Raw genomic sequence first — 114,161 nt, 5'->3', positions numbered from 1 at the left:
ACTCATCCAGAGCGTATGGACGCTCTTGGCCAGGCCGGAAAGCTTCGCCTTCTCCGCCGCCCCGAAGTGCTGCTCTTCGTCGACAACGACCAGGCTCAGCTTGGCGAATTTCACGTCCTTCGCTGCGATCGCCTGCGTGCCGACCACGATCTTCATCTTTCCGCTTCGCAGGGCTTCCTTGGTCTGCTTCATCTCCGCAGCCGACGTCGCGCGCGACAGGCTTCCGACTTCGATGCCGAGCGGGGCAAACCGCTTGCGGAACGTCACGACGTGCTGTCTCGCCAGAACGGTCGTCGGCACGACGACGGCAACCTGCTTGCCTGACAGGGCAACAGCCGCCGCCGCGCGCAAGGCAACCTCGGTCTTGCCAAACCCGACGTCGCCGCAGACGACCCGGTCCATCGGATGACCCGAGGCAAGATCATCCAGCACGTCCCGGATTGCCTTCGCCTGGTCGACGGTCGTGAAATACGGAAAGCGCGCGACGAACCGCTCGTATGCGGGTCCGGGCGCGACCAGCCTGGGAGCGCGCCGTCGGCGGCGTTGCGCGATGTGCTTGGCAAGCGCCTTGGCGGCAAGTTGAATTTCCTGCTCCGCCCTGGTCCGCCGCGCCCACCACGTGCTGCCGTCCGCCTTGTCCAATGTCAGCCTGCCGCGCTCCGCCGCATACGGCCAGATCAGCGCAAGGTCGGCGGGCGGAACGAGCACGGCGTCATCCCCGGCAAATGCCAGGCGGATCATCTCGCGCGATGATCCCTTCCCCATGTCGTAGGTCTGCAAACCATCGAGCACGGCCAACCCGCGTGGCAGATGAACGACGACCGCGCCGCGCTCCGGCACGTCGGGATGATCGAAGGCCGCACTCGAGGCTCTGGCCATCGGCTGCGGATGATGCGCCCGGCTGCCGAGCACGTCGGTCGCCGTGACGACCACAAGCGGCTTGCGGCCCGCACCGATGAAGCCGGTGTCGAAGTCAGCCAGCAGCGCCGCTTCGCCGCCCCGCCCCTTCGCCGCCTCGCTCCAGTCGGTGACGCGCTCCGCCTTGATCCCGCTCATGCGCTCGATCGCGCGCAGGTCGTCCTCCACCGCCGCAACAAACAGCAGCCGCGATCCGGCGCGCTGCGTGTCGGCGACAAATGCGCGGAGCGCTTTTCGCGACGAGGCGACCTTCGAGAAATCAGGCGTCGGGATGAACGCCGCCTTGCGAGGCAGCGCACTCATGGATTTGTTCAGCCGCTTCCAGTCGGCGGGCACAAAATACTCGCGGTCCGCCTCTCTGCGGCCGGCCGCCTCCTTGATCGTGCTCAGCCAGCTATCGGCGTGACCTGAAACTCCCGCGTCCGCGATCCAGCGCGCGCGCTGACAATAATCCGGCAGCGCCGCCCGCTGGGCCCGCCTGCCTCCCAACGCGATCCGTTCCGACATCGGATCGATGAGCAATTCCTGGGTATCGAAGACGACGTCGTGCTCGTTGGGATCGACGCCAGCGATCCTGCGGATCACGCCACCGGAATGCTCGATCCTGTACGGCCCAAGGGAACCGGCAGGAAACACTTCGAACGTCATTCCGTGGAACAGCACGCTTCCGGGATAATCCGCCTCTTCGTCGAGATCGTATCCCAGCGCTTCCAGACGATCCTTGAGATCCTGCTCGGAATAGCGCGCATCGACTTTCAGGCTGATGCTGAGGCGGCTCCAACTCGCGGGCAGCGGCAGCCGTTCCATGATCGCCTCGGCCGTCGACACCAGGAAGACCGGCTTCCTGCTCTTCGCAAGACGCCGCAACACCGAACTCCGCCGGCCGGCGATCTCGCGCGACGGCTCCAGCCCGTCGAACGGCAAGGTATTCAGCCGCGGGAACACCAGCACCTCGAGCGAAGGATCGAGCGAATGCAGCACGCTGCCCAGCCGCTCCGCCCGGTTCTCGCTCTCCGCAAGAAAGACGATGCCGTCGCGCCCGGACTTCTTCCATTGCTCGAGAAGATGCAGCGCCAGCATGCCGAGTGGCGAGGAAGATGAGATCCCGGAACGCGTCGATCCCTTGCTGTTCTTCTTCGCGCCAGCAGCCGCGCGGGCCTTCTTGGTCTTCACCACGTCAAATCCATCGCTATTGCGCAAGCTCGATCGCCCCGAGACAAGCATCTCCGGTCGATCGCGGGCCGCCGGCGCCCCCCGACGCACGCGGCCAGCGCCCTCATTACAGCCTCGCAATCGCGTTGGATAGCCGCGGGTTCAAGATCAATTGCGGCATCGGCGAATGTCTCGCTCCGCACCGCCATCCTTATTGTAATCCAGCTTTCACATCAGATCGCGCCACCCGGGCATCCGAGAATTCACCCACCCGAAAAATCACCGCAAGCCAGCTGCGCATCGCGCCGGCTCGAATTGTCTTAGGGGTATGAGCCACATCGGCGCTCGCGCCACTGCAGTTTTGTGGCGTCTCCCGGTGTGATTGTCTCGTCCGCAATGCGATGCCTGAATGTGCGCAGCACCGGGCGTTCGCGCCGGGCGATCCGGCAGAACTTGCGTTTGCGGTACACGCGATGCGCCGACGCCACGTCGCGCAACGCGAGAGCGCTCGATAAACTGCGACGATTCATGTGACCCTAACCTGCAAAAATATTTCGCAGGTCAACACAGCGGAGGGCTGCTCGCTCAAGCGATATTGGGCAACTACCGCTCTTGCGCCAAAAGCCCAGGCATCGCCTCGCAAGCTTGTGGATCGGCGGCGGTATTGGCTGGAGACGGAGATGACCTGCTCGAGAATTGCAGACTCCACCCCAATTCAATGTCGAGCTCGGCCTCGTCCTTGCCGATCTCGATGCGGCGCCCCTGTCTTGGGAAGCACTGCCGTGCGCCCAGTTGGGCGCGGATGCTCACGATCTGCCCGCTCGGCTGGCCGGGGAAAAAATAGTACCCGTCCTGATCGGTCGCGGTCGAGGTGACGCGTCCGGACTCTGCCGCCGCTCGAACTTGCACTCCCGGCGCGGGCATCCGGCCGTCGAGCGTGACGCGGCCCGCGACCAACTTGGATCCGTCCGAAGCTTGACCGTTCCCGGACGGCCGCAGAGCCCTGAAATTTTGCACATCGAGCGTCGTGCCGGCAGGCGCGTTCATCAACGATACCCTCACCTCCTTGACCCTTCCAAGCGGGAGGCCGGGCCGACGCCAGTCGGCGCCCTCGTCGATGAATTTGGACCAGGCCAACTGCGTCATATCGAGCGTATGCGACACCCACTCGTCGAGCTTCTTCAAACGCGGAACAGACCACGTGCTGGACGGCACACGCCGATCCGGCGCCTGATCTTCCAGAATGGAAACCGTGCCGCCGTCCTGCATCAGCAGTTCGATCTTGAAACGAGATCCAAGGCAGCTCTCGCCATCGTTGCTTGAACAGCGCTTGCGAACAGCAAGCTGTAGGTGGCTCGTGTTCCAGAGGTCGAGCCTCCAGGGTTTGATCACGACGCCTGCGTCGCCGAACTTGTCGGTTGCAAGACTGACGTAGGAATTGGCTGCCGATGCGTCGGTGAAATGTCCTGATATGACTTCGACACTTGCGCGGTCATTCAAGGATACCCGGCCGATCATCGGAGTCGGCACCTGATCGTCGACCAATGTGATCGACGTCCTGCCGGTTTCATCCGGCGGGTTGCGGGTAAATGATTGCGTCTCCTTGTCGCCGATCCTCACCGACGCATGTTCGACATCCGGAACATACACCGTGAGGCCGTGAAGGTCGCGCGTACCGGCGCGCATATCGGGCCAGGTTGTTTGCGTGACCGGATCTGTCCATGGCGTGATCGAGATCGCGGATTTGTCGATTGCGAGATGGGAGGCGATGTTGGAATGCATCACCTGGTACCGAACCCACGTGTTCGCCGGAGGTGACCAGATGCGTCGGCCGATATCGATCGAGCCGTCGAAGTCATAGACGTAGTTCGCAAACCGTCGCATCCATTTCCGAACGGCCGGCGTCACCGGCTCCTCCGGCGAGGCTACAAAGACCGCAGTTCCGCTCTCGGAGCCGAAATGGGTGTAAATCAGGCCCTTCACTTTCCTGCCGCGGTTGATCGACTGTAGGTGAGACGCAATCAGCATTGCGAGGGCGTTACCTTGGGACACGTTACAGCTCGGTCCGCAATAGAGCTCCTTCCTTTCGTCCTCGGGAATATCCGCGAGCAAGGTTCGCGCCGACGCTTCAAACTTGTCTTCGCTGTCGGTGTCGAGTGGTGGCGGCAGCGCACGAGGCAAATTGTAGAGCTGCTGGTAGGTCGATGAGAGCGGCAGGAGCCCGTGCTGGACTTCAGGTCCGTCAGGAACCGCGAATATGTCCTTCCCATCGGCAGGAAAATAGGACCAGACCGCGAGCACACCAAGCTTTCTCAAAAGGTCGGAATGGTAGGCATGGCTCTGCTTCTCGTCTGCAAGCGCGGCATGCGTATCGACGAGGGCGGGGTTGTCAAACGCAACAAACTTCGAAACCTGTCCTGGAACGCCGAAGTCCTGAACAAGCGTGTTGCCGCCATGGGACGTCAGTATCGCGGGTCGAATATTCCATGCTTCCAGCCAGGGGATTTCGGACAGAACCGTGTGCCGGCTGAAGTGATCGCGTTCCACTCGGGTGAGAGAAGCGAAACACCCGGTCGCGCAGGAAGGCGCGATAAACTCAATCCGGTCGATCGACATCGGATCGACAGGTCGGGTTACGCTGTTGGACTGCAGCGGGACGATCACCTCGACGATCCAGCCGAGCGATCCGACTTCAAATTGAATGTCTTGTCCGCGAGCGATATCTCCCGGACCAAAGATGGTCGATCCGCCTTTACTATCGTGCAGCATGATTGAAAGGTCGGCGGGCGGAGCCGCGGAGAAGTAGAATCTCACGTTGCGGCTTGGCTGAGGGGGCAGACCGGCAGAAAATGCTGCCATATTCAGGCTCGATCGTGCCGCCGACAGGGAAAGCGGTGGCTGGATCTCCGCTCTAAAAGGGAATGGACCGTCCTCCTGCCAGCTGTGAAAATGGTCGATGTTTCCGCGATGCCATTCGCGCAGAAGCAGGGCAAAGCTGGGTTCGGTGCCAATGCCCGAGGCGGATCGATTCAACTGTCCCGGACCAACAAAAAACGCCGAGATTCCCTCGCTACCTTGCGGCCAGAGCGAATCCGATATCGTCAAACCGAGTTCTTCATTGAAGAAGCGGTGAATGGCAGCGCCGTGCCAGGGACGAAGCGCGTCGGTGTCTGCGGCGAAGCTGACGATATGCGAGAACGGGTACGGCAACACGCGAACCGGAGCATCCGGTTTCCCGCCGTCGGCAACCGCTGGTGCCGGGCCGAGCGCGCAGCATCCGAGCGCTGCAATCAGGCGCAGGACAATCAAATAGGCGCCCGGCTTTTTCATCTCGACGTATCGGAAAGGATTTTGGCCAATGGCGCCGTCAGCTCCTGGGCAAGCCATTGATGTCCGAGTTTCGAGTAATGTCCGTCGTATTGAAACGTTAGCAGCCTTGGCACTTCGCCGTATTTCTCGGAGAAGTTGGGGTTTACGCAGGTGTATCCGTTCTTGGCGCAGTACTCTGTTACATTTCTGACAAAGCCCTTTGCGCCCGCGGCAACTTTGGTGCCGTCGGCCAAGGTCAGCGTGATCTCACAATTGTTCCGGCACTGCGCCTGATCGATCCCGGTATGAAATATAAAATTCTGACCAGGGTGGTGCTTCTCGATATAGGAGACAATGTCGGTCCAGTATTGGAATGCCTCCTTGCCGGGTTGCGGCATGACGTCGAAAGGCACTGTCAGCGCCGTGCCGAATGGAATTCCTTTGACATATTCCGGCAGCGTCGCCTTGACGGTGAATACCGAGAAAACCGGTGAAGCGGTCCGGAAGGTCAATGCACCACTTGCATCGTGGAAGAAATTCGGAAGCGCGCTGTTCTCCGGATCGAATCCCAATCCGTCGCGCAGCATCGTTGGACTGACCTGCGAGACCAGTCCCGCAAGCATCGATACCAAAGTGCCCTGAACTCCGAACTTCGAAGTGTAGTCCCGAATTCTTGGATAGTTCGTACCGATGTCGCCATTGTCGGTTGCGGCGGAGATAACCTCGACGCATCTATGCATAGCTATGCCCAGACTTTCCTCGAGAAGAATATTGATCTTTTCGAAGGGGCGGACCTGAAGGGCGACCATGTCGCTGCCACCCGTACTGGCAAGGCGGATGCAGTTATCGGGATTGTCGAAAAAGCGGTCCCGGTCGACGTAACCCTGGTTGTTCACGAATGTGGTCGAATCGTACTCCTGGACCGTGCCGGCGCCTGGCCAGTATTGGCGGCTATGCGGTTCGTAGAACGCGGCGTACGGAGACGGCTTGCGGGCGCCTATGAATTTCGCGCGGGCTGAATCAGGGGCATGGCCGTCCTCGTTGACGTAGATCGGACGCACGTCGATGACGAGATCATCGCGATCATACGACGGAACGAACCATCGACCGATTGTTGCGGAATGCTCGAACTCTTCGCGTCTTAGGCGAAGGGATACCGGCTTCGTCGGATCTACCGCGGTGAACGCGAAGCTACCGTCCGCCGCGAGCACGGCCTTTCTCGTGGCGCCGGATTCCTCCAGCAATTCGATCGACGTGTTCGGCGCAATAGCGCCTCCGACCACCTTGCCCGCCAGGGCGACGCCGTTGCTGGTTGGCGGCGGAGCCGGCCGGACGAGAGCGAGCGTCTGAAAACGCATGGTCGTTCCGGCCGCACCATCGACCTTCACGAACCATTGCGAGATCGCTTTCGTCTGACCGTTTCTCAGGTTCAGGAGGACGTTGGGAGGTAGCGGGACGGTCACCTGGCTCCCGGCAAGCTTTATGTCTCCGACCACCTGCGCGTTGTTGGCACGCGTGACGATGTCGTCGGGAACAACCGGCGGAAGCAGACCTGCCGGCTCCGGGCTCTTGGCGGGCAGATCCAGTGCCCAAGCGAGAGATTGTCCGTCATTGAGAATAAATCCGACTGTCAGCTTACCTGTCGTCGGAGGGGCCGCGAACTTGATCTGTAAATGGGTGGCATCCCTTGCCGGAGTGAAGTCGGGTGACCAGATCAGCCACGCCTGTCCATGGGTGATCTCGAAATCCGCTTCGGTGACGCTGATTGGGCCAGAGCGCCTTTCGCGAAAGTTGCCGCCGTAAATCTCGAAGAGCCCGTTCTTGCGATAGGGCCCCACGGCATCAAGCATCGCAAAAACCGGTGCGCCGCGCCCGCGATACTCACTCGCATCCGGCGCCTGGTCGACGAGCGTGCCTCCGGCGCCCGCCAGCAACGACTCCAGCGTCGCGACGCGCGCCGACAACTGGTGAAGCTCAATCTCCGCCTTCTTGTCGAAGGCCGATGGCGTTGGAGCAGGTGGAGGCGGCGGCGGAGGAGGAATTTCCGGCTTGGGCAGAGTGCGTTCAGCCAACATGCGATCAATCCGCTGATTGATGTATCGGCGCGTCTTCTCGACCGTTGCCGCTATGCCGCCGCATATTGCGACGACCAGGATGACACCAGCAACCGTCCTTCTAAGTTTCGAACTCGTCATGTTGAGCAGGCGATCTCACAAGGTAAAGAGCTGAAGCACTATGGGCTAAAAGAGAGCTTATCTTCGGTTAGCACGACCTCGTCGCCCTTTTTCTCGAAGGCAATGGTGCCAAACCGCTTCATGCCGTCGAATTTGGCGCGGTTGTACTCATCCATGCTTTCGACCGAAATCAAATAGACCACGACTTTCGGGCTCGAGCTGAACTCGGGTTGCGCGAGGTAATCCTTGGCGTAGCGGGCGGCCGTGGCCCTGATGAGATCCGAAGCCTGCGCGCCCGATTTTTGCAGATCGGCGAGGTTCGGCTTCAAATCCAACACGAGAATGAGGTAGGTGTCTTTGGCAGCCGCCACCCGATGCCCTTGCTCTACCACAAGTGGCGCGGCGGCAGCGAAGGCAGAGGAAATTCCTGCCAACGACAATGTCCCCAGGAGAACGGCCTGGCGCAGCAGACCAAATGCGCTTGGCAAGCGGCTTTTCATGTTCCGGCCCTTGACTTTGGGGCTATCTGGCTGAGCTTTCCGTCTCCGTCAAGCTATCAATTGGCTGACGGCTTCGCGCTGTTCTGCCGTCGCGGAGAATTATCCCAGTTCACGGCCTTGCATGGACAAGCCCGGCTATGTCAGAAGGGCGGTATTTTCAACCAAAGGGTGGTCAAGTGACTGGTTCCACGGACATCGTGCGGCGGTCGAGAATCGGAGAGATCGATATTGCTGCGTACCCCTACCTTTCAGCGCTGGTCGAGCGACAGATCGCCGCGTGGCCCCAGCACGAGGCGACCTTGGCGACCAGTCTCGGCAACAGGTCGCTCGAGGTCATGCGCGACACCGAAGCATCGTCGCAACTCGTCACCAAGATTGCGCTCCATCACTTCGCGACCATCGACAAGATTTGCCACGACTACCGGTACTTCTGCCAGAACATGATCCTGGAAGCCGAATTGTTCTTCCGGCGCAACGGACGCTATGAGCGCTCCAAATTCAGTGAGGCCGTTCGCGACGTCTATTCGAAGCCCGACGTCATGGAAAAATACATGAACGGGCTGCTGCTGTCGGGCGTGTTCTGGCACAACCACGCCTGCGCGCTGACCTTCTATCGCAGCCAGTACCTGCCGATGCTCCCGGAAGGGTATCGTCATCTCGAGGTCGGGCCCGGTCATGGCGCGCTTCTCTACCTGACGGCAACAGATCCCCGATCCGGCTCGATCGTGGGGTGGGACGTCAGCGAAGGCGCCATCGCGGCCACGCGGCGCACGCTGGAAGTGATCGGCGTCAGCGATGAAATCGAGTTGGTCCGCCAGGACATGTTCGACGCACCCGATCAACGCGACACCTTCGACAGCATCGTCGTGAGCGAGCTGCTCGAGCATCTCGAGGACCCGCTCAAGGCACTGCGATCCCTGATCCGCTATCTGAAGCCCGGCGGACGGATTCTCGTGAACATGCCTGCCAACAGCCCTGCTCCCGATCATCTCTACCTCATCGACAAGCCGCAGGAGATGATCGACCTCATGACGTCGGCGGGCTTCGAGATCGAGAAGAGCGAGCTGTTCCCGATGACGGGCTATCGCCTCGAGCGGTGCCTGAAGGACCGCCTGACGATCAACTGCGTGGCTGTTGGACGGCGGCCCCGCTAGGGACTCGTTGCGTCGAGAAGGGATGCCATGCTTTTCCAATCAGCGGCCGCCGTCGTTAGCGGGCCTTCCCTGAACAGCTTCGAGTTTCTGTACATATCGGCGGCCGCCATTATCATCTGCTGCTCCGTCAATCTGCAGATGGCGTGCAGTGTCGCCCTGCTGCTGCTGAGCTTCGCATTCTTCGTCAGCTTCGGCTTCGATCCGGCGTCGATCATCGTCCTGGCGGCCTTCCTTGCCGTTTCATACGGGATCGGCCTGTTTCGCAAACAACGCGGCGCGCGCTTTACCATGGAAGCGCAGCTGCTCGTCGTAGCGTTGCTCTGGATCTTCCTGTTTCTCGCGCGAGACCCCCGACTGTTGGGAGGGGCCAACCCGTTCCATTACATGCCGGTCCACATCATCGGCATTTCCTACATGGTGTTCCGTTGCGTGAGCTACCTGATGGAAGTGGAATTCATCGAAAGGCCGAGCTTCCTTCGATTCTGCACCTACGTCCTGTTCTTTCCCGCATTGCTGGCCGGCCCGATCGAACGTTATCGGAGCTTCGAGCAGCAGCTGGCCTCTCCTGTCTTCGATTCCAAGGCAGTCATCCCTGCCCTTCATCGCATCGCCAACGGGATGATCAAGAAGTTCGTCATCGCCGACAATCTATCGGCGTTCGGCATCTTTTCATTCGACAATGCCACGCAAATGTCGGGGCCGATGTTGTGGGTGGGGGCCCTGGCTCAGCTCGGCCTGATCTATCTCGATTTTAGCGGCTACTGCGACATCGTGATCGGCACAGCCTCGCTGATGGGCTTCCGGTTGATTGAAAACTTCAATCGGCCGTTCGATTCAACGACGATCCAGGAGTTCTGGAATCGGTGGCATATCTCGCTCAGCACGCTGGTGAGAGACTACGTCTTCACGCCGCTCAACTTCATTGTCATCAAGAAGGCGCCACGCAGCATTCAGTTTGCCCTGATATCGGCCGTGTACTTCCTCTCGATGATCCTGATCGCCCTTTGGCATGGGGTAACGTGGGGCTTTCTGGCCTTCGGCACGGTGCACGGCGGAGCCCTGGTTGCGAGCCAGCTCGTCCGCAAATATGTCGGCGTCAAGAAGGGGCCGGTCGCCACCGGGCCTTCGATCTATCTCCGCCGCTTTCTCGTCTACGCATTCGTTTCGACAACGCTGATCCTTTGGCTCAAGTCCTACTCGGAGTGGGGCGCGATCTACGGCAAGATGCTGGGGCTGTATCCATGACATTGGGACGCGACGACATTCTCAAGATCGTGTGGCTGGCCGCGAAGATTGCCATCATCGTGCTGCTGTCGAACACCGGCCAAGCCCTGTTCGTTTACCAGAATTTCTGAACGCTGATGGCCGAGACTCCAAAAACAAAGGGATCCCGGGGCCGCGACGTCCTCTCCCGGTTGGGAGTGACGGTTGTCGCGCTGATCGCGATACTGGCCTGCCTGGATGTTGTCCTGCGAGTGGCCGCTCCAGCCAGCGGCATCTTTCGGGCAACGATCGACGTCCAGTCACCGACAGCTCTTTACGCCAAGCTCGAAGAGTTTCGAAAGTTCGACGGACTGAAGGTTGCCGTCCTGGGCGACTCCTTGATCTTCGGCCGCGCCATGCGGGACAAGGGCGATGCTGCCTGGCAGGCGCATACCTTGTCGAACCAGTTGCAGAATTGGCTTGCCGAAAAGCATCCCGGTCAAAAAATACTCGTCGCCAACTTCGGCATGAACGGAACGCTTCCGACCGATCTTGAGAACCTTGTGCGCATAGTGCTGCCCTCGAAGCCGGATGCCATCGTGTTCGATCTGAGCCTGCGGTCTTTCTCCCGGGATTTCGATCGGGAAGGTGAAACCAGAACCCGTCTCTGGTTGGACACCCTCTCCGTGGATGCCAACGGTACCTATTCCACCGGCAAGGATGGCGGAATCACGCGATGGAGCCACGACGCACTCGCCAACTGGTGGTTTCTGTACCGGTCTCGCGATTATCTCCAAGCCCTGTGGTTCGACGGCAGTCCCTTCAACTTCCTGGTGGGCCTGCGAGATGCCGCGGACAAATGGCTGCAAGGCTCGACCGGGGCCACGAGCGATGACCTTGGCGATGTCGTGCTGCTGATGCGGGCACGAGCGCGGTACGAGAAGATCGATCTGGCCCCGGACAACCCGCAACGACAAGCCCTGGATCGGATCCTGCGCCGCGTGTCGGAGGCAAAGCAGCCCACGCTGATCTTCTACGCGACGGAGAATCCCAAAGTATTGCCCGACCTGCTTCCGAAGCAAAAGTTTGCCGAGTTGCAGGCTCAACTCGTGCAAATCATCTCACCGCAGCCTCCGGAGCGCGTTTACGTCGGGCCGCTCGCTACCCTTCCAGCGTCCGAATTCGTCGATCACGTCCATCTCGATAAGGCCGGCTACGCCCAACTGAGCGCGGAACTGGGCCCGCGCCTGGACGCCATGATCGGAAGACGATGAGGGAGCCTTGTGAATGGCGGAGCCATCTGCTAGTTCTCGCGCCGAAAAGGCGTATTTTACGGGGCTTGCTCGGCAATTTCGACGCCGCCGTCTCACCCAAATCATGGGATGATTGTGATGACTGACGAGGAAATCTATTCCCGCCTCACGCCGATTTTCCGGGACGTCTTCGACGACGACACGCTGACGCCGCATCCGGAAATGACTGCGGCAGAAGTGCCGGCGTGGGACAGCCTCAGCAATATTCGGCTGGTCGTCGCTGTCGAGGTGGAGTTCAAGATCCAGTTCTCGACTGGCGAGGTTGCTGCCCTGAAGAACGTCGGCGAGTTCGTCAACGTCATTCGTCAAAGAGCTGCGCGTTGAGCGAACAGCCACGAGTGCTGCTGTGGAACGAGCTTAAGGAAGGCATGACCGTCTCGCTTCCGTTCCGGATCGGTCAGAGCGAGATGGATACCTTCCGAAAGCTGTCGGGAGATTCGAGCCGCATTCATATCGATTCCGAATTCGCACGAAGCCGCGGATTCGCAGGGCCCGTGGTGTACGGCGCGCTCACAGTCGCCAGACTTTCGTATCTCGTCGGAATGCACTTGCCGGGCGACCTCGGGCTGGCGACGAGCTGGCGGATCGACTTCAACAAGCCGCTCTACATCGACGAGGAAGCGACCTTTAACGGCGAGCTCACTCATGTGTCGCAATCCACTCATACCGTCAGCCTGAAGTTTCGGGTGTACGCGGGTGAGAAATTGATCGCCAGCGGCACCGCCGGATCCAAACTTCTAGATGAATGATTCCATCCTGGGGTCGACGCCATGACGTTTCAGATTCAAGAACTGCCCTGGTTAGAGGCGCCGCCGGCGGACTTCAAGGCGCTATGCAGCGCGCTTGACGCAACCGATGAGCCGAACGGCGCCGAGATCGCCGCACTTGCCGCCAAGAACCTCAACACGGACCAGCTCACGCGCCTTTCGAAGAGCATCGAACGCGCACGAACCAAGAAGAAGGCGATTTCGCCGCTTCGCGAATTTCATCTTGGATTGCTCGGCAACGGTACAACGTGCCTGTTCACCCCTGCGCTTGCCGCAGGTGCAGCGCGGCATGGCGTGCTGCTCCGCGTCACCCAGGCTGACTACGATCAGGTTGCGCAGGAAGCGCTCGATCCATCCTCCGCGATCAACTCCTGCAAGCCCGACGCCGTTCTGCTGGCGCTCGATTTCCACGGCTTGCCCCTCGACAACGGCGGCAGCGGCGCGTCGAACCAGTCCGCCCTCGACTACGTGGGCATGATACGCGAAGGTCTCGAGCGCGGCGCCGGTGTGCCGGTGATTTTCCAGACCGTTGCCTGCCCTCCGCAACCACTGTTTGGAAGCATGGACGCGCAAGTATCCATGTCGATGCGCCGCCAGATCCAGGATTTCAACGACGGGCTTCGCGAGCTCGCCGCGAAGCGCGGTGACTACATCCTCGACGTCGCCGCCCTGGCGGAATCGATCGGCACCCAGAACTGGCACAATCCCGTTCAATGGAATCTCTACAAGCTGCCATTCGCGCAGACGATGGTGCCGGTCTACGTTGAATATGTCGGACGGCTGCTCGGCGCCATCCGCGGCAACGCCCGCAAATGCCTCGTGCTCGATCTCGACAACACGCTCTGGGGCGGCACGATCGGCGACGACGGACTGGAAGGGATCGTTCTCGGTCAGGGCGACGGGGTCGGCGAGGCCTTCACCGAAATCCAGCGAACGGCGCTTCAGCTGCGCGATCGCGGCGTCATCCTGGCGGTATCCTCGAAGAATACGGATGAAGTCGCGCGACAGCCGTTCCGGGAGCATCCCGAGATGTCGCTGAAGCTGGAGCATATTGCGGTCTTTCAGGCCAACTGGAGCGACAAGGCCACCAACATCGAAGCCATTGCCAAGACGCTGAACATCGGGCTGGATTCCATGGTGCTGCTCGACGACAACCCCGCCGAGCGGAGCCAGGTCCGAAAGGCGCTGCCGATGGTGGCGGTGCCCGAGCTGCCCACCGATCCTTCGCTCTATGCGCGCACGCTCCTGAACGCGGGCTATTTCGAAGCCGTGACGTTTTCCGAAGAGGATCGTCAGCGCGGCGACCTCTATCAGGCAAATGCCCAGCGCGCGGAGCTGTCGGCGAAGTCCCGCGACATGGAAGAATTCCTGGCGTCGCTCGGCATGACGATCGAATTCCACGCGTTCGATGCCGTCAATCTGGGGCGGATCGCGCAACTCATCAACAAGACCAATCAGTTCAATCTGACGACGCGGCGCTACACGCATTCCGAAGTCGAGATCATGTCGCGTTCGCCCGATTGCCTGACCTTCCAGATCAGGCTTCGCGACCGCTTTGGTGACAACGGGGTCATCGGCGTCGTGATCGCGCGAAAGAAGGACACGACCTACGACATCGACACCTGGTTGATGAGCTGCCGGGTCCTCGGGCGACGGGTTGAGGAAGCCATCATTGCCGAGCTCGTCCGCCATTGCCGTTTGAATGGCGTCGACACGCTGGAGGGAAGCTACCTGCCCACCGCCAAGAACGGGTTGGTGCGCGACCTGTACAAGAAGCTCGGATTTGCGCCGGCCGGCGGCACGGATGACCACCGCATCTGGAAGCTGGACATCACCGAATACGACGTCCCCTCCTTGCCGTTCGAGGTTATTCGCGACAACGCCGCGAATGCCTGAGATCCGGTGTTCGTACGCCGCGCCGCTGACCCCGGAGCGGTAGCCACGGCAGCCCGATCGCGCGCCGGCTGGCCGCGCCTCACTCTCCGTGCCGAAGACAGTCAACGAAGAAGACTGTCTCGGCTGGCAGGCGCGATCGAATCGGCCTCCCCGGGATCGCTCGCCAAAACGGGAACTTGCAGCGGCGGGCGAACCACTTCCAAGGCTTTCGCCCCGGACGCCCGTCGACATGGCGAAGACTGACGCCAACCTGCGGAAGCCGACCAATTCTGGCCTATACATGTGATTTTTCAGATACTTAACTGATGTCGCGCGAATGGCTGGGGCGGGAGGGATCGAACCTCCGAATGGCGGAATCAAAATCCGCTGCCTTACCGCTTGGCTACGCCCCAACGCGCCGATCGAAGGCCACGCCGGTCTATAGGGTGAGTCCGGCCTTTTCAACAGGGCGGCGTGCGAAAAGGCACGAAAGCCGCAGGTTGATACCGGCACCCTTATTATAAGGGCGACGCTGCGGTGGCCGAAACGGACCGGGCGATGTCCGCTCGGACAGTTGAGAGGCCGCTTGTTTCATGGGAAGACAATTTCCAAACGCCTCGTCGGGAGTAACGCCATGACCTACCGTGCGCCGATCAACGATATGCTGCTGTCGCTCAACCATGGTGCGGGGCTCGCTGCCGCCGTGGCGGCCGGCCACTACGGCGATTTCGATGCCGACATCACCGCTGCGGTGCTGGAAGAAGCCGGCAAGTTCGCCTCCGATGTGCTGGCGCCACTGAACAAGGTCGGCGACGAGCACGGCATCAAGCTCGACAACGGCAAGGTGACGACCGCACCCGGCTGGCCCGACGCCTATCAGCGCTGGACCGCAGCGGGATGGAACGCGGTGTCCGGGCCGGAAGCGTTCGGCGGCCAGGGCCTGCCGCTCGCGATCAACGCCGCCTGCACCGAGATCTGGAGCGCATCGAACGTCGCCTTCGGCCTCTGCCCCTTGCTGACGCTGTCCGCGATCGAGGCGCTCGATGCGCATGGCAGCGAGGAGTTGAAGAAAATCTATCTCGAGAAGCTCGTCACCGGCGAATGGACCGGCACCATGCAGCTCACCGAGCCGAACGCCGGCTCCGACGTCGGCGCGCTGCGCACCCGCGCCGAACGCGCGGGTGACGGCACCTACCGCATCAAGGGCACCAAGATCTTCATCACCTATGGCGAGCACGACATGACCGACAACATCGTGCACTTCGTGCTCGCACGATTGCCCGATGCGCCCGCCGGCACCAAGGGAATCTCGCTGTTCCTGGTTCCGAAATTCATGGTCAATGCCGACGGCTCGCTCGGCGAGCGCAACGACATCCATGCGAGCGGCGTCGAGCACAAGCTCGGCATGCACGCTTCGCCGACCTGCACCATGACCATGGGCGACAAGGGCGGCGCGATCGGCTTTCTGATCGGCGAGGAAAACGCGGGCATGCGCTGCATGTTCACGATGATGAACCAGGCCCGCCTCGGCGTCGGCCTCGAAGGCGTCGGCATTGCCGACCGCGCCTATCAGCAGGCGCTGGCCTATGCGCAGGAACGCCGCCAAGGAAAAGCGCTGGGGCACAAGGGCGACGGGATGGATCCGATCATCGTGCATCCCGACGTCAAGCGCATGCTGATGCAGATGCGCAGCATGACGGCAGCGGCGCGCACGATCTGCTACGCCACCGCGGTCGCGCTCGACGTCTCGGTGCGCGCCAAGGACGCCAAGGTCCGTGCCGACGCCGCAGCACGCGGCGCATTGCTGACCCCGATCGCCAAGGCGTTCTCCACCGACATCGGCAACGAGGTCGCCTATCTCGGCGTGCAGGTCCATGGCGGCATGGGCTTCATCGAGGAGACCGGCGCCGCGCAGCATTACCGCGATGCCCGCATCACCTCGATCTATGAAGGCACCAACGGCATCCAGTCGATCGACCTCGTCACCCGCAAGCTCGGCGCCAATGGCGGCGCTTCGGTGTGGGCGCTGCTCGACGAGCTCGCCGCCACCATCAAGCAGGTCGAGACCTCCAACGATCCGGCATTCGGCACCACCGGCGCCAAGCTCCGCGACGCCCATGCCGCGCTGGAGCGCACGAGCAAATGGCTGCTCGAGCGGCTGGCCTCCGCGCCGAACGAGGCGCTGGCCGGCGCGACGCCCTATTTGCGGCTGTTCGGCGCCACGCTCGGCGGCTGCATGCTTGCCGGCGAGGCGCTGGCCGCGAAGGCCAACGGCGAAGCCGAGCCGCAGCGCTACGTCGCATTGGCGCGCTTCTTCGCCGAGAACATCTCGGTGCAGGCGCCATCGCTGGAAAAGACCGTGACGGAGAGCGCCGAGGCGGTGACCGGCGCGGACGCAGTGCTGGCGGGGTAGGCCTCGCAATCTCGCCCGGGGCACAGGCGGAACTCATCGTTGTCGTCCTGGCGAAAGTCAGCACCTTGCGCTGCCGGTGGAGCATACTTTCGCGTTCGAGTGACCCGATTTAATCCGAGCTCTCGTTCCGCCTCTCTTGAGCGGAGGGCGCAGGGAAGCCGGATGCCGATCAACGATCCCAGCGAGACGAGCGAAACTCCCTGGGACCGTCCAGCAAATCACGCTTGCGGGCAGACTGATCGATCCTGCTGGCCGAATGATCGGTCATTGCGCTGATGGCCGCGCCGGCCCGATTCTGCGCACGCTGCCGTCGCTTTTCGTCCCTCGATCGAACATGCCGATCCTGGTCTCGCCGACGGCAGACTTCATCGGAGAGACGTTCCTGGAGGCATCCGTTGCCTCGATAAGGTCGCTGCTTCATCTTGCGCGCTCCCTCCAACCGGATTGCGGTACGGACTAACGCTCCGGCGAGCCGCTTGTTCGCGGTGGCGATTGCCCGGGTGCAGAGAATTTCGGCGTCAATACTTTGGGCTTCCTCGGCGGAGCCGCAATCAATCCCTCGCGGATCGCCTGCTTGCGGGCAAGCTTGCGCGCTCGCCGCACGGCCTCCGCCTTCTCTCGAATCCGTTTTTCCGAAGGCTTTTCGAACGATCGGCGGCGCTTCATCTCCCTGAAGACGCCCTCACGCTGCAGCCTCTTCTTCAGAACGCGCAGCGCCTGGTCGATATTGTTGTCCCTGACAAGAACCTGCAATGGATCACCTCTCGCGGCGCTGAGCCCTTTCAGTTCTGATTGAATCAGAACCGAAGCTCTAGCTTCTCGTTTGACGCGTTTTCTTCACGCGAACCGGTACCCACTTCGCTCGAAAACGCTCTCGGTACATTGAACGGACAAATACGAAAGCCCGCTCTATCGGTGACAGAGCGGGCCGCACTGCCATTCCAGTACATCCGTGAAACGGCAGCCGATCAACAACATGACGAACGCTCAGCCGCAGTGCTGCAAGCACGCGTTCTCACCTTCATCCGACGATGTCTTTGGAAAAGGGTCCGCACGGACCGATCTACAAGGCCCAAGGCCAGTCGATCCGACACAAGTATACACTTATCTCAGCTATGCAAGGCGCAATTGGTAGTTCCGGGATTTATCTCTCGCGGTTCAAGCGTTTGAGATCGTAGCCGGGAGACGAGAGCGGTTCACCCGAGCGAGTGCGTGAGCGGTTCCGTGAATCGATATCATTGTTGAATAGCAAATTCGGACCTCCTGACGCAGAGTGCGGCGCTGCCGGGTGAATTCAGCGCGCCGACACTGGAGAGCCTGGGCAGCTCCCATCGCAAAGAGGGAGCCGCAATTGGCAACCCGCTATTATCTCGACATCCGCAACGGCGAGGAGCTCTATGCCGACAGGCAGGGTATCGAGCTGCGCGACGAGGAGACTGCCGCCCACGAAGCGATGCAGTCATTACTCAGCATGGCGAAAGACAACCCGCCGTTGGACAAACACAGTCTGCTGGTGTTCGAGGTCCGCACGAACGAGGGGCCGCTGTTTCAGGTCAGCCTCAATCGGGGCATAACGCGGCATTAGGTGCGTCGGCAGCCCGCCGGTCTTCTCGCGAACCGGCCTCCACTTCGCGCGAAAACGCTCTAGTGATCGGACAGGCTGCCGACGATCGATGCGCGGCGGGACAGTTCGATCCAGTTGCCGTCTGGATCGAGGATCATGGAAATCCGCGCGACCTCGCCGAGCGTCACCGGCGCGAGGCCCTCGCGCACGCCCTTGGCGCGCAGCTCCGCATGCACGGCGTCGATATCGGCGACCTGCAGCGTAATGTAGCGCCAGCCCCGCGCGCCCCGAACCGGATCGACGGTCGCGGCCCGATCTTCCCTGAGCAGGATCAGGCTGTCGCCGAGGCGAAACGCCGGACCGCCCGACCAGGATTGCTCGGCGAAGCCGAGAATGTCGCCGTAGAACCTGCGGTGCGCGGCGAGATCGCGCACGGCCATGGCAACGGCAATCTGGGTGATGCCGTCATGTCCGGGCGGCACCAGGTAAACGCTGTTGCCGTCGGGATCGGCCATGTGCTGCGGCGCTGCAACGCCGTCGCGCGCAACGATCAGTTCGCGATAGCCGCTCGGTGCCGCATCCGGCAGCGGCTCGACATGATGGTTGAGCTTGATCACCGAACCATGTGCGTCGTGCCGGTATTGCTTCTGCCCGCGCCGGATCGGCAACACGTGGTCGAAGCGAACGGCGGCATCCTGCTGCCAGAACCGCAGCATCGGTTCGAGATTATTGGTGGATAGGCCGACGTCGATCACGTTCTTCGCGAGTTGCATGTCCGGTCTCCCCAGCCGCCGCACGCGCTCGCTGGGCCGGCTCAGCCGGGAAAGCGATCGCCGAACATCGGCAGTCCGCTGCGCGACTGTCCGCGCGTCGCCTCGTCCTGGATGACGTCCCAATGCTCGGCGAGCACGTCACCCTCGATGCGCACGATGTCGGCGACGACCCATGCCGCCGGCAGACCATGACCGCTGAACCGGCCATGCAGAATGACGAAATCGCCGCTCGCCGCGCCGACATGGTTCTCATAGCGCAGCGTCGCGGGCAAGCCCTTGACGAGATCGAACAGCCCGTCCCGGCCGGGCGCAATATGCGCGCTGTGCTGGATGTAGCGCGGCGACCAGAGCCGCTCGGCAGCGGCGTAATCGCGCTTGTTGAACAGGGTATCGAACGCATCCAGCACGAACTGGACGCGGCGATCCTGGTTCGACGCGTTCATGGCTTCGCTCCCTTGACGCTATCAGGGCTACTTGATCAGGTTACTTGCGGACCAACGGGATCTGCAGATTGGTCGGCCTGTTTTGCTCGATGTCGAAACCGCGGCCGTCGACATTGCGGGCGCCCCAGAACAGCAGGTCGCCCCTAAGATAGACCAGGTCGTATTCCATGAAGTTCGTCCCTTCCTTGAGACCGAACGGAAGGAACGACTTGCCGAAGATGCTCTGCGGCGCATCAACCGCCCACGGCGCGTAGCCGGCAGCAGCGACCTTGTTGAGCACATCGACAAAGCCCTGCGCCAGCGGCGTGACCTCGTAGGCCTCGTCGGCGACGAAGTCGACCTTCTGCGCCCCCGGTGCGATCGGATGCGCGCCCTGCCACTGCATGTGTCCGACGATCCTGATCCGCGCCAGCGGCACCTTGCCGTATGGATCGGCCGAGTTGACCACCACGAGCTCGAACCGGTCGGAGGACTGATAGGTGAAAGCGCGCTTGAGATAGAACGGCTTGATCGAGCCATCCGGATTCTTGCTCGGCCGGATCTCGAGCGCGATGCTTTCCCAGTTTCCGGCGAGTGCCTGCTTGATCGTTGCGACGTCCTGTTCCATGGCGCTTGCCCTCGTTTGATTGCCCAGTGATTGCGCGGCGGCGCCGCCGGGCGCTGTCAGCACCAGCAGCGGCAACAGCAATGCTCTGAGGCTCATCCGCATGCGCAAGCTCCGGCCTGGCTTCGCGCGGCTCCTCTGCCTGTGAGGCAGGGCCCGCATTGGGAATACGCTTCGCTATAGAGGGCGCTGGCCGGCTTGAAAAAGACTTTGTAAGCTGGCCCCATGCTTGCGAGACATGCCTGCGAGAGATGGCAACGCGATGGGCAGGCCGTGATCGGGAGACTGCGATGGAGCTTCGGCATCTGCGCTATTTCGTTGCCGTGGCCGATGCCGGCAGCCTGACGGTCGCCGCCGAGCAGAAGCTCCACACCTCACAGCCTTCGCTCAGCCGGCAGATCCGCGATCTCGAGGAGGAGGTCGGCGTGCAACTTTTGAATCGCGGCGCGCAGGGCATCGAGCTGACCGCCGCCGGCAAGGCATTCCTCGACCATGCCCGCATGGCGCTACTGCAGGCCGAAGCCGCCAAGGAAGCGGCGCTGCGCGCAGCCCAGCCGCCGAAGCCTGTCTTCTCGCTCGGCTTCCTGTCGGGCGCCGAAATCGATCTGCTGCCCGAGGTGAGCCGCCTGTTGCGCGAGGAGTTTCCCGGCATCGACATCCGCCTGTCGAGCGAATACTCGCCTCTGCTCGCCAAAGCCCTGATGCGGCGCAAGCTCGATGCGGCCTTCATGCGCGCGGACGAGAACATGGAGGATCTGGCGTACAAGCGCTTGCGCACCGACCCGCTGGTGTTCGTGTTTCCGAGCAGCCATCGGCTGGCGGCGCAGTCAGCCGTCGCACCGGAAGACATCGCAGAAGAGACCTTCTATCTGCCGTCCAAATCCGCGCCGGCGGTGCGCCGGGTCGTGCTCGACTATTTCAACCGCGCCGGCATCGATCCAAGGCCGGAGCACGAGGTGCACAACGTCGTGCACGCGATATCGATGATCACCTCGACGCATGGTGTGATGCTGCTGCCGGCCTACACGGCGCGCTATCTGCCCGACAGCATCACCACCCGCCCGGTGCAGGGAGAGCCGCCGACGCTCGATCTCGTGCTCGCCTATCACAAGGCCAACAAATCCCCGATCCTGAAGCTGTTGCTATCGCGGGTCGGCCGCCTGGCCGGAGCGCCGGCCTGATCCCTTCAATCCAGTGAGGACCAATATGCAAGCAGGCCTCGTTCAGACCTTTCGCGCCTTTGCCTACAACAATGCCTGGGCCAATCATCGCCTGCTCACGGCATGCGCCGGGCTCAGCCAGGCAGAGTTCGCCGCCGCGCGGACCGGATTCTTCCCGAGCCTGCAGGCGACGCTGAACCACATCCATGTCATCGATCTCTTCTATATCGACGCGCTCGAAGGGGGCTGGCTCGGGCCGAAGGCGTGGGCCGATGAAGTGCCCTACCCGTCGGTCGCGGCGCTGCAAGCTGCGCAACGCGCGATCGACCAGCGCCTGATCGTTCACTGCGATGCGCTTACGCCTGAACGGCTCGATGAAGTGGTCAAGGTCAACCGCGACACTTCCGTGCAGACCGAGCGGCGCGACCGCCTTCTGATGCATCTGTTTCAGCACCAGATCCATCATCGCGGCCAGGCCCACGCGATGCTCTCCGAAACCACCGTCAAGCCGCCGCAGCTCGACGAATTCTTCGCCGCCGGCGAGGCGCCGCTGCGGGAAACCGAGTTCAAGGACCTCGGCTGGCGCGAAGCCACCGTCTGGGGCGGCTAGAGCTTCGTTCCGATCGAATCGAAACGAAGCTCCAGATTCTTGTTTTGACGCGTTCCTTTACGCGAGCCGGTATCCACTTCGCTCGAAAACGCTTTGAGCGCCAGGTTCCGCACGCGATCGGGCGTCGCGGACCGGTTCCCGATCCGGAACAGCCTTGAATCCCGGCGCCTCCGCGCTCACCTGTCGATGAAACGTGGGGAACTCCAGACATGCCTTTCGCCAATCATCGGGGCCAGCGCATCCATTATACCGTTGAAGGATCCGGGCCACTGATCGTGCTCCAGCACGGCCTGCTGCTCGACGCCGCCAGCTGGAAGCAGTGCGGCGTGGTCGACGCGCTCACCGATCGCTTCCGCGTCGTCTGCGTCGATTCGCTCGGACATGGTTTGAGCGACAAGCCTGCCGATCCCGAGTTCTACGATCAGGAACAACGTGCCGGCGATATCGTCGCCGTGATCGATGATCTCGGCCACGAGCGCGCACACGTGGTTGGACATTCGATGGGCGGCTGGGTGGCGGTCGGCGTCGCCCGGTTCTTCCCCACCCGGCTGGCGTCGCTGGCAATCGGCGGCTGGGACTTTGTTACCGGGCTGCCGCGCGGCAACGCCGGCCCGCTGACGTATGGCGCCTTCATGACGTTTGCACGCCGCACCGCGCCGCAGCTCACGGGATGGGTGACGTCCGACCTCGAAGGCGGCGTGCGCGCCTGCTTCGATGCGCTCGGCCAGATCGATGGCGCCAGGGACGCCGTGCTCTCCTCACGCGTGCCCGTGCTGCTCTGGAACGGACAGGGCGACGGACCGCATGCGCCGATGCAGCGCTTTGCCGCGGAGAACGGCCTTGATGCTATGTCGGTCCCCGGCGATCATCTCGGCGCGCTGTTCCAGCATGGCGCCGCGGTCGGCCGGGGCATCGGCTCGTTCGTCGGGCGCGGCTGAGCGGAGCACGATGAAGGGATACGTGCGACGGCCGCGGTTCGGCTTGCGCGGCCGGCACCCCGGAAATCGCGAATTCCGGTTAACTGCATTGCGCCGTTCTCATACTCGCCCACGGGGAAAAGCAGAGCAGAACACGCTGGAGCCCTTGGGGCTTGCACGGGATCATGTAGGATAGCGGTCACGACCTCAGCCGGCGACGCTGCCGGCCGACACTCGGACCGCTTTACCTGGGACTGCTTGATGAGCGCGCATGTCATAGTCACGGACGAAGCCGCCACACGCGTGATCCGGCTGCGCAGGCCCGAGAAGAAGAACGCGATCACCCAGGAGATGTTTCGCGCGATCAGCGATGCGATCGACAAGGCGCAGAACAATCCGAAGATCCGCTGCCTGATCATCACCGGCGGCTCCGGCGTGTTCACCGCGGGCAACGACATCGAGGACCTGCTCGCGCAGGGCACCTCGACCGGCGAGACGCCGCCCGCCTCCGATCTGGTCAAGTTCCTGTATTCACTAGCCCACAATGTGAAGCCGATCATCGCTGCCGTCGACGGCGTCGCGATGGGCATCGGCACCACGATGCTGTTTCACTGCGACTATGTGCTGGCGAGCAAGACCGCGCTGTTCTCGACGCCGTTCTCCAATTTCGGCCTGGTGCCGGAAGGCGCCTCCAGCCTGCTGATGCCGCGCACGATGGGCCATCAGCGCGCCTTTGCGATGCTGGTGATGGGCCGCACCATGTCGGCCGACGACGCCCGCGTCGCCGGTTTCGTCAACACCGTGGTGGCGCCGGGGCATGCCGAGGTCGAGGCGCACAAGGTGGCGCGCGAGATCTGCGCACTGCCGGCCGAGGCGGTGGCGATCTCGCGCCGCCTGATCCGGCTGCCGCCCGAGGACGTCACCCGCCGCATCGAGCAGGAGAACCATCTGTTCAGCGAGCGGATGCGCTCCAACGAGGCGGTCAGCGCCTTCAAGGCCTTCGTCGCGCGCACCAAGGATTGAAACGAAGCGTCGCAAAATTGTAGTGGCGTCGCGCCATGATCGTGTGTTCCATGATCGTGCACGCCATGGACAGGTCATGAGACACCATCGCCTTACGCCCCTCGCCGCGCTCTGCGCACTCGGACTGGCCACGGCAAGCCCCTGCCTGGCGCAGACCGCAGCGCCGGTGAACCTGCGGATTCTCGCGATCAACGATTTCCACGGCTATCTGCGGCCGCCGCCGGGCGGCATCCGCATCACCGATCCCGCTGACGCGACCAAAAAGATCATGGTGCCCGCCGGCGGCGCCGAGCGGGTGGCGACCGTCGTCAAGCAGCTGCGTGAAGGCCATAAGAACAATATCTTCGTCGCGGCCGGCGACCTGATCGGTGCGAGCCCGTTCTTGTCGGCGATGTTTCACGACGAGCCGACCATCGAGTCGCTGTCGATGATGGGGCTTGCGATCTCGTCGGTCGGCAATCACGAATTCGACGAGGGCAAGGACGAGCTGCTGCGGATGCAGAATGGCGGCTGCCACCCGGTCGACAAGTGCCAGGGGCCGCATCCCTTCCTGGGGGCCAAATTCCGCTATCTCGCCGCCTCCACGATCGACAAGGCCACCGGCAAACCGGTGTTTCCGCCCTACGAGATCAAGGAGTTCGACGGCATTCCGGTGGCCTTCATCGGGCTGACCCTGAAGAACACGCCGAACCTGGTGTCGCCGGCCGGCGTCGCCAGCCTCGAATTCCGCGATGAGGCCGAGACCGTCAATGCGTTGGTCCCCGAGCTGAAGGCGAAAGGCGTCGAGGCGATCGTGGTCCTGATCCACGAGGGCGGCTTTCCAACCGGCGACTATAATGAATGCCCCGGCATCTCCGGGCCGATCGTCGACATCGTCAAGAAATTCGACAAGGCGGTCGACGTCGTGATCTCCGGCCACACCCACCAGGCCTATGTCTGCGAGATTGACGGACGGCTCGTCACATCAGGCGACAAATACGGCACGCTGGTCACCGCGATCGACCTTCAGCTCGATCCGAACAGCCACGACGTGATCAGCGCCAAGGCCGACAACACCATCGTGAAGATCGGCGGCACAGCCAAGGACCCGGAGCAGAGCGCGCTGCTGGAATCCTACGACCGGCTGGCCGCGCCGATCGCCAACCGCGCGGCCGGCTCGGTCACGGAAACGCTGTCGCGCACGCCTGCCGAGACCGGCGAAAGCGTGCTCGGCGATATCGTCGCCGACGCGCAGCTGCGCGCGACGAGCTCCGAGCCGAATGGCGGCGCGGTGATCGCCTTCACCAATCCCGGCGGCGTGCGCACCGACATCGTCAGGCGCGAGGACGGCGCCATCACCTATGCCGACATCTTCGCCAGCCAGCCGTTCCGCAACCAGCTGGTGACGATGACGCTGACCGGCAAGCAGCTCAAGGACGTGCTGGAGCAGCAATGGGCCGACCCGAAACGGCCGCGTGCGCTACAGGTCTCGAAAGGCTTTGCCTATGCGTGGGATGCGAGCAAGGGCGACGGCGCGCGCATCATCGCCGCGCGGATGTCGCTCGACGGCAAGCCGATCGACCCGGCCGCGAGCTATCGCGTCACCGTGAACAATTATCTCGCCGAGGGCGGCGACGGCTTCACGGTGTTCAAGGAAGGCACGGCGCAGCAATTCGGCATCTACGACGTCGATGCCCTCTATGCCTACTTCAAGGCCAACAGCCCGGTCGGCCCGGCGGCCGGCAAGCGGATCGAGCGGATCAATTGAAGTGCGGACATGGAACATCAGTGGGGCCGAGACAGGCCTTTCCGGCGAGCCGGTAACGGCCTAAATTAGACGCTCCTCGCACGCGCCCCAATGCGCCGGGAATTTGCATGACACTGCTTCTGACGCACACCGCCTGCCTCGATCACCTGACGCCACCCGGACACCCCGAACGCCCCGACCGGCTGCGCGCGGTTGCCGAGGTGCTCGGCGAGGACCGCTTCAAGGCGCTGGTGCGCGACCTCGCGCCGGAAGGCGACCTCGACAGCGTGCTGCTCTGTCATGGCGAGCACTATGTCGGCGAGCTGCGCCACATCGCGCCGACCTCTGGCATGATCTATATCGACGGCGACACCTCGATGTCGCCGGGCACCTGGGAAGCCGTGATGCGCGGCGTCGGCGGCGCAGTGGCGGCGACGGATGCGGTGATGGAGGGCAAGCACCAGAACGCCTTCGTCGCGGTGCGCCCGCCCGGGCATCACGCCGAGAAGTCGACGCCGATGGGCTTCTGCTTCTTCGACAATGTCGCGATCGCCGCGCGCCACGCGCAGCGCAAATACGGCATCAAGCGCGCTGCGATCATCGATTTCGATGTCCATCACGGCAACGGCACGCAGGATATCTTCTGGGCCGATCCGACCGTGATGTACTGCTCGACGCATCAGATGCCGCTATTCCCCGGCACTGGCGCTGCCGGCGAGCGCGGCGAGCACGACACCGTCGTCAACGCGCCGCTTTCGCCCGGCGACGGCGGCGCCAAATTCCGCTCCGCCTTCGAGAACCTCATCCTGCCGCAGCTCGAGAAGTTCTCCCCCGAACTCGTCGTGATCTCGGCGGGCTTCGACGCGCATCACCGCGATCCGCTGGCCTCGATCAACCTGACCGGCGAGGATTTCGGCTGGGTCACGCGCAGGCTGATGGACCTCGCCGACAAGAGCGCCGGCGGCCGCGTCGTCTCCGTGCTGGAGGGTGGCTACGACCTCGAGGGCCTGAAAGAGTCGGTGGCATCTCACGTCACCGCATTGATGGGCAGGTAAATCCCCGCCACAATACCCCCGCAAAAATTCGATTGATTCTGCGCCGGGGCAAGCATGGCCTGCGACGGCTCATGTTTGGACGACGAGATCCGATCACGGTCTGATCGGCGCACTGGGAACACATAATGGCCGAAAATACTCAAGCCGACGTCAAGAAGCTCTCCTTTGAACGCGCGATCGAGGAACTCGAATCGATCGTCAAGCGGCTCGAGGACGGCAAGGTCCCGCTTGAGGAATCGGTCGCGATCTATGAGCGCGGCGAGGCGCTGAAGCGGCGCTGCGAGGAATTGCTGCGCCAGGCCGAAGCCCGCGTCGACAAGATCACCACCGACGCCTCGGGCCAGCCGACCGGCACCGAGCCACTCGACGTGCAGTAGCGGCAAGAGGCGCCGATACGCCGCGATCATGCGACAGGATGTCCGCCTCGGCGGGCGATTGTTGCTGCGCATTTCCGTTGAACGACGACGCAGCGGGGCGACCGCGGCAATCGGGTGGGCTACGAATCAGGCCAATCCGGACCATTGGGGCTGCCGCTAAAATAGCCAAAATGGAACCCGATCCTAGCCCAAGCATTGAAAAGTCTAGACTTTTCGGGACGGCGCATAGGAACCCTGCGCGCCCTATCGGGTTGGCTTTGGCTGCGGCTTTGGTGTAATGCTTCCAGTTCTATGGGCATTTGAGGGTGTCGGGCGGCCCGAATTTTTCGGGCGGCATGCATCTCAAATGGTTCGACAAAACTGAACCGGGACGGGTGAAGAGCGACCAAGGTGATGCATATCACGTGGTCCAATCCGGAGTGAATCTAGGCTTACAACCAGGCAGGGCCTGCCGGGACGGCACCCAGTGTCTGGCATTCGCTGCGCGGTGAGCGCGCCAACCCATCTCGCGTCGGGCCGTTCGTTCCGACAGACAAAAATTGGAAATTCGCTGTGACCACATTTAGTAAAACGCCGCTTCTTGACACTATTCACACGCCGGATGACCTACGCAAGCTGAAGGTCGAGCAGGTGCGGCAGGTTGCCGACGAGCTCCGCCAGGAAACCATCGACGCCGTGTCGGTGACCGGCGGCCATTTCGGCGCCGGCCTCGGCGTGGTCGAACTGACCACCGCCATCCACTACATCTTCGACACCCCGCGCGACCGCCTGATCTGGGACGTCGGCCACCAGGCCTATCCGCACAAAATCCTGACCGGGCGCCGCGACCGCATCCGCACCCTGCGCACCGCCGGCGGCCTCTCCGGCTTCACCAAGCGTACCGAGAGCGACTACGATCCGTTCGGCGCTGCGCACTCCTCGACCTCGATTTCGGCCGGCCTCGGCATGGCCGTGGCGCGCGACCTCGCCGGCGGCAAGAACAACGTTATCGCCGTGATCGGTGACGGCGCGATGTCGGCTGGCATGGCCTATGAGGCCATGAACAACGCCGGCGCGATGAACTCGCGCCTGATCGTGATCCTCAACGATAACGACATGTCGATCGCACCGCCGGTCGGCGCGATGAGCGCCTATCTGTCACGCCTCTACTCCGGCAAGACCTACCGCTCGCTGCGCGAGGCGGCCAAGCAGATCAACAAGCGCCTGCCGAAGATCCTCGCCAACCGCGCCAACCGCGTCGAGGAATATTCCCGCGGCTTCATGATGGACGGCGGCACGCTGTTCGAGGAGCTCGGCTTCTATTATGTCGGCCCGATCGACGGCCACAATCTCGACCATCTGCTGCCGGTGCTGAAGAACGTCCGCGACATGGAGACCGGGCCGATCCTGGTTCACGTCGTGACCCAGAAGGGCAAGGGCTACGGCCCGGCCGAGGCTTCCGCCGACAAGTACCACGCCGTGGTCAAGTTCGACGTCGCGACCGGCACCCAGGCCAAGGCCAAGCCGAACGCGCCGGCCTACCAGAACGTGTTCGGCCAGAGCCTCGTCAAGGAAGCCCAGAAGGACGACAAGATCGTCGCCATCACCGCGGCGATGCCGTCGGGCACCGGCGTCGACATCTTCAACAAGGCGTTCCCGGACCGCACCTTCGACGTCGGCATCGCCGAGCAGCATGCGGTGACGTTCGCCGCCGGCCTCGCCACCGAGGGCTACAAGCCGTTCTGCGCGATCTATTCGACCTTCCTGCAGCGCGGCTATGACCAGGTGGTCCATGACGTCGCGATCCAGAGCCTGCCGGTCCGCTTCGCGATCGACCGCGCCGGCCTGGTCGGCGCCGACGGCGCGACGCATGCCGGTTCGTTCGACAACGCCTATCTCGGCTGCCTGCCGAACTTCGTGATCATGGCGGCCTCCGACGAGGCGGAAATGGTTCACATGGTGGCAACCCAGGTTGCGATCAACGATCGTCCGAGCGCACTGCGCTATCCGCGCGGCGAGGGCCGCGGCGTCGAGATGCCGGAAGTCGGCATTCCCCTGGAGATCGGCAAGGGCCGCATCGTCCGCGAGGGCAAGCAGGTCGCGCTGCTGTCGTTCGGCACCCGCCTCGCCGAGTGCGAGAAGGCCGCCGATGAGCTCGCTGCCCACGGCCTCTCCGCCACGATTGCCGACGCGCGCTTCATGAAGCCGCTCGACGAAGGGATGATCATGAAGCTCGCCCGCGACCACGAGATCCTGATCACCATCGAGGAAGGCTCGATCGGCGGCTTCGGCTCGCATGTCATGCAGTACCTGTCCGACAACGCCATGCTGGACAGCGGCATGCTCAAGTTCCGCTCGATGATCCTGCCCGACGTGTTCCTCGACCATGACTCGCCGGCGGCGATGTATGCCCGCGCGGGTCTCGACGCCAAGAGCATCGTTGCCAAGGTCTTCGAGACCCTCGGCAAGGACTACAAGACCGAGACCGTCAAGCTCGCCTAGAGCCCTTATCCGTTCCGATTGAATCGGAACGGAGCTCTGGATTTTTGTTTTGACGCGTTTTCATCACGCGAAGCCGATACCCACTTCGCTTGAAAACGCGCTCATTGCTCGGGCGGCGCCCCTGGTGCCGGCAAGTCCATGAAAATCTATCTGGCAGGTCCTGACGTGTTCCTGCCGGATGCCGTGGAGATCGGCCGCCGCAAGGCGGAGGTTTGCGCCTATCACGGGCTGACCGGGCTGTATCCGCTCGACAACAGCATCAATCCCACGGTCGCCGGCGCCTCGCTCACCATCTTCAAAAGCAACGAGGCGATGATGGAGTCGGCCGACGCCGTCATCGCCAATTTGACGCCGTTTCGCGGACCCAGTGCCGACGCAGGCACCGTCTACGAACTCGGCTACATGGCAGGACGCGGCAAGCTGTGCCTCGCCTATTCGAACGATCCCACGTCCTACGCCAATCGCGTGGCGCGGCTGCAGCAGGTGGTGCCGGCATCCGACGGACGCCTGATCGACGCGGAGGGGCTGACGGTGGAAGAGTTTGGCTTGCCGGACAATCTGATGATGATGCACGCGCTCGATCTGCACGGCAGTCCGCTGGTGACGCCGAAGGAGCCTGCGGCCGACCTCTGGCACGATCTCACCTCCTTCGAGACCTGCGTGCGGCTCGCCGCCGCGCAGCGCCGGCAGGGCGCCAAATGACCAAGCAAGTGACCAAGCCGGGCGACAACGACAACGGCGTATCCGCCAGCAAGCGCATCGACGTGCTGCTGGTCGAGCGCGGCCTGTTCGAAAGCCGGGCGCGGGCGCGCGCCGCGATCGACGCCGGCCTCGTCACCGCCGACGGCAAACAGGTTGCGAAGGCATCCGAGATCGTGGCGCTCGGCGCCGAACTCACGGCCGAACCGGCGCACCCCTATGTCTCGCGCGGCGGCGTCAAGCTCGCCGGTGCGCTCGAGCATTATCCGATCGACGTCGAGGGCCACGTCTGCCTCGATGTCGGCGCCTCGACCGGCGGCTTCACCGAAGTGCTGCTCGCCAATGGCGCGAGCCTCGTCTTCGCCATCGATGTCGGCCACGGCCAGCTGCATCCCTCGCTACAGGGGCATCCGAAGATCGTCTCGATGGAAGAGACCGACATCAGGAATTTCGAGGGCAAGCGGCTGCCGGCGCGGCCCGATGTCGTCGTGATCGACGTCAGCTTCATCTCGCTGAAACTGGTGCTGCCGGTGGCGCTGTCGCTGGCGGCGGCGCCGATGCATCTCTTGGCGCTGATCAAGCCGCAGTTCGAGGCGGCGCGCAAACACGCCAAGCGCGGCGTCATCCGCAATGCGATGGTGCACCAGGAGATCTGCGACGATATCGCCGCCTTTGCCGCTTCGCTCGGCTGCACCGACATTCAGGTGTTCCCGTCATCGATCACCGGCGGCGACGGCAACATCGAATTCTTCCTCGGCGCACGCCGTGGCTGAACTTCTCACCATCGACCATGTCGGCCATCGCGGCGACGGCGTCGCGATCGACGGCGCGCAGTCGGTCTTCGTGCCGACCACGCTGGCCGGCGAGACGGTCGAGGTCGACGACGTCCCGGGCAATCATCCCGACCGGCGGCGGCTGGTGCGGGTGACGCAGGCAAGCCCCGAGCGGATCGCGCCGTTCTGCCCGCATTTCGGCGTCTGCGGCGGCTGCGCGATCCAGCACTGGAATGATACGGGCTATCACGCCTGGAAGCGCAACATCGTGATCGAGACGATGGCGCAGGCGAAGGTCGCGGCCGACGTCGCACCGCTGCTCGACGCCCATGGCGCGGGCCGCCGCCGCATCACGCTGCACGGACGCATGGGGACCCATGAGGTGCTCAAGGTCGGCTTCGCTGCGGCCGGTTCGCATGACATCATCCCGGTCGACCGCTGTCCGATCCTCGATCCGGCGCTCGACGGCGCGCTCGAGGCGGCCTGGGCAACGGCCGAGCCATTGATCTCGATCGGCAAGCCGCTCGACATCCAGGTGACCGCGACGCTCAACGGTCTCGACATCGACGTGCGCGGTTCCGGCGCGCTGCCGACCAGCCTAATCACCACGCTGTCGCGGGTCGCGGAGAAACACCGGCTGGCGCGGCTGACACGGCACGGCGAACTGGTGCTGCAACGCGGCTCTCCCGAGGTCGCGATCGGAAAGGTGAAGGTCGTGCTGCCGCCGGGCTCGTTCCTGCAGGCGACCGCCAAGGGCGAGGAGACGCTGGCTGCGCTGGTTCGCGAGCATTGTGGGCGCGCCAAGCACATCGCCGATCTGTTTTGCGGTGTCGGTCCGTTTGCGCTCCGCCTCGCCGAGAAGGCGCGGGTCACGGGCTTCGACAGCGACGCCGGCGCGGTCGCGGCACTGCAGAAGGCTGCGCAATTGACGCCGGGGTTGAAGCCGCTCAAGGCCGAGGCGCGCGACCTGTTCCGCCGCCCGCTGATGCCGCAGGAATTGCGCGACTACGACGCCGTCGTGTTCGATCCGCCCCGCCAAGGCGCGCAGGCGCTGGTCACCCAGCTTGCCGCGAGCAAGGTGCCGGTGGTCGTCGCGGTGTCCTGCAACACTGCAACGTTTGCGCGCGACGCAAAAATCCTGATCGATGGCGGCTACAAGATATCAGCCGTCACCCCGGTCGATCAGTTCCGCCACACCCCACATGTCGAGCTGGTGGCGCGCTTCGCTCGCTGAGACTTCGCTGCGACTATCGCAGCAGGCGGCGGTCTCGCTATAGTCCGCATCTTATGTCCCATGATCCGCTGCTCGCACGTATCATTCCCGTCCTTGCCGGCGTGCCGGGCGTCGCCGCCATCGTGCTCGGTGGCTCGCGGGCGCGCGGCACGGCGCATGAAGCCTCCGACACCGATCTCGGCCTCTACTTTCGGGATGGCGCCGCGCTGGACATCGATCGGCTGCGCGACGCGGTGGCCGGCCTTGTCGACAACCCCACTGCTGCCCACGTGACGCCGGTCGGCGAATGGGGACGGTGGATCGTCGGCGGAGCCTGGCTTGCGATCGGCGGCCGCAAGGTCGACCTGCTCTACCGCAGCATCGATGAGGTCGCTGACGTCATCGATGCCTGCCGGAACGGGGAGATCAGCATGCACTACCAGCCGGGCCATCCGCACGGCTTCTGCTCGGCGATCTGGATGGGCGAGATTGCGCTGTGCCGCGCCCTGCATGATCCCGATGGCTTCGTCGCGGCGCTGAAGGCAAAGACCTCGCCCTACCCGCCGGCCTTGCGCGACGCGCTGGTCCGGCGCTTTCAATGGGAAATCCTGTTCGCGATCGAGAATGCCGAGCTTGCGCTGCCGCGCGGCGACAGCACGCATATCGCCGGCTGCGCCTATCGCGCGCTGGCCTGTATCGCGCAGGTGCTGTTTGCACTGAATGGGCAGTATCTGATCAACGAAAAGGGCGCGCTGGCGCAGGCTGAGAATTTTCAGGTAACGGTTCGCGACCTCGTCGGGCGCGTCGCTGGGGTGTGGCGGCAGATTGGTGCCGCCGACCACACGGCCGCGATGCAGACGTTGCGGGTGCTGGAGAACGAAGTTCGGGAGATTGTAGGGCGGGTTAGCGAAGCGTAACCCGCCGCGCCTCCGCGGAACGAATGCTGGGTTACGCTTCGCTAACCCACCCTACGAGGCTGCTACCGCCCCCAGCGATCCTGCCAGATCTTCTCGCCGATCGTGCAACTGACCCGCGGCTCCTTCTCGGCGGTCCGCACGACCGGGCGGTCGGGGGTGCGGCCGGCGACCTCGAGCAGCAGCTTGGTGCGGATCGCTTCCTTGAACTTCTCGCGATCCTTGATCGACACCACGAAGGAGCCGGGCCCGCCGATCACGCAGTCCTCGTAGTAGAAGTCGAGATTTTCGATATCCATCGTCGAATAGGACGGCTCCTTCACCATGATCGGCAGGCCGTTGATGACGATGCCCTTGTCGAGCGCCGCATCACGCGCAGGTGTGATCGGCATGCCGTTGTTGTTGGGGCCGTCGCCGGAGATATCGATCACGCGGCGCAGGCCGCGATGTGGATTCTCGTCGAACATCGGGATCGCGAAATAGATCGCGCCCGAGATCGAGGTGCGAGAGGCGCGGCGCACCGGCGTCTTCATGATCTCGGCGGAGACCGCGTCGGCGGATTCAGGGCCGTCGATCAACCGCCAGGGAATGATGACCTTCTGGTCGTTGGAGGCGGCCCATTCGAAATAGGTGATCGAGATCTTGCCGTTCGGGCCGGCCTTCAGCGCCTGCAGGAATTCCTTGGAAACGATCGCCTGCGCATAGCCCTCGCGCTGGATCGCGAGTTCGTCCATGTCCATCGAATAGGAGACGTCGACCGCGATGATCAATTCGATGTCGACGCTCGGCGTGGATTCCTTTTCGGCCAGCCGGCCTGTCTGTGTTCCAGGGCCTGGCGCGGCAACACCGGCCACGTCGCCGCTGGCCAACATGCCCGCGACAAGCACCGCTCCGATCGAGACATACCAGCGCATTGCGGCCCTCCCGTCGTGTCCTGTCATGGTGACACGCAAATCAGGCGGCGAAAAGCGCAGATATCATCTGTCCTTCACATTCGAGTTAGAGGCCTGCAAGTTAGAGGCCTGCAAGTTAGAGGCCCGCAAGCTAGACATCACCTGCCACGAATGCGGCACCGCGCGCCGTGCCGTTGCCGCAATGACGCCGTGCAAATCGAACGGTTCCAACACGCACGGGAAGACGGTATTCTTACGGTGCAATCGCGAGGGAGTGCGATGCCCGATAGCGTCGTCAAGCCGAAAACCAGGACGAAGACCAAGGTCGAGCGGCCACGCCTGCACAAGGTGATCCTGGTCAACGACGACTACACGCCGCGCGAATTCGTCGTCACCGTGCTGAAGGGTGAATTCCGCATGACCGACGACCAGGCCTACAAGGTGATGCTGACCGCGCACCAGCGCGGCGTCTGCGTGGTCGCGGTGTTCACCAGGGATGTCGCCGAGACCAAGGCGACGCGCGCCACCGACGCCGGCCGCGCCAAAGGCTATCCGCTGCTGTTCACCACCGAGCCGGAAGAATAGCAAGCATCACCGCTGCACTGGCTCGGCCCGCTGGCTCAGCGCAATGTCGGCGACGACCGCCCCCATCACCAACGCGCCGCCGATCAGGGCGCGCAGCGACGGCACCTCGGCAAACGCCAGCCACACCCAGAACGGCATCAGCGGCGTCTCGAGGGTGGCGATCAGCGAGGCCTGCGCGGACGGCAGCAACCTCGAGCCGACCGTGAACAGGGTGAGGCCGAGACCGACCTGGCATACGCCGAACATCGCGAGCACGCCGAGATCGGCACCGGTGACCGCGCCGATGCCGAGCCCCAACGGCAAACTCACGCCGCTGCCGAGAAAGTTCGAGAGCGCCGCGGCGGCGATCATCGGTGTCCCCTTGTGCCGCCGGATCACCACCGTCATCAACGAAATCGCCAGCACCATCACGCCGGCAAGGCCGATGCCCCTGTAGTCCGTGATGGCAGCGGCACCACTGACGGTGATGGCGACGCCCGCGAGTGCGACAAGGCTCGCCAGCAATGTGCCGGGCCGAGCCCGCTCGCCGAGCCAAAGCCGGGCGATCGCGGCCGCCGCAAACGGCTGCATCGCGATGAGAATGGCGACATTGGCGACGCTGGTCAGTTGCAGCGCCGGAATGAACGTCACCATGCCGAAGGTCGAGAGGCCGGCCACCAGCCATCCGCTCAATGGCATCACGACGAGATCGCGCGCGCCGCGCCAGCCCTGCGTGGCGACCAGGAACAGCGCGATCGCGCCGCCCCCGAACAGCCCGCGCCAGAACAGGATGGTCCAGGAATCGAAGTGCAGCAGCCGGGTGAAGAACGGCGCAGTGCTCCAGGCCACGGCAGCCGCCACGACCAGCGCGACCCCGGTGCGATGCTGCGCGTGGGTGTCAGTCACGTACGCTGCCCTTAGCCGGCAGCAGCGACCGGCGCCTCGTCGAACAGGCCGTAGACCCGCTCGGCCTTGGCAAATCCTGCGATCGGAAACTCGCCGAGATCGCTCCAGCCGCCATCGTGAATGCCGGCGAAGCGCTCGGAGGCCACGACGGTGCGGCCGAGGCGCCCTGCGATCTTCTCGAGCCGCGCGGCGAGATTGACCGCAGGGCCGATGCAGGTGAAGTCGAGCCGGTTGCCGCCGCCGATATTGCCGTAGAGCACGCGCCCGAGATGTAGCGCGACGCCGAAGCGGAAACGCTCGACGGCGTCGCCATTGGGGAATTGCAGCGCCTCGACCCCGGCGCGGGATGCGCGCGCCGCCTCCAGCACCCGCGAGCAGACCTGCACCTCGTCGCCGAGATACTCGTCGACCGGAAACACCGCGAGCAGGCCATCGCCCATGAATTTGAGCACCTCGCCGCCATTGTCGCGGATCGCGGTGACCTGGCAATCGAAATAGAGGTTGAGGATCTCGACAACCGTCTCGGACGGCAAGCGGTCCGACAGCGCGGTGAAGCCGCGCAGGTCGGACAGCCAGATCGCCGCATCCATCGTATCGGCATGGCCGCGCCGGATCTGTCCGCCCATGATGCGCTCGCCGGCGCGGTTGCCGACGTAGGTGTCGAGCAGCAGCGACGCGGTACGGCGCAGGGTGACGATCTCGATGTAGCGCGACAGCGGGATCGTGATCGAGCGGATCGCATCGAGCTGCTCGTCGGTGAAGCCGCCCGGCTGCCTGGTGGTCCAACTCGAGGCGTTGGGGGGGCCGGCGGTGTTGATCAGCGGCACCGCGATATAGTCGGTGACGCCCTCGGCCTGCAGATCCACGACGACCGGAAAGCGGGTGCTGGCGGGGTCGTCGAGCCGCGCGCGCACTTCAACGCCCTGCTTGAAGACGATCGACAGCGGGCTAACGGCATATTCCGGGGAGTCCTCGATGTTGTGACCGACGGTGCCGGTCTCGACCTCGGAGCCTGGCTTCCAGAAGAAATGGCGGCCGTAGATCTCGGGATGCAGCGTGCGCACGAAGACGCCGACGCGCCACAGCGGCAGCCCGGCTCGCACCAGACGTTCGCAGCATTCCGCCATCATCTGCGCCGGTGTCGGCGCCGACCGCGCGCCGCCGATCATCCATGCGATGATGTCCCGAAGCTCCGACGCGTTCATGGCATTCCCCAGGTGAGCACCCGATCCGGTGGCCACCACTATATAGGGGATCAGCGCCCGGTCTGCCCGCGGTCGCGCAGAAAATGATCGGCCAGCACGCAGGCCATCATGGCCTCGCCCACCGGCACCGCGCGGATGCCGACGCAGGGGTCGTGGCGGCCCTTGGTCAGGATGTCGGTATCGGCGCCCTTTCGGTCCACGGTCCGGCGCGTGGTCAGGATCGAGGACGTCGGCTTGACCGCAAAGCGCACCACCACCGGCTGGCCGGTCGAGATGCCGCCGAGCACGCCGCCGGCATGGTTGGACAGGAAACGCGTTCCGTTATTGCCGGTCCGCATCTCGTCGGCGTTCTCCTCGCCCGTAAGCTCGGCGGCACCGAAGCCGGCGCCGATCTCGACGCCCTTGACGGCGTTGATGCTCATCATCGCCGAGGCCAGATCGCTATCGAGTTTCGCGTAGATCGGCGCGCCGAGGCCAGCCGGCACGCCCTCGGCGACGACCTCGATGACGGCGCCGATCGAGGAGCCGCTCTTCCTGATGCCGTCGAGATAGCTTTCGAAGAACGCCGCCTTGTCCTTGTCGGGACAGAAGAACGGGTTGTTGGCGATCTCGTCCCAGTCCCATTTTTCGCGGTCGATCTTGTGCGGCCCCATCTGGACCAGCGCGCCGCGCACCTTCACTTCGGGCAGGACCTTGCGTGCGATTGCACCGGCCGCGACGCGGGTCGCGGTCTCGCGCGCGGAGGAGCGTCCGCCGCCGCGATAGTCGCGCAGGCCGTACTTCGCCTCATAGGTAAAGTCGGCATGGCCGGGGCGGAACTTGTCCTTGATCTCCGAATAGTCCTTCGAGCGCTGGTCGGTGTTCTCGATCAACAGCGCAATCGGCGTGCCGGTCGTGACCTGCACGCCGCTTTCCGGATGCGCCATCACGCCGGACAGGATCTTCACTGCATCCGGCTCCTGGCGCTGGGTCGTGAAGCGCGACTGGCCCGGCCTGCGGCGGTCGAGGTCGTGCTGGATCTCCTCCACTGTCAGAGGGATCATCGGCGGACAGCCGTCCACCACGCAGCCGATCGCGACCCCATGGCTTTCGCCGAAGGTCGTGACGCGGAACATATGGCCAAAAGTATTGAAGGACATGGCGTGTCGTAACGCGCAGGGTCGGCAGCGTCAAACGGGTTTCATGATCCCCGGAACGTGGCTGGCCAGGCGCCCTTAACTATACTTCCGCAGGCCCGCCGCGCTGAACACGTAGACCGCGCCCTGCTCGATTGTAAGGTCAGCGGCCGACGCCGGGGTCTCGAAGCCGAGCGCCACCATCAACGCCCGCGCGGTGCCGCCATGGGCGACGGCGACGGTGTCCGAGGTCACCGAGCCGTACCACTCGGTCATCCGCGCCTGCACGTCGACATAGCTCTCGCCACCCTCCGGCGCGACCTGCCACTTCTCGGCCAGGCGGCGGGCATAGACGGCGGGGTCGGCGGCCTGCGCCTGCGCCAACGTCGAGCCTTCCCACGTCCCGTAGGCGATCTCGCGCAGCCGCGCGTCGAGGGCGTAGTCGCCCGGCGGCAGGCCAAGCTCGGTGCGCACCAGCTCCATGGTCGCGCGCGCCCGGAGCAGCGGGCTTGCGACGAACGGCAGCGTCGTCTTGTCACGGCCGTCGCACGCCAGGAGATCGGCGAGGATGCGGCCGGCATTTGCCGCCTGGGCGCGGCCGCGCTCGTTGAGAGCAATATCCTGCACGCCCTGAAGCCGGCCTTCGGCGTTCCATGAGGTCTCGCCGTGGCGGATGTAGTAGATCGTTGGCACCGGCATTCGCTTCAAATTTTTCTGGCCCGGAGGTACACCAGCACTTTGGCTGGCGACAAGCCCAAATCGGGCGCAGCCGAGGCGCTATGCGCGCAGGTCGGCGCAACCGGAATAGCGACGCCGTTAGGGTGTTATGTTTGATAAGGCGGCTATCGCCGCGACCATCGAAGACTGGGATGCATGACCGCGTTTCGTCAAAGTGTCGAAGCCATGATTCCAGCGCTCCGCCGCTATGCGCGCGCGCTGGTGCGTGACTCGGATATCGCCGATGATTTGGTGCAGGACACGCTGGTGCGCGCGCTGCGCTCGGAGCGGCTGTTTCTCGGCGGTGACGTCAGGAGCTGGCTCTACACGATCCTGACCAATCTGAACAAGAACCGAAGGCGCTCGCTGGCGCGGCGGCCGGCCTTCATGCCGCTGCTCGACAACAATGCCGACGCCAGCGGCACCGAGGCCGAGGGACGCGACATCGAGCGCGCGCTGTCGACGCTGGTCGAGGAGCAGCGTTCGGTGCTGCTGCTCGTGATGCTGGAGGGCATGAGCTACCGGGAGGTCGCCGACATCCAGGGCGTACCGATCGGCACGGTGATGTCCCGCCTCGCCCGCGCGCGCGCCCATGTACGGGCCTCGATCGAGGGCCAGCGCCCGGCGCTCCGGCGGGTGAAATGATAATGTGCGCGATGGCAGGTGTTATGCATGAACGTTTTTCGAACAAGATTTGGCAGAGACGATTGATATGACCGACCCGAACATCCCCGTCACCGAAGACGAGCTGCACGCTTACGTCGACAACGAGCTGCCGGCCGAACGCCGTGGCGATGTCGAGGCGTGGCTCGCCACGCATCCCGACGACGCGGCGCGGGTGCAGTCATGGCGCGCGATGGCCGAGACGCTGCATGCGCGCTACGACACGGTGCTGGACGAGGCGGTGCCAAAGCGGCTCGAGCTCGAGCGGCTGGTGCGCCAGCCGCGGCGCTGGGTCTATGGCGCGGTGGCGGCGACGCTGATGGCCTTCATCGCCGGCGGCGGCGTCGGCTGGATCGCGCGCGGCGCCTCGGCGACGCCGTCGACTTTCCAGAGCTTCACGCTCGATGCGCTGGATGCGCACCGGCTCTACGTGGTCGAGGTCCGTCATCCCGTCGAGGTGCCCGGCAGCGAGCGCGACCATCTGCAGCAATGGCTGACCAAGCGCTGCGGCTGGGACGTCCGCGCGCCCGACCTCACCGGGCTGAAGCTGGTCGGCGGCCGCCTGCTGCCGGGGCCGAGCGGGCCGGCGTCGTTTCTGATGTATGAGAGCACGTCCGGCGAGCGCTTCACGGTCTACACCGCCAAGGCGAAAACCGAGGCGACCCAGATGCGCTATGCCGTGCAAGGCAGCGACGGCGCGCTGTTCTGGGCCGATCGCGGCGTCGCCTATGTCGTGAGCGGCGGCACCGACCGGACGCGCCTGACCCAGGTCGCGCAAGCCGTCTACGATCAGATGGAGAAGAACGGCGGCTGACCTCCCGTAGATTTACGGAAAATCAGCCGCCGACATTGTGCCGTTTCGAGTAAGTGAATCCAGCCTCACTCAGCGTCCCAATTCCGACATTGAAAATTTCGATTCGCGTCATGGACGCGTCTCATTGTCGTACCGGATGCTCACGCGAAGATGATCTGCGCCCGATCCGCCGATCGGCGCACGCGGCCTCGATTGGGGTTTTGTGTACCGCGCTGGTCCCCCTCTCGAGGCCGCACTCATTTTCCGCAATCCGATCTGCACGCCGCAGATTTGGACGTCGGACGGCCGGTCATCCTTTGACGCCCTCGCAATGCCCGCGTCTACCCCGATAGAGTCCGGGGTAGTGGCAGTTTCGCGTCTTTAGCGTCTTTTGGGGCGCGCTCCCGGCGGTCAGCCGAGATCGCTGCGCGGATTGTAGGGATTTCGCTCCCGCCACGTCTGCATCAATGCCTCAAGCTCGGCATCGTTCCCGTCGGGAAGGATGATACGGGTCGTGACGTAGAGGTCGCCGACAGCCCCCGCCTTCGCCAGCCCCTTGCCCTTGAGGCGGAAGGTACGGCCGCTGGAGGTGTTCTTCGGGATCGACAGTTCGACAGCGCTGCCGAGCGTCGGCACGCGGACCTTACCGCCCAGCACCGCTTCGTAAAGGGTCACAGGCAGATCGATCCGGAGGTCGTTGCCGTCGACCTTGAAGAACGGATGCGGCGCGATCGAGATCGTGATCAGGAGGTCGCCGGGCGGATGGCCCTGCGCGGTGTCGCCCTGCCCCTTCAGCCGGATCTGCTGGCCTGCGGTGACGCCAGGCGGAATCTTGACGTTGAGCTCACGGCCGGTCGGCAGGCGCACGCGCTTGTCGCCGCCCCCGGCCGATTCCTCCAGCGACACCGTCATGGCGACCGAAAGATCGAGGTCGACGCCGACCCCGCCGCCTTCAAATTCAAACGGACTGGCCCGTCCCCCGCGCGCACCAGCGCCGCCACGCGCGGCGTTGCCGAACATGCTGTTGAGGATGTCCTCGAAGCTGCCGCCGCCCATGCCGCCACCGGGACCGGGGCCGCCGCGGAAGCTGTACTCGAAGCCGCCGGGACCTGTACGGCCGCCGGCGCCGCCGCCGGGGAAGCCCTGGAAGCGGGGCTTGCCGTCCGCATCGATCTCGCCGCGGTCGAACTGCTTGCGCTTGTCTTCGTCGCCGACGATCTCGTTGGCCGTGTTGATCTCCGCAAAGCGGGCAGCCGCCTTCGGGTCGTTGTTGTTATTGTCAGGGTGATGCTTCTTGGCGAGCTTGCGATAGGCGCTCTTGATCGTCGCAGCGCTGGCGCTCCGCTGCACCCCCAAGACCTCATAGGGGTCGCGCATCCGTCACGTCTCCTTCACGGGAAAATCAGCTTCGGCCGGGAACCCATCCGGGCCCGCTTTGCCTTCATGTGGGGGCTCAGTGGCATTTTTGCAACTAGCTTGGTGCAGGCATCAGCCGGAACTTTCAGGACTTGCTCTCAGGACTTGTTCCAAGGCTTCAGGCTATGGATTTGCCACCGGCCTTGTCCAGCCCTGCAGGCGGCGCCCTGCAGCCAGGTCTCGGTGGCTCCATTGACATAGCTGGCGAGGAAATCCCGGCACGTCTTGCCGTCCTCGCCGGCATAGGCCTGGGCCAACGGCGTCACCGAGCCGCGCGCACCGGTCTGGGGATTTTCCCAGGGCTGGCTTGAATCCTTGTCGCCCTTGGTCAGCACATCTGAGGCGGCGTTGCGGGCAAAGGCGAGATCGCCGTCGGTCGGCATCACCGCGCTGACCTGGGTCGGGTTGATCGAGCCCGTCACATCCTTGTCGTCCATCTTGGCGAAAGCATCGGTGCGCGACAGGCTGCAGCCGCTTGCGCCGACGCCGATCAGGATCAAGGTCACCACCGCGCCCGCGGGGTGGATCGCCGATAGGCCAACGCGCCCCCATGCCCTATATAGGGCTAGAAACGCGCTCTCGGACGCGGGCGAATGCAAATCGGGACTCCTGACATGACCGACACGACCTCCATCAAACACCCGACACCGTTAACATCGGGTGATTTCACCGCAGCGGAGGAGCCGTTCGCCCTGTTCGGCGAATGGTTTGCGGAAGCGGTCAAGTCCGAGCCGAACGATCCGAACGCGATGGCGCTCGCAACCGTCGATGCCGACGGGCTGCCCGACGTGCGGATGGTGCTGATGAAGGGCTTCGACGCCGACGGCTTCGTGTTCTACAGCCACATCGCCAGCGCCAAGGGCCGCGAATTGGCGGCAAATCCCAAGGCCGCTTTACTGTTCCATTGGAAATCGCTGCGCCGCCAGGTGCGCATCCGCGGGGCGGTGACGCCGGTGACCGACGCCGAGGCCGACGCCTATTTCGCCACGCGGCCGAAGCAGGCGCAGATCGGCGCCTGGGCCAGCAAGCAATCGCAGCCGCTGGAGAGCCGCTTCGCCTTCGAGCAGGCGATCGCCAAGGCCGGCGCGAAATACGTCATCGGCGAGGTGCCGCGTCCCCCGGGCTGGAGCGGCTGGCGGATCACGCCGCAGCGCTTCGAGTTCTGGCACGACCGCCCGTTCCGCCTGCACGACCGCATCGAATTCCGTCGCGATGCCGGCAGCGCATGGTCGAAGGTGCGGCTCTATCCATGATGACGACAGCTTAAAAGACGCCAACCTGAAAGACACCATGTCCCCTCCTTCCAACGCGCCGCGCCGTACCCTGCTCCTGACCGGTGCCAGCCGCGGCATCGGTCACGCCACCGCGATCCGGTTTGCTTCCGCCGGCTGGCGCGTCATCACCTGCTCGCGGCATGCATTTCCGGAAGTCTGCCCCTGGGGCGCCGGACCGGAAGATCACATCGAGGTCGATTTCGGCGATCATGACGACACGGTTCGCGCGATCAGCGAGATCCGCAAACGGCTGGTGAACGACGAGTTGCACGCGCTGGTCAACAATGCCGCGATCTCGCCGAAGGGGGCGAGCGGCGCGCGGCTCGGGACCATGGACACCGATATCGAGACATGGCTGCACGTGTTCCGCGTCAACTTCTTCGCGCCCATCATGCTGGCCCGCGGACTGATCGACGAGCTCAGGCACGCCAAAGGCGCAGTGGTGAACGTCACCTCGATCGCGGGCTCGCGCGTGCATCCGTTCGCCGGCGTTGCCTACGCGACCTCGAAAGCCGCGCTGGCATCATTGACGCGGGAAATGGCATCCGACTTCGGCCGCGTCGGTGTCCGCGTCAATTCGATCGCACCGGGCGAGATCGATACTTCGATCCTGTCGCCGGGCACCGAGAAGATCGTTGATCAACAAATCCCGATGCATCGCCTCGGCACTCCGGACGAGGTCGCCAAGATCATCTATGTGCTGTGCACCGAGACCAGCTCCTATGTGAACGGCGCCGAGATCCACATCAACGGTGGCCAGCACGTCTGAGCTTTGGCTTGGATGGGAATTGGGGGGCGAGAGGTTCGAGGCGATCCCGGCCGCCGCCGCGGCCGTACTCCAAGGATTGCTTCGATTGCAGGCGTAACGACGCAGACGAGGCTTCTGCCTCCAAAAGGCCTCAGCCTCTAGTCGGCGTAGAACCGGCGAGACTTCTTCTCAAACGGCTGCAGCGCGATGTCGTTCAACGCGCTGGAGCATTCGTCTTCGTCCTCGCCATCCAACATCGCAGCGCCACAGTAGCGGCAAAGTCTCGGCGAGATCGCCTGCACCTTGCCTGCTGCGCGGTCCTGTTGATAGCGCGCAAAGTCGATGACGTTACGCCGTGGCGTTATGATCTTCTCAACCATTGCTGTCCTCCGGCTTCGAGGCGGGCGTTATCGCAGACAAGTTTCGCCCAAACGTTCAGCGCAACACTCAAATTTTAGGAGAGCAAATAAGGCAGAAAACGCGTCCCAAAACGCGACGTGTGGAACCGGTTTACAGCCACTTCTTCCACTTGAAGATCCAGTACGGCACGATCGCCGCGATCAGCATCAGCACCAGCGCGTACGGATAGCCGTGCACCCATTCGAGTTCCGGCATGAGCTTGAAATTCATGCCGTAGATCGAGGCAATCAGCGTCGGCGGCATCAGGACCACCGCCATCACCGAGAACAGCTTGATGATGTTGTTCTGTTCCAGATTGACCACACCGAGCATGGCGTCGAGCACGAAGGTGATCTTGCTGGAGAGATAGGAAGCGTGGTCGGTCAGTGAGGCCACGTCACGCTGCATGGTCTTGAGCTGCTCACGCATGTCCTTGGACCATTTCACGCCTTCCACGATCGCCGAAAGGAACGTGACGAGGCGGCCGATCGAGACCAGGCTTTCGCGGACCTTCGAGGTCAGGTCGCCCTTTCGGCCGATCGCGATCAGGATCTGCGAATATTGCTTGGCGTGGCCGTGGCGCTCGCTCTCCGGCTCGAAGATGTCGTGGGAGACCTGGTCGATGTCGGCCCCGCAGCGCTCCAGGAGGTCGGCGCAGCGGTCGATCACCGCATCCAGCAGTTCCATCAGCACCTGCTCGCCGGTGATGCCGGGCGCACAGGAGCGCGCCAGCTTGTTCTCGACCAGTGCAAACGGTTTCGGCAGGTCGTAACGCACCGTGACCAGCCGATGGCTGGTCAGGATGAAGGTGACGGCCGTGGTGCGCGGCATGTCGGTGTCGGATTGGCACATCAGTGTCGCGGTCATGTAGCGCGCGCTGTTCTCGATATAGAGCCGGCTGGAGATCTCGATCTCCTGCATGTCTTCCCGGGTCGGAACCGCGATCCCCGCGAGCTTCTCGACGGCCCGGTCCTCCTCAACGGTCGGGTTCACCAGGTCGACCCAGACCGCGCTCTCCGGGAGCGCGTCGAGGTCGGTCGCGGCGGCCTTCTTGAGGGACAGATCGGAGGGAACGAACACCGACAGCATTACGAACTCCGAGAAACAGGGCTGGAAACAGGGCGGGCAAGACCCGTCGACTTAGCGCGATTCTGGATGGCGCTTCATGACCGGGACATTAACCGGACATCCACCTTTGTGGCGGCCAGGCGGCGGTGAATGTGACGTTGAAGCGGCTTCGATTGGACAACCGTTGCCTGTTTGCACAAAAACTGGCCCCACACCAGATGACTTGCGGCAAAAAAGCCACAGGCGACGTCCCGCGATGCGGGAAAGGCATCTAAACTCTGGGAATAATGGCACGTCTCGGCAATAATGCTCGTCATGGAATCGTGGCGTTTTGGGCGCAATCGTGGCGCTTTGAGACGCGGATTTTCGATTGGAATGTAATCATGTCGTCGTTCAAAGTTACCTTTGGGATCCTGGCCGCGGGCCTCATGTTGTCGGGCTGCATGCAGGCCACGACCTATGAGGCAACCAACACCGCCGCCTTCAAGCCGCATGACAAGGAACTGCTGGCCAAGACCACCTACGTCAAGACACCGGTGGCCGAGCCGTTCCGCCGCGCCATCGTCGAGTATCACCGCAAGGAAGCCCCCGGCTCCATCGTGGTCGATTCCGACAACCATTACCTCTACTACGTGATGAACGACGGCAAGGCGATCCGCTACGGTATCACCGTCGGCGAAGAAGCGATGGCCTGGTCCGGCATTGCCAAGGTCGGCAGCATGACCGAATGGCCGGCCTGGCATCCCACCCCCGGCGAAATCTCGCGCCTCGGCGTTCCGACCTTCGTGGCCCCCGGCCCGGACAATCCGATGGGCTCGCGCGCGATGTATCTCTACTCGGGCGGCAAGGACACGCTGTTCCGCATCCACGGCACCAACCAGCCGGAATACATCGGGTCGTCGATCTCCTCGGGCTGCATCCGCATGACCAACGAGGACGTCATCGACCTCTACAACCGCGTCAAGCTCGGCACCATCGTCGTGGTGCTGGAGCCGAAGCACGGCGACTCGCCCTACAAGCCGCAGATGGCGCTGCAGGGTGCCGGCGGCACCACCTACTGATCGTCTTTACGTCGCCATCGCGATCAAAGGCGCCGGCTTTGCCGGCGCTTTTTTGTTGGCTGTGGCTTGGTCTCGGCAGCGCCGTCGGGTGCGGCCCCATCATCTGACTTCGCCGCATCTGGCTCACCGGCCTTGCCGCGGTCGGCTTCGGACGCGTCAGGCTTGGATGAGTCCGGCTTGGATGCGTCCGATTTTGCGGCGACCTCGCGCGGCGGTGCCTCTTCGGGGCGCCCGGCCGGCAACAGCGGCGCGACACGCGGCAGCGGATCGTAAACGTTCCACTGGCAGATCCGGTAATTGTTACGACGCTCCATCAGGTCGAGATGGACGTGGTCCTCGTGGTACCAGTCCGAGCCCGGACCGAGCACGGTAGAGAAGCGGGCGCAGACCGAATGCAGCACGGTCTCGCGCAGATCGCGCGGCACACTGCGGTCGGTCAGCGAGATCGACTTGCCGTTGGCGAGACCGAACGCGCGCACGTCGAGCGCATTGGCGCGGCCATGTTCGGAGAGCTGCGCGCCCACGACGCGATTGCGGCCGCGGCATTCGAATGAATCGAAATTATCGAGATTGCTGATCCCGCCCCCGAGGCTCTGCGCCAGCGGCGCGATATCGGTGCGGACCCAGTCGGCGACCGCACTCGCCATCTTGCAGCGGAGGATCGCCGCGGGCTTGACCGCGACCTTGCGCTTGTCCTGCAGCACGATGGCCTCGAGCCGCACCAGATCCTCGCCGCCGCAGCCGCCGGCGCCGTGGATATCCGGAATGCTCGGCGCGATCGCGATCTCCTCGGTGAGCGCCTGTCGGCAGGCCGAAAGCTGCGGCGGGGGCGGCTCGGCGGGTTTGGCTGCCTCGGCTGGCCTCGCCGTCGCGCCGGGCCTGGCAGCCTCAGCAGGCGCGGCTGGTGGCTGAGCCGCGGCCGCGGGCGGCGCGGGCTCGGCTGCCGCGGGCGCTTCGGACGCTGGCGGCGCCTCCGCGGGGCGCGGCTTCGGCAGCGGCACAGCCGAGCGGCGGACCGGCTTGTGGGCCCTTTGCGGCCGGACACCGAACAAATCGTCCCAGGAAAAGCCAGGCGCGCCGCGGGCGGCCTGCGCGGGCCCGGCTTGCATGCCAAGCCAAAGCAGCGCGGCGGTAGCGGTAACCATTGCCGCGGCGGCGCGACGAAACGCACCATCAGGCCATTTTCGGCTTGCTTTCTCCGCGCTACAGTTCATGTCAGTTCCATGATTTTACTGCCGGCCGTCCAAGATGCCGGCGGATCATGCGTGAGGATCGAGGAGGGATTTGCGTATGCTTGGCTTGATGCAAGATTGGCCCTTGCTGTGTCACAAGATTATTGAGCACGCCGCCAAATATCACGGCACGCAGGAAGTCGTGAGCCGGTCGGTCGAAGGCCCCATTCATCGCACCACCTACGCCCAAATCCATGCCCGCGCCCTGAAGGTCTCGCAGAGCCTGGAACGCGACGGCATCAAGCTCGGCGACCGCGTCGCTACGATCGCCTGGAACACCTGGCGCCACCTCGAAGTCTGGTACGGCATCATGGGAATCGGCGCGATCTGCCATACGGTCAATCCACGACTGTTTCCGGAACAGATCGCCTGGATCGTCAACCACGCCCAGGACCGCATCGTCATCACCGACCTCACCTTCGTTCCGGTGCTGGAGAAGATCGCCAGCCAGCTGCCGAGCGTCGAGCGCTACGTGGTGCTGACCGACAAGGCGCACATGCCGCAGACCACGCTGAAGAACGTGGTCGCCTATGAGGACTGGATCGCGGCATCCGACGGCAAGTTCGAGTGGAAGACCTTCGACGAGAACACCGCCGCGGCGATGTGCTACACCTCCGGCACGACGGGCGATCCCAAGGGTGTCCTGTATTCGCACCGGTCCAACGTGTTGCACGCGCTGATGGCCAACTCGAAGGACGCGCTCGGCACCTCCGCCGCTGACACAATGCTTCCGGTGGTGCCGTTGTTCCATGCCAATAGCTGGGGCATCGCATTCTCCGCACCGTCGATGGGCACCAAGCTGGTGATGCCCGGCCCGAAGCTCGACGGCGCCTCGGTGTACGAACTGCTGTCGACCGAGAAGGTCACCCATACCGCGGGTGTCCCGACGGTGTGGCTGATGCTGCTGCAATACATGGCGGCCAACAACGTCAAGTTGCCGGATCTGCAGATGGTGATTTGCGGCGGCTCGGCAATGCCGCGCTCGATGATCAAGGCGTTCCTCGACATGGGCAGCCAGGTGCGCCACGCCTGGGGCATGACCGAGATGAGCCCGCTCGGTACGCTTGCCACGCTGAAGCCGCCGTTCACCGATCGCAGCGGCGAGGAGCGGCTCGACATCCTGCAGACCCAGGGCTACCCGCCGTTCGGCGTGGAGATGAAGATCACCGACGATGCCGGCAAGGAGCTGCCGTGGGACGGCAAGACCTTCGGCCGCCTCAAGGTCTCCGGCCCCGCGATCGCCAAGGCCTACTTCCGGGTCGACAGCAACATCCTCGACGATGCAGGCTTTTTCGACACCGGCGACGTCTCGACGATGGACGAGCACGGCTACATGCGGATCACCGACCGCTCCAAGGACGTGATCAAGTCCGGCGGCGAATGGATCTCCTCGATCGATCTCGAGAACCTCGCGGTCGGCCACCCCGCGGTCGCGGAAGCCGCCGTGATCGGCGTCCATCACCCCAAATGGGATGAGCGGCCGCTTTTGATCGTGCAACTCAAGCAGGGCGAGAGCGCCACGCGCGAGGACATCCTGAAGTTCATGGATGGCAAGATCGCCAAATGGTGGATGCCCGACGACGTCGCTTTCGTCGACGGCATTCCCCACACCGCGACCGGCAAGATCCTGAAGACCGCGCTGCGCGACCAGTTCAAGGATTACACCTTCCCGACCGCCGCGGCCTAGGCGGGCTCGCATCCTCCCTTATCCTCCCCTGGAGGGGGAGGATCGGTTCGCATGAAGCGCAGCGCAATGCGGACCGAGGTGGGGTGACAGTCCCTCGATTGAGGCAGTGCCCGTGCTGAAGGATCACCCCACCCCGCCGCTCATTTCATTCGCGTCGCCCTTCCCCCTCCAGGGGAGGGTAAGAGCACCACCCCAAATCCCTTGAATTCGCCGCAGGTCCGTGGTCTCACACGATCATTGGCGGCGGCTGAGGTCGCCGGGGGCAATCTCAACCGGCAGATTATTCGACGATGGCGCGCAGGTTTTCCGCTCCCTACCAGCAGGAGCCCGTGTCCGGTCTCGCCACCTGGTCGCGCAACCTCGCCATCTTCTCCGTCGTTGCGGTGGTGGTCTCGATCCTGATCGTCCGCTTCGGCTTCCTGGAGGTCAAACCGGCGCTCGCGACCTTCTTCGGCGCACTGGGCCTCGCCGGCCTGTCGATCCTGCTCGGGCTGGCCGCCTTCGCCGCGATCTGGCAGAACGGCACCCGCGGCATGGGCCGGATCCTGCTCGCCTTCCTGATCGCCGCCGCGATCCTCGCCTACCCGGGCTACCTGACCTATCAGTACCGCAAGCTGCCGCGGCTCTACGACGTCACCACCGATCCGATCGACCCGCCGAAATTCGAGGCGCTGGCGCGGCTGCGCACCGGCGAAGGCACCAATCCGGCCGCCTACGCCGGCCTCGCTTCGGCCGAGCGGCAGCGCGCGGCCTATCCCGATATCGAAACTGTCGAACTGGAAACCCCGGTCGATCGTGCCTATGAGATGACCCTGCGGCTGGTGAACCGCCGCAAATGGCTCGTCATCGACGCACGCGCGCCGCAGCCGCCGCGCCGGATCGGCCGCATCGAGGCGGTGGCACGCACGCCGATCATGGGTTTCCGCGAGGACGTCTCGATCCGGGTCACGCCCGACGACGAGGACTCGCGCGTCGATATCCGCTCTGCCTCGCGCTATTTCGACACCGATCTCGGCAGCAACGCCGCGCGGGTCAAGAAGCTGATCGAGGACCTCAACAGCGCCGCCGACAACGAAAACGCCAAGCCGGCGAAGAAGGCGGCCCCGGTCGCGCCGAAGGCGCCGCCGGCGAAGTCGGTGAAGAAATGACGCGCTAGCGTCATTCCGGGGCATCGCGCAGCGATGAACCCGGAATCCATTTCACAACAAAACTTGCGGCCCGATGGATTCCGGGCTCGCGCGGAGCTTGTCATCGGGCCGCGCTTCGCGCGGACCCGTTGGCACGCCCCGGAATGACGGTGGGAGGCAGCTCAGGCCATCCTGTACGTGCCGCCGATCACAGGATCGCCATCCGTCGCCACGATACCGCGCGCGACCAGATCCTCCAGATGCGCCAGCACCGAATAGCCGGCAGCATTGGCGAGGCGCGGATCGAGCCCGATATAGATCGCCCGCACCATGGTCGGGATGTCGGCCTCGCCCTTGCCGAGGCGATGCAGGATCGACGCCTCGCGCGCCCGGCGGTGCCGCGCCAGGAATCGGACATAGCGCGGGCCTTCCGGAATCTCCGGGCCATGGCCGGAGAAGTAGAGTTGCTCGGGCCGCTGCTCCAGCCGCTCCAGCGAGGCCATGTAGTCGATCATCGAACCGTCGGGCGGCGCCACGATCGAGGTCGACCAGCCCATCACATGGTCGCCGACGAAATTGATGCTTCGCTCGGTCCACCCAAACGCCAGATGGTTGGCGGTGTGGCCGGGAGTAGCGATGGCCTCAAGCGCGAAGCCCGCGCCCTCGATGACGTCGCCATGCTTGACCTCAATGTCGGGCCGGAAATCGCGGTCGGCGCCGGATTCCGGATTGTGCTTCTCGCTCTCGAAGCGCGGGCGCGAGGCGCGGTGCGGCCCCTCGGCATAGACAGGCGCGCCGGTCGCGGCCTTGATCCGCGGCGTGTTCGGCGAATGGTCGCGATGGGTATGGGTGACCAGGATGTGGGTCACGGTCTCGCCCCTGACCGCATCGAGCAGCGCCTTCGCATGCGCCTCATCGTCGGGACCGGGATCGATGATCGCGACCTTGCCCTGCCCCACGATGTAGCTCACCGTGCCGGTAAAGGTGAACGGGCTCGGGTTGTTGCAGAGGACGCGGCGCACGCCGGGCCGGACCTGTTCGACCACGCCGGGCTTCAGCGGAAAGTCGCGGTTGAACGGGATGTCGTCGTTGTCGGCCATGCGGACCTCTTAGCGTCATTCCGGGATGGCCCGTAAGGGCCAGACCCGGAATCCCGAAGTGAGGGAAAAGAATACGGCTCGAGATTCCGGGTTCGCGCTTACGCGCGCCCCGGAATGACGACCTGATACGTTACGAGAACGCCTGGATGCCGGTGATCGCGCGGCCGAGGATCAGCGCATGGACGTCGTGCGTACCCTCATAGGTGTTCACCGTCTCGAGGTTCGCGGCGTGACGCATCACATGATACTCGATCTGGATGCCGTTGCCGCCGTGCATGTCGCGCGCCATGCGGGCGATGTCGAGCGACTTGCCGCAATTGTTGCGCTTGACGATCGAGATCATCTCCGGGGCCATCTTGCCCTCGTCCATCAGACGGCCGACGCGCAACGAGGCCTGCAGGCCGAGCGCGATCTCGGTCTCCATGTCGGCGAGCTTCTTCTGCACCAGCTGGGTGGCGGCGAGCGGCCGGCCGAACTGCTTGCGGTCGAGCGTGTACTGGCGCGCGCGGTGCATGCAGTCCTCGGCGGCGCCGAGCGCGCCCCAGGAGATGCCGTAGCGGGCGCGGTTGAGGCAGCCGAACGGGCCCTTGAGGCCGGAGACGTTGGGCAGCAGCGCGCTTTCCGGCACCACGACGTTGTCGAGCACGATCTCGCCGGTGATCGAGGCACGCAGCGAGAGCTTGCCGCCGATCTTCGGCGCCGACAGGCCCTTCATGCCCTTCTCGAGGATGAAGCCGCGGATCTGGTTGTCATGCGCGGCCGACTTGGCCCACACCACGAACACGTCGGCGATCGGCGCATTCGAGATCCACATCTTGGAGCCGTTCAGCTTGTAGCCGTCGGCCACCTTCTCGGCGCGGGTCTTCATGCCGCCGGGATCGGAACCGGCGTCCGGCTCGGTCAGGCCGAAGCAGCCGACCCATTCGCCGGTCGCGAGCTTGGGGAGATATTTCTTGCGCTGGTTCTCGTCGCCATAGGCGTAGATCGGGTACATCACCAGCGAGGTCTGCACCGAGTTCATCGAGCGATAGCCGCTATCGACGCGCTCGATCTCGCGCGCCACCAGGCCGTAGGCCACGTAGCTCGCATTGGCGCAGCCATATTCCTCGGGCAGCGTCACGCCGATCAGGCCGAGCTCGCCCATCTCGTTGAAGATCTCGCGGTCGGTCTTCTCTTCCAGATAGGCCTTGGTGACCCGCGGCAAGAGCTTGTCCTGCGCATAGGCCCGCGCGGTGTCGCGGATCAGGCGTTCGTCTTCGGTGAGTTGGTCGTCGAGCAGGAACGGATCATCCCACTGGAAGCTGGCGGCAGCCGGCTTGTCCTTGGACTGGGGGCGCACGCTCATGAAACATCCTTTCGTATCGTCACTCGGAATTTGGCGGATAAATTAAAGCGCTATGCTGCGAAGCGCAATTGAATTGGGATCATTGTCATTCCGGGGCGATGCGTAGCATCGGACCCGGAATCTCGAGATCCGGGTTCGCTCCCTACGGTCGCGCCCCGGAATGACGATGGTCAGCAGTCCAGCCTCTCGTTCGACACGATCTCGATGCCGAAACCGGACAAACCCTTGTAGTCGTGCACCGAAGAGGTCAGATGCCGGATCGAGGTGATGCCGAGATCGCGCAGGATCTGTGCGCCGACACCGACCTCGCGCCACTGCTTGTTGCGATCGGCCTCCGCCGATTTCTGCTCGCTCACCGGCTGGACCGGAACACCGGCGGCACCATCGCGCAGATAGACCAGCACGCCGCGGCCGGCAGCCTTGAAGTGCCGCAATACGGCTTCCATCCGCGCCGGCCCGGTGAAGAGGTCGGTCACAATATTGGGCTTGTGCAGCCGGGTCAGCACGTCCCGGCCATCGCCGATGCCGTTGTAGACGAAGGCGGCGTGCATGATCTCGTCGAACGGCGAACGATAGGCATAGCCCTGCAGGGGGCCGATCGGGCTTTCGGTGGTGAAGGTCGCGACCCGCTCGATCAGCTTCTCGCGCGCCTGGCGATAGGCGATCATGTCCGCGATCGTGACATGCTTGAGCTTGTGGGCGGCGGCGAATTTCGCGACCTGCTCGCCCTTCATCACGGTTCCATCGTCGTTCATCAGCTCGCTGATGACGCCGACCGGCGGCAGGCCGGACAGCCGGCACAGATCGACCGCGGCTTCGGTGTGACCCGAGCGCAGCAGCACGCCGCCGTCGCGCGCGATCAGCGGGAAGATGTGGCCGGGGCGCGCAAAATCATTGGCGCCGGCATTGGGGTTGGCGAGCGCGCGGCAGCAGGAGGCGCGTTCGTCGGCCGAGATGCCGGTGCCGCCATCGGGCTTGTAGTCGATCGAGACGGTGAAGGCCGTGGTGTGGTTGGACTCGTTATGCGCCACCATCGGGTCGAGCCGCAGCCGGCGGGCGTCCTCGGTGGTGATCGGCGCACACACGATGCCGGAGGTGTGGCGGATGATGAAGGCCATCTTTTCCGCCGTGCAGAACGACGCCGCGACGATCAAATCGCCCTCGCCTTCCCGATCATCATCGTCGGTGACGACGACGAGTTCACCCTTCGCAAAGGCTTGCAGCACTTCCTGGATCGTATCGGCCATTGTCCTGACATCTCGCTTTATGCAGGCAGTGGATTAGCCGGGTTCCGATGTCAGCGCCAGTATCATTATGCAACCCGCCATGCGTCCGGCAGGCATACCAGCAGGTGACAAGCACCGTCCCTTACGGCAGCACCTCGCGCCGGTCGCTGAGCTGGGCGTCCAGCTCGGCGCGCTTGTCGTCGAGCAGACCGGCGTCGGCGGCCTCGATCACCGAATAGAGCTCGCCGGCGTCGCTGAGCCGGGTCACCGTCACGTAGTCGGCGCCGGCCGTGTAGAGGTCGTCGACGCCGGTCAAGAGATCGGCGGTGGCAACAACCTTCGCGGTCGGATTCAGGGCGCGAACGTGGCGTACCAGTTTCTCATTGTCGGCGCCGACCAGGAGGAAATCCGGTACGCTCAGGATGATGATCTCGGCCTTGCCGATGCCGGCATGAACCAGCGTGTCGACATTGCTGATGTCGCCATAGATCACGTGCATGCCGCGGTCGGTCAGCGTGCGGAACACCAGCGGGTTGAAGTCGATCACACTGATCTGCTCGAGCAGCGACTGGTTCTGCCGCTCGATCTGGCTGATCAGCGCGCTCGCGGCACGGAAAAAGCCGAGGATGACGATGCGGCGGATCTCGCCATGTCCCTCCTCCTGGCCGCCCTCCTGCCCGGACCCGCCACTGCCCTCACGTCGATGGTCGAGATCACGCAGCCCGATCCGCTTCAACGGACCGATCAGGCCTCGCACGATCTGATCGCTGCGGGCCATCGCGAAGGTCGAGAGCACCGCCAGCACCACGAAGGCGAACGAGACCGCATTCGCGGTTTCGGTCCCGATATGGTTGGCGGCGACGCCGGTCTGGATCACCACCAGCGAGAACTCGGAAATCTGCGCCAGATTGATCGCCGGCAGCAGGCTGGCGCGCAGGCCCTGCTTCATCAGATAGAGCGGCGTGAACGTCGTGACCAGGCGGCTCACCACCGTGAAGGCCGCGATAACCAGCGCGAGCCAGATCACCTGCAAGCCCGGGATCGGGATTGTCATGCCGAGCGCGACGAAGAACAGTGTGATGAAGAAATCCCTGAGCGTCGTGACCTTGGCGGTGACGTCGAGCGCGTAGGGAAAGGTCGAGATCGAGACGCCGGCGACCAGCGAGCCCATCTCGCGCGACAGATGCAGCCGCTCGGCGATCTCGCCGATCAGGAAGCACCAGGCGAGCGCACCGAGCAGCACGAGCTCGGGCCGGCGCGCGATCTGGTGGAACAGCCGCGGCAGCACGTAGCGGCTCAGCACCAGCGCGGTCGCGACCAGCACCGCAACGCGGGCGATCGACAACAGCACGACGCCGATCTGCAGATTGTCCAGGCTCGGCTGCACCGCCAGGAACAGAATCGCAAAGATGTCCTGCAGCACCAGCACGCCGAGCGTGATGCGGCCCGGCAGCGTATCCAGCTCGCGTTTCTCGTAGAGCACTTTGACGATGATGACGGTCGACGACAGCGCGCAGGCGACGCAGAGATAGACCGCATCGAACTTGCCGCCGCCGATCGCAAGGCCGATCCCGGCAAAGAACGCCACGCCGATCAGGCAGCCGCCGATCAGCTCGCCGGCGCCGGCGAACAGGATGACCTTGCCGGCACGGATGATCTTCTTGAGGTCGATTTCCAGCCCGATCATGAACAGCATGAAGATCAGGCCGAGCTCGGAGATGACGCTGATCGACTCCTGGGACTTGACCCAGCCCATGCCGAATGGACCAATGAAAAAGCCGGCGATAAGGTACGCCAGTATCAGCGGTTGCCGGGAGAAATGGGCCAACAGCCCAATCCCCCAGGCAAACAGGATACAGAGCGTGATATCGCGAATAAGTTCATGCATGCGTCAAAGACTTCCTGTTGCCGCAACCTAGAGGGCCGGGCGTGAGGATCAACCGAGCAATGTGTCACATCCGCGCAGGCGGCATTTTTCTGGCAGTTCTGCTCTGCCTGCTCACCGTGCGCATGACGGAGGCGCTAGCACAATCCTCCGGAAGTATTGAACAAAATTTTGCGAACTCGCTGACCGCGGTGCCATCGGAAGGCCTCACGGCATCCGGTGCATTCTACGTGCCGGTGTATTCCAGCGTGTCGATGAGCCAGGGCAAGCTCAGGGCCGATTTCTCGGTGACGCTGAGCGTGCACAACGCCTCCGAGACGAGGCCGCTGGTGCTGAAGCGGATCGCCTATTTCGACACATCAGGCAAGATGGTGGAGAGCTACCTCAAATCGCCGGTCGCGCTAAAACCGTTTGCGACCGTTGAGGTTTCGATCGCCACAACCGATACCCGCGGCGGCACTGGCGCGAATTTCGTGGTCGACTGGGCGGCCGCCGGCGAGATCGCGGAACCTGCGGTCGAGGCGTTGATGGTCGGCAGCGTCGGCGCCGGGCACTATGCCTTCATCAGCCAGGGCCGCCCGATCAGGCTGACCGGCAAGAACTGATTTCACAGGGGGCTCCTCCCACGGGCCTTCTCAACGACAACAACACGGAGCGAAACGTCCATGTCCACCTCAGCCCAGTTCGACTTTGCACCGCTGCTTCCGGCCGGCCTGCCTGCGCCGGCCGCGCGCTGGACCGGGCTCGCCAAATACAGCTTCGTCGGCGGCAACAACGACCCCGAGCAGGTCCCGGTCGACGGGCTGCTGGAGGCGATCAATGCCGTGCTGAAGCGCGAGGGCAGGAATCTCGCGACCTACAACCTCGCGCACGGGCCGCAGGGCTATCTGCCATTGCGCCAGTTCCTCACCGAGAAGCTGAAGCGCGATGCCGGGATTGCCTGCACGGCGGACGAGATCATGATCGTCTCCGGCTCGCTGCAGGCGCTTGACCTCGTCAATCACACCTTGCTCGCCAAGGGCGACACGGTGCTGATCGAGCAGGAGACCTATCAGGGCTCGCTGAACCGCCTGACGCGGCTCGGCGTCAACGCGGTCGGCATTCCCCTTGATGGCGACGGCATAAGGATCGATGCGCTGGCCGCAGCGCTCGCCGACCACAAGCGGCGCGGTATCACGCCGAAATACATTTACACCATCCCGACCGTGCAGAACCCGACCGGCTCGATCCTCCCCGAAAGCCGCCGCGCCGAGATGCTGAAGCTGTCGAAGGAATACGGCGTGCCGATCTTCGAGGACGATTGCTATGCCGATCTGATCTGGAACGGCGAACGGCCGCCCGCGATCTATGCGATGAGCAAGCATGGCGGCGTGATCCATATCGGCTCGTTCTCGAAGTCGATCGCGCCGGCGCTGCGGGTCGGCTTCATCGTCGCACCCTGGGAGATCATGTCGCGGATGCTGCCGCTGAAGACCGACGCCGGCTCCGGCGCGCTGGAGCAGATGGTGCTCTCGGAATATTGCGCGCCGCATTTTGCGACCCACGTGCCGCGGCTGACCCGTGGCCTGCGCGCCAAGCTCGACACGCTGATGGAGGCGCTGAACGAGCAGTTCGGCACATCGGCCGAATTCGAGGCGCCGAAGGGCGGCATCTTCCTCTGGGTCAAGCTGCCCGATCATGTCGACACCATGAAGCTCTATCAGGCGGCGCTTGCCGCCGGAGTCTCGATCAATCCGGGACCGGAATGGTCGACCAGCAAGGCGCATTCCGGCAGCCGGCTCCGCCTCTGCTTCGCCAGCCCGTCGCACGAGCAGATCCGCGAAGGCGTCGCGGTGCTCGCCGAAGTGTGCCGCAAGGAGTTCGGCGTGCCCGCGCGCAGCAGCAATGTGGAGAAGCGCGGCTAGCGATCGTTTCGCCGAGAGATGGATTGCTTCGTCGCTTCGCTCCTCGCAATGACGGCTGGTTATGTCGTCATTGCGAGCGGAGCGAAGCAATCCATCCTTCCGTTTGCGCCTACCTCACCGAAAACGGCGCCTGATAGGGCCGGCCGAACGGCACGCCGTTGACCACGGTCTGCACCGGCTTCAGCTGCAGATTGCCGTCGCGCTTGTTGTTGCGAGTGTCGACGAAGGTGACCGGGCCTTCGATGAGATCCATGATCGCGACGTCGCCGGGCGCGCCGCGCTGCAGCGTGCCGATCTTCGGGGTGCGGTTGATGATCCGCGCCGGCACCGAGGTCGCCATCGCCACCACCTGATCCAGCGAGGAGCCCATCGCCAGGAACTTGCTCATCACATTGGGCAGGAACGGGATGCCGGGCGAATTGCCGGAGAAGACGTGGATATCGGAGGAGATCGTATCGGGCGTGCAGCCGGCGGGGATCGCGATCTCGGCCACCGTGAAATCGAAGCTGCCGCCGCCATGGCCGACATCGAACAGCACGCCGCGCTGCTTGGCCGCAAGCGCCGCCGGCAGCAGCTTGCCGTCCTGCACGATATTGGTGAAGGCGCCGGACATGTTCGGCGCGCCGGAATAGGCATGGGTGAGGATATCGCCCGGCCGCAGCAGGTCGAGGATGTCGGACATCAACTCCCTGGTCTCGACGCCGCCGATATGCACCATCATCCGCGCCGGCCAGCCGCACATCTCGCAAGCCTGGATGCCGCGCTTCAGCGGCTCGATGCCATGCTTGAAGATGACGTTCTCCGACATCCGTACCTTGACCCCGATCAGGAAGTCAGGGTTCTCGGCAAGCGCCATCGCGCAGGCTTCGACCTGGGCGTTGTCGATGTTGTAGAGCTCGGCGACCGGGAACGCCGACAGGCCGTTGTTGGCGATATGGAGGAAGGCGTAGATCCGGGTCCGCGACTGCGCCACGATGAAGCGCCGCAGCGCCGCGAGATTGTTGACGCCGGCATCGCCGGCCGAGACGACGGTCGTGGTGCCCTGGAATTGCACGAGCTCGTCGGCGGGAATGCCGATCGCCGATCCGTATGGGTAGACGTGGCAGTGCAGATCGACGAGGCCCGGCATCACGAGCTTGCCCGACGCGTCAATGGTCTTGCTGGCCCGCGCGGCAGGGATCTCGTCCTCGATCGCCTCGATCAGGCCCCAGCGGATGCCGATATCGCGCTTTCCGCGCAGCGACTGGCTGGGATCGATCACGTCGCCGCTCTTGATCACGAGATCGAACTTGTCGTCCGGCCCTATCGCCGCCGCGGCCGGCCCTGCGATGACCGCAGCAGCGGCCGATCCCGTACCCTTCAAAAAGTCCCGGCGTGAAAATTTGCTCACAACGTCCCCCCGAACATTGATTTTATGGCGCAATGATGCGTCGGACGCAGTGGTTAGGCAAGACCACCGAAAGACACGGTCACGCTCACGCATCGGTTGTGCAGCGAACGCAAGGCGAGCATTGTGGTGGGACGTTTGCTGAACAGGTGTTCAGGAAACTCCCCCGGTTCCGCAGGAACGTTTCGATGCCTGCACGGTTGCCTCCTCGCATCATTTGAGGAGGATGAGATGAAAAAGATTGGTTTTGTTCTTGCGGCGATTGGTACGCTTGCAGTGGCCGTTCCGTCGATCGCGAGCGCCGAGACCGTCGTGATCAAGCGCGGCCATCACCACTGGGATCGTGGCTGGGGCGCACGCGCCGAGATGCGCCATGACCGTGGCTGGCATCGCGGCTGGCATCATGACCATGACCGCGCGATGGTGATCAGGCGGGATCGCTACTAAGCGCCGGCACATACGAAAGACCGAACAACGGAAAATGGCTCCTCGCGGAGCCATTTTCTCGTTCTCCGTCCTGATCAGGTGCTCGCAGGACTCAGTCCCACGCCGGAGCAAAACCCGGATTGACGCAGCGCATGTCCTTGCGCAGCGCAGCGATCGCCTTGCGGTCGTCGTCGTCGAGCCTGACCTTCAGCGCGTCGAGATTGGCCTTCTGGCTTTCGGCACGCGAGGCCTTCGGTATGGCCGCAACGCCATCCTGGCCGAGCAGCCATTTCAGCGCCACTTGCGCTGCGGTCGCGCCATGCTTGCTGCCGATTTTCGCCAGCGTCTCGTCGGTCGCGAAACGGCCCTGAGCCAGCGGGCAATAGGCCACCAGCGGGATAGATTTCGCCGCGAGATATTTCCGCACCGGCGTCTGGTCCAGCATGGCGTGATATTCGATCTGGTTGCAGGCGATCGGCGCCTTGATGTCCTCGACCACGGTCTTGAGCAGCGCGGTGGTGAAATTCGCGACGCCGATTGCGCGGGTGCGGCCTTCCTCCTTCAGCTTCATCAACGTCTCGAACACGGCAGGCAGCTTCATATTCCGCGATGGCCAGTGCACCAGATAGAGGTCGACGTGATCGAGCCGCAGCTTGTTCAGGCTGGCGTCGAACGCGTTCCGGATCGCATCCGGCGCCAAATTCTCGTGCCAGACCTTGGTGGTCACATGCAGGTTCTTGCGCGCGACCTTCGAGTCGGCGATCGCCGCCCCGATCGCCTCCTCATTGCCGTACATCTCGGCGGTGTCGATATGGCGGTAACCGAGCCCGAGCGCGCTCTCGACCGCCGCGCGGCAGGCATCGCCCTGCATGCGGAAGGTGCCGAGCCCGAGCTGCGGCAGGCTGATGCCCTGTGTCTGCAGATTGTCCATGGATAGCTCCTGACGCGTGGGACGCCGATGTCATCGACGACGTCACGCCAGCAAATCGTCTGGTGGGAATGAAATTGGCAGAACTGCCAACGCGCAGTCTGCCCGCAAACCGGACTTTCGGGCAAGGCGCTGGCAATCAAGATGTCGCGACGAGTCCTGGTTTGACGCGTTTTTTTTCACGCGAACCGGAACTCCACTTCGCTCGAAAACGCTATGGCCTAGATATGTTCCGCCATGATCTGGCCGGGCCGCGCATCCGGCCGCGGCTCGATGTCGACCGACCAGAGATCGTGGTTGTCGACGTCCTTCAGCGTCACCATCATCACGCCGGTCTTGCCGTCGATGTCGACGCGGCCGAAGAATTGCAGGCCGAAACACGGCGCGAGATTGTCGCCCTGCTCGGCTGAGCAGCCCTTCTGGTACATCGCCTTCGGGCCAAAGGTGTTGTCGAGCTCGCCCGGCGACCAGGTGCCGGCGTGCAGCGGGCCGGAGACGAATTCCCAGAACGGCTCGAACTCCTGGAACACCGCGCGGTTCGGATCATAATGATGCGCGGCGGTGTAGTGCATGTCGGCGGTGAGCCACACCGTGTTGCGGATGCCGGCGCGCTTCATGAAGGACAGCAAATCGGCGATCTCGTGCTCGCGCCGTTCCGGCGGGCCGTCGCCTAGCGCGACCGCATCCAGGCTGACGAGGCCGATCGGCAGATCCGCGGCGATCACCTTCCAGACCGCATCCGACGCCACCAGCTCCCGCTTCAGCCAGGCAAGCTGGCTCTCGCCAAGGATGAACGCCTGGTCCGGATCACCCTGCTTGTTCCAGCTGGAATCGCGATAGGAGCGCATGTCGATGACGAAGACGTCGAGCAGCGGCCCGTAGGGCATCTTGCGATAGACCCGGCCGTCGCGCTCCGGCATCAGCCGCATCGGCATGAATTCGTGGAAGGCGCGGCGCGCCCGCGCTACCAGGTGCGAGGTGCCGTCCGTATCGTAGCCGGTCGCGTCGGCGGTGCCGAGCGGCGACCAGTCATCGGCCACCTCGTGGTCGTCCCACTGCGCGAACATCGGGACCTCGGCATGGAAGGCGCGAAAATTCTCGTCGAGCCAGTTGTATTTGTAGTTGCCGCGAAACTGCTCAAGAGTCTGCGCGACGACGGATTTCTCCTCGGTGACGATGTTGCGCCAGACCTCGCCGTTCGGCAGCGTCTGCTCCGACGGCACCGTGCAATCCGCATAGATGTGATCGCCGGAATGGATGAAGAAATCCGGCCGCTCGTTCAGCATGGTGCGATAGCTGCGCAAGCCACCGCGCGCGGGGTCGATGCCCCAACCCTGCCCGACCACGTCGCCGGACCAGACGAACGAGACCGAGCGGCGGTCGGCCGGTGCGGTGCGGAAATGCCCAATGCGGCTTTCGCCGGCTACGCCGTCGCGGTCCTCGAAGCTGACGCGGTAGAACAGGTCCTGGCCCGGCGGCAGACCATCCAGCAGCAGTTTTGCGGTGAAGTCGCGCTCGGGCAGCGCATCGGCGAACGCGGTGCGCAGGATGGTGGTGAAGCTCTCGACCCCTGCGCATTCGATCTGCATCCGCGCGGCGCGATCTGCGCGCGCCCAGATCACAGCCGAGTCGCTGGCGACATCGCCGGACTGGATGCCCGCGATCGCGGGCCGATCCGCGGCACGGCTCAGATAGGGCCTTGCCAGCGTGCCCAATCCAGCCAGCGCCGCCGTCGATGCCGAGCGCACCAGAAGCTGACGCCTTGTGAGGCCTCGCCGCCTCGCGGAGATCGCTGTCGGCATCGAACAACCTTCGTCGAATCGCAACGAAGGTTTTGCCTGCGCCGTTTGACTCCGCCCTTACGGTTTCTTGACTCTGTGCCGACGGTTTTGCGACAGCGGGATGACCCGAGGGAGATGGAGATCTTAACGGTGTCGTCAGGCGCCATGCGCGCAAACGCCAAACCCGTTATCCTGAGGCGCGAGCGGAGCGAGCCTCGAAGGATGAATCGGCCCGGCTTCGAGAGCGTGGCCGATTCATCCTTCGAGACGCCCGCTTCGCGGCCTCCTCAGGATGACGGGTTTGGTATTGGTGCGACGCGCGCGCAAGCTGGCGTGAGATCGCCGAACCGCTTCACCGCTGCCAGTTGCAGATGCCGCCGGTGCGGCACGGCCAGGTCTGGATCCTGGTGTCGCGGGCTTCCGCATCGAGCGGGTTCGTGTGTCGCCGCGCCAGCTTGGCGCGGGCCGGAACCTGCGTCGCTGCGCGCTTCGGCTCACGCGGCGCCGTCACCTTGGCCGTCCGCGCCGCCTTCTGCGGCTCGACTTTCGGCTGATCGACCTGCGGCTCGACATTGGCGTGCTGATCCGGGCTGCGATCGGTCTTCGCCTCGACCGGAATCGGCGCGAACTGCGCCGGCGGGCCGAGCGGCTTCGGCGACAGCACGGCCTTGGAGAGGTCGAGGCTGAAGAACTCGCTTGGACGATAGTCGTCAGCAAACGCCACGCCACCCAACGCCAGGCACGCGGTGCAAACAGTTGCAACAAAAGCGCTTTTCAGGACCATCAACGGGCCTCCTGAAATCACTCGAACAGAACAGCCGTTATGTAGGGGCCCGGCCGCGCGAATCCAGCCGCGACCGCGGGCAGGGTTACCGGTCAACCAAGGCGGCCGTGGAAAGTTCCGCCGCCCACCCGCCTCAAGCCCCGTTCCAACGGGATCGGAACGGGGAAAACGCTCGAGCCTACTCCGCCGCCTGCGCCAGCGGCTGGCCGATTGCGCGCTCGAGCCGCGCGCATTCGGTGCGATAGCGGGCGACGTTGCCTTCCTTGATGTGGCCGTAGCCGCGCACGAGGTCTGCGGCCTTCGCCAGCGCCACCAGGCGCTGCAAATCCACCGGCTTGTTGCCGTCGAGGTGACGCAGGATCATCGCCGAGTAATCCACCGGCAGCGCGCGCTCCATCTTGCGCTCGGCGGTGTAGCCGAAGATATCGAACGCGGTGCCGCGCAGGCACTTCAGCCCCGCCAGCAGGCCGAACGCCTTGAAGATCCACGGCCCGAACTCGCGCTTCTGCAAGCGCCCGGTGACGGGATCGCGCTGCGCCAGCAGCGGCGGCGCCAGCATGACCTTCAAGCCGGAATTGTCCTCGAACTGCTCTCTCAAGGCCTTGCTGAACTCGCCGTCGGAATAGAGCCGCGCGACCTCGTATTCGTCCTTGTAGGCCATCAGCTTGAACAGGCCCTTTGCAAAGGCCTCGGTCAGATCCTGCGAGCCCGGCGTGGCGGCAGCCTCGGCAGACCGGACGCGCGCGACATCGTCGAGATAGCGCTTCGCATAGGCCGCGTCCTGATAATCGGTGAGGAATTTGGCGCGGAACGCGATCGCGTCATCCAACGTCTTCTTCGCCGGTGCCGCGCCTGCATTCTTGAAGCGCGCGGCGCTGATCACGCGCTGCAGATCGTGCGCGGCGAGCCGGCCCCACGAGAACGCGGTCTTGTTCATCTCGATCGCAGCGCCGTTGAGCTCGATCGCCTTCAGGATGGCTTCGAGCGACAGCGGGATCGCGCCGCGCTGGAATGCAAAGCCGAGCATGAAGGCGTTGGTGGCGATGCTGTCGCCCATCAGCGCGGTCGCAAGCCCGGTGGCATCGAGGATGTCGAGATCATCCGGTCTCACCGCGCCGTTCAGCGCGTCGCGCATCGAGCCGGCTTCAAAGTCGATATCGGGATCGATCACGAAGCTCGCGGTCGGCAGCAGGTCGGCGTTGACGACGGCGCGGGTGACGCCGCGCTCGGCGCGGCTCAGCGCCGGCACGCTGGTGGCAACGACGAGGTCGCAGCCGAGGATCAGATTGGCATTGCCAGGGGCGATGCGGACCGTGGTCAGCATGTCGGACGTGGGCGCGAGCCGGACATGGCTCATGACCGCGCCGTTCTTCTGCGACAGGCCCGTGAAGTCGAGCGTCGAGCAGGCGAGCCCCTCGACATGCGCGGCCATGCCGAGCAGCGCGCCGATGGTGATGACGCCGGTGCCGCCGATGCCGGTGATCAGGATGTTGTAGGGGCTGCTCAATGCGGCCGCAGCCGGCGTCGGCAAATCCGCGAACAGCGCCTTGGGATCGGCGGCAGTGCGGTCGGCCTTGCGCAGCTTGGGGTCCTGCACCATCACGAAGCTCGGGCAGAAGCCCTCGATGCAGGAGAAATCCTTGTTGCAGTTCGACTGGTCGATGCGGCGCTTGCGGCCGAGCTCGGTTTCCAGCGGCTGCACCGAGACGCAGTTCGACGCCACCGAGCAGTCGCCGCAGCCTTCACAGACGCGCTCATTGATGAAGACGCGCTTGGCCGGATCGGGAAACAGCCCACGCTTGCGGCGACGACGCTTCTCGGCGGCGCAGGTTTGGTCGTAGATCAGGACGGTGAGGCCCTCGATCTCGCGTAAGGTGCGCTGCACGGCATCGAGCTCGCGGCGATGGTGGATGGTGGCGCCGGACGGGAAGTAATTGGCGGGATATTTGTCCGGATCGTCGGAGACGATCGCAAGTTTCTTGGTGCCCTCGGCCCAAACCTGATGCGCGATCTGCGCCACAGTGAAGCCGCCTTCGGCGGGCTGGCCGCCGGTCATCGCGACCGCGTCGTTGTAGAGGATCTTATAGGTGATGTTGACGCCGGCCGCGGCCGCCGCGCGCAGCGCCAGCAAGCCGGAATGCGTGTAGGTGCCGTCGCCGAGATTCTGGAACACATGCTGTTCGCTGGTGAACGGCGCCTGCCCGATCCAGCTCACGCCCTCCGCACCCATATGCGAGATGGTCTGGGTGTTGCGGTTGGGCACCGACAGCGCCATGCCGTGACAGCCGATACCGGCCATGGCGCGGCTGCCCTCGGGAATCTTGGTCGACGAGTTGTGCGGGCAGCCCGAGCAGAAATACGGCGTGCGTTGCAGCTTTGCGGTGCCCGCGCCTTCGGCTGGGCGATCGAACGCCTCGAGCTTTGCCAGCCGCTGCTCCAGCAACGGGCTGTGGTGACCGAGCTTGCGCAGCCGCGCCACCACGGCGGCCGCCACCATGGTCGGCGTCAGCTCGCCCTCGCTCGGCAGCAGCGGCGCGCCGCTCTCGTCGCGCTTGCCAACCACCGAGGGACGCTTCGATGCGTCCATGTTGTAGAGGATACGGACCAGCTGATCCTCGATGAAGCCGCGCTTCTCCTCGACGACCAGCACGTCCTGCAAGCCTTCGGCGAAGTCGCGCGCGCCGCGCGCTTCCAGCGGCCAGGTCAGCGCCACCTTGTAGATGCGCAGACCCAGCGCCTGCGCGTCGGCATCGGTGATGCCGAGATCGGCGAGCGCCTGGCGCAGATCGAGATAGGCCTTGCCGGTCGCCATGATGCCGAGCCGCGCCGGCTTCGAATCCAGCACGATGCGGTCGAAGCGGTTGGCGCGGGCGAAGGCCGCGACCGCCTCCATCTTGGGCCCGTGCAACCTGCGCTCGGCATCGAGCGGCGGATCCGGCCAGCGGATCGAGAGCCCGCCGGGCGGCATCTCGAAATCGTCGGGCATGATGATCTTGATGCGATCGGGATCGCTGACGATCGAGGCCGAACTTTCGACCGTCTCGGAGATCGCCTTGAAGCCGACCCAGCAACCGGAATAGCGCGATAGCGCAAAGCCGAGGATGCCGAGGTCGAGATAATCCTGCAGCGTCGCCGGATTGACCACCGGCATCAGCGCCGAGGCGAACACCTGCTCGCTCTGATGCGCCAGGGTGGAGGACTGACAGCCATGGTCGTCGCCGGCGAGCGCAATCACGCCACCATTCGGCGAGGTGCCGGCGGAATTGGCGTGCTTGAGCGCGTCAAGCGAGCGGTCGACGCCGGGACCCTTGCCGTACCAGATCCCGAACACGCCATCGACCTTGGCCCCGGGGAACATGCCGACCTGCTGGCTGCCCCACACCGCGGTTGCCGCCAGGTCCTCGTTGAGGCCGGGAACGAAGGCGATGTCGTGCTCTTTCAGAAAGGATTTCGCCCGCCACAGCGCGTGGTCGTACATGCCGAGCGGCGAGCCTCGGTAACCGGAGATGAAACCCGCAGTGTTGAGCCCGTGCGCGCGGTCGCGTTCGCGCTGCAACATCGGCAATCGGACCAGAGCCTGGGTACCGGAGAGGAAGATTCGTTTCGTATCCAACCGGTACTTGTCGTCCAGTCCAACTTCCATCAACGCCATCAGTTTCAGGCTCCCCGCCGATCAGGTCACGCCGGTCCGAACCGGTCTCATTGTCTTGCCCATGATCATGCATCAGCATGCACTGATTTTGTTATGCATGAACAGCCCCGTTCCATGGCCGCAGAACATATCTCGTGTTGCGTATCCGAGGCTTGCCGAACCCCGGCATCTTTGGAACGGTGGCGCGCAAAGGGAGACCAAGGATGATTAAAGTCGAATCCGCGTTCACGACGGAAATCGTGGAGAACGGCAATTTGCTGGTGGGTCCCTGGCGCAGCCCGAAGCAGATGCTGCAGGCCCAGACCTACGACTCCCACGCCTCGATCCATGACGACGCAACCGCACAAAAACTCGGCTTCCGCGGCGGCACGATCGAGGGACCGACCCATTTCAGCCAGTTCGCGCCGCTGTGCGAGCGGATCTGGGGCCGGGCCTGGTTCATGATCGGGTGCCTGTCCGCGCACTACCGCAATCCGGTGTTCGAGGGCGAAGAGGTGCAGGCTCAGATCGAGAAGCCGAAGCCGGGCCAAACCGTTTGCTCGATCGGGATGATCAAGCGCGACGGCACCGAAATCCTGCGCGGCACCGCCTCGATCGACGGTGACGGCACCGAGACCGCGCTGAGCAACCGGCTCGGCGAATTGAAGCCGCTGGCCGATCCCGTGATCCTCGCCGACATCAAAGTCGGCATGAAGACGCCCCGGCAGGCGATCAAGATGGATTTCGACCAGAACATGGGCGATCTCTATCCGTTCTCGCTGGCCGACAAGCTCAAGGTGATCACCGAGCCTTCGGACTATTATTCGCTGGAGTACAATCCCTGGGGCCGCGCCATCATCCCGATGGAGATGCTGAGCGTGCTGTTCCAGTACCGCGCGCGCGAGGACCGGCTGCCGGTTCGCGGCCCGGCCGTCGGGCTGTTCGCCGATCAGGAGATCCGGCTTGTGCGCGGGCCGCTGTTCCCGGGAGAGACCTATTGGGTCGAGCGCGAGGTCGTCGCGCTCTCGGGCAGCAAGCGCACCGAGAGCATGTGGGTGCGCTCGACCGTGTTCGATGCCGACAACGCCGTGGTCGCGACCATGCTGCTCAATGGCGCCAGCATGAAGGACTCCTACGCCAACTACGAGCGTGAGCACAAAACGCTTTACGGCTGAAGCTACAGCCGCCCCCTTCCGCAAGCCGCCGAACCAAGGACAACAACAATGGCCCGCCTGCCCTATCTCGAAGCCGATCAGGTCGCCCCCGAATATCGCGACATGCTCAAGCGCAACACCAATTTGCACAAGCTGCTGGTGAATTCGCCCGACATGGCGTGCGCCTTCAACGGCATCGGCGGCTACATCCGTTTCAAGAGCAAGCTCGACCCGCGGCTGCGCGAGCTCGCGATCCTGCAGGTCGGCTGGCTCGAGAAGTCGGAATACGAGTTCACTCATCATGTGAAGATCGGCAAGGAGTTCGGCGTCACCGACGAGGACATCAAGGGCCTGATCGCCGAGACCGAGGGCAAGCCGTCGAAGCTCGAGCCGCTGGCGAAGGCGATCCTCAGGGGTGCCCGCGAGATGGTGCGCGAGCTTGCGATGTCGGAGGCGACCTTCGCCGAGATCAAGCGAGAGCTGTCCGACGAGCACATGACCGATCTGGTGCTGACGATCGCGTTCTACTGCGCCGTGGTGCGCGTGCTCGCCACCATGCAGATCGACAACGAACCAACCTACAAAGAGGTACTGCAGCAGTACCCGATCCCGGGAGTGAAGTGACATGCGCCTTAAAGATCGCGTCGCCATCGTCGTCGGCGCCGGCCAAAGCCCCGGCGAGGGCATCGGCAACGGCCGTGCCACCGCGCTGACCTTCGCCCGCGAAGGCGCCAAGGTGCTGTGCGTCGATCACAATCTGGCGTCGGCGCAGGAAACCGTCGACCTGATCGCGGCCAACGGCGGCACTTCGGTTGCCTTCAAGGCCGACGTCACCAAAAATGCCGACATCAAGACGATGGTGGCGGAAGCGCATAGCCGCTGGGGCAGTGTCGATATCCTGCACAACAATGTCGGCGTCAGCCTTTCCGGCGGCGATGCCGAGCTGCTCGACATCACCGAGGAGGCGTTCGACCGCTGCGTGGCGATCAACCTGAAGAGCTGCATCCTCGCTGCCAAGCACGTGATCCCGATCATGCGCCAGCAGCAGCGCGGTTCGATCATCAACATCTCGTCGATGGCCGCGATCACGACCTATCCATACGTCGCCTACAAGGCGACCAAGTCGGCGATGATCGCCTTCACCGAACAGCTCGCCTACCAGAATGCGCAATATGGCATTCGCGCCAACGTGATCCTGCCGGGGTTGATGAACACACCGATGGCGGTGGATACGCGCGCACGCGAATTCAAGAAGAGCCGCGCCGAGGTCGAGGCCGAGCGCGATAGCAAGGTGCCGCTGCGCCACAAGATGGGCACCGGCTGGGACGTCGCCAATGCCGCGCTGTTTCTCGCCTCGGATGAGGCGAATTTCGTCACCGGTGTGACGTTGCCGGTCGACGGCGGCGCCAGCGTGCGGCGCGGTTAACGGATGGCGATCAAACCGGTTAATCCTCGCGATTAACCTGTGTGACCACGTGCGGTTAATCACTGTGACGGCATCACGCGGCAATGTGCCGCAATGATTCGAAAAACTTGAAGTATTCCAATGACACGGCGATGTGACGGCGTCTCCACATAAATCGAAATCCTGACTCGTTGTGGTCGCACGAAATTCATCTGCGCTCTGTATCTCGCACGCCAAGAACTTCTGGAGTGCCTGGACCAATGAGCGAAGAATTCGAACTCAGACCCGATCAGTGGGATGCGCTGAAAGCGTTGCGGGCTCCCGCAGCGAACCCTTCACGGCTGAACCGGTTCGCCGTCGAGAGCCTGATCACGCTCGGTTATGTTGCGGTGCGTGGAGATTCGTTCGAACTGACCCCCGCGGGCCGCAAGGTGCTGGTCCGCGGTTCGTCACAATTGCTGCTCGATATCGCAGCCTGATCCTCTTCAAACTGACACGAGGCTTACACACACACACGCGGCATCATGCCGCGTGTGCTTTTCCGGGGATGGTCGCCTCGCCGTGCTGCGTTAGCGGCTTCATGCCGGTGACAGTACGCAGCAGCACATAGAACACCGGCGTCAGGAACAGGCCAAACACGGTGACGCCGATCATGCCGGAGAACACCGCGACGCCCATCGCGCGCCGCATCTCCGAGCCCGCGCCGGTCGACAGCACCAGCGGCAGCACGCCCATGATGAACGCCATCGACGTCATCAGGATCGGCCGCAGCCGCAGCCGGCTGGCCTCGATCGCTGCGCGGATCGGTGAGCGCCCGGCGAATTCGAGCTCGCGCGCGAATTCGACGATCAGGATGGCGTTCTTGGCCGACAATCCGACCAGCACGATCAGGCCGATCTGGGTGAAGACATTGTTGTCGCCCTTCGACAGCCAGACGCCGAACATCGCCGCCAACAGGCCCATCGGCACGATCATGATGATCGAGAGCGGCAGCGCCAGGCTCTCATAGAGCGCGGCGAGCACCAGGAACACCAACAGGATCGCGAGCGGAAACACCCAGATTCCGGAATTGCCGGCGATGAACTCCTGATAGGTCAGGTCGGTCCATTCGAAGGCAAAACCCGGCGGCAGCGTTTCGGCGGCGATCCGTGTTGCCGCCTCCTGCGCCTGGCCGGACGAAAAGCCGGGCGCCGCAGCGGCGTTGATGTCCGACGACAGGAAGCCGTTGTAGCGGATCGCGCGCTCCGGACCTGCACTCTGGCGGACCTTCAGCAAGGCCGACAGCGGCACCATGTCACCGGACGACGAGCGCACCTTCAACTGCCTGATGTCGTCGGCACGCGCGCGGAACGGCGCGTCCGCCTGCACATAGACCGAATAGGTGCGGCCGAATTTGTTGAAGTCGTTGACATAGTAGGAGCCCAGATAGATCTGCAGCGTGTTGAAGACCTCCGTGACCGGGACGCCGAGCTGCAACGCCTTGGTGCGGTCGATGTCGGCGAACAGCTGCGGCACGTTGACCTGGAAGCTCGAGAACGCACCGGCGATCTCCGGCGCCTTCTGGAGCGCGCCCATGAACGCCTTGGTGGCGTCGTTCAGCGCCTCATAGCCGAGACCGGCACGGTCCTCGATCTGCAGCTTGAAGCCGCCGATGGTGCCGAGGCCGTTGACCGGCGGCGGCGGGAACATGGCGATGAAGGCATCCTGGATGCCGGCATATTTCTTGTTGAGCGCGGCCGCGATCGCCGGGCCGCTCAGCGACGGATCCTTGCGCTCGTCGAACGGCTTCAGGGTCGAGAACACGATGCCGGCGTTGGACGAGTTGGTGAAGCCGGAGATTGACAGGCCGGGAAACGCCACCGAGCTTTCGACACCGGGCTGGGTCAGCGCGATGTCGCTCATCTTGCGGATCACTTCCTCGGTGCGGTCGAGCGTGGCGCCGTCGGGCAGCCGCGCAAAGCCGACCAGATACTGCTTGTCCTGGCCCGGCACGAAGCCGCTCGGCACCTGCTTGAACAGCACACCGGTCAGGCCGATCAGCACCACATAGAGGCCGATCACCACGGCCTTGCCGTAGATCACCTTGGTGACGGTACGGCCGTAGTTCTCGGACGACTTGGTGAAGACCTTGTTGAAGCCGCGGAAGAACCAGCCCAGCGACTTTTCCATACCCCTCGTCAGCCAATCCTTCGGCTCGTCATGCCCCTTCAGCAGCAGCGCCGACAGCGCCGGCGACAGCGTCAGCGAGTTGATCGCCGAGATCACGGTCGAGATCGCAATCGTCAGCGCGAACTGCTTGTAGAACTGTCCAGTGAGGCCGGAGATGAAGGCGAGCGGCACGAACACCGCGATCAAGACAAGCGCGATCGCGATGATCGGCCCGGAGACCTCGCGCATCGCCTGGTTGGTGGCATCGCGCGGCGACAGGCCGGATTCGATGTTGCGCTCGACGTTCTCGACCACGACGATGGCGTCGTCGACCACGATGCCGATCGCCAGCACCAGGCCGAACAGGCTGAGCGCGTTGATCGAGAAGCCGAACACATGCATCACCGCGAAGGTGCCGACGATCGACACCGGAACCGCGATCAGCGGAATGATCGAGGCGCGCCAGGTCTGCAGGAACAGGATCACGACCAGCACGACGAGCGCGATGGCCTCGAGCAGCGTGTGGATGACGGCCTCGATCGACGACCGCACGAACTGCGTCGGATCGTAGACGATCTGGTACGACACGCCTTCCGGCATGTTCTTCTTGATCTCGGCCATGGTCGCACGGACGTGGTCGGAGATCTCCAGCGCGTTCGAACCCGGCGCCTGGAAGATCGGGATCGCGACCGCCTGCTTGTTGTCGAGCAGCGAGCGCAGGCCGTATTCGGAAGCGCCGAGCTCGATCCGCGCGACGTCGCGCAGCCGCACCACCTCGCCGGCCGAGCCGGTCTTCACCACGATGTCGCCGAACTGTTCCTCGGTCGACAACCGTCCCTCGGCGTTGACGGAGAGCTGGAGGTCGAGGCCCTTGACGCTGGGCGAGGAGCCGACCACGCCGGCCGCGGCCTCGACGTTCTGGGCCTGGATCGCGCGCACCACGTCGCTTGCGGTCAATTTATGCTCGGCGGCCTTCTGCGGATCGACCCAGACCCGCATCGAATAGTCGCCGGCGCCATAGAGCTGGACGTCGCCGACGCCGTCGATCCGCGCCAGCCGGTCCTTGACGTTGAGCACTGCGTAGTTGCGCAGATACGTCATGTCGTAGCGGTTGTTCGGCGACAGCAGATGCACGACCATGGTAAGGTCGGGCGAGCTCTTCTTGGTGATGATGCCGAGCTGGCGCACCACGGCCGGCAGGCGCGGCTCAGCCTGCTGCACGCGGTTCTGCACCAGCTGGGTCGCCTTGTCGGGGTCGGTGCCGAGCCGGAACGTCACCGTCAGCGTCATCGCGCCGTCGGTGGTCGCCTGGCTCGACATGTAGAGCATGCCCTCGACGCCGTTGATCTGCTCCTCGATCGGGGTCGCGACCGTCTCGGCGATCACCTTCGGATTGGCGCCGGGATAGGTCGCGCGTACCACGACCGACGGCGGCACCACGTCGGGGTATTCCGAGATCGGCATCGCCACCAGCGAGATCAGGCCGGCCAGGAAGATCAGGATCGATAGCACGCCGGCGAAGATCGGCCGGTCGATAAAGAATTTTGAGAGATTCATGGCTCCGCCCCCGCATGCAGCGACTAGCGCTGCACGACGTGCTGGTTGGTTTCAGTGGATGCCTGCCGCATGCCGCGCGCGCCCATCTCGGCTACTTCCATCTTCAGAAGAGCGCCGGGACGCACGCGCTGCAGGCCGTTGACGACGATGCGGTCGCCGGATTTCAGGCCGTCGGTGACGATCCGCAGGCCATCGACCGCGCCGCCGAGCGTGACGGAGCGATAGACCGCGCGGCTGTCGTCCCCGACCAGCATGACGAACTTCTTGTCCTGGTCGGTGCCGACGGCGCGCTCGTCGATCAGCACCATCGTCTGCTGCTTGGGCTGGCCCATGCGCACGCGGGCGAACTGCCCCGGGATCAGCCGGCCGTCTTCGTTCTTGAACACGGCGCGGACCCGGATGGTGCCGCTCTGCCCGTTGACCTGGTTGTCGATCAGTTGGATGTGCCCCTTGGCGCTGAGGCCGCCCGACGTCACCATGTCGACTGGGATCTGATCGAGATTGCCGCGCTTGCCGGAGGCGTCCGCGATCGAGTTCAACGCGCGCAGCACGACCTCCTCGTCGGCATCGAAGCTCGCATAGATCGGATTGACCGAGACCAGCGAGGTCAGGACCGGCGACGAGGTGCCTGCCGCGACGAGATTGCCGACCGTGATCTCGATCCTGCCGACCCGGCCATCGACCGGTGCGCGGACCTCGGTGTAGTCGAGATTGAGCTTTGCCGTTTGCAACGCGGCTTCGGCGGCCTTGACGTTGGCGATCGCCTCGCGATTGGCGTTGTCACGCTGGTCGAAATCGCGCTTGGTGACGATGTTGTTGCCGACCAGCTGTGCGCCGCGCTCGACTTCACTCGTGGTGAAGACCACGCGGGCCTTGGCCGCCTCAAGCTGCGCCTGGGCCCGGTCGACCTCGGCCGCGTAAGGCGCGGGGTCGATCTTGAACAGGATGTCGCCGGACTTCACCAGCGCGCCCTCGGTGAAGTTGGTCGAAAGGATCGCGCCCGCCACCCGCGGCCGCAACTGGACGCGGTCGACGGCTTCGAGCCGGCCCGAGAAGTCATCGAACAGGGTGGTCGGCCGCGGCTGGACCACGGCGACGGTCACCGGGACCGCCGGTTCGGGCGCGGCGGCGGCCGCGGTCGCCTGCGCAGCGTGGAAATAGTGGCCGGTCGCGATCGAACCGGCCACCGCGAGGGCGCCGAGGATCACGACGCCACCGACAACGCGTCGGAAACGGCCGGAACGCGGATTTTGGGTTGACGAGGGCATTCACGCGCTCCAGAGATTTGTAGTGTTCGCTACAAATGTGGAGCTGGACGCCGGTTCGCAAGATACTTATGTATCGAGCACTATGAATTTATTATCTCATTCGTGGGGAAATGGGAAGACACGGAAAAACATCACGTGCAACAATAGGATAAGCCAGAGATAAGCCGTCACAGAACCGGCACCCGGCTTACGGAGTAACTGAAAATGGGAATGGGACGCCCCCGCGCCTTCGACGCCGATGCCGCTTTGGACCGGGCCATGGACGTATTCTGGCGCCACGGTTACGAGGGGACCACGATCGCCCAGCTCACCGAGGCGATGAGCATCAATCCGCCCAGCCTCTACGCCGCCTTCGGCAGCAAAGAGGGCCTGCTGAAGGCCGCGCTCGACCGCTATTCCGAAAAGCGCGACGCCTGGATGGAAAAGGTTGTGGGCGCCTCGACTGCGCGAGAGGTGGCCGAACGATTCCTGATGGAGCACGCGGACGCCCAGACCGATCCCGCCAACCCGCCCGGTTGTCTGCTGGTCCAAGGCGGCCTTGCCTGCGGCACCGGCTCGGAAAACGTCCCATTCGAACTGGCGGCGCGCCGCACCCGCACCGAAGACCAGTTGCGCGAACGCTTTGTCCGCGCCAGGGCCGAACGCGACCTCGGCGAGAACGCCGATCCGGTCACGCTTGCTCGCTATCTCTCCGCGGTCACATCCGGCATGTGCGTGATGGCCTCCTCGGGCGCCGACCGCAACACGCTGCGCGAGATCGCGGCGGTGTCGCTGAAGGCGTTCGATGAGCAGGCGAAGGCCTGAGCGCTTCTTTCGTCACCACATGGTCTGGCGCGCGCGCTCCGGCCATTCGCGATCGTATTTCTCGCCGCCGACCGTGTGCTCGCTCATCTCGGCGAGGATCTGACCTGGCGTCGGCAGCGCCTTTGAATCGACCTGCTTGTCCGGATTCCAGAGGTCGGAACGCACAATCGCGCGGGCGCACTGGAAGTAGATCTCGTCCACATTCATCACGATCACCGTACGCGGCGCCTTGCCTTCCATCTTGAAGGAGGCGAGCAGCTCCGGCTCAGCCGAGACATAGGCGCGGCCATTGACGCGCAGCGTGCTGCCCGAGCCCGGAATCAGGAACAACAGCCCGACGCGAGGATCGCGAACGATATTGCGCAGCGAATCGCAGCGATTGTTGCCGCGGCGATCCGGCATCATCAGCGTTTTCGAATCATGGATGCGCACGAAGCCCGGCAGGTCGCCGCGCGGCGAGCAGTCGAGCCCCTCGGGCCCTGAGGTCGCAAGCGACACGAACGGCGACTTCTCGATGAGCACACGATAGAGCGGCGTCACGTGATCGGCGACCTTCACGGTCGACGCGTCATTCGGGAAGCCGTAGATCGCCTCAAGCTGCTCGATCGTGGAAATCACCGACATTCGTGCTGTTCTCCTTTGTGGCTGGTCGTCTCTTGCTACTCGTCCCAGCGCTCGCCCTTGATGATGCGGACAAGCTGTCGCGCGTGATAGTCGGCGGTGCCGGAATTGACGATGGTGAAATCGGGCGTCGACGCGCTTTCGTCGACGGTGCGGGCCAGCCGCTGCGCGAGCAGGCCGTCGCTGCTGCGTGCCCGCGCAGCCAGCCGCGCGGCCAGCACGTCCGGCGGCGCGGTGATCGAGACAACCACGGCGTTGGCATATTTGCGGCGTGCCGCCGCTATCACCTTGCGGGAGACGTTCGCGATCACGGTGCGCCCGGCGCGGATCTCATCGTTGATCGCCCGCGACAGCGCATAGCGATGGCCGTGCGCTTCCCAGTGCATGGCGTAGTCGCCGGCGGCGACCGCACGCTGGAAGGTCTCTGCGCTGATCTCCTCGTTGTCTTCCGACGCCGAGGCCTGGCGGGTGATCAGACGACGGGGAAACACGACATCACGGTCATCTGCGCAGGCGGCCTTCGCCAGTCCCAGCAGCGTGTCCTTGCCGGCGCCGCTCGGGCCGACCACCAGGATCAACCGGCCAGGACCGATCGTGCTGGCGTGCTGCGCGGCGACGGCAGGAACCTCGCTCATGCGACCCTGGCTCCTTCCCGCCAGACGCTGCGCACGACAGGCAGATCGCGCGCGACGTGGACGCGGATCAGATCGGCGCGCCTGCCGACCGCGATCTCGCCGCGATCGGACAGGCCAACCGCCTCGGCCGGCGTCTTGGTCACGGTACGCACGGCGGAGGCAAGATCGATCGCCGGCACATGCCGCGGCAGTTGCAGCGCCGCCATCAAGAGGCTCGACGGGATGTAGTCCGACGACAGAATATCGAGCATGCCCTCATTGGCGAGATCGACGGCGGCGATGTTGCCGGAGTGCGAGCCGCCGCGCACCACGTTCGGCGCGCCCATCAGGATGTCGATGCCGGCGGCGTGCAGACCGCGCGCCGCTTCCATCGTGGTCGGGAATTCCGCGACCGCGACCTTGTCGTTGACGGCGTCGACCACGTTCTCATCCGTGGTGTCGTCGTGGCTCGCGAGCGGAATCTTGTACTGATGCGCCAGCGCGACGATCGCGCGAGTGTTGGCCACGGCATATTCCTTCTGATAGGCGAAGCGCCGGGCGAACAGCACGTCGAGCTGGGCATCGGTCATGCCGCCGCCCTTGCCGCGGTAGTAATCGCGCAGCTTGACCTCGTCGCGGAACTGGCGCTGGCCCGGTGTATGATCCATTAGCGACATCAGCCGCACGTCCGGCCGGTCGATCAGCTCCTTGGCCTCGGCGACGACATCCGGCATCGGCACTTCGCAGCGCAGATGCAGGAAGTGGTCAGCGCGCAGCAGATTCTCCTCGCGCGCGGCCGAGATCGCCGCCGCCAGCACGCCGGCGCGGCCGTCGACATCCTCGGCGCCGTCCTCGCGCCAGACCCGCAGCGAATCCAGCACGGTGGTAATGCCCGAGGTCGCGAGCTGCCCGTCATACGAGATCACGGCAGCGACCGGGTTCCAGAACACTTTTGGCCGCGGCACGTAGTGCATCTCGAGATGGTCTGTATGCAGCTCGATCAGCCCGGGCATCAGGAGATCGCCGCCGGCGTCCTCCGCTGCCTCGGGCGCCCTGCCCTCACCGAACTCGGCGATCTTGCCATCAGCGATCGCAACCCAGCCCTGCTCGATCACGCGATCGGCGAGGACCAGCCGGGCGTTGCCGATGATGGTGTCTTGCTTGGCGGTCATTTCAAACGGTCCTTCAGGCAGCAGCGGCGAACGAGGCCACGTCCACGATACGATCGGCAATCAGATGACGGATTTCGTCGTCATGGACAATCGCGACCATCGCGACGCCCTCGGTCTTTTTCTCCGCAATCAGCTCGACCACCACTGCGCGATTCGCTGCATCGAGCGAAGCGGTCGGCTCGTCCAGCAGCAGGATCGGCAGGTCCGAGATGAAGCCACGCGCGATGTTGACGCGCTGCTGCTCGCCGCCGGAGAAGGTCGAGGGCGGCAAGGTCCACAGCCGCTCCGGGATGTTGAGGCGACGCAGCAGTTTCCCGGCGCGTTCGCGAGCTTCCTCGCGCGCCACGCCGTTGGCGATCAACGGCTCGGCGACGACGTCGATCGTCGCCACCCGCGGCACCGCGCGCAGGAACTGGCTGACATAGCCGATCGTCGAGCGGCGGATGCTCAACACCTGGCGCGGCTCGGCGGTGGCGAGGTCAATCACCTTGCCGCGATGGCGGATGCCGATCCGGCCACTGTCGCAGCGATAGTTGCCGAAGATCATCTTCAGGATCGAGGATTTGCCGGCGCCCGACGGGCCCGCCAGCACCACGCATTCGCCGGGATCAGCGTGGAACGAGACGCCGCGCACCACGGGCAGCTCGACGCCGCCCTGCAGATGCATGGTGAAGGTCTTCTCGGCGTTGGCAAGTTCGATCATCGCGGTCATTGGCAAGCTCATGGCGGCAGTATCGAGGAAACGAGCAGCTGCGTATACGGCTCGCGGGGATCGTCCAACACCTGGTCGGTGAGACCGGTCTCGATGACGCGGCCGCCCTTCATCACCATCACGCGATGCGACAGCAGGCGCGCGACCGCGAGATCGTGGGTCACGACGATGGCGGCAAGGCCAAGCTCGCTGACGAGATTACGCATCAGGTCGAGCAGGCGCGCCTGCACCGAGACGTCGAGGCCGCCGGTCGGCTCGTCCATGAACACCAGCCGCGGCTCGGTGACGAGGTTGCGCGCGATCTGCAGCCGCTGCCGCATGCCGCCCGAATAGGTCTTCGGCGCATCGTCGATGCGGCCGACATCGATCTCGACCCGATCGAGCCAGGTCGACGCGGTGTCGCGGATCCGGCCGTAGTGATTCCAGCCGACCGCCATCAGCCGCTCGCCGACATTGGCGCCGGCCGAGACGCCCATGCGGAGGCCCTGCGCCGGGTCCTGGTGCACAAAACCCCAGTCGGTGCGGAACAGGAAGCGCCGCTCGGCTTCGCCGAGTTCGGCAAGATCGCGCAGCACGCCGTCGCGCATCCGGTAGGACACCTGTCCCGCGCTCGGCGCGAACTGCGCGGAGAGCAGTTGCAGCAGCGTCGACTTGCCCGAGCCGGACTCGCCGACGATCGCCAGCACCTCACCGGGATAGAGCGCGAAGGAGACATCGCGGCAGGCCGGGAGCCGGCCGTAATTCTTGGCAAGCCCCTCGGCCACCAGCAGCGGCTGATCGTTGTCGAGGCCGAAGAGCTCAGACATGCGCCTTCTCCTTGTGCGGCGCCGCGCTCTCGGTACCGTGATGGCCGGCGGCCTGGCGCTGCTCGCAGAAGTCGGTGTCGGAGCAGACGAACATCCGCCCGCCCTTGTCGTCGGTGACGATCTCGTCGAGATAGGAATTATCGGCGCCGCACAGCGCGCAGGGCGCGTCGAACCGGTAGCGCGTGAACGGATGATCCTCGAAATCCAGCGAGACCACGGTGGTATAGGGCGGGATCGCGTAGATGCGCTTCTCGCGGCCGGCGCCGAACAGCTGCAAGGCGGCACAATTGTCCATCTTCGGATTGTCGAATTTCGGCGTCGGCGACGGGTCCATCACGTAGCGGGCATTCACCTTCACCGGATAGGCGTAGGCGGTCGCGATGTGGCCGAAGCGCGCGATGTCCTCGTAGAGCTTGACGTGCATCAGGCCGTATTCGGCGAGCGCGTGCATGCGCCGCGTCTCGGTCTCGCGCGGCTCGAGGAAGCGGAGCGGCTCGGGGATCGGCACCTGATAGACCAGCACCTGGCCGGCGTGCAGCGACGCCTCGGGAATGCGGTGCCGGGTCTGGATCACGGTCGCGTCCGTCGTCGAGGTCGTGGTCGCGACGCCGGCGGTCTTGCCGAAGAATTTGCGGATCGAGATCGCGTTGGTGGTGTCGTCCGAGCCCTGGTCGATCACCTTCAGCACGTCGTCGGGACCGAGGATCGCCGCCGTCACCTGCACGCCGCCGGTGCCCCAGCCATAGGGCATGGGCATCTCGCGGCTCGCGAACGGCACCTGATAGCCGGGGATTGCAATCGCCTTCAGGATCGCGCGGCGGATCATCCGCTTGGTCTGCTCGTCGAGATAGGCGAAATTGTATGTCGGCGCGTTCATTCCGCGGCCTCCTGCATTTCCACGGCCTCGTTGGCTTCCGCGAACTCCTGCCGCAGCTTACGGAGCAGACCGAGCTCGGACTGGAAGTCGACGTAATGCGGCAGCTTGAGATGCTCGACGAAGCCGGTCGACTGGACATTGTCGGAGTGCGACATCACGAACTCCTCGTCCTGCGCCGGCGCCGCCGCCTCCTCGCCGAGCTCGCGTGCGCGCAGCGCGCGGTCGACCAGCGCCATCGACATGGTCTTGCGCTCGCTCTGGCCGAAGGCGAGGCCATAGCCGCGGGTGAAGCACGGCGCCTCGGTGGTCGAGCCCTTGAACTGGTTGACCATCTGGCACTCGGTCAGCTCGATTGAGCCGAGCGGCACTGCGAAGCCGACATCCTCGGCTGCGAATTCGACCTCGACCTCGCCAAAGCGGATCTCGCCGGCGAAGGGATGGTTGCGGCCGTAGCCGCGCTGCGTGGAGTAGCCGAGCGCCAGCAGGAAACCCTCGTCGCCGCGCGCCAGATTCTGCAGCCGCAGATCGCGATCGGCCGGGAAGTTCAGCGGCTCGCGCGTGAGGTCGCCGACCGGTGCATCGCTATCTGCTTGCGGCGACGATTCGATCAAGCCGTCGCGACCGAGGATGTCGGTGACCCGCGGCGTCGCCGCCTGCGAGGCTTCGGCGGTCGCCGGCTGCTCCGGCACAAAACCTTCCGCGAGCTGCGGATCGAGCAGGCGATGGGTGTAGTCGAAGGTCGGCCCCAGGATCTGGCCGCCCGGAACGTCCTTGAAGGTCGAGGAGATGCGCCGCCGCACCTGCATCTCGCCGGTGTTGACCGGTTCGGTGGCTCCGAAACGCGGCAGCGTGGCACGGAAGGCGCGAACCAAGAAGATCGCCTCGATCATGTCGCCGCGTGCCTGCTTGATCGCGAGCGCCGCAAGTTCGCGATCGTAGAGCGAGCCTTCGGTCATCACGCGGTCGACGCCGAGCGCGAGCTGCTCGGAGATCTGCGCCAGCGTCACCTCGGGCACATCGCGATCGCCGCGCCGCTCATGTGCCAGCAGCCGATGAGCGTTCTCGATGGCGCGCTCGCCTCCCTTGACGGCTACATACATCGCTCACACTCCGCTTGCGATCAGCCGCGTGGTGCGCGGGATCGCGACAATATTGTCGTCGTGGACCAGCACGACGTCGATGCCGCGCGGGAACAGCGCTTCATTGATCGACAGCCGCTGGAACAGGTCGCGCGGCTTGATCATCGCCTGTAACAGCGCGCTGCCGTCGATGCCGGGCCCCTTCAGCTCGAAGGCCGGGCCCTGGGTCAGGCTGTCGACCTGCAGGATCAGCGTGGTCGAGCGGTCAGGATATTCGTTGCTGCCGAACGCGAAATGCTCGAGCGCCGGCAGGTTCGCGGCGTCGCCGATCAGCGCAAAGCTTGCGATCGCGGAATCCACGACCACCGGCGCGCTGGCGTGAAACTTCAGCCAGCGCGCGACATCCGGCGTTGCCGACATCGCGGCATCGAGCCAGATCGGCGTGTCGTGATCGAACAGCGTCAGCGCGATCGCAGCCGAGCCGCGCATCATGCCGGCGGGCGTTCCGACATCAGCGGCGACGCGCTGCACGCTGCCCGGGCGCGCCATCGCATCCATCACGGAGCGAAACGTGGATTGTGCCGACAGCACCTTGTCGGCGAAGCCTGCGGGCATTTCGGCAATCGTCGTCATTGCATCACCCCTCACCGCGCACCATCGTATAGAAATCAACCCGCGTCGCCGCGGTCTCGGCGGCCTTGCGGGTGCGTTCGGCATTCATGGCGACACGCAGCGGCGCGATCACCTTCGCTTCGACCTCGGCGGACAGCTCCGCGGATTGCACCATGGCGTCGCACAGTGCGATCATTTGCGCCTTGTGCGCGTCGCGGCCGAGCGTGTAGCCGAAGCCGACCTCACCGGTCACAAGCCGCACCGCCGCGCGCGACACCGTCGCCTCGCCGAGATTGAATGGCGCACCGTCACCGCCGATCCGCCCGCGCATCATCACGAGGCCGTTCTCCGGCTCGCGCAGGTTCTCATGGCTGGGCACCGCGATCGCCGCCAGCCTGCCTGCGATGTCGGCCGCAGCGGAGTGCGCCAGCACCGTCATCGCGGCCTTGCGCTGGGCCTGTTTGCTGTCTGGTCCGGTCGAACTCATGGTCGGATTCATGGGCAACCTTGCTTGCATCAAGTTGTCTATGATAATAGACAACTTGATAGCCGAGCGCCATGACTGTTTCGTGACAAACCGAAGATTTCTGGTATCACCGCGCCATGAGCATGCAGGAAAGTTCTGGCGTCGCCTTGTGGCGGCAAGTCGCTGACGGCATCGAGCGCGGCATCGCCGACGGCCGCTTTGCTGCGGGCGAAAAGCTGCCCGGCGAGATGGAGATCGCCGAGACTTACCGGGTCAACCGCCACACGGTGCGGCGGGCGCTCGCCGCATTGGCGGAGCGCGGCCTGGTGCGCGCCGAGCGCGGCAGCGGCACCTATGTCGAAGCTCAGCGCCTTGCCTATCCGCTACGCTCACGCACGCGATTCTCCGAGATCGTCGGCGCCGGCGGCCACGAGCCGCGCGGCCAACTGATCGATGCAGGCAGCGACGTCGCCAATCGCGAGATCGCGCGCGAGCTCGGCCTGAAGATCGGTGCGCCGCTGATCCGGATCGAGGCGGTGCGGCTCGCCGACCGGACGCCGATCTGTGTTTCGACTACCTGGCTGTCGGCCGAGCGGTTTCCCGATGCCGGCAGCGTATTCGCCGATGTTCGCTCGATGACCAAGCTGCTCGGGCATTACGGCGTGAGGGACTACCGCCGCGCCTCGACCCGAATTACCGCGGCGATTGCCGATGCGACCGACGCTGCACGGCTCGATCTGCCGCTGGGGCGGCCGGTGCTGGTGGTCGACGCCACCGACGTCGACATGCTGGACCGCCCACTGGTGACCAAGCGCTCGCGCTTTGCCGCCGAGCGCGTCGAGTTTCTCGTCGAGAATAGCTGAGCGTGCCGCCACACTGACGGTGCACCGCTTTCGCACCAACTTCTCCCACAAGGGGAGAAGGATTAGCGTTCGGCAAGCTACACCACCGCCCGTTGCCCGATGATGGCAAAGCGCAGCTTGCTCGAGATGAAGTCGATCGCGGCGACCGCGATCAGGATCATCAGGATCAGGAACGACACCTTTTGCCATTCCAGCACGCGGATCTGCTCGGCGAGCTGTAGCCCGATGCCGCCGGCGCCGACGATGCCGATGATGGTGGCCGAACGGGTGTTCGACTCGATGAAGTAGAGCAGCTGGCCGGCGATCACCGGCAGCACCTGCGGCAGCAGGCCGAAGCGGATTTCATGCAGCGCGTTGCCGCCGGAGGCGCGGATGCCCTCGACCTGCTTGCGATCCGCCGCCTCGATCGCCTCCGAGAACAGCTTTCCGAACGCGCCGAAGTCGGAGACCATGATCGCCAGCACGCCGGCGAACGGGCCGAGGCCGACGACGTTGATCCAGACCAGCGCCCAGATCAGCGTATCGACGCCACGGATCGAATCCAAGAAGCGGCGCACCGGAAAGCGGATCAGGTTCGAGGGAATGACGTTGCGCGCCGCCAGCAGGCTGACCGGCAGCGCAAAGAGCGCCGCGAGCGTGGTGCCGAGCAGCGCGATCGACAGCGTCTCGCCGAGCGCCTGCATGTAGAGCGGGAAGGATGCGCCGGGATTCGGCGGGACCATCATCATGGTGATCCAGCCGAGTTGGCTCATCCCCGTGATCAGCCTCGTCGGCGAAAAATCGAGATCGACCACGCCGTAGACGAAGATCCCGACCGCCACAGCGATCATCGCCGGCAGCGCCAGCCGCGCCGACGCCGGGCGCTCGAATACGCCGGGATATTTCGCACGCAAGTCCGCGGTGTCCGGCTTCGGCAGCTGGCTCATCGCCGGGTCTCCTTGCCGAACAGCCGGCCACGCAACCAGCCGGTCGAGATGTCGATGATGAAGACGGTGACGATGACGGTGACGAGAATGGCGCTGACGTCGGAATAGTAGAACTTGCGGATCGCGACCACGAGCTCCTGCCCGATGCCGCCGGCGCCGACGAAGCCCATCACCGACGCCTCGCGGACGTTGATCTCGAAGCGCAGCAGCGCATAGCTGGCGTAGCCCGCCGAGACCTGCGGCAACACGGCAAAGCGCATGCAGGACAGCCAGCTCGCGCCGGTGGAACGGATGCCCTCGACCGGCTTCATGTCGGCATTCTCGACGATCTCGGCGAACAGCTTGCCTAGCGCCCCGGTGGTGTGGATCGCGATCGCCAGCACGCCGGCCATCGGCCCGAGGCCGAATGCGATCACGAAGATCAGCGCGAACACGATGCCCGGCACGGTGCGGGCGAATTCGAGCAGGCGACGGATGACAAAGCGCACCCACGGCCCCGGCGAGGTGTTCTGGGCGGCGAAGAAATTCAGCGCAAACGCAAACACAGCACCAGTCAGCGTGCCGACATAGCTGATCAGGATCGTCTCGCCGAGCATCTTCAGCCATTTCTGCCAGCCCCAGAACCATTCGGGAAAATCGGTCCAGACCCGGGCGCCCGATTCGAGCGTCAGGATGCGGTCGAAATAGCTGACGAAGTTGCCGAAATAGGTGAACAGCGTGCGCAGGTTCACCTCCGCGCCGAACGCCGCGATCAGCAGCGCCGCGCAGAATATCGCCGTCGCCAGCGCGGCTTTCAGCCGTTTGCGCGCCACGGACCTGCGGTAGGCGTCTTCCAGCGTGGCCAGTTGCTGCGCCGGAAGAATGGATACGGCGGTCGCCATCGGCGCGTGCCAGTCCGGTTCGGAGTTGAGAGGAGAGAAGGCCGGGCGATCGAGCCCGGCCTTCGTGACGTCAGGCGATCAGCTCGCCTTCTTCTTGCGCAGATTGTCGACGAACTTGATCAGCTCGACGGTGCCATCCCAGTCCTTGGTGGTGGCGGGATGGAAGCCCTTCTTCTGGCCGTCGGAGAGACGCTCGAAAGCCGCCTTGTCCTTGGTCGGAGCGTCGAAGAAGGCCTTTGCGATCGCAGCCTTCAGGTCTTCCGGAAGATCGGCGTTGTAGGCGTACGGCCCGTTGATGATCGGCGCCGACTTGTGGATGATGCGGAAGTCGTCCTTCTTCATCGCCGAACCGTCGGCGTTCTTCAGCATGCCCTTGGTCAGCATTTGAGCGAGCGTAGAATCATCGTCGCTGGTCCACTGGTTGGCGGCCATGTCGACGGTGCCCTGCGCCAGCGCGAGGACCGCATTCTCGTGGCTGCCGGTGAACACGACCTTGCCGAAATAGGTGTCGGCGTCGGCGATGCCCATCTTGTCGAGCTCGAAGCGCGGCACGTTGTTGCCGGAGGTCGAGTTCGGATCGACCAGGCCGAGGTTCTTGCCCTTCAGATCGTCGACGCTCTTGTACGGGCTCGACGCCTTGACGAAGAATACAGAGTAATAGCCGGTCGAACCGTCAGCGTTGATGTCGTTGGCGAAGGCATCGGTCTTGACGCCGGTCAAGCGGGCCCGCGCGAACGAAGCCGAGCCGTAGCTGGCGATCTGGATGTTGCCGGCGCGCTGACCCTCGATAACGGCCGCGTAGTCGTTGGCAATGCGAAGCGTGACCTTCACGCCGAGTTCCTTCGACAGATAGGCCACGAACGGCGTCCAGCGCTCGGTCACGCCGGAGGCGTTCTCGGCCGGCACCACCGCGAAGGTGAGCTCGGGATATTTTGCTTTCCAGTCCTGCGCGAATGCCGAGCCCGTGAACGCCAGTGCGGCGGCGCCGGCCAGAATGATGCGACGAGTGAACATGACTACCCCTCTTTTGCAGTTATACCTGTTGGCCGGGCAAGACGCCCGGCCTCGCAGATTGGAAGATGCGCGCCGCTCAGGCTGCGGCAGCGGTGCCGAGCGCCGGAACGGTCGCGCCGTCCGGCGCGGGCATTGGCGCGCCGCCCATGACATCATTGGCCTCGAGGTCGTAGAGTTCGCGGGCGATATGGTCGGTCAGCGCTACGGGGGCGCCGTCGAACACCACGCGTCCTGCCGCCATGCCGATCAGGCGGTCGCAATAGGTCCGCGCCAGATCGAGCGAGTGCAGGTTGCAGAGCACCGTGATGCCGAAATGCTTGTTGATGCGCAGCAGCGCGTCCATCACGATCTTGGTGTTGCGCGGATCGAGCGAGGCGATCGGCTCGTCCGCAAGAATGATGTCGGGCTCCTGCACCAGCGCGCGAGCAATCGCGACTCGCTGCTGCTGGCCGCCGGACAGCTGGTCGGCGCGCTGCGCCGCGAGCTGGGCGATGTCGAACTGATCGAGCGCGGACAGCGCGAGCGCCCTGTCCTGCTCCGGCCAGACTTGCGCCAGCGAACGCCATGACGGGATCTGGGCAAGCCGGCCCATCAGCACATTGGTCAGCACGTCGAGACGGCCGACGAGATTGAACTGCTGGAAGATCATCGCCGAGCGCGCCCGCCACTGCCGCAGCGCCTTGCCGCGCAGCGCGGTGACATCGGTGCCTTCGAACAGGATACGGCCGGAGGTCGGATCGGCGAGACGGTTGATCATCCGCAGCAACGTCGACTTGCCGGCACCGGAGCGGCCGATCACGCCGACAAAGCTGCCCGGCGCGATCGAAAAGGATGCGTTATCGACTGCGGCTTTTGTGCCGAACCGGCACGTCAGACCTTCCACCACCAGCATGCAATGCTCCAACCGCGTCGTGTTGGGCCATCGCTATCCCCGGTGCTTGACAGTTATGTGACGTGGCGTTGCAGTGCGGCGATCGTCCACACCCCTCCCTTGTCGTCCGTTTGACGTCATCGCAGCGTCATGATGTTGTCATCAAGCATCCCGATGACGAGCGCGCATCTCCCCGGAAGCCAAAGATTTACAAGATTTGCGGAGGCCCCGATGGCCGGAAAAACACTCTCGGTTGTGCCGACGATGGACCCGACTGCGTCGGTGCGCGAGAGCAAGCTCGGCAAATATACCGAGGTCGGCGCACGCACGATCCTGCTTGAAGTCAGCATGGATGACTATTCCTACGTCGTGAACGACAGCCAGATCACCTACACCTCGATCGGCAAGTTCTGCTCGATCGCGGCAATGACCCGCATCAATCCCGGCAACCACCCGATGCATCGCGCGACGCAGGCACATTTCACCTACCGCGCCAGCGCCTATTTTCCCGACGAGAGCGACGACACCGATTTCTTCAACTGGCGACGTGCGCATCACGTGCATATCGGCCATGACGTCTGGATCGGTCATGGCGCGATCCTGCTGCCGGGCCGCAACGTCGGAACCGGCGCCGTGGTTGCCGCCGGCGCGATCGTGACCAAGGATGTGCCCGCCTACACCATCGTTGCCGGTAATCCGGCGCGTCCGGTCAAGCGGCGCTTCTCCGAGACAACAGCGGATCGCCTCACAGCGCTTGCGTGGTGGGATTGGGATCACGAAACACTTCGTCGTGTCCTGCCCGACTTCCGCAAGCTCGCGGTCGAGGAATTCCTCGACAAGTATGAGGCCGAGGCCGTATCCCAATCACAGAACAAGCAACGGAGCGCCGTAAGGTGACGGACATTTTCATTGAAGGCGGACGCACGCTGGTTGATCGTGCCTTGATCGAGACCTCGCTGCGGACCGCAGGCCGCGACATCGGCGCGCTCGACGCTGAACAAGGCCGCGCCGCGCTCCACATCAATGCCGGCGGCCTCTTGGTGCTGCCCGGCATCATCGATCTGCACGGCGACGCGTTCGAGCGGCAGATGATGCCGCGCCCCAGCGTCGATTTCCCGACCGACGTCGCGCTAATCGACAGCGACCGGCAGGCGATCGCCAACGGCATCACCACCGTGTTCCATGGTACGACCTGGTCGTGGGAGCCCGGTCTACGCAGCGCGGAGAATGCACGCAAGCTGCTCGATGCGATCGAGGCGCTGCGGCCGCAGCTCGCCGCCGATACCCGCTTCCATCTGCGCCACGAAACCCACAATCTCGAGGCCGAGGCCGAGATCATTCAATGGCTCAGCGAAGGCCGCATCGACCTGTTCGCCTTCAATGACCACAGCAACGTCAAGCCGAAGAAGCGCAACCAGCTCGCCGAACGCACCGGGCTCTCCATCGAAGCCGTCAACGACATGCTCGATCGGATCGTGGCGCGCCGTCCCGAGGTGCCGGCCTCGATCGCGCGGCTGTCTGCGGCTTCACGCGCGGCCAACATTCGCATGCTCTCGCATGACGACAACAGCCCGGCGATGCGCCAGGAGTTTCGCGCGCTCGGCGCCACGATCGCTGAATTCCCGGTCAACGAGGAGACCGCGCGCGATGCCGCCGCCGCCGGCGACTTCATCATATTCGGCGCGCCCAATGTGGTGCGCGGCGGCAGCCACACCGGCTGGACCAAGGCATCCGACATGATCGCACAGGGCCTCTGCTCGGTGCTGGCGTCGGACTACTATTATCCGGCACAACTGCTCGCCGCGTTCCGCCTCGCCGCCGATGGCATCCTGCCGCTCTCCAAAGCCTGGGACCTGATCTCGTCGGCGCCGGCACGCGCGGCAGGGCTTGCCGATCGCGGGGTGCTCGCTGCGGGCCGCCGCGCCGACATCATCGTCGTCGACGACAAGGTGCCGCTGCGGCCGCGCATCGTCGCCGTGATCGCAGCCGGACGGCTGGTGCATCTGGCGGATGCGAGCTGCCTCGTTCATTCGCTCGCACCGCGCAAGACGGTTGCGGCAGCATAGTCAGGACCTATTCTGCCGCCATGGCCAACACTCCGCGCTACGCGATCTATTTTGCGCCGTCACCCGACAGCGTCCTGCACCGCTTCGGTTCGACACTGCTCGGCTACGATGCCGTGTCAGGCGACGATTTGCGGTTTCCCGATGGCGTTGCGCCCGACTGGCGCGAGGTGACCGAGGACCCGCGCAAATACGGTTTTCATGCCACGCTGAAGGCGCCGACCGCGCTCGCCGATGGCAGGAGCGAGGCCGAGCTGCTTGACGCCTGCGCCGCGTTCGCCGGCCGCGCGCGGCGCATTCCGGTGATCGAACCTGTTGTCGATGCCATCAGCGGCTTCATCGCCGTGATTCCGGCGCGCCGCTCGGATAAGCTGCAACAGCTCGCCACCGATTGCGTCACCGAATTCGACGCGTTCCGTGCGCCGCTGATGCCGCAAGATCGCGCGCGGCGCAAGCCCGAACGGCTCACGGAGCGGCAGCGCGACTATCTCGACCGCTGGGGCTATCCTTACGTCATGGAGGAATTCCGCTTCCACATGACCCTGACCGGACGGCTGAGCGACGAGCGGCGCGGCCCGATCGTGGCGCGGCTGCGCGAGCGGTTCGCGGCGATCGGCCTCACAACACTCGCGATCGACCGCATCGCGCTGTTCAGGCAAGCCGACCCGGCATCGCGCTTCCGCATCATCGGCAGCTGGCCGTTGCAGGCTGATCGGGATTAGGCCCCCCACACCGGTGTCGTCCCGGCGAAAGCCGGGACCCATAACCACCGTCAGTAGTTGTTCAAGCGAGCTGCGGTCCCAGCATCGTGCCACAACCAACATTCGTGGTTATGGGTCCCGGCTTTCGCCGGGACGACGTGGGATAGATATCGCTATTCGTCCACCCGGGTTCGGGCGATGATCTCGGCGGCGCCCTTCGCGAGCAGCTCCATGCCGACGGCGCGGCCGAGTTCGCGCGGCCGGTCGGCCGGTCCGCGCCGCGTCACCTCGATGAAGCCGGCCCCGGCCTCGTCGAGCACGGAGGCACGCAGCGTCAGCTCGTTTCCAGCGAGCGTGGCGTGGCCGGCGATCGGCGAGTTGCAGTGGCCGTTCAGCACCCACAGCACCTCGCGCTCGGCCTCGGCGGCAAGCCGCGACTGCGCATTGTCGATACCAGCAAGCCGCGCCCGCGTCGCCCAATCGGTCTCGACGCATTCGACCGCGACGATGCCCTGGCCAACCGCCGGCAGCATCTCGTCGACGGAGAAATCATGCGCGATGCGCGCGGTCATGCCGATGCGCTCCAGGCCGGAACGCGCCATCACCAGCGCATCCGCCGGCCCCACCTCGCCGCCATCCGGCAGCCGCTGCTTGGCACCGCGATCGAGTTTTGCAATTCGCGTGTCGGCAGCGCCGCGGAAATGAATGACCGTCGCCTCCGGAAACAGCCTCCGCAGATAGGCGGCGCGGCGCACGGCGTTGGTGCCGATCATGAAGCCCTTGCCGCGCGCGGCGCGAAACGCATCCAGCGTCAGGCCTGGCCGCAGCACGAGGCTGTCATTGGCGGCATCGCGCGCCAGCATCGCCGCGAGGACGAGACCCGGCGTTTCCTCATTGCCCGGCACGTCCTTGAGCGAATGCATCGCCGCCTGTAGCGTGCCCGATCGCATGGCTTCGCGGATCTCGGCGACGAAGGCGCCGCCCTTGCCGCCGTGACGCAACAGCTTGCTGGTCTGGTCCTGGTCGCCGCGGGTCTCGAACTTGACGATGTCGACGGTAAGGTCCGGCGCCGAGGCGCGCAGCAGCCGCGCGACCTCGTCCGTCTGCGCCAGCGCCATCGCGCTCTTGCGCGTCCCTATCCGCAAAACCTGTCCCGACACGAAAGCTCCGCTGCGTGATCATCAACGGCTGGGGATTAGAACAAAAGGTCAGTCAAAACAATGGTTTTTGCCCTGGCTTGGCCGCGTTCAGGGGATCTCCTCAACAAGCGAGACACCGGCCTCGCACATCGCCGCGGTGGCAGAGGCAAGCGAGCCGCCGAGATCGATGGCACGGCAGCCCGACAGCACGACCGTGGTCTCCAAACCGAGCCGCCGCGCATCGAGCGCCGAATACTGCACACAAAAATCCGTCGCGAGCCCGGCCATCACGACGCGCCTGAGGCCACGCTCGCGCAGATAACCGGCGAGCCCGGTCGGGGTTATCCGGTCGTTCTCGAAGAACGCCGAATACGAGTCGATCGCGCCGCGGAACCCCTTGCGGACCACAAGCTCGGCCCGGTCGGTTACGAGCTCGGGATGAAACGCGGCGCCGGCCGTGCCCTGGATGCAATGATCCGGCCACAACATCTGCGGTCCATACGGCATGGTGATCGAAGAGAACGCCGTCGCGCCCGGATGCGAGGTCGCAAACGAGCTGTGGCCCGCCGGATGCCAGTCCTGGGTCAGCACGACATGGTCGAAGCGCGCCGCAAGCCGGTTGACCACCGGCACGACGGCAACGCCATCGGCGACCGCCAGCGCGCCGCCCGGGCAGAAATCGTTCTGCACGTCGATGATCAGCAAGAGGTCGTCGGGCCCGATCTTCATCACGTCCCGATCCGCAACGACGCGCGCAGCTTGCGCAGGCAGGCGATCACCGACAGCGCCGTGATGCGGCCGGTCTTCGGATTCTCCGAGGGGATGTTCTCGATCATCATCGAGAACCGCGCTGAATCGGAATCGACCTCGATGCGGTGGACGTTGCGCGTCACCGTCGGATCCGCCCAGATCTCGACCCTTGTGCGGTCGGGGCCGATGCCGGCGAGCGACAGCGCCACCGCGACGTTGAGATTGGCCGGAAAGCCCTTTGCGGCGTCGCGCGCGCTGCCCTCGAAGATGCGCAGCGGCTCGGTGATGCCCTCGATCTGGATGTTGTTCTCGACCAGATGCGGCGCGCCGACGAGGCCCGCGATCGGCTTTCGCGACACCAGCCTTGCCGAATGGATGGTTCCGACCGCGGCCGCGGTCACGGCATCGAGCCCGATCAGCGCGCCGGTCGGCACGATGATCTGGCCGCCATGCGCTTTGGCGAGGTCGACCAGGTCCTCATTCTGCAACAGCGCGCCGACGCTGAGCACGACCGCGGTCTTGCCGCGCTCGACCACCGGCGCCACGATCGAGCGCACCAGCCTGCTCGGCGCGCACTCGACCACGATGTCCGCGACGTCGGCAAGCTCATCGATCGGCACCAGCTTCGGCGCAGACTTGAGACCTTCGACCCAGCCGCGGTGCTTGTCCGGGCTGTTCGCCGACACCGCAACCAAGGTCAGCCCTTCGATGCCCTGATCGAGCGCCTTGACGACGTCGGTGCCGATCGCGCCGAGGCCGGCGACCGCAACACGCATCTTTGTCTTGCTGTCAGCCATCATTTCCCGCCGGCGAGCATCTTGACCAGGCGATAGAGGTACTCCTCGCCTTCGTAGAACGATTTGACGAGCACGCGCTCGTCCTTGCCGTGAGCCCGGTTGTCATCGACATCGGATCCCAGCCCGGAATGACCATAGGTCGGAATCCCGGCATTGCGCAGATAGCTGCCGTCGGTGGCGCCGGTGCTCATCACGGGGACGATTTCGGCATTCGGCCAGAACTCCTTCGACAGCTTCTCGACCGATCCCATGATCTCCTCGTTCAAGGGTGACGGCGGGCTCAACACGGCCTTGCCGGTCGGGGTCACCTCGATCTGCTTGTCGGCGAGCACGCGCTCGATCGTCGCCTGAACGCCTTCGACCGGCTCGCCGGGCAGGATCCGGCAGTTCACCTTGGCGGTTGCCAGCTGCGGCAGCGCATTGATGGCGTGGCCGCCCTCCAGCATGGTCGCGACACAGGTGGTGCGGAGCTGCGCGTTATAGCCGGGATTCTCCGACAATCGCGCCAGCGCCGCCGGGTCAGGCTGCGGCGCCAGGATCGCCTTGATATCGTCGGCATGCGACTTGTCGACCTCAGCGGTCTTGGTGAAGTAGATCCGCGTGGTCTCGTTGAGATTCATCGGGAAGTCGTATTTGGAGAGCCGCACCAGGCCTTCGGCGAGCCGATAGATCGCATTGTCCTTGCGCGGCAGCGAGCTATGGCCACCGCGGTCCTTCACGGTGAGCAGGTAGCCGATCGAGACCTTCTCGCTGGTCTGCACGCTGTTGCGGATCGCCTTGCCGTTCTTCAGGCCGACGCCACCGCCTTCGTTGAGCGCGAACTCGGCGTCGATCAGGTCGCGGTGGTTCTTGATCAGCCACTGCATGCCGAGACCGTTGGCATCGAGGATCTCTTCGTCGGTCTCGAGCGCGACGATGATGTCGCGGTCGGGCTTGTAGCCCTCCTTCTTGTAGCGGATCAGGTTGGTGATGAAGGCCGACGCCATGTATTTGTCGTCGCCCGAGCCGCGGCCATAGAAATAGCCGTCCTGCTCGGTGAGCTTGAACGGATCGACCGACCAGTCCTCGCGGTTGGCGGGAACGACGTCGATATGGGCGACCAAGAGGATCGGCTTGCGCGCGCCGGAGCCGTGCAGCCGCGCCACCAGATTGCCCTTGTGCGGGGCCGGCGAGAACACGTGCACGTCACTCTCGGGGAAGCCCGCCGCGCGCAGCCGCGCGCCCATCGCCTCCGCGGCCTTCTGGGTATCGCCGGTCGCAGTGGTCGTATTGATCTCAACCAGCTCCTGGTAGATGCCGCGGGCAAATTGCTGCTGCTCGGTCAGGCCCTGCGCGCCGGCGCCGGACGCAAGCAGGACCGGAGCGAACGCCACTGCGAGCTGCAGCGATCGAACCATGTTTCGGGCCTTGTGCGACATCGTGCTCTCCCAGAATTCCACCACCTGATTGGGGATGAATTCAGACAGGCGGCACGCGCTTTGGCAAGACGGCGAGCCCTTCAATTTCCGCGCGCATGCTCCGCGCTTTCGCGCACGCTATTTGGAGTCCTTATTTAGTGTCCTTGGCCGCAATCACCTCGATCTCGACCAGGAAGCCGGGGTTGGCGAGCGCGGCGACGCCGACCACCGAGCGCGCCGGCAGGTTCGGCTGGCTGCCGCCGAAGAACTGGGTGTAGCCCTCCATGAAGGCCTTGAAGTCCATCGGCGCAGCCGTGCTGTGCACCAGGAACACCTGCATCTTGACGACGTCGCCCATGCCAAGCCCCTGGCCCTCCAGAATGGCCTTGATGCGGTTGAGCACGCCGACAGTCTGGGTCTTGGTGTCGCCATAGGCCTGCGGGCTCGACGGATCGGCATCCTTGTTGGCGACCGGCGGCACCTGCCCGCTGACATAGACCGTCGTGGTGTTTCCGGTGACGGTCACGGCCTGCGCGATCGGGAAGGTCGAGTTGGGAATCGGATGCCTGACCACGTCAGCCGAGGCAGCGGTCGCCATCGCCGACAACGCGGCGCCCAACACGATACCGATGAATTTCATCGAACTCTCTCCAAAATGGTTAGCGGCGGGCGTCCTGGACGTCCTTGGTCGTCACCGCGTCCTGATAATTGTTGCCGAAGTGCGTCCGCAGATAATTCACAACGGCGGCGACCTGACCATCGGTCATCATGTCGCCGAACGCCGGCATGCCGCGGCGGCCGTTGATGACGAGGTAGATCGGATAGCTGCCGGCTTCGAGATTCTTGTTGCCGGCAAGCGCGGGATAGCTGCCGGCGCCGCTCGCCCCCATCGCATCCGGCATGTGGCAGCCCTGGCAGACATTGCGGAACAGCTCCTCGCCGGTCATCTCCACGAAACGGTAGCCTGACGAGAAGGTGCGCTTGGTCACCCCGCTGTCCTGCCCAAGGGCCGCGGTCGCCGACAGCAGTGCCAGCACCGCGATGACAGATTGTCCTGCCCGCACCATCATGTCTTCACCACGCGTTCGTGCAATCGGGTGATGGCGTCAAGGGCGGACAGGATTGCGCCCTCCTGCCAGGCCGGCAGCTGCGAAGCGTGCTCGCCCGCCAGCGCGATGCGGCCGTCGATCTGGCAGAGATTGCGGTAATGCTGCGCCCGCCCGGCTTCGGTCCATTCGCCGGCGCAGCCGAGCGTGAACGGCACCCGATGCCACGCCACCGCAACGCCGTTCTCGAACTCGCTTTTGTACTGCGGATGGATCTTGGCGCCGAACTCGACCGCGCTGGCGACCCGCTCGGCCGGCGTCATCGCCGTGAACTCGAAGGAATTGGCTCCCTCATACAGATAGGCGCCGAGCAGGACGCCGCGGCCGCCGCGGTTGAAGCCATAGTTCGGATAGCCGATATTCCGGATCGGCAGGTCGGTGTAGCTGATGCCGCCATAGATCGCCTCATCTTCTTCCCAGAACCGCCGCTTGAACTGCAGCCCGACCTTCACCGAGGCGGCGTAGGGCAGGGAATCGATCGCATTCTTCATCGGCCCGCCGACCTCGATCGACAGCTGGCTCAGGATCGGCAGCGGAATGGTGCAGATGCACCAGTCGGCGGTCGCCTGCTGCACCGCGGAGGGACTGGCGGTGTCGACAAAGCTCACGGTGACGCCCGAGCCGTTCTGCTGGATCTGCGTCACCTTGGCGTTATAGCGGATAAGATCGCCCACCTCGTGCGCGAACGCCTTGCCGATCATGTCCATGCCGCCGACCGGCTGGAACATGGTGGTCTGGAAATCATAGTGCGCAAAGCTCTGGACGTAGCGCCACATCCGCGAGCGCAGCAGTTCCTGGAGCGAGATCGGATCGCTCGGCAGCGGATCGCCCATCAAGCCGCCGCCGGGATCGCGCGCATAGCCGCGGACGTCGGCGGAGCGCAGATTGGCATTGTACTTGTAGTCGCGATCCAGCGCGCCCCAGTCGCGCAGCGCCTGCAGCAGGATCTCCTGGTCTTCCTTGCTGACGAACTCGTCGAGCCTGCCCTGCTGGCTGACTTTCGCGAGCAGCTCCGACACGCCGCCCTGGAAATCCGCCTTGATGCTGCGAAAGCGCTGCGGCTTGCCGTCGAATGCACGTGTCGCGTGCAGATAGGCATTGTGGTTGAGCTGGATGAAGGGTTCCAGCGTCACGTTGAGCCGGCGACAGTAATCGAGCAGCGCACGGTGATGATAGGGAATCCGCCACGGACCGGGATTGAGGTAGAGCCCCTGCTCGAACTGGCAGGTCTGCTTGAAGCCGCCGAGCTCGGTAAAACTGTCGCCACCGCGGATCGACCAGTTGCGGCCGCCGGCGCGGTTGTTGAATTCGAGGATCTGGACCTTGTAGCCGGCCTTGCGCAGTTCCAGCGCCGCCGTCATGCCGGCAAGCCCCGCACCGAGAATCAGCACCGAAGCGCCCTTCACGTCGCCGGTGAGCTTGAGCGGCCCCTTGTAGGCGGACTCGGATGCGAAGCCGAGGCTCGTCATCGCCTGATACATCGCCGAACTGCCGGCGATGGTCCCGATCAGCGCCAGCAAATCCCGCCGCCTGATCACAGATTCGTTCTGCACCCGCGTCCACCCAGCCGCTGATTTCGATGGCGAAGGGAAACGGTTGACGCGACCCGTGTCAAGGAACGGCGCACGATTCCACGCGGACCCACACGCGCTTTTGATGCGTCACGCAACCGATGCATCACACCACGCGCTCGCGATGCACGCGCCGGCAATCCATCTCGAAGTCGAGTCCGACCACCGGCGGCCGGTCGAAATGCCAGGTCAGGCCGTTGCGAAGCGCGCCACGGCGGCCGAGCTCGCTTTCGAGCACCGGATAGACATCGTGGACGGTATAGAGCTGCACCGCGGTAGTGTCGCGCCAGGAACCACCGAACGCGCTCATCCGGCGTTCCATCTCGCCAAGCACGAATATCGCCTTCGCCAGGATGCCGGCCGGGCTGGTATCGCCGAGCGCGACTGTATGATCGCGATAATTAGCCTTGCCCTCGACCGACTCGCCGCTGCCGGCCACGACGAAACTCGTCGGCGCATCCTTCGCCGCCGGCACCGTGTAGCAGAAGGCGTGGAAGCTCGGCTCGGTGGGCGGATCGAGCTTTGGACAGACATTGCTGCGCGCCACCGGATTGACGCCATCGCGCATCACGCCCCAGGCGATCAGCGTCTTGATGTAGATTTCGTTGAAGGCCTTGAACCCGTCCTCGGTGAACGGCGCCGGCGAGCGCAGCTCGCAGGCAGCGAATGCGGTCAGCGGACGGCCCGCGCCTCTGATGATATCCGCAATCCGCTCAAAACCCGCGCTCAAGGGTACCAGTTCGGAGAACCTCACGCGCTCGATGGCATAGCCGGGTAGCGCACCGACGCCGCAGGAATACTGACTGACGCCGGGCATGAAGCGGTAGCCGCCGTCGGGAGCCTCGATGGTGTTGGTCATGGTGCCTCTGCTGGATGATGGATGCGGTCGTCGCGATGACGGTTCGCGATGGAGGGTATGCGCGAACTGCTCGATTTCATCACAGCCGTCGTCCCGGCGAAAGCCAGAGTCGATATCGCGCCACATCCTCCGCTGTCGTCCCGGCGAAGGCGAGTGTGTGGCGCCGCCCGTGAGTCACGCATCCGCATTCTCGCGGCATGAGGCGCGCCCCGGAATGACGTATGGAATCGTATGGCGGGTTAGCCGAAGGTGTAACCCGCCGACGGCGTATCGCGAGAATGGTGGGTTACGCTTCGCTAACCCACCCTACGGACCACGTCTCGCGCCCTTAATGCGCCTTGGCGATGTAGGGGCAACCGCCTTCAGCGAGCGGACGGAAGGCCTGGTCGCCCGGCACCGTCGCGAGATATTCGTAGAGATCCCACTTGCCCTTGGACTCTTCCGGCTTCTTGATCCGCATCAGATACATGTCGTGCACCATGCGGCCGTCCTCGCGCACCACGCCGTTCTGGGCAAAGAAATCATTGACCGGGGTCTTGCGCATCTGCGCGATCACGGTTTCCGAATCCGCCGAGTTGGTGGCGGCGACCGCCTTGAAATAGTGTCGCAGCGCCGAGTTGACGCCGGCCTGGTAGGCCGTCGGCATCGCGCCGTGCCGCTTGAAGAACTCCTGGGCGAAGACGCGGGTCTCGGGCGTACGATCCCAATAGAAGGAATCGGTGAACAGCAGATCATGCGCATGCGCCAGGCCCAGCGCCGGCACATCGGTGAGCGTCACCTGCAACGCGACGAGTTGCATGCTGGCGCGGATGTTGAACTCGTCGGCCTGCGACACCGCGTTGCGGAAGTCGGAGCCGGCATTGGCTAGCGCCAGGATTTTTGCGCCGGACGACTGCGCCTGCAGCAGGAAGGACGAGAAATCGGCGGTGTCGAACGGATGGCGGACCGCGCCCAGCACCTTGCCGCCGGCCGACGTCACGGCCTTGCTGGCGTCGCGCTCCAGCGCCTGGCCGAACGCATAGTCGGCGGTGAGGAAGAACCAGGGCGTGCCGCCGCGCGCAACCACGGCCTTCGCCGTCGCGTTCGAGGACGCGTAAGTGTCGTAGGTCCACTGCACGCTGGTCGGCGAGCATTGCTTGCCGGTGAGATCGGATGAGCCGGAGCCCGAGATCAGGAACAGCTTCTTGCGTTCGCGCGTCACGGTCTGGATCGCGAGCGCCACCGCGGAATTGACGCCTTCGGCGATCACGTCGACACCCTTGTTGTCGATCCAGTTACGCACGATGCCGGTCGCGACGTCAGGCTTGTTCTGGTGATCCGCCGAGATGATCTCGATCTTGCGTCCGCCGACCGTGCCGCCGATTTCCTCCGCGGCCATTTGCGCCGCGATCACCGACCCAGGGCCGTTGCCATCGGAATATTGCCCGCTCATGTCGGTGATGATTCCGACCCGCAGGACGCCGTCCTCCGCGCGAGCAGCGCCGGCGGCAAAGGAGAGACACGCGGCGGCAATTGCGATCAGGACAGGCGAGCGTTTCGTGATGGACATTTCGTTCCCAAAGGTTCGGATGGTTCGGACGAACTCCTGAAGGAATCAGGGATCGCCGACAACCCCGTGGCCGGCATGGCGCTCTGCGATTCCGCGCACAAATTCCGGGTGGAGGAACGTGGCGCCGACACTCATGCGAACGCCGCGACGAGATTTCGCCGCGGCGTGCCTTGCAGTGCTGGATGGTTTCGAGATCGCCTCAGCGCCGCTCCCACAATTGTCTTGTCAGAACGCCGACCTTGCGCTCGATCGCCTCGGCCGCATCGAGACACATGTCCTCGCGATAGCGCGAGCCGACGATCTGGACGCCGACCGGTAACCCTTCATGCAGCCCGACCGGCACCACGGCCGCCGGCAGCCCCAGCACGTTCATCGACGAGATGAAGCGCAGGTCGTTCCAGAACAACTCCTTGACGCGCTGGTCGCCGCCGAGATCGGCATTGACCTCCGGCGTCTTGCGCACCGAGGTCGGCATCAGCACCAGCGGATATTGTTCGAGGAACACCATCCAGTTCCTGATGTGGCGAGACCGCTCGGCGATCGCCTTCATGTAGCCGGCCTGGTCGAGCGGGTTGGCCAGCGCCATGAAGCCGTGGAACGTCTTCTGGAAGTCGGCGCTGGAGGTCGCCAGCATCTGGTCCTGCTGCAGGATGCGGGTCTCGGTCATGATCAGGTCGCACCAGAGCTGCCAGACCTTGTTGAGATCGGGCACCTCGACCTCGCTGACCGCGTAGCCCGCATCGGCAAGATGATCGGCCGCCTTGCGCTGAAGCGCGATCACGCCGCGATCGGTCACCATGTCCTCGGGGATCTTGGCGAGCGCGACCCTGACCGGTGCGGCAGGCTTCGGCCCCGTCAATGGCGCCGGCACATACCAGGGATCGCGCGGGTCGCGCTGCGCCATCACCTCGAGGCCGAGGCGCACGTCGGCGACGTGGCGCGCCAGCGGTCCCTGCGACGACATGAACTGCGCCATCAGCGGCCGTTCCGCGGTGGCGCTGGGATTGAACGCCGGAATCCGGCCCTGGGTCGGCTTGATGGTGGCGATGCCGTTGCAATGCGCCGGCCAGCGCAGCGAGCCGCCGATGTCATTGCCATGCGCGATGGTGCCGATGCCGGCCGCGATCGACGCGCCGGCGCCGCCCGAGGATCCGCCGCAGGTTACGTCCGCGTTCCAGGGATTGCGCGTCAGGCCGTGCAGCTGGTTGTCGGTGAAGCCGCGCAGCGAGAATTCCGGCGTATTGGTCAGGCCGATGATGATGGCGCCGGCCTTCTTGAGATTGGCCGTCACCGGCGAGTCGCCCGGTGCGATATTGTCCTTGAAGGCGACCACGCCGTTCGAATTGGCCTGGCCTTCGACGTCGATGTTGATCTTGATCGTGACCGGCACGCCGTGCAGCGGTCCAACCGCGCCGCCCTTCGCTTTGCTCGCCGCCAGCGCCTCGTCGGCGGCCTTGGCCGCCTTCAGCGCAGCGTCGCCGAGATCGACGACGACGGCGTTGAGCGCCGGGTTGGCCTCCTGCTTGCGGTCGAGATGGGCGCGAACCACTTGCTCCGACGTCACTTCGTTGTTCTTGATGGCCGCCGCCGTGTCTACGGCGGACCATTGCCAGATCGGTGCATTCGTCACGTTGTGCTCTCCCATGATGCTCAGTGTTTGTTGTTGGTTTCGAAACCGCGTGCCTTCAGTCGCGCGGGTCGATCGGCGTCAGCGTCGACGCACGCGCCTCGATCACCTCGGCGACGGCGAGGCAGACATCCTCGCGGAAGCGGCCGGCGATCACCTGGACGCCGACCGGCACGCCGTCGGCGGTGCCCGTCGGCACCACGACCGACGGAAAGCCCAGCGCGGGGACCGCAAGCAGCGGCCGCTGCGCATCGAGCAGCGCGCGCACCACCGTTGCGTCCTCCTGATCCTGATCGAAGCGGAACGGCAGTTGCGCCGAGACCGGCAGGATGATGACGGGGCAACGTTCCTGGAACAGCTGCCAGGCCCGCACGATCGAGAGGCGCTGCTCGAAGCAGGCCAGCACCTGATCGCCGTCGAGCTCGGGCGCATACGCAATATGGCAGTCGAGATTGTAACGGCTCCGATCGTCGCCGAACTTGCGGATCATCGGCGCCAGCACGCGCCGCTCCTCATTGATGACGAGGCGATGCCAGAGATCGGCGGCCTCCGCGAGGCGCGGCGGCAGGGTCTCCTCCACCGCAAAGCCGGCCTCGGCGAGCCAGCGTCCGGCGGCGCGCACCGCTGCGCTGACTTCCGGCGCCTCGTCGCCGAACGGCACGGGCGCGATCGCAACGCCGACCGGACGCTTGAGCGGCTCACCCTGCAAGGGCACCGGCAGCCATGTGCCGTCGCGCGCGTCGGCCTGCGCCATCGCGGCGAGGCCCGTGCGCAGATCGGCGATCGAGCGCGCGAGCGGCCCCTGCACCGACATCATCTGCGCCGTGATCGGACGATCTGATGTCGCCGACGGATTGAACGAGGGAATTCGTCCCGGTGTCGGACGCAGGCCGGCAACGCCGCAGGCGTAAGCGGGATAGCGGATCGAGCCGCCGAAATCATTGCCATGCGCGATCGCGCCCATTCCGGAAGCAACGGCGGACGCGGCGCCACCGCTGGAACCACCCGGCGTCAACCGGCGGCTCCACGGATTATAGGTCGCGCCGTGCAGATCGTTGTTGGTGAACCAGCGGTGCGAGAAGGCTGGTGTGTTGGTGCGGCCGACAATGACGGCGCCCGCCTTGCGGAAATTCGCGACCACCGGGCTGTCGTCGGTTGCGATCACGTCGCGGAAGGCGACGACGCCGTTGGTGGTGGCGTGGCCGCGCTGATCGACATTGACCTTGCTCGTGACCGGCACACCATGCAGCACGCCGAGCTCGGCGCCTGATTTCACCGCTGCATCCGCCGCATCCGCAGCGGCCACCGCTTCATCGGCCAGATCAGCGACAACGGCGTTCAACGCCGGATTGACCTGCGCGATCCGGTCGAGGCTCGATTGCACGGCGTCCCGGCTCGAGATCGCACGCGTCGCGATCGCACGCGCCAGATCGACGGCCGACCAGCTCCACAACTCATTCTCGCGCCGCGTGACCATTGTTGTTTCCTCCAACGCGTATGCAACTGTCAGCCGATGCCGTTCAGTCGAGCCGCAACGGCTGGTGAAAGACGGGCAGATCCATGCGCCGGTCCTCCGCGGGAACCACCACGGCTTCGGCGCTCAGCACATGATCGAGCATCACGCGCCGGGCGCGCGCGGCATTGCCGGAGCGGAACGCGGCCATCAGGCGCTTGTGAAACTCGATGTTCTCGCAGGTGAAGCTGGATGCGAATTCCTGCACGCCGAGCTTGCCGATCAGATGCCGGATCGCCTCGTTGACGAAGCGGGCGACCAAACCGAGCAGCGGATTGGGACAGGCCTCGATCAGGATGTCGTGGAAATCGATCTCGGCGTGGCGGTGGTGCTCCCAGTCCGCAATGCCGCCGGGATGATGCTCCTGAACCGCGATCGCCTTGTCGAGCGCCGCGAAATGCGCCGCCGTGAGGTGGCCGACCACGCTGAAGGCGAGCTCCGGCTCGATCAGGCGGCGGATCTGGTAAATCTGCGCCGTAGAGATCGACTGGAAATAGAAGTAGTTGCTGAGCAGGCCGACGATCCGGTTGATCGACACCGGCGCCACCCGCGCGCCGCCGCCGGGCCCGGTGCTGTTCTGCACCAGCCCCTGCACCTCCAGCGATTTGAGCGCCTCGCGGATGGTCGAGCGGCTGCACCCGAACATCTCGATCAGCTCAACCTCCTGCGGCAGCCGGTCGTTCGGCTGCAAGCCGGCCTGGAAGATGTGGCTGCGGATCAGGTCGGCGACCGCGTCCGAGCGCTTGCGCTTGATCGAGGCGCGCCGCGACGGATCCAGGGACGGTAAAGCCGATTTATCCATTTTATGATCATAAATCGGCCGGGACGCCTCTGCAAGCCCTCGGTGGCCCCAACCAGGATGCTCTTAAAGCCGGCTATTGGTTCGGCGTGAGGCGCATCCGGCGACAGAATCCGTCAATGAACCGTGCGAGCGCTTCGAAATCGGCGAGCAGCCTTTCGGCCAGTTCTCGATCAACCGATCCGGGGGCAAACGATTCCGTCAGACGCCTTTGACGATCTGCCCAAGCCCGGCAGGTTGCGGCCTTGGCTTCGGCAAACGCAACTTGCTCCCTTCGGCGGCCGAACCTGCTTTCTTCCTCAGGCAACCGCTTGTTGGGGATTGATCTGATGTTGTCCGGGACGTCCGGGCACTTGAGCGGATCCGGGCAGCGATCACTGTTTGCGCGCGCGATGGACCCGTTCATGTCCGTGCCTCCCGCCAGTCGCAGTCCTGGTCGGCGCGGCTTAGCTTCAGGACTCAAGAACTGCTCGATCTCTGTCAGGAGGTCACGAAGCTCATCGGTCGAAAATCCCTGCAGGGCATCGTCGACCTGGCTTCGGGTACTCTCCGGATAGACGGCGTTGTCTTCGGCCATTGGCGTACAGCAAAATCGAAATAAGCCTGTCAGGCAGGCACCATGCATTCCTGTCAAAAGGTAACGGCAGCCGTTGCGCGGCGCTCAGTCCACATCGGACGATGCCCACGCGGACAATGATTTTTTTTCATCGCGCGCGTTCGCGAATCGAATGGCACTCAAAATAGGTTAGGGACGGAACAGCGCCTAGTGCACTCTGTGCCAGCCGCGCTCGGCGCCGACAATCGGCCAAATCTTGGTTGCTGCAACCTTAAGGCCAGAACAGGCCGTTGCAAAAATCAAAGGAGGACGCTGCGGATGCGGTTGGCATCGGAGACGCAGCATTCGAGCGAAGCAAGCGACGCCGAGTCCAGCTCGCTCAGTTCGTTCCGCGCTGTGCCTCGAGGCCGCGGCTGTAGCGCGACATCGCAAAGCAGAACACGAAATAGATCACGCCGACGAAAACATAGACCTCGACGCTGAAGGACTGCCAGGCCGGATCGACGATCGCAGTCTTGGCGGTGGTCAGGAGATCGAAGATGCCGATGATCAGGACGAGGCTGGTGTCCTTGAAGAAGGCGATGAAGGTGTTGACCAGCGGCGGGATCACGTGGCGGATCGCCTGCGGCAGCACGATCAGCGCGTTCTTCTCCCAGTAGGACAGCCCGAGCGCGTCGGCGGCCTCATATTGTCCGCGCGGCACCGCTTGCAGGCCGCCACGCACGACTTCCGCAAGGTAGGCGCCGGCATAGAGGATGAAGGCGATCTGCGCGCGCAAGAGTTTGTCGATGTTGACGCCGTCGGGCATGAACAGCGGGAACATCACACTCGCCATGAACAGCAGACTGATCAGCGGCACGCCGCGGATCAGCTCGACATAGAGCACGCAGAGCGAGCGGATTGCCGGCAGTTTTGAACGGCGGCCGAGCGCCACGAGGATGCCGAGCGGGAAGCCGAACGCCAGGCCGAAGGTCGCGAGGATCAAGGTGACCGGCAGCCCGCCCCAGCGGTCCTGCGTCACGAAGGACAGGCCGAGGAAGCCGCCCCACATCAGGCAGCCGATCACGATCAAGGCCGCGGCCCACAGCAGGAACAGCTCCTTGCGCCAGAAGCTGCGGCGGCTCGAGACCGCGAACAGCGCAATGAAGATCGCGACCGCGAGCGCCGGCCGCCACTGCTCGTCGAACGGATAGGTGCCGAACAGGATGAAGCGGCACTTCTCGGGGACGACCGCCCAGCAGGCACCGGCGCCGCGCAGCGCGCGGCAGGCGCTGGTGTCATTTCCGGAGACGGTCCAGATCGCGTTGGCAATGCCCCATTGCCAAAGTCCGATTAACGCCTTGCCGAGCACGAACAGCATCAACAGCGTCATGATGCTGGACGGGATCGATGCGAACAGATTGGCGCGCAGCCACGCGGTAAACTGACCTCCGAGCGCCCGTGGTGCGGGCCGCGGCCCGATCGGCAGCGGATCCTGCGGAAGGTGCACGACCGCGCTCATCTCAGCGCTCCACCAGCGCGATCCGCGCATTGTACCAGTTCATGAACAGGCTGATGCCGAGGCTGATGGTGAGGAACACCATCATGATCAGCGCAATCGACTCGATCGCCTGCCCGGTCTGGTTCAACGTGGTGTTGGCGATCGAGACGATGTCCTGGTAGCCGACCGCGACCGCGAGCGAGGAATTTTTGGTCAGGTTCAGATACTGGCTGGTCATCGGCGGGATAATGACGCGCAGCGCCTGCGGCAACACGATGTGCTGCAAGACGAAGCCGCGCTTCAGCCCGAGCGCCTTGGCGGCCTCCGACTGGCCGTGCGGCACCGCCTGAATGCCGCTGCGCACGATCTCGGCGATGAACGCCGAGGTGTAGGTGACGAGCGCGATCAGCAGCGCAAAATATTCCGGCGCCAGCGTCAGCCCGCCGACGAAATTGAAGCCGCGCAGCTCGGGCAGCATGATGCTCCAGCTCGCGCCCAGAAGCCACGACACCAGCAGGGGCAGCGCGACCACGAGGCCGAGCGCGTAGGGCCACGCCGGCCGCGCTCTGCCGTCGAGCATCTGCTGCGCGACCAAGCGGCGCCTGATGAGATGGAGCGTGATGAGACCCGCGACCAGCGCAAGGATCGTCCACCAATTGGCCTCATGCAACGGGACCGACGGCAGGATGAGCCCGCGGTTGGAAAGGAACACGCCCTCGACCGGCTTCCACGCCTGGCGCGCCGCCGGCAGGCCCTGCATCACCACGTACCAGAACAACAGCTGCAGCAGCAGCGGCAGATCGCGCAGCACCTCGACATAGACGGCGGCGAGCCGCGCCAGCAGCCAGTTCGAGGACAGCCGCGCGATGCCGACCAGCGTGCCGATCACGGTCGCCAGCACGATGCCGATCACAGCAACGCGCAGCGTGTTGACGATGCCGACGATGAAGGCGCGCATGTAAGTGTTCTTCGGCGAGTAATCGATCCAGGAATCCGCGATCGGCATGCCGGCTTCGCGGCCGAGGAAGGCAAATCCGGTCGAGATGCGCCGCACCGAGAGATTATGGACCGCGTTCGACCACAGCCACGCGACGATGGCGACCGCGATGGCGACCACCAGGACCTGCCAGAACAGGCCGGCGACGCGGGGATCGCTGAGCGATAGCCGCCAGGGCCGGCTTGGAGCCCGGGCGGGAGGGTGGTTCGGCGTCGATGTCGTCACAGCACAGGATCCTCTGAGAAGCGATCTTCTGCCATGCGCAAGAGCGTATTCCGGGCTGCGCACTTCATATGTTGCACCAAATTGATATTCGTGCAACATATGTTTCATGGCCCAGGCTCAGCCGAAACCATCGCCCCTGAACGAATTGTGCAGCGCATTGCCGTCGCTGCCGATGCGTTTGCAGGAGGTCGGGCGTTTTGTCGCAGCCAATGATTACGACGCCACCACCCGCTCGATGCGCGAACTCGCCTCGGTCGCCGGCGCCGATCCTGCATCCTTCACCCGTCTTGCCAAGGCGCTCGGCTATTCCGGCTGGGACGAATTGCGCGCCGCACTTACCGAAGCGCGAAGGCCGGCACAGGGCTCGCCGTTCTCCGGCCGCGCCAAAAGCCGCCGCGCCGGGCCGAATGCTGATGTCCGGCTGGTGCACGACAAGATCGAGGCCGAAGCCGCGGGCCTTGCGCGGATTTCCGCGAGCGCGATCGCGGAGGCCGCGCGTGCGCTGCACGCCGCCAACCGGATCTGGATCACGGGCTTTCGCAGCTGCCGCAGCGTTGCAGAACTGCTGACCTACCAGCTTCGCCTGTTCCGCCCCGACGCCGTGCAGCTGGTCGGAGGCTCCGGCCCGTTCGATCTCGACCACGGCGCCTTCCGCTCAGGCGACGCGGTGGTCGTGATCGGTTTTGCGCCCTACACCCTGGTCAGCGTCGAGACGGCGCGTGCAGCGCATCAGGCGCACGCCACGCTGATCGCGATCGCCGACACGATCAGCGCGCCGATGGCCGAGGGCGCCGATCATCTCCTGCTGTTCGAGGCCGCCTCCTCGCCCGGCTTCTTTCCGAGCCTCACCGGCGCGATCGCCGTCGCCCAGTCGCTGGCCGCCGTCGCCTTCACGCTGGGCGGTGCGAGCGCGAAGCGCAAGCTGGAGCAGACCGAAGGCCGGCTTGCCGAGATGTCGCAATATTTTGTCGAGAAAGGATGAGTATCATGGCAGCCAACAAGAGCCGCGTGATGCATCGCAGCCTGCGCGAGACCCCGCCGAAGGCAATCGGCGGTGACGGCGTCTGGCTGATCGCGGAAGACGGCCACCGCATTCTCGATTCCTCCGGCGGCGCCGCCGTCTCCTGCCTCGGGCATCAGCACCCGCGCATCCTGGCCGCGATCGCAAAGCAGGCTTCAAAAATTGCCTATGCGCATACCGGCTTCTTCTCCTCCGAGCCCGCGGAGGAGCTCGCCGAGCGGCTGGTCGGCCACGAGCCCGGCGGCCTCGGCTATGTCTACTTCGTCAGCGGCGGGTCGGAGGCAATCGAGGCCTCGATCAAGCTGGCGCGACAATATTTCATCGAGCGCGGCGAGCCGAAGCGCGCCCGCTTCATCGCGCGCCGCCAGAGCTATCACGGCAACACGCTCGGCGCGCTGTCGGCCGGCGGCAATGCCTGGCGCCGCGAGCCCTATGCGCCGCTGCTGTCGCCCTCGTTCAGTCACGTCACGCCGGCTTTTGCCTATCACGAGAAGCGCGACGATGAATCGGAGGCCGCGTTCGTCGCGCGGCTCGCCGCTGAGCTCGAGGCGGAATTCCAGCGGCTCGGCCCCGAAAATGTTGCGGCCTTCATCGCCGAGCCCGTGGTCGGCGCCACCGCTGGCTGCGTGCCGGCGCCGGAAGGCTACTTCAAGGCGGTGCGCGAGGTCTGCAACCGCCACGGCGCGCTGTTGATCCTCGACGAGGTGATGTGCGGCATGGGCCGCACCGGTACGCTGCATGCGTGGGAACAGGAAGGCATCTCGCCGGACATCCAGGCGGTCGCCAAGGGCCTCGGCGGCGGCTACCAGCCGATCGGTGCGATGCTTGCGAGCGGCGCCATCGTCGACACCGTGCGCAACGGCTCCGGCGCGTTCCAGCACGGCCACACTTATCTGGCGCATCCGCTCGCCTGCGCCGCCGCGCTCGAGGTGCAGAAGGTGATCAGCGAGGAGAAGCTACTCGATCAGGTCAAGGCGCGCGGCCGCCAGCTCGAGCAGCGGCTCACCGAGCGCTTCGGCAATCACCGCCATGTCGGCGACATCAGGGGCCGCGGCCTGTTCTGGGGGATCGAGCTGGTCGCCGACCGCGGCACGCGGCAGCCGTTCGACCCCAAGCTGAAGTTGCATCAGCGGATCAAGTCCACGGCCTTCACCGGCGGGCTCGGCTGCTATCCGTCCGGCGGCACCGCTGACGGCCAGCGCGGCGACCATGTGCTGCTCGCCCCGCCCTATATCGCAACTTCCGGCGACATCGACATGATCGTCGAAAGACTAGGCGCTGCGGTAGACAGCGCGCTCAAGGACATTGGTCATTAGCAGGAGGTGTAAAATGTACAGGGGATTGATCACGACAGCTGTTCTCGTCGCAGGCATCGCGAGCGCAAGCGCGGCGACGCTCGACACCATCAAGCAGCGCGGCACGCTGGTGTGCGGCGTTTCGACCGGCTTTGCCGGCTTCTCGGCGCCGGACTCGCAGGGTAATTTCAAGGGCCTCGATGTCGACTATTGCCGCGCGCTCGCCGCAGGCGTGCTCGGCGATGCCAACAAGGTGCGCTACGTCGCGCTGACCGCGCAGAACCGCTTCACCGCGCTGCAATCCGGCGAGATCGACGTGCTGTACCGCAACTCGACGCAGACCTATCTGCGCGGCACCACGCTCGGCCTGCGCCAGGGCCCCGTCAATTTCTACGACGGTCAGGGTTTTGTGGTGAAGAAGGACCTCGGCGTGAAGGAGCTGAAGGATCTCAAGGGCGCCACCGTCTGCGTCGCGCAGGGCACCACGCATGAGGTGACGCTCGGCGACTACGGTCGCGCCAACGGCATCGACTGGAAGCCTTTGGTGTTCGATCGCCCCGACACCATGTACCAGACCTTCTTCGGCGGCCGCTGCGATGCCATGACCCAGGACGCCTCGGCGCTCGCCGGCGCGGTCGCAACTGCGGCGCCGAAGGCCGACGACTATGTCGTGCTGCCGCAGACCATCAGCAAGGAGCCGCTCGGCCCGTTCACCCGCAACGGCGACGAGGTCTGGAGCGACATCATCACCTGGCTGCATTACGGCCTGGTCGAAGCCGAAGAGCTCGGCGTGACGCAGGCCAATGTCGACGAAATGACGAAGTCGCAGGTCCCGGCGATCCAGCGCCTGCTCGGCGCGTCCGGCGATCTCGGCTCGCGGCTCGGCCTCGACAACAAATGGCTGGTCGCGGCGATCAAGGCCGGCGGCAATTACGGCGAGATCTTCGAGCGCAATGTCGGCAAGGCGAGCCCCCTGAAGCTCGAACGCGGCCTCAACGGCACCTGGAGCAAGGGTGGCTTGATGTATGCGATCCCGTTCAAGTAACGCTTCTTGTTACCTCTCCCGCTCGCGGGGAGAGGTCGTCGTTCAAGCGCAGCTTGAATGACGGATGAGAGGGAGCCTCCGCATATCCCCCTCTGACTTGTTACGACGATAGAGCCCCTCACCCCTGCCCTCTCCCCGCGAAGGGCGGGGAGAGGGAGAGAAGGCAGAGGCAGTAGCAACCCCATGCGCATCACGCTCATTCACGCCCTAAAGCACTCGATCGTGCCGATCGAGGCGTCATTCGCAAAACATTGGCCGGAGGCGCGGCTGATGAACCTGCTCGACGACAGCCTGTCGGCCGACCTTGCGCGCGACGGCAAGCTCAGCGAGCGCATGACCGAGCGTTTCCTCACCATGGGCCGCTACGCGGCAAGCACCGGCGCCAACGGCATTCTCTTCACCTGCTCGGCGTTCGGACCCTGCATCGAGGCAGTGGCGCGCGCGCACGCGCCGATGCCCGTGTTGAAGCCGAACGAAGCGATGATCGAGCAGGCGGTCGCGAAGGGAAAGCGCATCGGCCTGCTCTCGACCTTCCCGCCAACGCTGGTGTCGATGCCGCCGGAGTTTCCAGCGTCGGTCACGCTGGTGCCGAAACTCGCCGAGGGCGCGCTGGCGGCGCTGGATCGCGGCGACCGCGCCGAGCACGACCGCATCGTGGTCGAGGCCGCGAAGGATTTGCGCGACTGCAATCTGATCGCGCTCGCGCAATACAGCATGGCGCCGGCGGCCGAGCGCGTCGCCGAGGTCACCGGCCGCGAGGTGCTGACGACGCCCGACAGCGCGGTCAAGAAGCTGAAGGCGCTGCTCGGAATCAAGTAGGCGCGCCCGTGATCGCCAGGTTCGGGTGGTAGTGGCTTTCGGCCCGTAGCCGACAAATAAATCTATCGATAATGTGCCGCGCGGCCTCGGCGGAGGCTCGTGACGTAATCTTCTGCTGTCACATTATTTTCCTAGGCTGAGGCGGCCGACTGCCGGCCGAGATGAGGGCAAACTCCCGATGCGAAATACCTCTATCCTTGTGATTGCAGCCATCGTTGCGCTTCTCGAACCGGCTGCCGCCCAACAGTCCCCGCCCGCGTCGTCGGCGAGCGCCTCCTCCGCGCAATTGACGCAAAAGGTGAACGCCTATGTCGGGTGCATCAACCGTCTCTCGGCGCGATCGTACGAATCCCGCGAACGTTACTTTTCCTGGGCGGCCAAAAGCGGGCCCACCGGCAAGGAGCGGATCATCTACGGCACCTACACGATCTACGACACCTCCGACTGCAAGGCGGGCGTCGCAGCCGCCAATGCAATGGACCCGTATGATGCCGGGCTCGAAGCCGCGGCGAATGCATATGTTGCGGCCGTCACCACGCTCGAGCCGCTGTTGAAGGAGGCGGACGACTACTACACCCAGGAGAACTACAAGGACGACAAGATGGCCAAGGGCAAGGCGCTGCATCCGCGCCTGGTCGCGGCATGGGATGCGTTTGCCGGCGCCGACAAGGCGCTGCGCGCCGGCGTCGAGGCAATCAATGACAATCGCGCAGCCGAGCAGCTGGCCGCAATCGAGGCGAGCGAAGGCCGCAAGTCGCACTACTATGTCGAGGCCCTGATGATCCAGGCCAAACGCGTGCTTCGCGCCCAGCAGGCCGACAAGCCCGACCTCGACGCGATCACCCAGGCGCTCAACGAATATGAGGCCACGGTGAAGGCAACCGAGGAGGCCTCGGGCAAGGACGGCGACCTCAAGCTCGGCTCGATGTTCATCGGCAGCGCCAAATCATTCCTCACCACGGCGAAGCAGCTGATGCGCCGCGTTCGCGACAAGGTGCCTTACAGCTCCGGCGAGAAGATGATGCTGAGCAACGCCGGCGCGGGCTGGATGGTGGAAGGATCGCCGGCCCGGCTGATGCGCGACTACAATCAGCTCGTCGACGGCTACAACCGCGGCGCCCGCATCTGAGTGGCGGCACCCGATGTTGCGGGCTGGGATGGCCGGCGATGCTCCTGGGGCGATCATCACTGTCATTGCGAGCGCAGCGAAGCAATCCATCGCGCCGCATATGCGGATCAATGGATTGCTTCGTCGCTATCGCTCCTCGCAATGACGGATCCAGCTGGCAGTCCGCGTTGGAGTGCTCACGCCCCCGCGTCGTTCACGTTTAGATCGACGCCCTGCGGATCCTTGATGGTCGACACCGTGATCAGCGAGATCAGCGACAGCACCGCGATATAGACGCCGACCCGCCAGGACTGGCCGTAGGTGCCGATGATCCATTGCGCGATCATCGGCGCGAAGGCGCCGCCGAAGATGGCGCCGAGCGCATAGCCGATCGAGACGCCGGAATAGCGCACCTTGGCAGGAAACAGCTCGGCATAGAGCGCGGCCTGCGGGCCATAGGACAAACCAAGCGCAATGGTGAGGCCGACGGCGCTGATGAAGAACAGCAGCAGATTCTTGCTGTCGATCAAAAACCACATCGGCACCGCCCACAGCACCATCAGGGAATAGCCGATCTGGAAGCAGCGCACGCGGCCGATCTTGTCGCCGAGGATGCCGCCGAGCAGCGTGAAGATGAACCAGCTCACTGCCGCCAGCGTGCCGATCAGCAGCAGCTGCTCGGACGGCATCTTCAGCGTGTTGGTGCCGTAGCTGATGACGAACGCGATCAGGATGTAACCGGCCGCATTGTTGGCCATGAAGATCAACGCGGTGCGCAGGATCTCCTTGCTGTGATTGCGCATCAATTCGCGCAGCGGCGCGGAGGATTCCTTGTGCCGCCGCTGCATCGCCAGGAATACCGGGGACTCTTCGACCGTACGGCGGATCACGATGCCGACCACGATCAGGAGGATCGAGAGCAGGAACGGAATGCGCCAGCCCCATTCGATCATCGCCTGCTTTCCGAGCGTAGCCGTCAGCACCCACAGCACGCCGGTTGCCAGGATCATGCCGAGCGGCGTGCCGATCTGCGGAAACGAGCCGAAGAAGCTGCGCTTGTCGTGTGGTGCCGATTCCACCGACATCAGCGCCGCGCCGCCCCACTCGCCACCGGCCGAGAAGCCCTGCAGGATGCGAAGCAGAATAAGGAGTGCCGGTGCCCAGGCGCCGATCTGCGCGTAGGTCGGCAGCAGGCCGACCAGCGCAGTCGCAGCGCCCATCAAGAGCAGCGTGACGACCAGCATGTTCTTGCGGCCGAAGCGATCGCCGAGATGACCACAGACGATGGCCCCGAGCGGACGGAACAGGAATGAGAGGCCGAGCGTCGCGAACGAGATGATCTGTGCCAGCAGCGGATTGTTCGCATTCATCGGCGCGAAGAACAGCGCACCGAACACCAGGCCCGCGGCCTGGGCATAGACGAAGAAGTCGTACCACTCGATGGTGGTGCCGACGAGCGTTGCGGTGAGAACCTTGCGCTCCTCATCCGACAGCGTCGCGCCGCGCGAGCGCGCGGAGATTTCGATGGACATGTGGCCTCCCCAAACCCGTTCTTGGCCGTACGGGCGTGATCGGCCGCGATGCGCCTGCCCGCACGGATGCTGGTACCGGGATAGCAGAGCTTCCGGCGCGGGACGAGGAAAATAGTTGCACCAGCAACGATAATGCGCCAACCCATGGCCTTGGAGCCGGTTCCATGACCCGGCTACCTCACCCGCCGCCGACGGTCTCCCATCCCAAAACGCCGATTGTGCAATGCAGCAAGACCGCTATGCTGGGAGTTTCCAAGAGGTTTTAAGTGTCTGACATCAATGCCGATGCCTGGGTGTCCTCAGGCCACCGCCCGATGGGCTTTCCGGAATTCGTCGTCGTCATTGCCTCCATCATGGCGCTCAACCCGCTGGCGATGGACATGATGCTGCCGGCGCTGCCGAACATCCGCTCCGCGTTCCAAATCGCCGACGCCAACCGTCCGCAGATGGTGCTGTCGATCTTCCTGGTCGGCTTCGGCGTCGGCCAGTTCGTGATGGGCCCGCTGTCGGACCGTTTCGGCCGCCGCCCGGTGCTGCTCGGCGGCATGGCCGTCTACACCATCGCCGGTCTGCTCGCGATCATGGCGCCCTCGTTCGAGACGCTGCTCCTGGCGCGCGCGCTGCAAGGGCTCGGCACCGCGGCGACCCGCGTGATCGCCACTTCGATCGTGCGCGACTGCTACGCCGGACGGCGGATGGCGAGCGTGATGTCGCTGGCGATGATGGTGTTCATCGCGGTGCCCGTGATCGCGCCGTCATTCGGCCAGGCGGTGATGCTGCTGACCCACTGGCGCGGCATCTTCGTGCTCTTGATGATCTATGGCGTGATCGCGCTCGCCTGGAGCGCGATGCGGATGCCGGAGACGCTGCCGCTCGAGCTGCGCAAGTCGCTCGCAATTCCGGAGGTGCTCTCAGCATTCCGCCAGACCGTCACCAACCGCCAGACGCTCGGCTACGCGCTCGCCGCCGGCGGCGTGCAGGGCTCGCTGTTTGCCTTCGTGTTCTCCTCGCAGCAGATCTTCACCGAGGTCTTCAAGCTCGGACATTACTTCCCGGTCGCCTTCGCCGCCTGCGCGGTCGGGGTCGCGATCGCCGGCTTCCTCAATTCGCGCATTGTCGGCCGCATCGGCATGCGGGTGATCTCGCACGCCGCGCTGACCGGCTTTGCCGTCGTCGCCGGCGCGCTGTTCCTCGCAGTGAAGACCGACACGCTGTCGCTGCCGCTGTTCATGGTGCTGGCGGGCCTGATGATGTTCGCGTTCGGGCTGATGATGGCGAACTTCACTGCGCTCGCGATGGAGCCGCAAGGCAAGATCGCCGGCACCGCGTCCTCGCTCTACGGTACCATCACCACCCTGCTCGGGATCGGCGTCGGCACCACGATCGGCCAGGATTACGACGGGACGCTGCTGCCGTTCGCCACCGGCTTCTTCCTCTGCACGCTGGCCGCGCTTGCCGTGGTGCTGGTGACGGAAAAGGGCCGCATGTTCCGGCCGCATCATCATCCGATTTGACGATCCGTAGCCCGGATGCAGCGAAGCGCAATCCGGGGTTCGTCGTGCGCGCAAGACTGTCCCGGATCACGCTTCGCTTCATCCGGGCTACACTTCCGTAGTTGGTTTCAGGCTTCGCGAGCCCGCCCGGCATTGCTTCGCGCCCGCACCGGCGCCCCTGCACGCCGCGTCGCCGCAAACCCCTCCATCCCCAGCTTCCATTGCAATCCGACGATCGCGCCCTTGGTCGGCTGCAGCAGTCCCAGCGCGCTGAACAGCGTGAACGGCAGCCAGATCGCCAGTTGCAGCCAGGCCGGCGGCGCGTAGGTCATTTCCATCCAGAGCAACGCCGGCACCACGACGTGGCCGACCACGACGATCACGAGATAGGCCGGGAAATCGTCCGCGCGCTGCGGGGTGAAATCCTCGCCGCACACCTCGCAATTATCCGCCACCTTGAGGAAGCGGCCGAACAGATGGCCGCGTCCGCAGTT

General features: G+C 64.5%; 106 protein-coding genes and 1 tRNA gene (2 of these 107 cut by a window edge). 46 read left to right on the top strand and 61 right to left on the bottom strand.

What is annotated here, in order from left to right; translation table 11 throughout:
- The 4 genes from ACE103_RS12085 to ACE103_RS12070 all read right to left on the bottom strand — a co-directional run.
- A protein-coding gene (locus tag ACE103_RS12085; RefSeq protein WP_375781094.1) for a DEAD/DEAH box helicase crosses the window boundary here: on the bottom strand, positions 1-1,998 show its 5' portion. Its footprint begins 1,107 nt before the window's first position; only the first 1,998 of its 3,105 coding nucleotides appear in the window; its start codon is at positions 1,996-1,998; its stop codon lies beyond the left edge, outside the window.
- A 675-nt stretch (positions 1,999-2,673) separates the two neighbouring features.
- Complete coding sequence (locus tag ACE103_RS12080) at positions 2,674-5,400, bottom strand: carboxypeptidase-like regulatory domain-containing protein (protein ID WP_375779597.1); 2,727 nt, start codon at positions 5,398-5,400, stop codon at positions 2,674-2,676.
- Entirely contained in the window at positions 5,397-7,574 is a 2,178-nt protein-coding gene (locus ACE103_RS12075) for a hypothetical protein (RefSeq protein ID WP_375779596.1), read from the bottom strand. Before ACE103_RS12075 ends, ACE103_RS12080 begins: the two co-directional genes overlap by 4 nt.
- Positions 7,575-7,612: 38 nt before the next feature.
- The gene (locus ACE103_RS12070) at positions 7,613-8,053 is read right to left on the bottom strand and encodes a hypothetical protein (RefSeq protein WP_375779595.1); all 441 of its coding nucleotides are present in this window, start codon (positions 8,051-8,053) and stop codon (positions 7,613-7,615) included.
- A 176-nt stretch (positions 8,054-8,229) separates the two neighbouring features.
- Between ACE103_RS12070 and ACE103_RS12065 the strand changes: the two genes are divergently transcribed.
- On the top strand, positions 8,230-9,207 hold the full coding sequence (locus ACE103_RS12065) for a class I SAM-dependent methyltransferase (RefSeq protein ID WP_375779594.1): 978 nt from the start codon (positions 8,230-8,232) through the stop codon (positions 9,205-9,207).
- Here ACE103_RS12065 and ACE103_RS12060 read toward each other — a convergent pair.
- Positions 9,204-9,422 carry a hypothetical protein gene (locus ACE103_RS12060; protein ID WP_375779593.1) on the bottom strand — a complete coding sequence of 73 codons (219 nt, stop codon included), beginning with the start codon at positions 9,420-9,422 and terminating at the stop codon, positions 9,204-9,206. The genes ACE103_RS12065 and ACE103_RS12060 overlap by 4 nt on opposite strands.
- A gap of 73 nt (positions 9,423-9,495) precedes the next feature.
- On the opposite strand from ACE103_RS12060, the gene ACE103_RS12055 reads away from it, so the two are divergent.
- From ACE103_RS12055 to ACE103_RS12035, 5 genes are all read left to right on the top strand, one after another.
- Positions 9,496-10,452: an MBOAT family O-acyltransferase gene (locus tag ACE103_RS12055; RefSeq protein ID WP_375779592.1), complete on the top strand. Its 957-nt coding sequence runs from the start codon at positions 9,496-9,498 to the stop codon at positions 10,450-10,452.
- 116 nt (positions 10,453-10,568) lie between these two features.
- The gene (locus ACE103_RS12050) at positions 10,569-11,684 is read left to right on the top strand and encodes a hypothetical protein (protein ID WP_375779591.1); all 1,116 of its coding nucleotides are present in this window, start codon (positions 10,569-10,571) and stop codon (positions 11,682-11,684) included.
- A 117-nt stretch (positions 11,685-11,801) separates the two neighbouring features.
- Positions 11,802-12,047, top strand: a complete 246-nt coding sequence (locus ACE103_RS12045; protein ID WP_157345131.1) for an acyl carrier protein — start codon at positions 11,802-11,804, stop codon at positions 12,045-12,047.
- Positions 12,044-12,472 carry a MaoC/PaaZ C-terminal domain-containing protein gene (locus tag ACE103_RS12040; RefSeq protein ID WP_375779590.1) on the top strand — a complete coding sequence of 143 codons (429 nt, stop codon included), beginning with the start codon at positions 12,044-12,046 and terminating at the stop codon, positions 12,470-12,472. The genes ACE103_RS12045 and ACE103_RS12040 overlap by 4 nt, the downstream gene beginning before the upstream one ends.
- A gap of 21 nt (positions 12,473-12,493) precedes the next feature.
- Positions 12,494-14,386, top strand: coding sequence for an HAD-IIIC family phosphatase (locus ACE103_RS12035; protein ID WP_375779589.1), 1,893 nt, complete (start codon positions 12,494-12,496; stop codon positions 14,384-14,386).
- 317 nt (positions 14,387-14,703) lie between these two features.
- Here the strand turns inward: ACE103_RS12035 and ACE103_RS12030 are convergent.
- Positions 14,704-14,778, bottom strand: a tRNA-Gln gene (locus ACE103_RS12030).
- A 221-nt stretch (positions 14,779-14,999) separates the two neighbouring features.
- On the opposite strand from ACE103_RS12030, the gene ACE103_RS12025 reads away from it, so the two are divergent.
- Positions 15,000-16,778, top strand: a complete 1,779-nt coding sequence (locus tag ACE103_RS12025) for an acyl-CoA dehydrogenase (RefSeq protein ID WP_375779588.1) — start codon at positions 15,000-15,002, stop codon at positions 16,776-16,778.
- Positions 16,779-17,234: 456 nt separating this feature from the next.
- On the opposite strand, the gene rpsU is transcribed toward ACE103_RS12025, so the two are convergent.
- The gene (gene rpsU, locus ACE103_RS12020; RefSeq protein WP_223969835.1) at positions 17,235-17,531 is read right to left on the bottom strand and encodes a 30S ribosomal protein S21; all 297 of its coding nucleotides are present in this window, start codon (positions 17,529-17,531) and stop codon (positions 17,235-17,237) included.
- Positions 17,532-18,129: 598 nt separating this feature from the next.
- Here rpsU and ACE103_RS12015 point away from each other — a divergent pair.
- Positions 18,130-18,363: a DUF6894 family protein gene (locus ACE103_RS12015; RefSeq protein ID WP_375779587.1), complete on the top strand. Its 234-nt coding sequence runs from the start codon at positions 18,130-18,132 to the stop codon at positions 18,361-18,363.
- A 59-nt stretch (positions 18,364-18,422) separates the two neighbouring features.
- On the opposite strand, the gene ACE103_RS12010 is transcribed toward ACE103_RS12015, so the two are convergent.
- The 3 genes from ACE103_RS12010 to ACE103_RS12000 are packed head-to-tail and all read right to left on the bottom strand — an operon-like array spanning position 18,423 to position 20,267.
- Positions 18,423-19,115, bottom strand: coding sequence for a VOC family protein (locus tag ACE103_RS12010; RefSeq protein ID WP_375779586.1), 693 nt, complete (start codon positions 19,113-19,115; stop codon positions 18,423-18,425).
- Between the two features lie 41 nt (positions 19,116-19,156).
- Positions 19,157-19,558 (bottom strand): nuclear transport factor 2 family protein, encoded by a 402-nt coding sequence (locus ACE103_RS12005; protein WP_375779585.1) that lies wholly within the window; start codon positions 19,556-19,558, stop codon positions 19,157-19,159.
- A gap of 40 nt (positions 19,559-19,598) precedes the next feature.
- Positions 19,599-20,267, bottom strand: coding sequence for a hypothetical protein (locus ACE103_RS12000; protein ID WP_375779584.1), 669 nt, complete (start codon positions 20,265-20,267; stop codon positions 19,599-19,601).
- 185 nt (positions 20,268-20,452) lie between these two features.
- Between ACE103_RS12000 and ACE103_RS11995 the strand changes: the two genes are divergently transcribed.
- The 12 genes from ACE103_RS11995 (at position 20,453) to ACE103_RS11940 (ending at position 33,113) form a co-directional block, all read left to right on the top strand.
- The gene (locus ACE103_RS11995) at positions 20,453-21,343 is read left to right on the top strand and encodes a LysR substrate-binding domain-containing protein (protein ID WP_375779583.1); all 891 of its coding nucleotides are present in this window, start codon (positions 20,453-20,455) and stop codon (positions 21,341-21,343) included.
- A gap of 25 nt (positions 21,344-21,368) precedes the next feature.
- On the top strand, positions 21,369-21,932 hold the full coding sequence (locus ACE103_RS11990) for a DinB family protein (RefSeq protein ID WP_375779582.1): 564 nt from the start codon (positions 21,369-21,371) through the stop codon (positions 21,930-21,932).
- Positions 21,933-22,141: 209 nt separating this feature from the next.
- Positions 22,142-22,870: an alpha/beta fold hydrolase gene (locus ACE103_RS11985; RefSeq protein ID WP_375779581.1), complete on the top strand. Its 729-nt coding sequence runs from the start codon at positions 22,142-22,144 to the stop codon at positions 22,868-22,870.
- Between the two features lie 240 nt (positions 22,871-23,110).
- On the top strand, positions 23,111-23,872 hold the full coding sequence (locus ACE103_RS11980) for a crotonase/enoyl-CoA hydratase family protein (protein ID WP_223969843.1): 762 nt from the start codon (positions 23,111-23,113) through the stop codon (positions 23,870-23,872).
- Between the two features lie 76 nt (positions 23,873-23,948).
- Positions 23,949-25,619, top strand: a complete 1,671-nt coding sequence (locus ACE103_RS11975) for a bifunctional metallophosphatase/5'-nucleotidase (protein ID WP_375779580.1) — start codon at positions 23,949-23,951, stop codon at positions 25,617-25,619.
- Between the two features lie 107 nt (positions 25,620-25,726).
- Positions 25,727-26,653, top strand: a complete 927-nt coding sequence (locus tag ACE103_RS11970) for a histone deacetylase family protein (RefSeq protein ID WP_375779579.1) — start codon at positions 25,727-25,729, stop codon at positions 26,651-26,653.
- A 125-nt stretch (positions 26,654-26,778) separates the two neighbouring features.
- On the top strand, positions 26,779-27,030 hold the full coding sequence (locus ACE103_RS11965; protein ID WP_028334494.1) for an exodeoxyribonuclease VII small subunit: 252 nt from the start codon (positions 26,779-26,781) through the stop codon (positions 27,028-27,030).
- Between the two features lie 552 nt (positions 27,031-27,582).
- A complete protein-coding gene (dxs, locus tag ACE103_RS11960; protein WP_375779578.1) occupies positions 27,583-29,511 on the top strand; it encodes a 1-deoxy-D-xylulose-5-phosphate synthase in 1,929 nt (642 codons plus the stop codon).
- A 138-nt stretch (positions 29,512-29,649) separates the two neighbouring features.
- A complete protein-coding gene (locus tag ACE103_RS11955; RefSeq protein ID WP_223969847.1) occupies positions 29,650-30,213 on the top strand; it encodes a nucleoside 2-deoxyribosyltransferase in 564 nt (187 codons plus the stop codon).
- Positions 30,210-30,983 (top strand): TlyA family RNA methyltransferase, encoded by a 774-nt coding sequence (locus ACE103_RS11950; protein ID WP_375779577.1) that lies wholly within the window; start codon positions 30,210-30,212, stop codon positions 30,981-30,983. The genes ACE103_RS11955 and ACE103_RS11950 overlap by 4 nt, the downstream gene beginning before the upstream one ends.
- Positions 30,976-32,217, top strand: coding sequence for a class I SAM-dependent RNA methyltransferase (locus ACE103_RS11945; RefSeq protein ID WP_375779576.1), 1,242 nt, complete (start codon positions 30,976-30,978; stop codon positions 32,215-32,217). Before ACE103_RS11950 ends, ACE103_RS11945 begins: the two co-directional genes overlap by 8 nt.
- 53 nt (positions 32,218-32,270) lie before the next feature.
- The gene (locus ACE103_RS11940; protein ID WP_375779575.1) at positions 32,271-33,113 is read left to right on the top strand and encodes a nucleotidyltransferase domain-containing protein; all 843 of its coding nucleotides are present in this window, start codon (positions 32,271-32,273) and stop codon (positions 33,111-33,113) included.
- A 62-nt stretch (positions 33,114-33,175) separates the two neighbouring features.
- Here ACE103_RS11940 and ACE103_RS11935 read toward each other — a convergent pair whose 3' ends face one another.
- A complete protein-coding gene (locus ACE103_RS11935; RefSeq protein ID WP_375779574.1) occupies positions 33,176-34,024 on the bottom strand; it encodes a DUF1194 domain-containing protein in 849 nt (282 codons plus the stop codon).
- Positions 34,025-34,282: 258 nt separating this feature from the next.
- Between ACE103_RS11935 and clpS the strand changes: the two genes are divergently transcribed.
- The gene (gene clpS, locus ACE103_RS11930) at positions 34,283-34,588 is read left to right on the top strand and encodes an ATP-dependent Clp protease adapter ClpS (RefSeq protein ID WP_024580653.1); all 306 of its coding nucleotides are present in this window, start codon (positions 34,283-34,285) and stop codon (positions 34,586-34,588) included.
- A 6-nt stretch (positions 34,589-34,594) separates the two neighbouring features.
- Here the strand turns inward: clpS and ACE103_RS11925 are convergent, their stop codons facing one another.
- From ACE103_RS11925 to ACE103_RS11910, 4 genes are all read right to left on the bottom strand, one after another.
- Positions 34,595-35,473 carry a DMT family transporter gene (locus ACE103_RS11925; protein ID WP_375779573.1) on the bottom strand — a complete coding sequence of 293 codons (879 nt, stop codon included), beginning with the start codon at positions 35,471-35,473 and terminating at the stop codon, positions 34,595-34,597.
- Between the two features lie 11 nt (positions 35,474-35,484).
- The gene (locus ACE103_RS11920) at positions 35,485-36,678 is read right to left on the bottom strand and encodes an adenylate/guanylate cyclase domain-containing protein (protein ID WP_375779572.1); all 1,194 of its coding nucleotides are present in this window, start codon (positions 36,676-36,678) and stop codon (positions 35,485-35,487) included.
- 50 nt (positions 36,679-36,728) lie between these two features.
- Complete coding sequence (aroC, locus tag ACE103_RS11915; RefSeq protein WP_024580648.1) at positions 36,729-37,817, bottom strand: chorismate synthase; 1,089 nt, start codon at positions 37,815-37,817, stop codon at positions 36,729-36,731.
- 75 nt (positions 37,818-37,892) lie between these two features.
- A complete protein-coding gene (locus ACE103_RS11910) occupies positions 37,893-38,492 on the bottom strand; it encodes a histidine phosphatase family protein (RefSeq protein WP_375779571.1) in 600 nt (199 codons plus the stop codon).
- Positions 38,493-38,666: 174 nt separating this feature from the next.
- Here ACE103_RS11910 and ACE103_RS11905 point away from each other — a divergent pair, with 174 nt between their 5' ends.
- Complete coding sequence (locus ACE103_RS11905) at positions 38,667-39,155, top strand: sigma-70 family RNA polymerase sigma factor (protein WP_092124724.1); 489 nt, start codon at positions 38,667-38,669, stop codon at positions 39,153-39,155.
- 67 nt (positions 39,156-39,222) lie between these two features.
- Complete coding sequence (locus tag ACE103_RS11900) at positions 39,223-39,987, top strand: anti-sigma factor family protein (RefSeq protein ID WP_375779570.1); 765 nt, start codon at positions 39,223-39,225, stop codon at positions 39,985-39,987.
- Between the two features lie 390 nt (positions 39,988-40,377).
- Here ACE103_RS11900 and ACE103_RS11895 read toward each other — a convergent pair whose 3' ends face one another.
- Together ACE103_RS11895 and ACE103_RS11890 are read right to left on the bottom strand one after the other, a co-directional pair.
- Positions 40,378-41,343 carry a DnaJ C-terminal domain-containing protein gene (locus ACE103_RS11895; protein WP_375779569.1) on the bottom strand — a complete coding sequence of 322 codons (966 nt, stop codon included), beginning with the start codon at positions 41,341-41,343 and terminating at the stop codon, positions 40,378-40,380.
- A gap of 137 nt (positions 41,344-41,480) precedes the next feature.
- Positions 41,481-41,888 (bottom strand): RT0821/Lpp0805 family surface protein, encoded by a 408-nt coding sequence (locus ACE103_RS11890; RefSeq protein WP_223969858.1) that lies wholly within the window; start codon positions 41,886-41,888, stop codon positions 41,481-41,483.
- Between the two features lie 108 nt (positions 41,889-41,996).
- Here ACE103_RS11890 and pdxH point away from each other — a divergent pair, with 108 nt between their 5' ends.
- Together pdxH and ACE103_RS11880 are read left to right on the top strand one after the other, a co-directional pair.
- Entirely contained in the window at positions 41,997-42,635 is a 639-nt protein-coding gene (pdxH, locus tag ACE103_RS11885; protein ID WP_375779568.1) for a pyridoxamine 5'-phosphate oxidase, read from the top strand.
- A gap of 37 nt (positions 42,636-42,672) precedes the next feature.
- Positions 42,673-43,425 carry an SDR family NAD(P)-dependent oxidoreductase gene (locus ACE103_RS11880; protein ID WP_375779567.1) on the top strand — a complete coding sequence of 251 codons (753 nt, stop codon included), beginning with the start codon at positions 42,673-42,675 and terminating at the stop codon, positions 43,423-43,425.
- A gap of 137 nt (positions 43,426-43,562) precedes the next feature.
- Here ACE103_RS11880 and ACE103_RS11875 read toward each other — a convergent pair whose 3' ends face one another.
- Entirely contained in the window at positions 43,563-43,784 is a 222-nt protein-coding gene (locus ACE103_RS11875) for a hypothetical protein (protein ID WP_223969861.1), read from the bottom strand.
- Between the two features lie 130 nt (positions 43,785-43,914).
- A complete protein-coding gene (locus ACE103_RS11870) occupies positions 43,915-44,892 on the bottom strand; it encodes a magnesium transporter CorA family protein (protein WP_223969862.1) in 978 nt (325 codons plus the stop codon).
- Positions 44,893-45,254: 362 nt separating this feature from the next.
- Between ACE103_RS11870 and ACE103_RS11865 the strand changes: the two genes are divergently transcribed.
- Positions 45,255-45,932, top strand: coding sequence for a L,D-transpeptidase (locus ACE103_RS11865; RefSeq protein WP_375779566.1), 678 nt, complete (start codon positions 45,255-45,257; stop codon positions 45,930-45,932).
- 23 nt (positions 45,933-45,955) lie between these two features.
- Here ACE103_RS11865 and ACE103_RS11860 read toward each other — a convergent pair whose 3' ends face one another.
- Positions 45,956-47,146, bottom strand: coding sequence for an extensin family protein (locus tag ACE103_RS11860; protein WP_375779565.1), 1,191 nt, complete (start codon positions 47,144-47,146; stop codon positions 45,956-45,958).
- Positions 47,147-47,222: 76 nt separating this feature from the next.
- On the opposite strand from ACE103_RS11860, the gene ACE103_RS11855 reads away from it, so the two are divergent.
- Entirely contained in the window at positions 47,223-48,851 is a 1,629-nt protein-coding gene (locus tag ACE103_RS11855) for a 3-(methylthio)propionyl-CoA ligase (protein ID WP_223969865.1), read from the top strand.
- Positions 48,852-49,141: 290 nt separating this feature from the next.
- A complete protein-coding gene (locus ACE103_RS11850; protein ID WP_375779564.1) occupies positions 49,142-49,999 on the top strand; it encodes a DUF1499 domain-containing protein in 858 nt (285 codons plus the stop codon).
- 161 nt (positions 50,000-50,160) lie between these two features.
- On the opposite strand, the gene ACE103_RS11845 is transcribed toward ACE103_RS11850, so the two are convergent.
- The 4 genes from ACE103_RS11845 to ACE103_RS11830 all read right to left on the bottom strand — a co-directional run bounded on the left by ACE103_RS11845 (position 50,161) and on the right by ACE103_RS11830 (position 55,537).
- Positions 50,161-51,078 carry an MBL fold metallo-hydrolase gene (locus ACE103_RS11845; RefSeq protein ID WP_375779563.1) on the bottom strand — a complete coding sequence of 306 codons (918 nt, stop codon included), beginning with the start codon at positions 51,076-51,078 and terminating at the stop codon, positions 50,161-50,163.
- A 130-nt stretch (positions 51,079-51,208) separates the two neighbouring features.
- The gene (locus tag ACE103_RS11840; RefSeq protein WP_223969868.1) at positions 51,209-52,423 is read right to left on the bottom strand and encodes an acyl-CoA dehydrogenase; all 1,215 of its coding nucleotides are present in this window, start codon (positions 52,421-52,423) and stop codon (positions 51,209-51,211) included.
- A 170-nt stretch (positions 52,424-52,593) separates the two neighbouring features.
- Positions 52,594-53,670: a 3,4-dihydroxy-2-butanone-4-phosphate synthase gene (gene ribB, locus ACE103_RS11835; RefSeq protein WP_223969869.1), complete on the bottom strand. Its 1,077-nt coding sequence runs from the start codon at positions 53,668-53,670 to the stop codon at positions 52,594-52,596.
- A 121-nt stretch (positions 53,671-53,791) separates the two neighbouring features.
- Complete coding sequence (locus ACE103_RS11830) at positions 53,792-55,537, bottom strand: cation:proton antiporter (RefSeq protein ID WP_375779562.1); 1,746 nt, start codon at positions 55,535-55,537, stop codon at positions 53,792-53,794.
- Positions 55,538-55,596: 59 nt separating this feature from the next.
- Between ACE103_RS11830 and ACE103_RS11825 the strand changes: the two genes are divergently transcribed.
- Positions 55,597-56,139, top strand: coding sequence for a DUF3124 domain-containing protein (locus tag ACE103_RS11825; RefSeq protein ID WP_374708010.1), 543 nt, complete (start codon positions 55,597-55,599; stop codon positions 56,137-56,139).
- 60 nt (positions 56,140-56,199) lie between these two features.
- Positions 56,200-57,438, top strand: coding sequence for a PLP-dependent aminotransferase family protein (locus tag ACE103_RS11820; protein ID WP_375779561.1), 1,239 nt, complete (start codon positions 56,200-56,202; stop codon positions 57,436-57,438).
- Positions 57,439-57,547: 109 nt separating this feature from the next.
- On the opposite strand, the gene ACE103_RS11815 is transcribed toward ACE103_RS11820, so the two are convergent.
- Positions 57,548-58,828 (bottom strand): amidohydrolase family protein, encoded by a 1,281-nt coding sequence (locus ACE103_RS11815; protein ID WP_375779560.1) that lies wholly within the window; start codon positions 58,826-58,828, stop codon positions 57,548-57,550.
- A 228-nt stretch (positions 58,829-59,056) separates the two neighbouring features.
- On the opposite strand from ACE103_RS11815, the gene ACE103_RS11810 reads away from it, so the two are divergent.
- Positions 59,057-59,272 (top strand): hypothetical protein, encoded by a 216-nt coding sequence (locus ACE103_RS11810; protein WP_375779559.1) that lies wholly within the window; start codon positions 59,057-59,059, stop codon positions 59,270-59,272.
- Between the two features lie 91 nt (positions 59,273-59,363).
- Here ACE103_RS11810 and ACE103_RS11805 read toward each other — a convergent pair whose 3' ends face one another.
- The 4 genes from ACE103_RS11805 to ACE103_RS11790 all read right to left on the bottom strand — a co-directional run bounded on the left by ACE103_RS11805 (position 59,364) and on the right by ACE103_RS11790 (position 66,396).
- Positions 59,364-60,182, bottom strand: coding sequence for an aldo/keto reductase (locus tag ACE103_RS11805; protein ID WP_375779558.1), 819 nt, complete (start codon positions 60,180-60,182; stop codon positions 59,364-59,366).
- A gap of 218 nt (positions 60,183-60,400) precedes the next feature.
- Positions 60,401-61,981 (bottom strand): alkaline phosphatase D family protein, encoded by a 1,581-nt coding sequence (locus tag ACE103_RS11800; RefSeq protein ID WP_375779557.1) that lies wholly within the window; start codon positions 61,979-61,981, stop codon positions 60,401-60,403.
- Positions 61,982-62,312: 331 nt separating this feature from the next.
- Positions 62,313-62,744, bottom strand: a complete 432-nt coding sequence (locus ACE103_RS11795; RefSeq protein ID WP_375779556.1) for a hypothetical protein — start codon at positions 62,742-62,744, stop codon at positions 62,313-62,315.
- A 178-nt stretch (positions 62,745-62,922) separates the two neighbouring features.
- Complete coding sequence (locus tag ACE103_RS11790) at positions 62,923-66,396, bottom strand: indolepyruvate ferredoxin oxidoreductase family protein (RefSeq protein WP_375779555.1); 3,474 nt, start codon at positions 66,394-66,396, stop codon at positions 62,923-62,925.
- A 203-nt stretch (positions 66,397-66,599) separates the two neighbouring features.
- Here ACE103_RS11790 and ACE103_RS11785 point away from each other — a divergent pair, with 203 nt between their 5' ends.
- The 4 genes from ACE103_RS11785 (at position 66,600) to ACE103_RS11770 (ending at position 69,413) form a co-directional block, all read left to right on the top strand.
- On the top strand, positions 66,600-67,550 hold the full coding sequence (locus ACE103_RS11785; protein ID WP_375779554.1) for a hypothetical protein: 951 nt from the start codon (positions 66,600-66,602) through the stop codon (positions 67,548-67,550).
- Positions 67,551-67,598: 48 nt separating this feature from the next.
- Complete coding sequence (locus ACE103_RS11780; protein WP_375779553.1) at positions 67,599-68,153, top strand: carboxymuconolactone decarboxylase family protein; 555 nt, start codon at positions 67,599-67,601, stop codon at positions 68,151-68,153.
- A gap of 1 nt (position 68,154) precedes the next feature.
- Positions 68,155-68,955 carry an SDR family NAD(P)-dependent oxidoreductase gene (locus ACE103_RS11775; protein WP_375779552.1) on the top strand — a complete coding sequence of 267 codons (801 nt, stop codon included), beginning with the start codon at positions 68,155-68,157 and terminating at the stop codon, positions 68,953-68,955.
- Positions 68,956-69,194: 239 nt separating this feature from the next.
- The gene (locus ACE103_RS11770) at positions 69,195-69,413 is read left to right on the top strand and encodes a hypothetical protein (protein ID WP_076828992.1); all 219 of its coding nucleotides are present in this window, start codon (positions 69,195-69,197) and stop codon (positions 69,411-69,413) included.
- Positions 69,414-69,456: 43 nt separating this feature from the next.
- Here ACE103_RS11770 and ACE103_RS11765 read toward each other — a convergent pair whose 3' ends face one another.
- On the bottom strand, positions 69,457-72,639 hold the full coding sequence (locus ACE103_RS11765; protein ID WP_375779551.1) for an efflux RND transporter permease subunit: 3,183 nt from the start codon (positions 72,637-72,639) through the stop codon (positions 69,457-69,459).
- A 23-nt stretch (positions 72,640-72,662) separates the two neighbouring features.
- Positions 72,663-73,907: an efflux RND transporter periplasmic adaptor subunit gene (locus ACE103_RS11760; protein WP_375779550.1), complete on the bottom strand. Its 1,245-nt coding sequence runs from the start codon at positions 73,905-73,907 to the stop codon at positions 72,663-72,665.
- Between the two features lie 204 nt (positions 73,908-74,111).
- On the opposite strand from ACE103_RS11760, the gene ACE103_RS11755 reads away from it, so the two are divergent.
- The gene (locus tag ACE103_RS11755; protein WP_375779549.1) at positions 74,112-74,711 is read left to right on the top strand and encodes a TetR/AcrR family transcriptional regulator; all 600 of its coding nucleotides are present in this window, start codon (positions 74,112-74,114) and stop codon (positions 74,709-74,711) included.
- Between the two features lie 12 nt (positions 74,712-74,723).
- On the opposite strand, the gene ACE103_RS11750 is transcribed toward ACE103_RS11755, so the two are convergent.
- Genes ACE103_RS11750 through phnG form a run of 9 tightly spaced genes read right to left on the bottom strand, consistent with a single transcriptional unit; the run spans position 74,724 to position 81,691 of the window.
- A complete protein-coding gene (locus tag ACE103_RS11750; RefSeq protein ID WP_375779548.1) occupies positions 74,724-75,335 on the bottom strand; it encodes a pyridoxamine 5'-phosphate oxidase family protein in 612 nt (203 codons plus the stop codon).
- 35 nt (positions 75,336-75,370) lie between these two features.
- Positions 75,371-75,967, bottom strand: coding sequence for a phosphonate metabolism protein/1,5-bisphosphokinase (PRPP-forming) PhnN (phnN, locus tag ACE103_RS11745; protein ID WP_375779547.1), 597 nt, complete (start codon positions 75,965-75,967; stop codon positions 75,371-75,373).
- Positions 75,964-77,118, bottom strand: coding sequence for an alpha-D-ribose 1-methylphosphonate 5-triphosphate diphosphatase (locus tag ACE103_RS11740; RefSeq protein WP_375779546.1), 1,155 nt, complete (start codon positions 77,116-77,118; stop codon positions 75,964-75,966). The genes phnN and ACE103_RS11740 overlap by 4 nt, the downstream gene beginning before the upstream one ends.
- Positions 77,119-77,131: 13 nt before the next feature.
- Complete coding sequence (gene phnL / locus ACE103_RS11735; protein WP_375779545.1) at positions 77,132-77,830, bottom strand: phosphonate C-P lyase system protein PhnL; 699 nt, start codon at positions 77,828-77,830, stop codon at positions 77,132-77,134.
- An 8-nt stretch (positions 77,831-77,838) separates the two neighbouring features.
- Positions 77,839-78,636: a phosphonate C-P lyase system protein PhnK gene (gene phnK / locus ACE103_RS11730; RefSeq protein ID WP_375779544.1), complete on the bottom strand. Its 798-nt coding sequence runs from the start codon at positions 78,634-78,636 to the stop codon at positions 77,839-77,841.
- On the bottom strand, positions 78,629-79,513 hold the full coding sequence (locus ACE103_RS11725) for an alpha-D-ribose 1-methylphosphonate 5-phosphate C-P-lyase PhnJ (protein WP_342712666.1): 885 nt from the start codon (positions 79,511-79,513) through the stop codon (positions 78,629-78,631). The genes phnK and ACE103_RS11725 overlap by 8 nt, the downstream gene beginning before the upstream one ends.
- The gene (locus ACE103_RS11720; protein WP_375779543.1) at positions 79,510-80,613 is read right to left on the bottom strand and encodes a carbon-phosphorus lyase complex subunit PhnI; all 1,104 of its coding nucleotides are present in this window, start codon (positions 80,611-80,613) and stop codon (positions 79,510-79,512) included. Before ACE103_RS11720 ends, ACE103_RS11725 begins: the two co-directional genes overlap by 4 nt.
- A 3-nt stretch (positions 80,614-80,616) precedes the next feature.
- The gene (gene phnH, locus ACE103_RS11715) at positions 80,617-81,225 is read right to left on the bottom strand and encodes a phosphonate C-P lyase system protein PhnH (protein ID WP_375779542.1); all 609 of its coding nucleotides are present in this window, start codon (positions 81,223-81,225) and stop codon (positions 80,617-80,619) included.
- 4 nt (positions 81,226-81,229) lie between these two features.
- Positions 81,230-81,691, bottom strand: coding sequence for a phosphonate C-P lyase system protein PhnG (phnG, locus tag ACE103_RS11710; RefSeq protein WP_375779541.1), 462 nt, complete (start codon positions 81,689-81,691; stop codon positions 81,230-81,232).
- 116 nt (positions 81,692-81,807) lie between these two features.
- Here phnG and phnF point away from each other — a divergent pair, with 116 nt between their 5' ends.
- The gene (phnF, locus tag ACE103_RS11705; protein ID WP_375779540.1) at positions 81,808-82,533 is read left to right on the top strand and encodes a phosphonate metabolism transcriptional regulator PhnF; all 726 of its coding nucleotides are present in this window, start codon (positions 81,808-81,810) and stop codon (positions 82,531-82,533) included.
- A gap of 77 nt (positions 82,534-82,610) precedes the next feature.
- Here phnF and phnE (ACE103_RS11700) read toward each other — a convergent pair whose 3' ends face one another.
- The 4 genes from phnE (ACE103_RS11700) to phnC form a co-directional block, all read right to left on the bottom strand.
- Complete coding sequence (gene phnE, locus ACE103_RS11700; protein WP_375779539.1) at positions 82,611-83,459, bottom strand: phosphonate ABC transporter, permease protein PhnE; 849 nt, start codon at positions 83,457-83,459, stop codon at positions 82,611-82,613.
- Positions 83,456-84,340 carry a phosphonate ABC transporter, permease protein PhnE gene (gene phnE / locus ACE103_RS11695; protein ID WP_375779538.1) on the bottom strand — a complete coding sequence of 295 codons (885 nt, stop codon included), beginning with the start codon at positions 84,338-84,340 and terminating at the stop codon, positions 83,456-83,458. The genes phnE (ACE103_RS11700) and phnE (ACE103_RS11695) overlap by 4 nt, the downstream gene beginning before the upstream one ends.
- A 78-nt stretch (positions 84,341-84,418) precedes the next feature.
- Entirely contained in the window at positions 84,419-85,354 is a 936-nt protein-coding gene (gene phnD, locus ACE103_RS11690) for a phosphonate ABC transporter substrate-binding protein (RefSeq protein WP_375779537.1), read from the bottom strand.
- 76 nt (positions 85,355-85,430) lie between these two features.
- Positions 85,431-86,246: a phosphonate ABC transporter ATP-binding protein gene (phnC, locus tag ACE103_RS11685; protein WP_375779536.1), complete on the bottom strand. Its 816-nt coding sequence runs from the start codon at positions 86,244-86,246 to the stop codon at positions 85,431-85,433.
- A gap of 210 nt (positions 86,247-86,456) precedes the next feature.
- On the opposite strand from phnC, the gene ACE103_RS11680 reads away from it, so the two are divergent.
- Genes ACE103_RS11680 through ACE103_RS11670 form a run of 3 tightly spaced genes read left to right on the top strand, consistent with a single transcriptional unit; the run spans position 86,457 to position 89,010 of the window.
- On the top strand, positions 86,457-87,122 hold the full coding sequence (locus tag ACE103_RS11680) for a chloramphenicol acetyltransferase (RefSeq protein ID WP_375779535.1): 666 nt from the start codon (positions 86,457-86,459) through the stop codon (positions 87,120-87,122).
- Positions 87,119-88,291: an alpha-D-ribose 1-methylphosphonate 5-triphosphate diphosphatase gene (locus tag ACE103_RS11675; RefSeq protein WP_375779534.1), complete on the top strand. Its 1,173-nt coding sequence runs from the start codon at positions 87,119-87,121 to the stop codon at positions 88,289-88,291. The genes ACE103_RS11680 and ACE103_RS11675 overlap by 4 nt, the downstream gene beginning before the upstream one ends.
- A 20-nt stretch (positions 88,292-88,311) precedes the next feature.
- On the top strand, positions 88,312-89,010 hold the full coding sequence (locus ACE103_RS11670; protein WP_375779533.1) for a DUF1045 domain-containing protein: 699 nt from the start codon (positions 88,312-88,314) through the stop codon (positions 89,008-89,010).
- 152 nt (positions 89,011-89,162) lie between these two features.
- Here the strand turns inward: ACE103_RS11670 and hemC are convergent, their stop codons facing one another.
- From hemC to ACE103_RS11595, 15 genes are all read right to left on the bottom strand, one after another.
- Positions 89,163-90,107: a hydroxymethylbilane synthase gene (hemC, locus tag ACE103_RS11665; protein WP_375781093.1), complete on the bottom strand. Its 945-nt coding sequence runs from the start codon at positions 90,105-90,107 to the stop codon at positions 89,163-89,165.
- A 129-nt stretch (positions 90,108-90,236) separates the two neighbouring features.
- Positions 90,237-90,857 carry a bifunctional nicotinamidase/pyrazinamidase gene (gene pncA / locus ACE103_RS11660; protein WP_375779532.1) on the bottom strand — a complete coding sequence of 207 codons (621 nt, stop codon included), beginning with the start codon at positions 90,855-90,857 and terminating at the stop codon, positions 90,237-90,239.
- Positions 90,857-91,675, bottom strand: a complete 819-nt coding sequence (locus ACE103_RS11655) for an aspartate dehydrogenase (protein WP_375779531.1) — start codon at positions 91,673-91,675, stop codon at positions 90,857-90,859. The genes pncA and ACE103_RS11655 overlap by 1 nt, the downstream gene beginning before the upstream one ends.
- On the bottom strand, positions 91,675-93,093 hold the full coding sequence (locus ACE103_RS11650) for a M20/M25/M40 family metallo-hydrolase (protein ID WP_375779530.1): 1,419 nt from the start codon (positions 93,091-93,093) through the stop codon (positions 91,675-91,677). Before ACE103_RS11650 ends, ACE103_RS11655 begins: the two co-directional genes overlap by 1 nt.
- A 130-nt stretch (positions 93,094-93,223) precedes the next feature.
- Positions 93,224-93,712 (bottom strand): Rid family hydrolase, encoded by a 489-nt coding sequence (locus tag ACE103_RS11645; protein ID WP_375779529.1) that lies wholly within the window; start codon positions 93,710-93,712, stop codon positions 93,224-93,226.
- 19 nt (positions 93,713-93,731) lie between these two features.
- Entirely contained in the window at positions 93,732-94,142 is a 411-nt protein-coding gene (locus ACE103_RS11640) for a c-type cytochrome (protein WP_375779528.1), read from the bottom strand.
- Complete coding sequence (locus ACE103_RS11635) at positions 94,139-95,731, bottom strand: NAD(P)/FAD-dependent oxidoreductase (RefSeq protein ID WP_375779527.1); 1,593 nt, start codon at positions 95,729-95,731, stop codon at positions 94,139-94,141. The genes ACE103_RS11640 and ACE103_RS11635 overlap by 4 nt, the downstream gene beginning before the upstream one ends.
- Positions 95,732-95,855: 124 nt before the next feature.
- Complete coding sequence (locus ACE103_RS11630; protein ID WP_375779526.1) at positions 95,856-96,608, bottom strand: hypothetical protein; 753 nt, start codon at positions 96,606-96,608, stop codon at positions 95,856-95,858.
- A 328-nt stretch (positions 96,609-96,936) separates the two neighbouring features.
- Positions 96,937-98,157, bottom strand: coding sequence for an ABC transporter substrate-binding protein (locus ACE103_RS11625; RefSeq protein ID WP_375779525.1), 1,221 nt, complete (start codon positions 98,155-98,157; stop codon positions 96,937-96,939).
- A gap of 199 nt (positions 98,158-98,356) precedes the next feature.
- Entirely contained in the window at positions 98,357-99,802 is a 1,446-nt protein-coding gene (locus tag ACE103_RS11620; RefSeq protein WP_375779524.1) for an amidase family protein, read from the bottom strand.
- 40 nt (positions 99,803-99,842) lie between these two features.
- Entirely contained in the window at positions 99,843-101,261 is a 1,419-nt protein-coding gene (locus ACE103_RS11615; protein WP_375779523.1) for an amidase family protein, read from the bottom strand.
- 43 nt (positions 101,262-101,304) lie between these two features.
- Positions 101,305-102,099 (bottom strand): FadR/GntR family transcriptional regulator, encoded by a 795-nt coding sequence (locus tag ACE103_RS11610; RefSeq protein ID WP_375779522.1) that lies wholly within the window; start codon positions 102,097-102,099, stop codon positions 101,305-101,307.
- Positions 102,100-102,172: 73 nt separating this feature from the next.
- Positions 102,173-102,673, bottom strand: coding sequence for a hypothetical protein (locus ACE103_RS11605; RefSeq protein WP_223969911.1), 501 nt, complete (start codon positions 102,671-102,673; stop codon positions 102,173-102,175).
- A gap of 358 nt (positions 102,674-103,031) precedes the next feature.
- Entirely contained in the window at positions 103,032-104,153 is a 1,122-nt protein-coding gene (locus ACE103_RS11600; RefSeq protein WP_375779521.1) for an amino acid ABC transporter permease, read from the bottom strand.
- Position 104,154: 1 nt separating this feature from the next.
- Entirely contained in the window at positions 104,155-105,354 is a 1,200-nt protein-coding gene (locus ACE103_RS11595) for an amino acid ABC transporter permease (RefSeq protein ID WP_375779520.1), read from the bottom strand.
- A 106-nt stretch (positions 105,355-105,460) separates the two neighbouring features.
- On the opposite strand from ACE103_RS11595, the gene ACE103_RS11590 reads away from it, so the two are divergent.
- The 5 genes from ACE103_RS11590 to ACE103_RS11570 all read left to right on the top strand — a co-directional run bounded on the left by ACE103_RS11590 (position 105,461) and on the right by ACE103_RS11570 (position 110,663).
- Entirely contained in the window at positions 105,461-106,336 is an 876-nt protein-coding gene (locus tag ACE103_RS11590; RefSeq protein WP_375779519.1) for a MurR/RpiR family transcriptional regulator, read from the top strand.
- A 5-nt stretch (positions 106,337-106,341) separates the two neighbouring features.
- On the top strand, positions 106,342-107,691 hold the full coding sequence (locus tag ACE103_RS11585) for an aspartate aminotransferase family protein (protein ID WP_375779518.1): 1,350 nt from the start codon (positions 106,342-106,344) through the stop codon (positions 107,689-107,691).
- Between the two features lie 13 nt (positions 107,692-107,704).
- Entirely contained in the window at positions 107,705-108,715 is a 1,011-nt protein-coding gene (locus tag ACE103_RS11580; RefSeq protein ID WP_223969915.1) for an amino acid ABC transporter substrate-binding protein, read from the top strand.
- Between the two features lie 183 nt (positions 108,716-108,898).
- The gene (locus ACE103_RS11575; protein WP_375779517.1) at positions 108,899-109,534 is read left to right on the top strand and encodes an aspartate/glutamate racemase family protein; all 636 of its coding nucleotides are present in this window, start codon (positions 108,899-108,901) and stop codon (positions 109,532-109,534) included.
- 178 nt (positions 109,535-109,712) lie between these two features.
- On the top strand, positions 109,713-110,663 hold the full coding sequence (locus ACE103_RS11570) for a YiiG family protein (protein ID WP_375779516.1): 951 nt from the start codon (positions 109,713-109,715) through the stop codon (positions 110,661-110,663).
- Between the two features lie 176 nt (positions 110,664-110,839).
- Here the strand turns inward: ACE103_RS11570 and ACE103_RS11565 are convergent, their stop codons facing one another.
- The gene (locus ACE103_RS11565; protein ID WP_375779515.1) at positions 110,840-112,174 is read right to left on the bottom strand and encodes an MFS transporter; all 1,335 of its coding nucleotides are present in this window, start codon (positions 112,172-112,174) and stop codon (positions 110,840-110,842) included.
- Between the two features lie 314 nt (positions 112,175-112,488).
- Here ACE103_RS11565 and ACE103_RS11560 point away from each other — a divergent pair, with 314 nt between their 5' ends.
- The gene (locus ACE103_RS11560; protein WP_375781092.1) at positions 112,489-113,688 is read left to right on the top strand and encodes a multidrug effflux MFS transporter; all 1,200 of its coding nucleotides are present in this window, start codon (positions 112,489-112,491) and stop codon (positions 113,686-113,688) included.
- A gap of 107 nt (positions 113,689-113,795) precedes the next feature.
- Here ACE103_RS11560 and ACE103_RS11555 read toward each other — a convergent pair whose 3' ends face one another.
- Positions 113,796-114,161 carry the 3' portion of a DUF983 domain-containing protein gene (locus tag ACE103_RS11555; RefSeq protein WP_375779514.1) on the bottom strand. It continues 69 nt past the right edge of the window, so the window shows 366 of its 435 coding nt (coding positions 70-435); its start codon lies off the right edge, out of view; it ends in the stop codon at positions 113,796-113,798.

The organism is Bradyrhizobium sp. ma5 (assembly GCF_042258955.1).
GTDB lineage: Bacteria > Pseudomonadota > Alphaproteobacteria > Rhizobiales > Xanthobacteraceae > Bradyrhizobium.
Note: the sequence above shows the minus strand (reverse complement) of the source record. Positions and strands in the feature narration are given on the sequence as shown.

Excerpts from the sequence above, each read along its gene's own strand:
- ACE103_RS12080 (WP_375779597.1), bottom strand. The coding sequence starts at position 5,400 with ATGAAAAAGCCGGGCGCCTATTTGATTGTCCTGCGCCTGATTGCAGCG.
- ACE103_RS12075 (WP_375779596.1), bottom strand. The coding sequence starts at position 7,574 with ATGACGAGTTCGAAACTTAGAAGGACGGTTGCTGGTGTCATCCTGGTC.
- ACE103_RS12070 (WP_375779595.1), bottom strand. The coding sequence starts at position 8,053 with ATGAAAAGCCGCTTGCCAAGCGCATTTGGTCTGCTGCGCCAGGCCGTT.
- ACE103_RS12060 (WP_375779593.1), bottom strand. The coding sequence starts at position 9,422 with ATGATCGACGCCGGATCGAAGCCGAAGCTGACGAAGAATGCGAAGCTC.
- ACE103_RS12055 (WP_375779592.1), top strand. The coding sequence starts at position 9,496 with ATGGAAGCGCAGCTGCTCGTCGTAGCGTTGCTCTGGATCTTCCTGTTT.
- ACE103_RS12050 (WP_375779591.1), top strand. The coding sequence starts at position 10,569 with ATGGCCGAGACTCCAAAAACAAAGGGATCCCGGGGCCGCGACGTCCTC.
- ACE103_RS12045 (WP_157345131.1), top strand. The coding sequence starts at position 11,802 with ATGACTGACGAGGAAATCTATTCCCGCCTCACGCCGATTTTCCGGGAC.
- ACE103_RS12035 (WP_375779589.1), top strand. The coding sequence starts at position 12,494 with ATGACGTTTCAGATTCAAGAACTGCCCTGGTTAGAGGCGCCGCCGGCG.
- ACE103_RS12025 (WP_375779588.1), top strand. The coding sequence starts at position 15,000 with ATGACCTACCGTGCGCCGATCAACGATATGCTGCTGTCGCTCAACCAT.
- ACE103_RS12010 (WP_375779586.1), bottom strand. The coding sequence starts at position 19,115 with ATGCAACTCGCGAAGAACGTGATCGACGTCGGCCTATCCACCAATAAT.
- ACE103_RS12005 (WP_375779585.1), bottom strand. The coding sequence starts at position 19,558 with ATGAACGCGTCGAACCAGGATCGCCGCGTCCAGTTCGTGCTGGATGCG.
- ACE103_RS12000 (WP_375779584.1), bottom strand. The coding sequence starts at position 20,267 with ATGCGGATGAGCCTCAGAGCATTGCTGTTGCCGCTGCTGGTGCTGACA.
- ACE103_RS11995 (WP_375779583.1), top strand. The coding sequence starts at position 20,453 with ATGGAGCTTCGGCATCTGCGCTATTTCGTTGCCGTGGCCGATGCCGGC.
- ACE103_RS11990 (WP_375779582.1), top strand. The coding sequence starts at position 21,369 with ATGCAAGCAGGCCTCGTTCAGACCTTTCGCGCCTTTGCCTACAACAAT.
- ACE103_RS11985 (WP_375779581.1), top strand. The coding sequence starts at position 22,142 with ATGCCTTTCGCCAATCATCGGGGCCAGCGCATCCATTATACCGTTGAA.
- ACE103_RS11980 (WP_223969843.1), top strand. The coding sequence starts at position 23,111 with ATGAGCGCGCATGTCATAGTCACGGACGAAGCCGCCACACGCGTGATC.
- ACE103_RS11975 (WP_375779580.1), top strand. The coding sequence starts at position 23,949 with ATGAGACACCATCGCCTTACGCCCCTCGCCGCGCTCTGCGCACTCGGA.
- ACE103_RS11970 (WP_375779579.1), top strand. The coding sequence starts at position 25,727 with ATGACACTGCTTCTGACGCACACCGCCTGCCTCGATCACCTGACGCCA.
- ACE103_RS11965 (WP_028334494.1), top strand. The coding sequence starts at position 26,779 with ATGGCCGAAAATACTCAAGCCGACGTCAAGAAGCTCTCCTTTGAACGC.
- ACE103_RS11955 (WP_223969847.1), top strand. The coding sequence starts at position 29,650 with ATGAAAATCTATCTGGCAGGTCCTGACGTGTTCCTGCCGGATGCCGTG.
- ACE103_RS11950 (WP_375779577.1), top strand. The coding sequence starts at position 30,210 with ATGACCAAGCAAGTGACCAAGCCGGGCGACAACGACAACGGCGTATCC.
- ACE103_RS11940 (WP_375779575.1), top strand. The coding sequence starts at position 32,271 with ATGTCCCATGATCCGCTGCTCGCACGTATCATTCCCGTCCTTGCCGGC.
- ACE103_RS11935 (WP_375779574.1), bottom strand. The coding sequence starts at position 34,024 with ATGCGCTGGTATGTCTCGATCGGAGCGGTGCTTGTCGCGGGCATGTTG.
- clpS (WP_024580653.1), top strand. The coding sequence starts at position 34,283 with ATGCCCGATAGCGTCGTCAAGCCGAAAACCAGGACGAAGACCAAGGTC.
- ACE103_RS11920 (WP_375779572.1), bottom strand. The coding sequence starts at position 36,678 with ATGAACGCGTCGGAGCTTCGGGACATCATCGCATGGATGATCGGCGGC.
- aroC (WP_024580648.1), bottom strand. The coding sequence starts at position 37,817 with ATGTCCTTCAATACTTTTGGCCATATGTTCCGCGTCACGACCTTCGGC.
- ACE103_RS11910 (WP_375779571.1), bottom strand. The coding sequence starts at position 38,492 with ATGCCGGTGCCAACGATCTACTACATCCGCCACGGCGAGACCTCATGG.
- ACE103_RS11905 (WP_092124724.1), top strand. The coding sequence starts at position 38,667 with ATGACCGCGTTTCGTCAAAGTGTCGAAGCCATGATTCCAGCGCTCCGC.
- ACE103_RS11900 (WP_375779570.1), top strand. The coding sequence starts at position 39,223 with ATGACCGACCCGAACATCCCCGTCACCGAAGACGAGCTGCACGCTTAC.
- ACE103_RS11895 (WP_375779569.1), bottom strand. The coding sequence starts at position 41,343 with ATGCGCGACCCCTATGAGGTCTTGGGGGTGCAGCGGAGCGCCAGCGCT.
- pdxH (WP_375779568.1), top strand. The coding sequence starts at position 41,997 with ATGACCGACACGACCTCCATCAAACACCCGACACCGTTAACATCGGGT.
- ACE103_RS11880 (WP_375779567.1), top strand. The coding sequence starts at position 42,673 with ATGTCCCCTCCTTCCAACGCGCCGCGCCGTACCCTGCTCCTGACCGGT.
- ACE103_RS11875 (WP_223969861.1), bottom strand. The coding sequence starts at position 43,784 with ATGGTTGAGAAGATCATAACGCCACGGCGTAACGTCATCGACTTTGCG.
- ACE103_RS11870 (WP_223969862.1), bottom strand. The coding sequence starts at position 44,892 with ATGCTGTCGGTGTTCGTTCCCTCCGATCTGTCCCTCAAGAAGGCCGCC.
- ACE103_RS11865 (WP_375779566.1), top strand. The coding sequence starts at position 45,255 with ATGTCGTCGTTCAAAGTTACCTTTGGGATCCTGGCCGCGGGCCTCATG.
- ACE103_RS11860 (WP_375779565.1), bottom strand. The coding sequence starts at position 47,146 with ATGAACTGTAGCGCGGAGAAAGCAAGCCGAAAATGGCCTGATGGTGCG.
- ACE103_RS11855 (WP_223969865.1), top strand. The coding sequence starts at position 47,223 with ATGCTTGGCTTGATGCAAGATTGGCCCTTGCTGTGTCACAAGATTATT.
- ACE103_RS11850 (WP_375779564.1), top strand. The coding sequence starts at position 49,142 with ATGGCGCGCAGGTTTTCCGCTCCCTACCAGCAGGAGCCCGTGTCCGGT.
- ACE103_RS11845 (WP_375779563.1), bottom strand. The coding sequence starts at position 51,078 with ATGGCCGACAACGACGACATCCCGTTCAACCGCGACTTTCCGCTGAAG.
- ACE103_RS11840 (WP_223969868.1), bottom strand. The coding sequence starts at position 52,423 with ATGAGCGTGCGCCCCCAGTCCAAGGACAAGCCGGCTGCCGCCAGCTTC.
- ribB (WP_223969869.1), bottom strand. The coding sequence starts at position 53,670 with ATGGCCGATACGATCCAGGAAGTGCTGCAAGCCTTTGCGAAGGGTGAA.
- ACE103_RS11830 (WP_375779562.1), bottom strand. The coding sequence starts at position 55,537 with ATGCATGAACTTATTCGCGATATCACGCTCTGTATCCTGTTTGCCTGG.
- ACE103_RS11825 (WP_374708010.1), top strand. The coding sequence starts at position 55,597 with ATGTGTCACATCCGCGCAGGCGGCATTTTTCTGGCAGTTCTGCTCTGC.
- ACE103_RS11820 (WP_375779561.1), top strand. The coding sequence starts at position 56,200 with ATGTCCACCTCAGCCCAGTTCGACTTTGCACCGCTGCTTCCGGCCGGC.
- ACE103_RS11810 (WP_375779559.1), top strand. The coding sequence starts at position 59,057 with ATGAAAAAGATTGGTTTTGTTCTTGCGGCGATTGGTACGCTTGCAGTG.
- ACE103_RS11805 (WP_375779558.1), bottom strand. The coding sequence starts at position 60,182 with ATGGACAATCTGCAGACACAGGGCATCAGCCTGCCGCAGCTCGGGCTC.
- ACE103_RS11800 (WP_375779557.1), bottom strand. The coding sequence starts at position 61,981 with ATGCCGACAGCGATCTCCGCGAGGCGGCGAGGCCTCACAAGGCGTCAG.
- ACE103_RS11795 (WP_375779556.1), bottom strand. The coding sequence starts at position 62,744 with ATGGTCCTGAAAAGCGCTTTTGTTGCAACTGTTTGCACCGCGTGCCTG.
- ACE103_RS11790 (WP_375779555.1), bottom strand. The coding sequence starts at position 66,396 with ATGGCGTTGATGGAAGTTGGACTGGACGACAAGTACCGGTTGGATACG.
- ACE103_RS11785 (WP_375779554.1), top strand. The coding sequence starts at position 66,600 with ATGATTAAAGTCGAATCCGCGTTCACGACGGAAATCGTGGAGAACGGC.
- ACE103_RS11780 (WP_375779553.1), top strand. The coding sequence starts at position 67,599 with ATGGCCCGCCTGCCCTATCTCGAAGCCGATCAGGTCGCCCCCGAATAT.
- ACE103_RS11775 (WP_375779552.1), top strand. The coding sequence starts at position 68,155 with ATGCGCCTTAAAGATCGCGTCGCCATCGTCGTCGGCGCCGGCCAAAGC.
- ACE103_RS11770 (WP_076828992.1), top strand. The coding sequence starts at position 69,195 with ATGAGCGAAGAATTCGAACTCAGACCCGATCAGTGGGATGCGCTGAAA.
- ACE103_RS11765 (WP_375779551.1), bottom strand. The coding sequence starts at position 72,639 with ATGAATCTCTCAAAATTCTTTATCGACCGGCCGATCTTCGCCGGCGTG.
- ACE103_RS11760 (WP_375779550.1), bottom strand. The coding sequence starts at position 73,907 with ATGCCCTCGTCAACCCAAAATCCGCGTTCCGGCCGTTTCCGACGCGTT.
- ACE103_RS11755 (WP_375779549.1), top strand. The coding sequence starts at position 74,112 with ATGGGAATGGGACGCCCCCGCGCCTTCGACGCCGATGCCGCTTTGGAC.
- ACE103_RS11750 (WP_375779548.1), bottom strand. The coding sequence starts at position 75,335 with ATGTCGGTGATTTCCACGATCGAGCAGCTTGAGGCGATCTACGGCTTC.
- phnN (WP_375779547.1), bottom strand. The coding sequence starts at position 75,967 with ATGAGCGAGGTTCCTGCCGTCGCCGCGCAGCACGCCAGCACGATCGGT.
- ACE103_RS11740 (WP_375779546.1), bottom strand. The coding sequence starts at position 77,118 with ATGACCGCCAAGCAAGACACCATCATCGGCAACGCCCGGCTGGTCCTC.
- phnL (WP_375779545.1), bottom strand. The coding sequence starts at position 77,830 with ATGACCGCGATGATCGAACTTGCCAACGCCGAGAAGACCTTCACCATG.
- phnK (WP_375779544.1), bottom strand. The coding sequence starts at position 78,636 with ATGTCTGAGCTCTTCGGCCTCGACAACGATCAGCCGCTGCTGGTGGCC.
- ACE103_RS11725 (WP_342712666.1), bottom strand. The coding sequence starts at position 79,513 with ATGAACGCGCCGACATACAATTTCGCCTATCTCGACGAGCAGACCAAG.
- ACE103_RS11720 (WP_375779543.1), bottom strand. The coding sequence starts at position 80,613 with ATGTATGTAGCCGTCAAGGGAGGCGAGCGCGCCATCGAGAACGCTCAT.
- phnH (WP_375779542.1), bottom strand. The coding sequence starts at position 81,225 with ATGACGACGATTGCCGAAATGCCCGCAGGCTTCGCCGACAAGGTGCTG.
- phnG (WP_375779541.1), bottom strand. The coding sequence starts at position 81,691 with ATGAGTTCGACCGGACCAGACAGCAAACAGGCCCAGCGCAAGGCCGCG.
- phnF (WP_375779540.1), top strand. The coding sequence starts at position 81,808 with ATGAGCATGCAGGAAAGTTCTGGCGTCGCCTTGTGGCGGCAAGTCGCT.
- phnE (WP_375779539.1), bottom strand. The coding sequence starts at position 83,459 with ATGAGCCAGCTGCCGAAGCCGGACACCGCGGACTTGCGTGCGAAATAT.
- phnE (WP_375779538.1), bottom strand. The coding sequence starts at position 84,340 with ATGGCGACCGCCGTATCCATTCTTCCGGCGCAGCAACTGGCCACGCTG.
- phnD (WP_375779537.1), bottom strand. The coding sequence starts at position 85,354 with ATGTTCACTCGTCGCATCATTCTGGCCGGCGCCGCCGCACTGGCGTTC.
- phnC (WP_375779536.1), bottom strand. The coding sequence starts at position 86,246 with ATGCTGGTGGTGGAAGGTCTGACGTGCCGGTTCGGCACAAAAGCCGCA.
- ACE103_RS11680 (WP_375779535.1), top strand. The coding sequence starts at position 86,457 with ATGGCCGGAAAAACACTCTCGGTTGTGCCGACGATGGACCCGACTGCG.
- ACE103_RS11670 (WP_375779533.1), top strand. The coding sequence starts at position 88,312 with ATGGCCAACACTCCGCGCTACGCGATCTATTTTGCGCCGTCACCCGAC.
- hemC (WP_375781093.1), bottom strand. The coding sequence starts at position 90,107 with ATGGCGCTGGCGCAGACGGACGAGGTCGCGCGGCTGCTGCGCGCCTCG.
- pncA (WP_375779532.1), bottom strand. The coding sequence starts at position 90,857 with ATGAAGATCGGGCCCGACGACCTCTTGCTGATCATCGACGTGCAGAAC.
- ACE103_RS11655 (WP_375779531.1), bottom strand. The coding sequence starts at position 91,675 with ATGGCTGACAGCAAGACAAAGATGCGTGTTGCGGTCGCCGGCCTCGGC.
- ACE103_RS11650 (WP_375779530.1), bottom strand. The coding sequence starts at position 93,093 with ATGTCGCACAAGGCCCGAAACATGGTTCGATCGCTGCAGCTCGCAGTG.
- ACE103_RS11645 (WP_375779529.1), bottom strand. The coding sequence starts at position 93,712 with ATGAAATTCATCGGTATCGTGTTGGGCGCCGCGTTGTCGGCGATGGCG.
- ACE103_RS11640 (WP_375779528.1), bottom strand. The coding sequence starts at position 94,142 with ATGATGGTGCGGGCAGGACAATCTGTCATCGCGGTGCTGGCACTGCTG.
- ACE103_RS11630 (WP_375779526.1), bottom strand. The coding sequence starts at position 96,608 with ATGACCAACACCATCGAGGCTCCCGACGGCGGCTACCGCTTCATGCCC.
- ACE103_RS11625 (WP_375779525.1), bottom strand. The coding sequence starts at position 98,157 with ATGTCCATCACGAAACGCTCGCCTGTCCTGATCGCAATTGCCGCCGCG.
- ACE103_RS11620 (WP_375779524.1), bottom strand. The coding sequence starts at position 99,802 with ATGGGAGAGCACAACGTGACGAATGCACCGATCTGGCAATGGTCCGCC.
- ACE103_RS11615 (WP_375779523.1), bottom strand. The coding sequence starts at position 101,261 with ATGGTCACGCGGCGCGAGAATGAGTTGTGGAGCTGGTCGGCCGTCGAT.
- ACE103_RS11610 (WP_375779522.1), bottom strand. The coding sequence starts at position 102,099 with ATGGATAAATCGGCTTTACCGTCCCTGGATCCGTCGCGGCGCGCCTCG.
- ACE103_RS11605 (WP_223969911.1), bottom strand. The coding sequence starts at position 102,673 with ATGGCCGAAGACAACGCCGTCTATCCGGAGAGTACCCGAAGCCAGGTC.
- ACE103_RS11600 (WP_375779521.1), bottom strand. The coding sequence starts at position 104,153 with ATGAGCGCGGTCGTGCACCTTCCGCAGGATCCGCTGCCGATCGGGCCG.
- ACE103_RS11590 (WP_375779519.1), top strand. The coding sequence starts at position 105,461 with ATGGCCCAGGCTCAGCCGAAACCATCGCCCCTGAACGAATTGTGCAGC.
- ACE103_RS11585 (WP_375779518.1), top strand. The coding sequence starts at position 106,342 with ATGGCAGCCAACAAGAGCCGCGTGATGCATCGCAGCCTGCGCGAGACC.
- ACE103_RS11580 (WP_223969915.1), top strand. The coding sequence starts at position 107,705 with ATGTACAGGGGATTGATCACGACAGCTGTTCTCGTCGCAGGCATCGCG.
- ACE103_RS11575 (WP_375779517.1), top strand. The coding sequence starts at position 108,899 with ATGCGCATCACGCTCATTCACGCCCTAAAGCACTCGATCGTGCCGATC.
- ACE103_RS11570 (WP_375779516.1), top strand. The coding sequence starts at position 109,713 with ATGCGAAATACCTCTATCCTTGTGATTGCAGCCATCGTTGCGCTTCTC.
- ACE103_RS11565 (WP_375779515.1), bottom strand. The coding sequence starts at position 112,174 with ATGTCCATCGAAATCTCCGCGCGCTCGCGCGGCGCGACGCTGTCGGAT.
- ACE103_RS11560 (WP_375781092.1), top strand. The coding sequence starts at position 112,489 with ATGGGCTTTCCGGAATTCGTCGTCGTCATTGCCTCCATCATGGCGCTC.